The 112,696-nt window shown below is 71.0% G+C and carries 104 protein-coding genes, 2 pseudogenes and 1 riboswitch (1 of these 107 cut by a window edge); of the genes and pseudogenes, 48 read left to right on the top strand and 58 right to left on the bottom strand.

From position 1 onward, the window contains the following. The 6 genes from EHO50_RS39425 to EHO50_RS39400 form a co-directional block, all read right to left on the bottom strand. A protein-coding gene (locus EHO50_RS39425; RefSeq protein WP_128436659.1) for a peptidoglycan D,D-transpeptidase FtsI family protein crosses the window boundary here: on the bottom strand, window positions 1-1,238 show its 5' portion. 205 nt of this gene lie to the left of the window's left edge; only the first 1,238 of its 1,443 coding nucleotides appear in the window; its start codon is at window positions 1,236-1,238; the stop codon falls past the left edge of the window. Between the two features lie 55 nt (window positions 1,239-1,293). Beyond that, window positions 1,294-1,956, bottom strand: coding sequence for a response regulator transcription factor (locus EHO50_RS39420; protein ID WP_128436658.1), 663 nt, complete (start codon window positions 1,954-1,956; stop codon window positions 1,294-1,296). A 133-nt stretch (window positions 1,957-2,089) separates the two neighbouring features. Further along, window positions 2,090-3,391 carry a sensor histidine kinase gene (locus tag EHO50_RS39415; protein ID WP_128436657.1) on the bottom strand — a complete coding sequence of 434 codons (1,302 nt, stop codon included), beginning with the start codon at window positions 3,389-3,391 and terminating at the stop codon, window positions 2,090-2,092. After that, window positions 3,388-4,386: a hypothetical protein gene (locus EHO50_RS39410; RefSeq protein WP_128436656.1), complete on the bottom strand. Its 999-nt coding sequence runs from the start codon at window positions 4,384-4,386 to the stop codon at window positions 3,388-3,390. The genes EHO50_RS39415 and EHO50_RS39410 overlap by 4 nt, the downstream gene beginning before the upstream one ends. A 92-nt stretch (window positions 4,387-4,478) precedes the next feature. Further along, complete coding sequence (locus EHO50_RS39405; protein ID WP_128436655.1) at window positions 4,479-4,949, bottom strand: GNAT family N-acetyltransferase; 471 nt, start codon at window positions 4,947-4,949, stop codon at window positions 4,479-4,481. Window positions 4,950-4,976: 27 nt separating this feature from the next. Beyond that, on the bottom strand, window positions 4,977-5,750 hold the full coding sequence (locus EHO50_RS39400) for an IclR family transcriptional regulator (RefSeq protein ID WP_004002235.1): 774 nt from the start codon (window positions 5,748-5,750) through the stop codon (window positions 4,977-4,979). Window positions 5,751-5,882: 132 nt separating this feature from the next. On the opposite strand from EHO50_RS39400, the gene EHO50_RS39395 reads away from it, so the two are divergent. Both EHO50_RS39395 and EHO50_RS39390 read left to right on the top strand, forming a co-directional pair. Beyond that, window positions 5,883-7,412, top strand: a complete 1,530-nt coding sequence (locus EHO50_RS39395) for an aldehyde dehydrogenase (NADP(+)) (RefSeq protein ID WP_128436654.1) — start codon at window positions 5,883-5,885, stop codon at window positions 7,410-7,412. Window positions 7,413-7,515: 103 nt separating this feature from the next. Further along, window positions 7,516-8,124, top strand: a complete 609-nt coding sequence (locus tag EHO50_RS39390; RefSeq protein ID WP_128436653.1) for a DUF1349 domain-containing protein — start codon at window positions 7,516-7,518, stop codon at window positions 8,122-8,124. Here EHO50_RS39390 and EHO50_RS39385 read toward each other — a convergent pair. Next, window positions 8,084-9,472 carry an MFS transporter gene (locus EHO50_RS39385; protein ID WP_128436652.1) on the bottom strand — a complete coding sequence of 463 codons (1,389 nt, stop codon included), beginning with the start codon at window positions 9,470-9,472 and terminating at the stop codon, window positions 8,084-8,086. The two genes, EHO50_RS39390 and EHO50_RS39385, sit on opposite strands and share 41 nt — an antisense overlap. Window positions 9,473-9,543: 71 nt before the next feature. Here EHO50_RS39385 and EHO50_RS39380 point away from each other — a divergent pair, with 71 nt between their 5' ends. The 6 genes and pseudogenes from EHO50_RS39380 to EHO50_RS39355 all read left to right on the top strand — a co-directional run bounded on the left by EHO50_RS39380 (window position 9,544) and on the right by EHO50_RS39355 (window position 14,671). Further along, on the top strand, window positions 9,544-10,539 hold the full coding sequence (locus EHO50_RS39380) for a GlxA family transcriptional regulator (RefSeq protein WP_246101817.1): 996 nt from the start codon (window positions 9,544-9,546) through the stop codon (window positions 10,537-10,539). After that, on the top strand, window positions 10,536-11,039 hold the full coding sequence (locus tag EHO50_RS39375; protein WP_181449781.1) for a GNAT family N-acetyltransferase: 504 nt from the start codon (window positions 10,536-10,538) through the stop codon (window positions 11,037-11,039). Before EHO50_RS39380 ends, EHO50_RS39375 begins: the two co-directional genes overlap by 4 nt. Before the next feature lie 73 nt (window positions 11,040-11,112). Continuing rightward, a complete protein-coding gene (locus EHO50_RS39370; RefSeq protein WP_128436650.1) occupies window positions 11,113-11,829 on the top strand; it encodes a DsbA family oxidoreductase in 717 nt (238 codons plus the stop codon). A 107-nt stretch (window positions 11,830-11,936) separates the two neighbouring features. Beyond that, a complete protein-coding gene (locus tag EHO50_RS39365) occupies window positions 11,937-12,989 on the top strand; it encodes an aminotransferase class V-fold PLP-dependent enzyme (protein ID WP_128436649.1) in 1,053 nt (350 codons plus the stop codon). A gap of 463 nt (window positions 12,990-13,452) precedes the next feature. Then, window positions 13,453-13,617, top strand: a pseudogene (locus EHO50_RS39360) (RNA polymerase sigma factor); the annotation flags it as partial. A gap of 52 nt (window positions 13,618-13,669) precedes the next feature. After that, window positions 13,670-14,671 carry a maleylpyruvate isomerase family mycothiol-dependent enzyme gene (locus tag EHO50_RS39355; RefSeq protein ID WP_128436648.1) on the top strand — a complete coding sequence of 334 codons (1,002 nt, stop codon included), beginning with the start codon at window positions 13,670-13,672 and terminating at the stop codon, window positions 14,669-14,671. A 21-nt stretch (window positions 14,672-14,692) separates the two neighbouring features. On the opposite strand, the gene thpD is transcribed toward EHO50_RS39355, so the two are convergent. The 6 genes from thpD to EHO50_RS39325 form a co-directional block, all read right to left on the bottom strand. Next, on the bottom strand, window positions 14,693-15,595 hold the full coding sequence (thpD, locus tag EHO50_RS39350; protein WP_128436647.1) for an ectoine hydroxylase: 903 nt from the start codon (window positions 15,593-15,595) through the stop codon (window positions 14,693-14,695). Window positions 15,596-15,602: 7 nt separating this feature from the next. Beyond that, window positions 15,603-16,007, bottom strand: coding sequence for an ectoine synthase (locus EHO50_RS39345; RefSeq protein WP_128436646.1), 405 nt, complete (start codon window positions 16,005-16,007; stop codon window positions 15,603-15,605). Between the two features lie 28 nt (window positions 16,008-16,035). Next, window positions 16,036-17,307, bottom strand: coding sequence for a diaminobutyrate--2-oxoglutarate transaminase (gene ectB / locus EHO50_RS39340; RefSeq protein WP_128436645.1), 1,272 nt, complete (start codon window positions 17,305-17,307; stop codon window positions 16,036-16,038). A gap of 55 nt (window positions 17,308-17,362) precedes the next feature. Beyond that, window positions 17,363-17,869: a diaminobutyrate acetyltransferase gene (gene ectA / locus EHO50_RS39335; RefSeq protein WP_128436644.1), complete on the bottom strand. Its 507-nt coding sequence runs from the start codon at window positions 17,867-17,869 to the stop codon at window positions 17,363-17,365. Window positions 17,870-18,175: 306 nt separating this feature from the next. After that, a complete protein-coding gene (locus EHO50_RS39330) occupies window positions 18,176-18,709 on the bottom strand; it encodes a DinB family protein (protein WP_128436643.1) in 534 nt (177 codons plus the stop codon). Between the two features lie 307 nt (window positions 18,710-19,016). Continuing rightward, window positions 19,017-20,117, bottom strand: coding sequence for a pyridoxal-phosphate-dependent aminotransferase family protein (locus tag EHO50_RS39325; protein WP_128436642.1), 1,101 nt, complete (start codon window positions 20,115-20,117; stop codon window positions 19,017-19,019). A gap of 257 nt (window positions 20,118-20,374) precedes the next feature. On the opposite strand from EHO50_RS39325, the gene EHO50_RS39320 reads away from it, so the two are divergent. The 5 genes from EHO50_RS39320 to EHO50_RS39300 all read left to right on the top strand — a co-directional run bounded on the left by EHO50_RS39320 (window position 20,375) and on the right by EHO50_RS39300 (window position 25,140). After that, window positions 20,375-21,226, top strand: a complete 852-nt coding sequence (locus EHO50_RS39320) for a transporter substrate-binding domain-containing protein (protein ID WP_128436641.1) — start codon at window positions 20,375-20,377, stop codon at window positions 21,224-21,226. 4 nt (window positions 21,227-21,230) lie between these two features. After that, window positions 21,231-22,082, top strand: a complete 852-nt coding sequence (locus EHO50_RS39315; RefSeq protein WP_128436640.1) for an amino acid ABC transporter permease — start codon at window positions 21,231-21,233, stop codon at window positions 22,080-22,082. Beyond that, complete coding sequence (locus tag EHO50_RS39310; protein ID WP_128436639.1) at window positions 22,079-22,888, top strand: amino acid ABC transporter ATP-binding protein; 810 nt, start codon at window positions 22,079-22,081, stop codon at window positions 22,886-22,888. Before EHO50_RS39315 ends, EHO50_RS39310 begins: the two co-directional genes overlap by 4 nt. Before the next feature lie 35 nt (window positions 22,889-22,923). Next, the gene (locus EHO50_RS39305; protein ID WP_128436638.1) at window positions 22,924-24,018 is read left to right on the top strand and encodes an amidohydrolase family protein; all 1,095 of its coding nucleotides are present in this window, start codon (window positions 22,924-22,926) and stop codon (window positions 24,016-24,018) included. Between the two features lie 189 nt (window positions 24,019-24,207). Then, window positions 24,208-25,140, top strand: coding sequence for an SCO1860 family LAETG-anchored protein (locus EHO50_RS39300; protein ID WP_128436637.1), 933 nt, complete (start codon window positions 24,208-24,210; stop codon window positions 25,138-25,140). 173 nt (window positions 25,141-25,313) lie between these two features. On the opposite strand, the gene cobC is transcribed toward EHO50_RS39300, so the two are convergent. Genes cobC through EHO50_RS39235 form a run of 13 tightly spaced genes read right to left on the bottom strand, consistent with a single transcriptional unit; the run spans window position 25,314 to window position 42,805 of the window. After that, window positions 25,314-26,390, bottom strand: a complete 1,077-nt coding sequence (gene cobC, locus EHO50_RS39295) for an Rv2231c family histidinol phosphate aminotransferase CobC (protein WP_128436636.1) — start codon at window positions 26,388-26,390, stop codon at window positions 25,314-25,316. Then, entirely contained in the window at window positions 26,380-27,324 is a 945-nt protein-coding gene (locus EHO50_RS39290; protein WP_128436635.1) for a sirohydrochlorin chelatase, read from the bottom strand. The genes cobC and EHO50_RS39290 overlap by 11 nt, the downstream gene beginning before the upstream one ends. Continuing rightward, window positions 27,321-27,959: a precorrin-8X methylmutase gene (locus tag EHO50_RS39285; protein ID WP_128436703.1), complete on the bottom strand. Its 639-nt coding sequence runs from the start codon at window positions 27,957-27,959 to the stop codon at window positions 27,321-27,323. The genes EHO50_RS39290 and EHO50_RS39285 overlap by 4 nt, the downstream gene beginning before the upstream one ends. Window positions 27,960-27,991: 32 nt before the next feature. Further along, window positions 27,992-29,740 carry a precorrin-3B C(17)-methyltransferase gene (gene cobJ, locus EHO50_RS39280; RefSeq protein ID WP_128436634.1) on the bottom strand — a complete coding sequence of 583 codons (1,749 nt, stop codon included), beginning with the start codon at window positions 29,738-29,740 and terminating at the stop codon, window positions 27,992-27,994. Continuing rightward, window positions 29,737-30,969 (bottom strand): precorrin-6y C5,15-methyltransferase (decarboxylating) subunit CbiE, encoded by a 1,233-nt coding sequence (gene cbiE / locus EHO50_RS39275; RefSeq protein ID WP_128436633.1) that lies wholly within the window; start codon window positions 30,967-30,969, stop codon window positions 29,737-29,739. The genes cobJ and cbiE overlap by 4 nt, the downstream gene beginning before the upstream one ends. Further along, entirely contained in the window at window positions 30,966-31,784 is an 819-nt protein-coding gene (gene cobM / locus EHO50_RS39270; protein ID WP_128436632.1) for a precorrin-4 C(11)-methyltransferase, read from the bottom strand. Before cobM ends, cbiE begins: the two co-directional genes overlap by 4 nt. 59 nt (window positions 31,785-31,843) lie before the next feature. Further along, window positions 31,844-32,596 carry a precorrin-2 C(20)-methyltransferase gene (cobI, locus tag EHO50_RS39265; RefSeq protein ID WP_181449780.1) on the bottom strand — a complete coding sequence of 251 codons (753 nt, stop codon included), beginning with the start codon at window positions 32,594-32,596 and terminating at the stop codon, window positions 31,844-31,846. After that, complete coding sequence (locus EHO50_RS39260; protein ID WP_128436630.1) at window positions 32,593-34,089, bottom strand: cobyrinic acid a,c-diamide synthase CobB; 1,497 nt, start codon at window positions 34,087-34,089, stop codon at window positions 32,593-32,595. Before EHO50_RS39260 ends, cobI begins: the two co-directional genes overlap by 4 nt. Continuing rightward, window positions 34,086-34,685, bottom strand: a complete 600-nt coding sequence (cobO, locus tag EHO50_RS39255) for a cob(I)yrinic acid a,c-diamide adenosyltransferase (RefSeq protein ID WP_128436629.1) — start codon at window positions 34,683-34,685, stop codon at window positions 34,086-34,088. The genes EHO50_RS39260 and cobO overlap by 4 nt, the downstream gene beginning before the upstream one ends. Further along, window positions 34,685-36,679: a putative cobaltochelatase gene (locus tag EHO50_RS39250; RefSeq protein WP_128436628.1), complete on the bottom strand. Its 1,995-nt coding sequence runs from the start codon at window positions 36,677-36,679 to the stop codon at window positions 34,685-34,687. The genes cobO and EHO50_RS39250 overlap by 1 nt, the downstream gene beginning before the upstream one ends. Beyond that, window positions 36,676-40,332 carry a cobaltochelatase subunit CobN gene (gene cobN, locus EHO50_RS39245; RefSeq protein ID WP_128436627.1) on the bottom strand — a complete coding sequence of 1,219 codons (3,657 nt, stop codon included), beginning with the start codon at window positions 40,330-40,332 and terminating at the stop codon, window positions 36,676-36,678. Before cobN ends, EHO50_RS39250 begins: the two co-directional genes overlap by 4 nt. After that, window positions 40,329-41,864, bottom strand: coding sequence for a cobyric acid synthase (locus EHO50_RS39240; protein WP_128436626.1), 1,536 nt, complete (start codon window positions 41,862-41,864; stop codon window positions 40,329-40,331). Before EHO50_RS39240 ends, cobN begins: the two co-directional genes overlap by 4 nt. Beyond that, entirely contained in the window at window positions 41,861-42,805 is a 945-nt protein-coding gene (locus EHO50_RS39235; protein WP_128436625.1) for a cobalamin biosynthesis protein, read from the bottom strand. Before EHO50_RS39235 ends, EHO50_RS39240 begins: the two co-directional genes overlap by 4 nt. Window positions 42,806-42,907: 102 nt before the next feature. Then, window positions 42,908-43,047: riboswitch (cobalamin riboswitch) on the bottom strand. A 211-nt stretch (window positions 43,048-43,258) separates the two neighbouring features. On the opposite strand from EHO50_RS39235, the gene EHO50_RS39230 reads away from it, so the two are divergent. Then, entirely contained in the window at window positions 43,259-47,683 is a 4,425-nt protein-coding gene (locus EHO50_RS39230; protein WP_128436624.1) for a serine protease, read from the top strand. 85 nt (window positions 47,684-47,768) lie between these two features. On the opposite strand, the gene EHO50_RS39225 is transcribed toward EHO50_RS39230, so the two are convergent. The 3 genes from EHO50_RS39225 to EHO50_RS39215 form a co-directional block, all read right to left on the bottom strand. Continuing rightward, window positions 47,769-47,990, bottom strand: a complete 222-nt coding sequence (locus EHO50_RS39225; protein ID WP_062142391.1) for a hypothetical protein — start codon at window positions 47,988-47,990, stop codon at window positions 47,769-47,771. Window positions 47,991-48,033: 43 nt separating this feature from the next. After that, the gene (locus EHO50_RS39220) at window positions 48,034-49,269 is read right to left on the bottom strand and encodes an inorganic phosphate transporter (protein ID WP_128436623.1); all 1,236 of its coding nucleotides are present in this window, start codon (window positions 49,267-49,269) and stop codon (window positions 48,034-48,036) included. Window positions 49,270-49,445: 176 nt separating this feature from the next. Next, entirely contained in the window at window positions 49,446-50,195 is a 750-nt protein-coding gene (locus tag EHO50_RS39215) for a lysozyme (RefSeq protein ID WP_128436622.1), read from the bottom strand. 207 nt (window positions 50,196-50,402) lie between these two features. On the opposite strand from EHO50_RS39215, the gene EHO50_RS39210 reads away from it, so the two are divergent. The 3 genes from EHO50_RS39210 (at window position 50,403) to EHO50_RS39200 (ending at window position 54,101) form a co-directional block, all read left to right on the top strand. After that, on the top strand, window positions 50,403-51,152 hold the full coding sequence (locus EHO50_RS39210; protein ID WP_128436621.1) for a class II aldolase/adducin family protein: 750 nt from the start codon (window positions 50,403-50,405) through the stop codon (window positions 51,150-51,152). Between the two features lie 113 nt (window positions 51,153-51,265). Then, window positions 51,266-52,393 (top strand): alpha/beta hydrolase, encoded by a 1,128-nt coding sequence (locus tag EHO50_RS39205; RefSeq protein WP_128436620.1) that lies wholly within the window; start codon window positions 51,266-51,268, stop codon window positions 52,391-52,393. A 301-nt stretch (window positions 52,394-52,694) separates the two neighbouring features. Further along, window positions 52,695-54,101, top strand: a complete 1,407-nt coding sequence (locus EHO50_RS39200; RefSeq protein WP_164905076.1) for a hypothetical protein — start codon at window positions 52,695-52,697, stop codon at window positions 54,099-54,101. A 13-nt stretch (window positions 54,102-54,114) separates the two neighbouring features. Here EHO50_RS39200 and EHO50_RS39195 read toward each other — a convergent pair whose 3' ends face one another. Then, window positions 54,115-54,528 carry a VOC family protein gene (locus tag EHO50_RS39195; RefSeq protein ID WP_128436619.1) on the bottom strand — a complete coding sequence of 138 codons (414 nt, stop codon included), beginning with the start codon at window positions 54,526-54,528 and terminating at the stop codon, window positions 54,115-54,117. 395 nt (window positions 54,529-54,923) lie between these two features. Here EHO50_RS39195 and EHO50_RS39190 point away from each other — a divergent pair, with 395 nt between their 5' ends. The 4 genes from EHO50_RS39190 to EHO50_RS39175 all read left to right on the top strand — a co-directional run bounded on the left by EHO50_RS39190 (window position 54,924) and on the right by EHO50_RS39175 (window position 59,078). Next, the gene (locus EHO50_RS39190) at window positions 54,924-55,898 is read left to right on the top strand and encodes a hypothetical protein (RefSeq protein ID WP_181449779.1); all 975 of its coding nucleotides are present in this window, start codon (window positions 54,924-54,926) and stop codon (window positions 55,896-55,898) included. Window positions 55,899-55,990: 92 nt separating this feature from the next. Beyond that, window positions 55,991-57,589, top strand: coding sequence for an ABC-F family ATP-binding cassette domain-containing protein (locus EHO50_RS39185; protein WP_128436618.1), 1,599 nt, complete (start codon window positions 55,991-55,993; stop codon window positions 57,587-57,589). A gap of 335 nt (window positions 57,590-57,924) precedes the next feature. Then, window positions 57,925-58,143, top strand: a complete 219-nt coding sequence (locus EHO50_RS39180) for a helix-turn-helix domain-containing protein (protein ID WP_019758351.1) — start codon at window positions 57,925-57,927, stop codon at window positions 58,141-58,143. A 131-nt stretch (window positions 58,144-58,274) separates the two neighbouring features. Next, window positions 58,275-59,078 (top strand): enoyl-CoA hydratase/isomerase family protein, encoded by an 804-nt coding sequence (locus EHO50_RS39175; protein WP_128436617.1) that lies wholly within the window; start codon window positions 58,275-58,277, stop codon window positions 59,076-59,078. Window positions 59,079-59,090: 12 nt separating this feature from the next. Here EHO50_RS39175 and EHO50_RS39170 read toward each other — a convergent pair whose 3' ends face one another. Next, window positions 59,091-59,828: a nucleopolyhedrovirus P10 family protein gene (locus EHO50_RS39170; RefSeq protein WP_128436616.1), complete on the bottom strand. Its 738-nt coding sequence runs from the start codon at window positions 59,826-59,828 to the stop codon at window positions 59,091-59,093. Between the two features lie 87 nt (window positions 59,829-59,915). Between EHO50_RS39170 and EHO50_RS39165 the strand changes: the two genes are divergently transcribed. The 5 genes from EHO50_RS39165 to amaP are packed head-to-tail and all read left to right on the top strand — an operon-like array spanning window position 59,916 to window position 62,277. Then, on the top strand, window positions 59,916-60,392 hold the full coding sequence (locus EHO50_RS39165) for an Asp23/Gls24 family envelope stress response protein (protein WP_128436615.1): 477 nt from the start codon (window positions 59,916-59,918) through the stop codon (window positions 60,390-60,392). A gap of 58 nt (window positions 60,393-60,450) precedes the next feature. Further along, the gene (locus EHO50_RS39160) at window positions 60,451-60,636 is read left to right on the top strand and encodes a hypothetical protein (protein ID WP_128436614.1); all 186 of its coding nucleotides are present in this window, start codon (window positions 60,451-60,453) and stop codon (window positions 60,634-60,636) included. Then, window positions 60,633-61,016 (top strand): Asp23/Gls24 family envelope stress response protein, encoded by a 384-nt coding sequence (locus EHO50_RS39155; protein ID WP_128436613.1) that lies wholly within the window; start codon window positions 60,633-60,635, stop codon window positions 61,014-61,016. Before EHO50_RS39160 ends, EHO50_RS39155 begins: the two co-directional genes overlap by 4 nt. Beyond that, a complete protein-coding gene (locus EHO50_RS39150) occupies window positions 61,013-61,693 on the top strand; it encodes a DUF6286 domain-containing protein (protein WP_128436612.1) in 681 nt (226 codons plus the stop codon). The genes EHO50_RS39155 and EHO50_RS39150 overlap by 4 nt, the downstream gene beginning before the upstream one ends. Then, the gene (amaP, locus tag EHO50_RS39145) at window positions 61,690-62,277 is read left to right on the top strand and encodes an alkaline shock response membrane anchor protein AmaP (RefSeq protein ID WP_128436611.1); all 588 of its coding nucleotides are present in this window, start codon (window positions 61,690-61,692) and stop codon (window positions 62,275-62,277) included. Before EHO50_RS39150 ends, amaP begins: the two co-directional genes overlap by 4 nt. A gap of 26 nt (window positions 62,278-62,303) precedes the next feature. Here amaP and EHO50_RS39140 read toward each other — a convergent pair whose 3' ends face one another. From EHO50_RS39140 to EHO50_RS39120, 5 genes are read right to left on the bottom strand one after another with little or no spacing between them, the layout of a single operon-like run. After that, the gene (locus EHO50_RS39140) at window positions 62,304-63,059 is read right to left on the bottom strand and encodes an SDR family oxidoreductase (RefSeq protein ID WP_128436610.1); all 756 of its coding nucleotides are present in this window, start codon (window positions 63,057-63,059) and stop codon (window positions 62,304-62,306) included. 5 nt (window positions 63,060-63,064) lie between these two features. Beyond that, window positions 63,065-64,852, bottom strand: coding sequence for a glycoside hydrolase family 15 protein (locus EHO50_RS39135; RefSeq protein ID WP_128436609.1), 1,788 nt, complete (start codon window positions 64,850-64,852; stop codon window positions 63,065-63,067). A gap of 34 nt (window positions 64,853-64,886) precedes the next feature. Then, window positions 64,887-65,252 (bottom strand): hypothetical protein, encoded by a 366-nt coding sequence (locus EHO50_RS39130; RefSeq protein ID WP_246101816.1) that lies wholly within the window; start codon window positions 65,250-65,252, stop codon window positions 64,887-64,889. After that, window positions 65,249-65,821: a sigma-70 family RNA polymerase sigma factor gene (locus tag EHO50_RS39125; RefSeq protein WP_425472357.1), complete on the bottom strand. Its 573-nt coding sequence runs from the start codon at window positions 65,819-65,821 to the stop codon at window positions 65,249-65,251. The genes EHO50_RS39130 and EHO50_RS39125 overlap by 4 nt, the downstream gene beginning before the upstream one ends. Beyond that, window positions 65,818-67,356 carry a sodium:solute symporter family protein gene (locus EHO50_RS39120; protein ID WP_128436608.1) on the bottom strand — a complete coding sequence of 513 codons (1,539 nt, stop codon included), beginning with the start codon at window positions 67,354-67,356 and terminating at the stop codon, window positions 65,818-65,820. Before EHO50_RS39120 ends, EHO50_RS39125 begins: the two co-directional genes overlap by 4 nt. A 230-nt stretch (window positions 67,357-67,586) precedes the next feature. Between EHO50_RS39120 and EHO50_RS39115 the strand changes: the two genes are divergently transcribed. After that, a complete protein-coding gene (locus tag EHO50_RS39115) occupies window positions 67,587-69,740 on the top strand; it encodes a carbon starvation CstA family protein (RefSeq protein WP_128436607.1) in 2,154 nt (717 codons plus the stop codon). 237 nt (window positions 69,741-69,977) lie between these two features. Here the strand turns inward: EHO50_RS39115 and EHO50_RS39110 are convergent, their stop codons facing one another. From EHO50_RS39110 to EHO50_RS39100, 3 genes are all read right to left on the bottom strand, one after another. After that, window positions 69,978-70,766 (bottom strand): SURF1 family cytochrome oxidase biogenesis protein, encoded by a 789-nt coding sequence (locus tag EHO50_RS39110; protein ID WP_128436606.1) that lies wholly within the window; start codon window positions 70,764-70,766, stop codon window positions 69,978-69,980. An 83-nt stretch (window positions 70,767-70,849) separates the two neighbouring features. After that, the gene (locus EHO50_RS39105) at window positions 70,850-71,083 is read right to left on the bottom strand and encodes a hypothetical protein (protein WP_128436605.1); all 234 of its coding nucleotides are present in this window, start codon (window positions 71,081-71,083) and stop codon (window positions 70,850-70,852) included. A gap of 79 nt (window positions 71,084-71,162) precedes the next feature. Then, window positions 71,163-72,173, bottom strand: coding sequence for a DEDDh family exonuclease (locus EHO50_RS39100; RefSeq protein ID WP_128436604.1), 1,011 nt, complete (start codon window positions 72,171-72,173; stop codon window positions 71,163-71,165). Window positions 72,174-72,391: 218 nt separating this feature from the next. Between EHO50_RS39100 and EHO50_RS39095 the strand changes: the two genes are divergently transcribed. Together EHO50_RS39095 and EHO50_RS39090 are read left to right on the top strand one after the other, a co-directional pair. Beyond that, window positions 72,392-73,102 carry a VIT1/CCC1 transporter family protein gene (locus tag EHO50_RS39095; RefSeq protein ID WP_128436603.1) on the top strand — a complete coding sequence of 237 codons (711 nt, stop codon included), beginning with the start codon at window positions 72,392-72,394 and terminating at the stop codon, window positions 73,100-73,102. Window positions 73,103-73,223: 121 nt separating this feature from the next. Then, on the top strand, window positions 73,224-74,267 hold the full coding sequence (locus tag EHO50_RS39090) for a zinc-dependent alcohol dehydrogenase family protein (protein WP_128436602.1): 1,044 nt from the start codon (window positions 73,224-73,226) through the stop codon (window positions 74,265-74,267). A gap of 34 nt (window positions 74,268-74,301) precedes the next feature. Here EHO50_RS39090 and EHO50_RS39085 read toward each other — a convergent pair whose 3' ends face one another. From EHO50_RS39085 to EHO50_RS39075, 3 genes are all read right to left on the bottom strand, one after another. Next, complete coding sequence (locus EHO50_RS39085) at window positions 74,302-75,309, bottom strand: CopD family protein (protein ID WP_164905075.1); 1,008 nt, start codon at window positions 75,307-75,309, stop codon at window positions 74,302-74,304. Window positions 75,310-75,409: 100 nt separating this feature from the next. After that, window positions 75,410-76,786, bottom strand: a complete 1,377-nt coding sequence (locus tag EHO50_RS39080) for a CoA transferase (protein ID WP_128436600.1) — start codon at window positions 76,784-76,786, stop codon at window positions 75,410-75,412. A 92-nt stretch (window positions 76,787-76,878) separates the two neighbouring features. Continuing rightward, complete coding sequence (locus EHO50_RS39075) at window positions 76,879-78,408, bottom strand: S8 family peptidase (RefSeq protein WP_128436599.1); 1,530 nt, start codon at window positions 78,406-78,408, stop codon at window positions 76,879-76,881. A gap of 389 nt (window positions 78,409-78,797) precedes the next feature. On the opposite strand from EHO50_RS39075, the gene EHO50_RS39070 reads away from it, so the two are divergent. The 3 genes from EHO50_RS39070 (at window position 78,798) to moaA (ending at window position 81,918) form a co-directional block, all read left to right on the top strand. After that, window positions 78,798-79,154, top strand: a complete 357-nt coding sequence (locus EHO50_RS39070) for a DUF485 domain-containing protein (RefSeq protein WP_128436598.1) — start codon at window positions 78,798-78,800, stop codon at window positions 79,152-79,154. Then, window positions 79,151-80,779 carry a solute symporter family protein gene (locus EHO50_RS39065; RefSeq protein WP_128436597.1) on the top strand — a complete coding sequence of 543 codons (1,629 nt, stop codon included), beginning with the start codon at window positions 79,151-79,153 and terminating at the stop codon, window positions 80,777-80,779. Before EHO50_RS39070 ends, EHO50_RS39065 begins: the two co-directional genes overlap by 4 nt. A 149-nt stretch (window positions 80,780-80,928) precedes the next feature. Further along, complete coding sequence (gene moaA, locus EHO50_RS39060; RefSeq protein ID WP_128436596.1) at window positions 80,929-81,918, top strand: GTP 3',8-cyclase MoaA; 990 nt, start codon at window positions 80,929-80,931, stop codon at window positions 81,916-81,918. A 308-nt stretch (window positions 81,919-82,226) separates the two neighbouring features. Here the strand turns inward: moaA and EHO50_RS39050 are convergent, their stop codons facing one another. Next, the gene (locus EHO50_RS39050) at window positions 82,227-82,442 is read right to left on the bottom strand and encodes a hypothetical protein (RefSeq protein WP_128436595.1); all 216 of its coding nucleotides are present in this window, start codon (window positions 82,440-82,442) and stop codon (window positions 82,227-82,229) included. A 214-nt stretch (window positions 82,443-82,656) separates the two neighbouring features. Beyond that, window positions 82,657-83,055: a DUF3099 domain-containing protein gene (locus EHO50_RS39045; RefSeq protein ID WP_128436594.1), complete on the bottom strand. Its 399-nt coding sequence runs from the start codon at window positions 83,053-83,055 to the stop codon at window positions 82,657-82,659. Between the two features lie 245 nt (window positions 83,056-83,300). Here EHO50_RS39045 and EHO50_RS39040 point away from each other — a divergent pair, with 245 nt between their 5' ends. Beyond that, window positions 83,301-83,579: a GlsB/YeaQ/YmgE family stress response membrane protein gene (locus EHO50_RS39040; RefSeq protein WP_128436593.1), complete on the top strand. Its 279-nt coding sequence runs from the start codon at window positions 83,301-83,303 to the stop codon at window positions 83,577-83,579. Window positions 83,580-83,700: 121 nt separating this feature from the next. Here EHO50_RS39040 and tyrS read toward each other — a convergent pair whose 3' ends face one another. The 3 genes from tyrS to EHO50_RS39025 are packed head-to-tail and all read right to left on the bottom strand — an operon-like array spanning window position 83,701 to window position 87,949. Next, window positions 83,701-84,969: a tyrosine--tRNA ligase gene (gene tyrS / locus EHO50_RS39035; protein ID WP_128436592.1), complete on the bottom strand. Its 1,269-nt coding sequence runs from the start codon at window positions 84,967-84,969 to the stop codon at window positions 83,701-83,703. 56 nt (window positions 84,970-85,025) lie between these two features. Then, on the bottom strand, window positions 85,026-86,429 hold the full coding sequence (locus tag EHO50_RS39030; protein ID WP_128436591.1) for a metallopeptidase TldD-related protein: 1,404 nt from the start codon (window positions 86,427-86,429) through the stop codon (window positions 85,026-85,028). Further along, window positions 86,426-87,949: a TldD/PmbA family protein gene (locus EHO50_RS39025; RefSeq protein ID WP_128436590.1), complete on the bottom strand. Its 1,524-nt coding sequence runs from the start codon at window positions 87,947-87,949 to the stop codon at window positions 86,426-86,428. Before EHO50_RS39025 ends, EHO50_RS39030 begins: the two co-directional genes overlap by 4 nt. 240 nt (window positions 87,950-88,189) lie before the next feature. On the opposite strand from EHO50_RS39025, the gene fabG reads away from it, so the two are divergent. The 3 genes from fabG to EHO50_RS39010 all read left to right on the top strand — a co-directional run bounded on the left by fabG (window position 88,190) and on the right by EHO50_RS39010 (window position 90,198). Beyond that, entirely contained in the window at window positions 88,190-88,894 is a 705-nt protein-coding gene (fabG, locus tag EHO50_RS39020) for a 3-oxoacyl-[acyl-carrier-protein] reductase (RefSeq protein ID WP_062700269.1), read from the top strand. Between the two features lie 5 nt (window positions 88,895-88,899). Beyond that, window positions 88,900-89,676 carry an enoyl-ACP reductase FabI gene (fabI, locus tag EHO50_RS39015; RefSeq protein ID WP_128436589.1) on the top strand — a complete coding sequence of 259 codons (777 nt, stop codon included), beginning with the start codon at window positions 88,900-88,902 and terminating at the stop codon, window positions 89,674-89,676. Between the two features lie 171 nt (window positions 89,677-89,847). Then, complete coding sequence (locus tag EHO50_RS39010; RefSeq protein ID WP_128436588.1) at window positions 89,848-90,198, top strand: hypothetical protein; 351 nt, start codon at window positions 89,848-89,850, stop codon at window positions 90,196-90,198. Here EHO50_RS39010 and EHO50_RS39005 read toward each other — a convergent pair. Further along, window positions 90,176-90,868, bottom strand: a complete 693-nt coding sequence (locus tag EHO50_RS39005; protein ID WP_128436587.1) for a FadR/GntR family transcriptional regulator — start codon at window positions 90,866-90,868, stop codon at window positions 90,176-90,178. The two genes, EHO50_RS39010 and EHO50_RS39005, sit on opposite strands and share 23 nt — an antisense overlap. A 70-nt stretch (window positions 90,869-90,938) precedes the next feature. Here EHO50_RS39005 and EHO50_RS39000 point away from each other — a divergent pair, with 70 nt between their 5' ends. The 4 genes from EHO50_RS39000 (at window position 90,939) to EHO50_RS38985 (ending at window position 93,413) form a co-directional block, all read left to right on the top strand. Next, the gene (locus EHO50_RS39000) at window positions 90,939-92,261 is read left to right on the top strand and encodes a CynX/NimT family MFS transporter (RefSeq protein WP_128436586.1); all 1,323 of its coding nucleotides are present in this window, start codon (window positions 90,939-90,941) and stop codon (window positions 92,259-92,261) included. Between the two features lie 77 nt (window positions 92,262-92,338). Then, window positions 92,339-92,455 (top strand): SGM_5486 family transporter-associated protein, encoded by a 117-nt coding sequence (locus EHO50_RS45720; protein ID WP_128436585.1) that lies wholly within the window; start codon window positions 92,339-92,341, stop codon window positions 92,453-92,455. Window positions 92,456-92,622: 167 nt separating this feature from the next. Beyond that, complete coding sequence (locus tag EHO50_RS38990) at window positions 92,623-92,829, top strand: hypothetical protein (RefSeq protein WP_128436584.1); 207 nt, start codon at window positions 92,623-92,625, stop codon at window positions 92,827-92,829. A 65-nt stretch (window positions 92,830-92,894) separates the two neighbouring features. After that, entirely contained in the window at window positions 92,895-93,413 is a 519-nt protein-coding gene (locus tag EHO50_RS38985) for a SixA phosphatase family protein (protein ID WP_128436583.1), read from the top strand. A gap of 75 nt (window positions 93,414-93,488) precedes the next feature. Here the strand turns inward: EHO50_RS38985 and serB are convergent, their stop codons facing one another. Together serB and EHO50_RS38975 are read right to left on the bottom strand one after the other, a co-directional pair. Further along, on the bottom strand, window positions 93,489-94,697 hold the full coding sequence (gene serB / locus EHO50_RS38980) for a phosphoserine phosphatase SerB (RefSeq protein ID WP_128436582.1): 1,209 nt from the start codon (window positions 94,695-94,697) through the stop codon (window positions 93,489-93,491). A gap of 328 nt (window positions 94,698-95,025) precedes the next feature. Beyond that, a complete protein-coding gene (locus EHO50_RS38975) occupies window positions 95,026-97,110 on the bottom strand; it encodes a streptophobe family protein (RefSeq protein WP_128436581.1) in 2,085 nt (694 codons plus the stop codon). Between the two features lie 241 nt (window positions 97,111-97,351). On the opposite strand from EHO50_RS38975, the gene EHO50_RS38970 reads away from it, so the two are divergent. Beyond that, window positions 97,352-99,895, top strand: a complete 2,544-nt coding sequence (locus EHO50_RS38970) for an ABC transporter ATP-binding protein/permease (RefSeq protein ID WP_128436580.1) — start codon at window positions 97,352-97,354, stop codon at window positions 99,893-99,895. 104 nt (window positions 99,896-99,999) lie between these two features. Here the strand turns inward: EHO50_RS38970 and EHO50_RS38965 are convergent, their stop codons facing one another. From EHO50_RS38965 to EHO50_RS38950, 4 genes and pseudogenes are all read right to left on the bottom strand, one after another. After that, window positions 100,000-100,779: a transglycosylase SLT domain-containing protein gene (locus tag EHO50_RS38965; protein ID WP_128436579.1), complete on the bottom strand. Its 780-nt coding sequence runs from the start codon at window positions 100,777-100,779 to the stop codon at window positions 100,000-100,002. Window positions 100,780-101,078: 299 nt separating this feature from the next. Beyond that, complete coding sequence (locus tag EHO50_RS38960) at window positions 101,079-102,113, bottom strand: S-adenosylmethionine:tRNA ribosyltransferase-isomerase (RefSeq protein WP_425472360.1); 1,035 nt, start codon at window positions 102,111-102,113, stop codon at window positions 101,079-101,081. Window positions 102,114-102,269: 156 nt separating this feature from the next. Beyond that, window positions 102,270-102,704: pseudogene (locus EHO50_RS44600) on the bottom strand (S-adenosylmethionine:tRNA ribosyltransferase-isomerase); the annotation flags it as partial. After that, the gene (locus EHO50_RS38950) at window positions 102,701-103,399 is read right to left on the bottom strand and encodes an SDR family NAD(P)-dependent oxidoreductase (protein ID WP_128436578.1); all 699 of its coding nucleotides are present in this window, start codon (window positions 103,397-103,399) and stop codon (window positions 102,701-102,703) included. The pseudogene EHO50_RS44600 and the gene EHO50_RS38950, both read right to left, overlap by 4 nt. 241 nt (window positions 103,400-103,640) lie before the next feature. On the opposite strand from EHO50_RS38950, the gene EHO50_RS38945 reads away from it, so the two are divergent. The 3 genes from EHO50_RS38945 to EHO50_RS38935 all read left to right on the top strand — a co-directional run bounded on the left by EHO50_RS38945 (window position 103,641) and on the right by EHO50_RS38935 (window position 105,834). Then, complete coding sequence (locus EHO50_RS38945) at window positions 103,641-104,786, top strand: GAF domain-containing sensor histidine kinase (protein ID WP_128436577.1); 1,146 nt, start codon at window positions 103,641-103,643, stop codon at window positions 104,784-104,786. After that, window positions 104,779-105,420, top strand: a complete 642-nt coding sequence (locus tag EHO50_RS38940) for a response regulator (RefSeq protein ID WP_125528125.1) — start codon at window positions 104,779-104,781, stop codon at window positions 105,418-105,420. The genes EHO50_RS38945 and EHO50_RS38940 overlap by 8 nt, the downstream gene beginning before the upstream one ends. A 168-nt stretch (window positions 105,421-105,588) precedes the next feature. Then, window positions 105,589-105,834 (top strand): chaplin, encoded by a 246-nt coding sequence (locus EHO50_RS38935; protein ID WP_128436576.1) that lies wholly within the window; start codon window positions 105,589-105,591, stop codon window positions 105,832-105,834. 151 nt (window positions 105,835-105,985) lie between these two features. Here EHO50_RS38935 and EHO50_RS38930 read toward each other — a convergent pair whose 3' ends face one another. Next, a complete protein-coding gene (locus EHO50_RS38930; RefSeq protein WP_128436575.1) occupies window positions 105,986-106,774 on the bottom strand; it encodes a hypothetical protein in 789 nt (262 codons plus the stop codon). Window positions 106,775-106,920: 146 nt separating this feature from the next. Between EHO50_RS38930 and EHO50_RS38925 the strand changes: the two genes are divergently transcribed. The 3 genes from EHO50_RS38925 (at window position 106,921) to EHO50_RS38915 (ending at window position 109,331) form a co-directional block, all read left to right on the top strand. Further along, on the top strand, window positions 106,921-107,718 hold the full coding sequence (locus EHO50_RS38925) for an ABC transporter ATP-binding protein (protein WP_128436574.1): 798 nt from the start codon (window positions 106,921-106,923) through the stop codon (window positions 107,716-107,718). Between the two features lie 94 nt (window positions 107,719-107,812). After that, window positions 107,813-108,244, top strand: coding sequence for an NfeD family protein (locus tag EHO50_RS38920; RefSeq protein WP_181449778.1), 432 nt, complete (start codon window positions 107,813-107,815; stop codon window positions 108,242-108,244). A 133-nt stretch (window positions 108,245-108,377) separates the two neighbouring features. Next, window positions 108,378-109,331: an SPFH domain-containing protein gene (locus EHO50_RS38915; RefSeq protein ID WP_128436573.1), complete on the top strand. Its 954-nt coding sequence runs from the start codon at window positions 108,378-108,380 to the stop codon at window positions 109,329-109,331. A gap of 164 nt (window positions 109,332-109,495) precedes the next feature. On the opposite strand, the gene EHO50_RS38910 is transcribed toward EHO50_RS38915, so the two are convergent. The 3 genes from EHO50_RS38910 to EHO50_RS38900 all read right to left on the bottom strand — a co-directional run bounded on the left by EHO50_RS38910 (window position 109,496) and on the right by EHO50_RS38900 (window position 111,530). After that, the gene (locus EHO50_RS38910) at window positions 109,496-110,002 is read right to left on the bottom strand and encodes an HNH endonuclease (RefSeq protein WP_128436572.1); all 507 of its coding nucleotides are present in this window, start codon (window positions 110,000-110,002) and stop codon (window positions 109,496-109,498) included. Window positions 110,003-110,164: 162 nt separating this feature from the next. Beyond that, window positions 110,165-110,704: a YbhB/YbcL family Raf kinase inhibitor-like protein gene (locus EHO50_RS38905; protein WP_128436571.1), complete on the bottom strand. Its 540-nt coding sequence runs from the start codon at window positions 110,702-110,704 to the stop codon at window positions 110,165-110,167. 43 nt (window positions 110,705-110,747) lie between these two features. Next, the gene (locus tag EHO50_RS38900) at window positions 110,748-111,530 is read right to left on the bottom strand and encodes a sporulation protein (RefSeq protein ID WP_128436570.1); all 783 of its coding nucleotides are present in this window, start codon (window positions 111,528-111,530) and stop codon (window positions 110,748-110,750) included. A 140-nt stretch (window positions 111,531-111,670) separates the two neighbouring features. On the opposite strand from EHO50_RS38900, the gene EHO50_RS38895 reads away from it, so the two are divergent. Continuing rightward, window positions 111,671-112,321, top strand: a complete 651-nt coding sequence (locus EHO50_RS38895) for a DNA-3-methyladenine glycosylase (RefSeq protein ID WP_128436569.1) — start codon at window positions 111,671-111,673, stop codon at window positions 112,319-112,321. Window positions 112,322-112,696: the final 375 nt, after the last annotated feature.

Raw genomic sequence — 112,696 nt, 5'->3', positions numbered from 1 at the left:
ACCGTCGCGCCCGAGATCTGCGCGTTGGTGCCCGTGCCCTTCTCGACGACCGTCTGCATCGCCGACTGGAGCTGCTCGGCGGTGTCGGAGCTGACGATCTCCTTGGTGTCCGCGCTGTCGTTGTAGTTCTCCAGCACGTCGCCGCCGCCGTCGGTGATCTGGGACACCATATGGGGCGAGACCAGCTTGCCGCCGTTGGCTATGGCGGCCGACACCATGGCCATCTGCAGCGGGGTCGCGGTGACGTCGAACTGGCCGATGCCGGACAGGGCGGTCTGCGCCTCGTCCATGTCGGAGGGGTACACGCTGGTGTACGCCCGCACCGGCACGTCCTGCTTCTCGTCGTTGAAGCCGAACTTCTCGGCCATCGACCTGACCTTGTCCTGGCCCAGGTCGACGGCCATCTTCCCGAAGACGTTGTTGCAGGAGTACTGCAGCGCGACCCGGATCGAGGCGTTCTCGCAGGGGGCGGAGAGGTTCTCGTTCGTCAGCTTGTCGCTCGACTGCGGCAGCGGGTACGGGTCCGGGCTGTTCGTCTTGTCGTCCACCGACGAGTACAGCCCGTCCTCCAGCGCGGCCGCCGCCACGACCAGCTTGAACGTCGAACCCGGTGGCAGCGGCTGGCGCAGCGCGCGGTTCGTCATCGGCTTGTCGGAGTCCTTGGTCAGCTGCTCCCAGACTTCCTTGTCGCCGGTGGTGATGCGCGACGGGTCGTACGAGGGGGTGGAGACCGTCGCGAGGATCTTCCCCGTGGTGGGGTCGATCGCGACCGCGCCGCCCTTGTTGTCGCCGAGCGCGTCGTACGCCGCCTTCTGCACATCCGGGTCGATCGTCGTGATCACATTGCCCGGATCAGCCCGCTTGTCGGTGATCGTGTCCATCACGCTCTTCAGCCGGGTGTCGCTGCCGTCGAGCAGGTCCTGGTAGACGCCCTCCAGCTGGGTGGCTCCGTACGCCTGCGAGCTGTAGCCGGTCACGGCCGAGTACAGCGCGCCGTCGGTGTACGTCCGCTTGTACGCGAGGTCACCGCTCTTCGTGCGCGCCGAGCCGGTGATGGCTTCGCCGCCCACGACGATGTTGCCGAGCGGCTCGCTGTACAGCGCGATCGTGTTCCGCCGGTTGTTCTTGTCGTCCGCGAGCGCCTGGCCTTCGTAGAACTGCACCCAGGTCGCCCTGACCAGCAGAGCGAACACCAGCAGCAGCGCGAAGACGGACGCCCGCCTGATCGTCTTGTTCATCCCACCCGAGAGGACGATCAGGATGGGGCGGAACGTTCCCTTCCGCCCTGTTTTCTCATCGAGCGTTCATGAAGCCCGCCTCGTAGGCGGCGATCACGGCCTGCGTGCGGTCGCGGGTCCCGGTCTTCGCCAGGACCGCCGCCACATGCGACTTCACGGTGGCCGCACCGACCTCCATGCGCCGCGCGATCTCCGCGTTGGTCAGGCCCTGTGCCATCAGCCGCAGCACCTCGCTCTCGCGGCCCGTGAGCTTCGCCACCCACGGCGGCGGGGCGGGGTACGCGCGCGCGTGCTCGGCCGCGAGGCTGCGTACGGCCGACGGGAACAGCAGGGTGTCGGTGCGCGAGACCAGTCGTACGGCCTGGACCAGCGCGTCGGCCTCCGCCCGCTTCAGCAGGAACCCGGCGGCTCCGGCACGCAGGGCGTCGTACACATAGGAGTCGTTCTCGAACGTGGTGACGACGACGATGCGGGGCGCCTCGTCCAGCGTGGCCAGGATCTGCTCGGTCGCCCGGATGCCGTCGATCTCCGGCATACGGACGTCCATGAGGACCACGTCGGGCCGCCGCTCCCGCACGACGGACACCGCCTCGGCCCCGGTCGCCGCCTCACCGACCACCTCCAGGTCCGGCTCGGCGGAGAGGATGGCGCGCAGGGCGGTGCGGACCATGCGCTCGTCGTCGGCGAGGACGATGCGGATCGCTGCGCGGGGCGTCATGCGTGTTCCCTCAGGGTCGGCGGGCGTGTCATGCGGATCGTCTCGGGGTCGGTGGTCGCCGGTGTTGTGCGAGCCGTCGCGGGTGCGGGGGCGGGGTCCCATGGGCGGTGTCTCCCGGTCGGCGGCCGTGATGTCATGCCGGGCCCTTCATCGGCAGCCGCACGCGCAGGCGCCAGATGCCCGCCACCGCGCCGGTCTTTACCGGCACCGCCCCTGCCGCCCCTGCTTCCGCCGTCCCTGCCTCCATGGTTCCGCCCAGCAGTCGTGCCCGGTCGGCTATGCCGCGCAGGCCGTGGCCGCCGCCGGGCCGGCACCCGGGGGCGCAGGCGATGGGATTCTCGACGGTGATCTCCAGGTGCCCGTCGGCCACTTCGATCCGCAGCCGCACGGTCACCTGGTCACCGGCGTGCTTGAGGGCGTTGCTCAGCCCCTCCTGGACGATGCGGTAGGCCTCGCGGGACAGGACGGGCGGCAGGGCCTCGGGGTCGGCGCAGAGCGTGGCGCTCACCCGCAGCCCGCCCGCGCGGGTGCGGCGCAGCAGGCCGCCGAGGTCGGCGGCGAGGGTGGGCGCCGGGGCCGTACCGGGAGTGTCGCCGTCCCTCAACACGCCGAGGACGGTGTCGAGTTCACCGACCGTGCGCCGGGTCGTGTCCTCGATCGCGGCGAGGGCCTCGCGGACGAACTCCGGGTCGGTGTCGAGGAGCCGGCGGGCCGCGCTCGCCTGGAGGGTGACGGCGCTGAGGGCGTGGCCCACGGAGTCGTGCAGCTCGCGCGCGAGCCGGTTGCGCACGGCGAGGTCCGCGGCGCGTGCCTCGGCCGCCGCGAGCCGGTCCTCGGGCGTGGGTCCGAGCAGCGCGGGCGCCCAGCGGGCGAGGAGCGTCCCGGAGACGGCCGCGCAGCAGGCGAGCGCGAGCATGGTTGCCATGCCCGCGACCGGCGCGAGCGCCAACACCCAGGGCTGGTCGAGGGCTTCGGGCAACTCGACGGCCTCGGCACCGCCCAGCCAGACGATCAGCGGCAGTGCGGTGAGGAAGCCGGCGAACGGCGGCACCGCCAGCGACATCCCCGAGATGATCCCGCCGAACCCGAGATGCAGCGTGAACCACGCCGCCGCACGCCCCTTCGCGGCCCGCGTCCGGGCGGGACGGTGGGCCAGCAGACCCGCCTCGACACCGCACAGCGACCGCACGGCACCCGCCTCCAGGGGCCGGATCAGCGGGAACAGGACGGCCGTGAGGGCGGCGAGGGGCAAGCCGACGGCGAAGGAGAGCAGTTGCAGGGGCAGGTCGTTGAAGACGTACCTGGAGTCGGTGGCGGGGCCGACGACGAGCTGGCCGACGAAGACGTACGGCATGGCGAGCGCGCCGCCGAGGATCAGATGGATCCAGCGCCGGCGCGCCCGCCGCCCGAACAGGAACCGGGTGAACTGGCTCACGCCGTACGACGTTTCCGGCTCGCGGAGCGCTCCGCGAGGAAGTGGACGCCGAGGCAGGCGACGAGTATGCCGACGATCATCTCGCCAGCGTAGGCGAGGTTCATCAGCGCTGTCGGACGGTCGGCGATGTCGGTGAGAGGGGCCAGCGACAACCAGCCCGCCCAGCAGACCAGGGCGGCGGAACCGACCCAGACGAGGGCGAGCGGCACCTTGACGGACAGGGCTCGGCCGCGCCGGAAAGCGAGGAGGAAACCGCCGGTGACGGCCATGGCGAGGAAGACGGCGTACAGGACCTCCATGACGTAGAAGTCACTGGTCCGGTCGGCGATGCGGGTCCCGCCCAGTCCGGCGGTGCTGCCGCACGCCCACAGGACGTGGGCGGTCAGGGGCAGCAGGGCGAGTACGGCGGCCGCGACGGCGACCGCCCGCTGGGCCGCTCCGATGACACCCAGGGGGAGTTCCCAGACCCGCCCTTGCCACAGGTGGCCCCAGCGGTCCCGGGCGTAGAGCACGAACAGCGCGCCGAGGGTGAGTCCCTGCACGATGAACCCGGTGTAGACGACCCCGAAGACCCAGGTGTCGAGGAACGGCTTCCCGTCGCCGTCCGTGCTGTCCACCGTTCCGCCGAGCGCGCTGACGAGGAGCTGGATCGGGAACCCGGCCATGAGCGGCGTGAGCAGCCCGGTGGCCACCCAGGCGGGGAGGGCCAGCAGCCAGGCGGGCACGCGCAGCCCCCACGGCCGGGTCAGCACCAGCGCGAGCACGATCACGGCCGCGTCCATGAGGACGGTGATGCTGTTGGCGACGGCGATACTCGCCCGGTGCTCCAGCAGCGGGCTGCCGTCCGGGATCCCGATGTGACTGCCGGCGAGCCAGGCCACCTTGAGGGCGAGATACGGCCCGCAGGAGACGATGGCGACGGCGCGCAGGAGCCGACGGGACCGGCCGAGACCCATGGCGGGCTTCACCGGAGCAGGAGCGAGTGTCTGCGTCATGCGTCCACGCTCCCGTGCGCCGGGTGCCGGGCACCTCCTGCGCGCCGACGATCCGTCTCCGCCGGACGGGGGAGGGGCCCTCACTCCTCAGGTCACCCCTCCAGATGCAGCACGAACTCGTCGATCTCCTCGCCCCGCGCGTTCGCGAACCCCCTCGCCCGCGCGGTCACCCGGAACCCGCACTTGTGCAACACCCGCAGCGAGCCCTCGTTGTCCGCCGCCGCCCGGGCGTACAGCGGGCGTTCGGGGACCTCGGTGAGCAGCCCGCGCAGCGCGGCCGTGGCGATGCCCCGTCCCCAGTACGCCCGGTCCACCCAGTACGTCACCTCGCGTTCGCCCGGCTCCCCGTACACCGCCGTGCTGCCCACCACGTCACCGTCGGCCAGGATCGTGCGCAGGACGTCGCCCGAGGACCGGATCCGTTTCCAGTGCGCGTCGAAGGCGTCCCGGTCGGCCGGGTCCTTGGGGGTGAAGGCCGCCATGTGCAGGGCCTCCGGGTCGTTCAACTGCCGGTAGAAGACCGGCAAGTCACTGTCGTGCACCTCGCGGAGTTCCACATCCATGGAGTCAGAGCCTACGAACCCATGGTGTCAGAGCCTACGAGTGGCCAGGGTCAGTCTGTCCCGCGCGTCGAACAGTGCGTCCTTCACCATCTGCTCGTGCGCGGGCGTCAGCCGGGCCACCGGCACCGAGCAGCTGATCGCGTCGCGGGCCGGGGTGCGATACGGGATCGCCACCCCGAAGCAGCGCAGACCGAGGGTGTTCTCCTCGCGGTCCACGGCGAAGCCCTGCTCGCGGACCTGGTGGAGCTCCTCGATGAGCTTCTCGCGGTCGGTGATGGTGTTCTCGGTCAGCGCGGGGAGCGTCTCCGGGAGCATCTTGCGGACCTGCTCGTCCGTGTAGGTGCTCAGCAGCGCCTTGCCGAGGGACGTGGAGTGGGCCGGGAGCCGGCGTCCGACCCGGGTGAAGGGGCGCAGATAGTGCTGGGACTGGCGGGTGGCCAGGTAGACGACGTTCGTGCCGTCCAGACGGGCCAGGTGGATCGTCTCGGTCGTGTCGTCCGACAGGCGGTCCAGCGTCGGACGGGCCGCCGCCACGACCTCGTCGCCGTCGATGTAGGAGGTGCCGACCAGCAGTGCCCGTACGCCGATGCCGTACCGCGTGCCCGTCGCGTCCGTCTCCACCCAGCCCAGCTCGACGAGCGTGCGCAGCAACATGTAGAGGCTGGACTTGGGGTATCCGACGGCCTCCTGGACCGACGCGAGGGAGTGCATGCCGGGGCGTCCGGCGAAGTATTCGAGCAGTTCAACCGTCCGTACAGCGGACTTGACCTGCGCCCCGCCGCCCGTCTCGCCAGCCGACATCGCCCTTGACCCCTTCGTTCGACGGGAAATAGTCTCCACAGCATATTCATCATCAGAGACAGCGTTCAGTATATCGAACGACCCTGGTGGATGACCCCGTACTGCGGCAATACATGTGTGGAGGGACCCGCGGTGGCAGCAGCACCAGTCTGGAGTGTCGACCCCCGAACCGGGAAGCAGCGTGAACAGGTTGCGGTGGAGGCCACAGCCCAGGAGGTGGACACCGCCGTCCGCGCCGCGCACGACGTGCGCGGCGCCCTCGCCGACCGCACGGTCCGCGCGGCCTTCCTGCGCACCGCCGCCGACCGGCTCCAGGCGGCCAAGGACCAGCTCGTCGAGGCCGCCGACGCCGAGACCGCGCTCGGCCCCGTCCGCCTCACCGGCGAACTCGCCCGCACCTGCTACCAGCTGCGGGCCTTCGCCGACATCGTCGACGAGGGCGCCTTCCTCGACGTCGTCATCAACCACCCCGACGACACCGCGACCCCGCCGATCCCGGACCTGCGCCGCTACAAGGTGCCCCTCGGCGTCGTCGCCGTCTACTCGGCCTCGAACTTCCCCTTCGCCTTCTCCGTCGCCGGCGGCGACACCGCGAGCGCGCTGGGCGCGGGCTGCCCGGTCGTCGTCAAGGCCCACCCCGACCACCCGGCGCTGTCCGAGCTGGTCGCGGCCGTCCTGCGGCGGGCCGCCGCCGAGCACGGCATCCCCGAGGGTGTCATCGGCCTCGTGCACGGCTTCGAGGCGGGCATCGAGCTGATCAAGCACCCGCTGGTCACCGCGGCCGGCTTCACCGGTTCGATCCGGGGTGGCCGCGCCCTCTTCGACGCGGCGGCCGCGCGGCCGGTGCCGATCCCCTTCCACGGCGAGCTGGGCTCGCTGAACCCCGTCGTGATCACCGAGGCCGCGGCCGCCGAGCGCGCGGAGGCCATCGGAACGGGGCTCGCGGGCTCGATGACGCTGGGCGTCGGGCAGTTCTGTGTGAAGCCGGGCCTTGTGCTGGTGCCGTCCGGCGCCGCGGGCGACGGCCTGGTCAAGTCGCTCACGGACGCCGTCAGCGACACCGACGCCGGTGTCCTGCTCGACCACCGCATGCGGGACAACTTCATCGCCGGGGTTGCCGAGCGTGCGGAGCTCGCGGACGTGGAGTCGCCGGTGACGCCGGGTGCGGGTGGTGAGCACACGGTCAGTGCGGGCTTCCTGACGGTCGCGGCCGAGAAGCTGACCAGCGAGGGGGCGTACGACCTGCTCCTGGAGGAGTGCTTCGGCCCGGTGACGGTGGTGGCCCGCTACGACGACGACGCGCAGGCGCAGGCCGTGCTGTCCCGTCTGCCGGGCAACCTCACGGCAACGGTTCATCTGTCGGCCGAGGAGGCGGCGGGTGAGGGCCGGGGCGCGGAGATCCTCGCGGAGCTGACGCCGCTGGCCGGGCGTGTGCTGGTGAACGGGTGGCCGACGGGTGTCGCCGTCGCGGCGGCCCAGCACCACGGCGGTCCGTACCCGGCTACGACCTCGACGTCCACGTCGGTGGGCGGTACGGCCATCGAGCGGTGGATGCGGCCGGTCGCGTATCAGGGTGCCCCTGAGGCGCTGCTGCCCAAGGAGCTCCGCGACGACAATCCGCTGGGACTGCCTCGCAGGTTCAACGGGCGTTTGGAGCGATAGCGCCGTAGGGGTGCGGGGAGTCTTCGGGCTGCGGGTTCGTCGTGGCTTGTCGCGCAGTTCCCCGCGCCCCTGGTTGGCACACTGCACCTGAGACACTGAGGCGATGGACGTGGAACTTCCCGAACTGCCTTTCCCGCTCCGTACCTATGGACCCGACGGTCACTGGGCCTACGAGGACGGCATGCTCTCCGGGTGGGCCGGGCCCCGGCAGGACCGGTTCGTGCCGCCCACCGGGGAGGCGCTGGACCCCGCCTCCGACGCGCCGCGGCTTCTGGGTGCGCCCGAGGGTGACTTCCAGCTGATCGCCCGCGTCACCGTCGGGTTCGCCGCCGCCTTCGATGCCGGGGTGCTCTACGTCCATGTCGGGGAGCGGGCCTGGGCCAAGCTGTGTCTGGAGTACTCCCCGGACGTGCCCACCGTGTGCACGGTGGTCACTCGGGGGCACTCCGACGACGCCAACTCCTTCACCGTGGAGGGGAGTTCGGTCTGGCTGCGGGTGAGCCGGACCGAGCGGGCCTTCGCCTTCCACGCCTCCCGGGACGGCGAGCGCTGGACCTTCGTCCGGCTCTTCACGCTGGGGGACGAGAAGGAGACGGACGCCGCCCTGGTCGGCTTCATGACGCAGTCGCCGATGGGGGAGGGGTGTGTCGTGACGTACGACCACCTCGAGTTCAGGCCGAACTGGCCGAAGGACCTGCGAGACGGAAGCTGAGCAGGCCCGTCACCGCCAGCAGGGCCGCGCTGATCACCAGGCTCAGCCGCATCCCCGCCACGAAGCCGTCGGAGATCAACGCCCCGAACGCGGCGATGCCCAGCGCCCCGGCCATCTGCCGCGCCGAGTTGAGGACGCCGGCCGCCAGACCCGCCCGTTCGGCGGGCACGGCGTCCAGCATCGCCGCGGTCAGCGGCGGCACCGTCAGCGCGCAGCCCAACGCCATGGGGACGAGGAGCAGGGCCACCAGGACGGGAGACGTCCTGGAGTCGACGTACAGGATCAAGAGCAGTCCTACGACGGCCAGGCCCTGCCCGACCACCATGGGCAACCGGGCGCCGTAGCGGCCCGCGAGCTTGCCCGCCGCCACGTTCGTCACCGCGATCAGGCCCGTCATCGGCAGGAACATCAGCCCGGCCTGCAGCGCGGAACGGCCCTGCACCTGCTGGAAGAAGAGCGAGAAGACGAACACCAGGCTGTAGAAGGCCACGCTGACCGCCGCTCCCGCGGCGACCGTCACCGCCACGGTCCGGTTGCGGAAGAGGGCGAGGGGGACGACCGGGTGCGGCTGCCGTGCCTCGATCCTGAGGAACGCGACCGCGGCCACGACGGCCACCGCCAGCGCCGCCCACCCCGCCGTCCCGCCCTCGATCACCGCGAACGTCAGCGCCGTCAGAGCCACCACCGCCGTCACCTGACCGGGCAGGTCCAGCGGTGCCGGGCGGCGCTCCGAGCGCGGGGCGCGGATCAGCAGCGCGAGGATCAGCGCCCCGACGGGGAGGTTGACGAAGAAGATCCCGCGCCAGTCCCAGGCCGTCGTCAGCATGCCGCCCGCCACCGGACCCAGCGCCACCGCCACCGAACCGCCCGCCGCCCACGCGGCCACCGCCCGGGCCCGCCGCGCCGGATCGGCGTACGCCTGCCGCACCAGCGCCAGCGAGGCCGGCAGCACCACGGCCGCCGCGACGCCCTGCACCACCCGCGCGCCGATCAGGGCGGGCAGGTTCGGCGCCAGGCCGCATGCCGCCGAGGCGAGCGTGAAGACGGTGGTGCCGAGCGCGAACGCCCGGCTCGCCCCCACCCGGTCCGAGAAGGCCCCGGTGGACAGCATCAGCGCGGCGAAGGCCAGGGTGTAGGCGTCGACGACCCACTGCAGGCCGGACATCCCGCCACCGAGGGATGAACCGATCGCGGGCAGGGCCACGTTCACGATGGACGCGTCGAGGCAGACCAGCGCGAAGCCGAGGAGGCCGGCGGTGAGGGTCAGCGCGGAGGAGAAGCTCTTGGGCCCCGACTCGCCCTTCGTGGAGGCGAGTTCGTCGACCTTGCGGGTCTGGTTCGTTGACATGCCCTCCATGCTGCGGATCCGCGCCGCCGTACAGTAGTGGCCGGAATGCCATGCACCCGGAGGTTCTGGCCATGCCCACGCCGTTCGCACCGCACCGGATCGCCGTCGTCGCGCCCTCGCCGGTCTCGATGTTCAACCTCGCCATCCCGGAGATGCTGTTCGGCAAGGTCGAGGTGGCGGGGTGGCCGGGTTACGAGGTGGTCATCTGTGCCGCCGATCCCGGACCCGTGCCCACCACCGGCGGCCTCGACCTGTATGTGCGGCACGGACTCGACGCCGTACGGGAGGCGGACACCGTGCTCGTCGCCGGGACCGGGGAGCCCTTCGAGCCGGAGCCGCGGATCGTCACCGCCGTCCGCGAGGCGGCCGCCGACGGCAGGCGGATCGCGTCCCTGTGCACCGGCGCCTTCCAACTCGCCGAGGCGGGCCTGCTGCACGGGCGCCGCGCCACGACGTACTGGGCGCACGCCGAGGAACTGCGCCGCCGGTACCCGCACGTCGACCTGCGCGGCGATGTGCTGTACGTCCAGGACGGACCGTACGTGACCTCCTCCGGCTACGCCGCCGGCATCGACCTGTGTCTGCACATCATCCGTACCGACTACGGCGCCGCCGTCGCCAACGAGGTCGCCCGGCTGGCGCTCGTCGCCCCCGTACGGCCCGGCGGCCAGACCCAGTTCACCCAGACCCCGCTGCCGCCCGAGCGCGGCACGGCCTGCGCCGACACCCGCGGCTGGGCCATGCGCAACCTCGACAAGCCGCTCACCCTCACCGACCTGGCCCGCCACGCCGGCGTCAGCGTCCGCACCCTCACCCGCCGCTTCCACGCCGAGAGCGGGGTGAGCCCGCTGCAGTGGCTGCTCCACCAGCGCATCGAGCGCGCCAAGGAACTGCTGGAGACCACCGCCCTGCCGATGGACCAGGTGGCCCACGCCTGCGGCCTGGGCACCGCCGACTCACTGCGGGGGCATCTGGTCCGCCGTACGGGGCTGACCCCGAGCGCCTACCGGGCGCAGTTCAGCCGGCTCGGAACCGGGGCGTCCGAGGCCACGTCCTCCGTTGCATGATCGGTGACCGAGTGACCGCGACCCAGGTGATCCGTACCGTCCTGTCCGCCGAGACGGAGCTGGTCGCCGCCCTGCACGCGCGCGCCCGCGCGACGTACTACCCGGACGGGATCCCGGACGACGGCACCGACTGGTCCGCCGCCTGGCGCACCGCCATCGAGCGGCCCGACGGGCATGTGCTGTGCGTCGTCGAGCAGAGCCGGATCGTCGGTCTCGCCTCCTTCCGCACCCCGGAGGACACCCCTGCCGACACGGTCAAGCTGTTCCAGTTCCACGTCGACCCCGACTGGTGGGGTCGTGGCGTCGGTACCGCCCTGCATGCCGCCTGTGTGGAGCAGTGGCGGGCGGACGGGAAGCGCACGGCCGTGCTCGACGTGCATGTGGACAACCGGCGTGCGCAGATCTTCTACGCCGGCCGGGGCTGGCGTCCGGACCCGCAGAACCCGCCCGCCGACGGGGACCACCACCTGAACCTGTGCTTCACCGTGCCCAGGGAATGAACCCCGCTGATTGAACGTTCACGCACTAACCGGAGGAGTCCCCGTACCCGTACGACTGGAGAGAGCCACACACATGCGCGTCGAGATCTGGAGCGACATCGCCTGCCCCTGGTGCTACGTGGGCAAGGCCCGCTTCGAGAAGGCGCTCGAGGCCTTCCCGCACCGCGACCAGGTCGAGGTGGTGCACCGCTCGTTCGAGCTGGACCCCGGGCGCGCCAAGGGCGACATCCAGCCCGTGATCACCATGCTCACCAGGAAGTACGGCATGAGCGCGGCCCAGGCCCAGGCCGGCGAGGAGAACCTCGGCGCGCAGGCCGCCGCGGAGGGACTCGACTACCGCACCGAAGGCCGCGACCACGGCAACACCTTCGACATGCACCGCCTCCTGCACCTCGCCAAGGAGCACGGCAGGCAGGACGAGCTGATCCAGATCCTCTACCGGGCGAACTTCGCCGAGGAGCGGTCCGTCTTCTCCGAGGGCGACGAGCGGCTCGTGGAGCTGGCCGTCGCGGCCGGACTCGACGCCGACGACGTGCGCAAGGTCCTCGCCGACCCGGACGCCTACGCCGACGACGTGCGCGCCGACGAGCGCGAGGCCGCCCAGCTCGGCGCCACGGGCGTGCCGTTCTTCGTCCTCGACCGCAAGTTCGGCGTCTCCGGCGCCCAGCCCGCCGAGGTCTTCCAGCAGGCGCTGACGCAGGCGTGGGGCGAGCGGTCGCCGCTCACGCTGATCGAGCAGGGCGACGCGGACGCGTGCGGTCCGGATGGCTGCGCGGTGCCGCAGCACTGAGCTGCTGAGCGAACCCGCAGGTCGGGGCCGATCTATAAGCGTTCCTTAGCGAAACCACGTAAAGATTCGCAATGGACCGATAGGTGTTCAGGGCCCACAGTGGAGCCATGGAGACCTTCGAGAGCCTGGTCCGCGCCGAGTTCGCACCGAAGAACGTCTATCTCAACACCGCGAGCAGCGCCCTGCTGCCGGCCCGCACCGTCACCGCCCTGCACCGGGCCGTGCGGATGCGGGCCGAGGGCACGCCGCTCGGCCCTCTGTACGAGGACGTGGAGGTCGTGCGCGCCTCCTTCGCCCGGCTGGCCGGCGTCCCGGTCGAGCGGGTCGCGACCGGGGCCTCGGTCGCCGAGTACGGCGGGCTGATCGCGGCCTCGCTCCCCGCAGGTGCCGAAGTCCTCACCGCGGAGGCCGACTTCGCCTCCCTCGTGAACCCCTTCCACATGCGCGGCGACCTCAAGGTGCGCGCCGTCCCGTTGGACCGCCTCGCCGAGTCCGTCCGCCCGGACACCGCACTCGTCGCGGTCAGCGCCGCGCAGTCCGCCGACGGCCGGATCGCCGACCTGCCCGCCGTGCGCGCGGCGGCACTGGCGCAGGGGGCGCGCACCTACGTCGACGCCTCCCAGTCGGCCGGATGGCTGCCGCTGGAGGCCGGCGCGTACGATTTCGTCGCCGCCGTCGGCTTCAAGTGGCTCCTGGGCCCGCACGGCGTCGCGTTCTGCGTCGTCCCGGAGGACTTCGGCGGGCTGACGCCGCTGCTCGCCGGGTGGGTCGCCGGAGAGGCCCCCTGGGACAGCTGCTACGGCCCCGTCGAGGACCTCGCCCACTCCGCTCGGCGCTTCGACATCAGCCCCAGCCTCTTCACCTACGCCGGGCTGCGCACGTCCCTGGAGCTGATCGAGGAACTCGGCGTGTCCGCCATCCAGGCCCATGACCTCGACCTCGCCGACCGCTTCCGCGCGGGCCTTGCGACCCTCGGCCACGAACCGGTGCCCTCGCCCGGCTCGGCGATCGTCTCCGTGCCCGGACTCGGCCACCGCCAGCCCGAGCTGAGCGCGGCCGGAATCGAGGTCGCCAACCGCGCGGGCAACCTGCGCGCGGCCTTCCACCTCTACAACACCCCCGCGGATGTCGACCGGTTGCTGGACGTCCTCTCGGCCTGAACCTGCGGTGACTTACCACGATCGTGTGATCGTCGGCTCGTGGGCTTGCGCTGTGCTGAGAGGGCCGAGGTAGTGTCGTCGCGCAATCTGGGACGCCGGGTGTGGCGTCAGCGTGCGGGGCCCCTGCTCCACCAGCGAGATGGTTCAGGGCCTCCCCGTCGCCTCTGGCCGCACCCACATGGCCAGATCGTGAGGGACTCCGCCCGCCCGGCTCGGACCACGGACGTGATCCGTGTCGCCGCCCGGGATGTGAAAGCGGATGACCAGTGCGCCCAAGACCGTTCGGGGCGTGCGGCTGATCGGAGCTTTCCCGGTCGGTTCCCAGGAACGGTGGTGGTGCCGGTGGAGCAGACCGGCAGCGGGGCCGTTCGCCCCATGGCAATCGCCCACCGATCGGCGGGCGCGCGGCAGGCCGGTGTTGTGGGGCGCTACAAGGGGCACCCGCAACCCGGCCACCGCCGAGGTCGTCGTCCACCTCGCCTACGTCGCGGGCCGCACCTACCGGCAGGCCGCCGTGGAGCTGGGGATACCCGAGGGCACGGCCAAGACCCGGCTGCGCACCGCCCTGCGTACCTTGGCGGAGACTTTGGCCGACCCACCGGACCCGGCGCTCGAAAGAGGCGCATGATGGCGAGAGGGGTACGAACCGGGGACAGGCACGGGCAGGAGGTGGGCGCGCGGTGACCGACGATCACGAGGCGGTACGGGAGCTGCTTGCCGCCTGGGCCTTCGGCGCCCTCGACCCGGCCGACGAGAAGACGGTCCCGCCGCACCTGGCCGAGTGCGAGAGCTGCGCGGCGGAGGCGGAACTGCTGCGGGAGACGGTACGACTGCTGGAGGGGCCGCCGCGGAACGCTCCCGCGGCGCCGGACGAGGTCTTGTTGTCCCTCGCCCTGCGCGCCCGCTCCGCCGCCCCGCGCGTCGCCGAGCACGTCGCTCCCTACTCCGCCGCGGTCGCCGGCCTGAAGGCACTGCTCCCCGAGCTGGAAGGCCACTGGACCACGCCGGTCGTGCACGACTGGGACGTGCACGCCACCGTCGCCCACCTCCTCGCCGCCGACGAGCACCTGGCCTCCCTGCTCGGCGTCGGCGCCCGGGTGCCGCCCTCGCGGATCGCGCAGGGCACCCGCTGGGAGGACGCCTGGAACCGCCGTACCGCCGATGTCATCGCGCACGAGCACGGCCGTACGCCCGAGGAGACCGTGGCCGACTGGTCCGCGCAGGCGGCCGAGCTGCTCGGCACGCCGGAGGCCCGCGATGCCCAACTGGCCGCCCGGGCCGTGACGTTGATGGGGCTGCGGCTGCCCGTCGCCGACCACTTCCTGGTGCGCGGCTTCGAGACGTGGATCCACACCGACGACATCGGCCGCGCACTCGGCATCGCCGTCCCGCCCCCGCCCCAGGAGCACCTTCACCAGCTGATCCGCCTCGCCGTACGCGTCCTCGGCCTGGCTCTGGGAACCACCGCGCCCCCGGTGCTCTTCTCGGTCACCGGGGGCGAGGAGTGGGTGCTGGGGTCGGCGGACGAGCCCGTGCGGGCCGAACTCGCCGTCGATCCGGTCGACTTCTGCCTGCTGGTCGGCGGACGATACGCCCCGGAGGCGGTGCCGAGGGGTGCCACGGGCGACGCGGCCGCCGTACGGAACGTACTGGAGACGGCCGCGTCGCTGGCGTGGCTGTGAGGATCACTTCACGTGTGAGCGTCACTTCACGGGGGTGAAGTCCCTCGCGCCGATGAACTCCGGCCGCCGTATCGGAGCCGCGAAGGGCTCGACGGCCGCGTTCTCCACGCTGTTGAACACGATGAACACGTTGCTGCGCGGGAACGGCGTGATGTTGTCGCCGGAGCCGTGCATGCAGTTGCAGTCGAACCAGGTAGCCGAACCGGCCTTGCCCGTGAAGAGCTTGATGCCGTACTCGGAGGCCATCTTGGTCAGCGCCTCGTCGGACGGCGTGCCCGCGTCCTGCATCTGCAGGGACTTTTTGTAGTTGTCCTTCGGCGTGGCACCCGCACAGCCCAGGAACGTGCGGTGCGAGCCCGGCATGATCATGAGCCCGCCGTTGGTGTCGTAGTTCTCGGTCAGCGCGATCGAGACGGACACCGTACGCATGTTGGGCAGGCCGTCCTCGGCGTGCCAGGTCTCGAAGTCGGAGTGCCAGTAGAAGCCACTGGCCCCGAAGCCCGGCTTGACGTTGATCCGCGACTGGTGGACGTACACGTCCGAGCCGAGGATCTGCCGGGCCCGGCCGACGACCCGCTCGTCGCGCACCAGAGAGGCGAACACCTCACTGATCTTGTGCACTTCGAAGACGGACCGGATCTCCTTGGACTTCGGCTCGATGATCGAGCGCTCGTCCGCACGGATCGCCGGGTCGGTGACCAGCCGCTCCAACTCCTGTGCGTAGACCGCGACCTCGTCCTCGGTGATGAGCTGGTCGATGGCGAGGAAGCCGTCGCGCTCGAAGGACTGCAGGTCGGTCGTCGCGATCGGGCCGGGCGTGTCGGGGGAGCCCCAGACGACGGGGTCCTGGCGCGGCGTCGACACCTCGGTGGCGGCGCGGCTGGGGTAGAGATCGGTGACGTTTGCGGTCATGGCGGTGGTCATGGGTTTCTCACACCTCCTCGGGCTCGGTGAGCAGCGGGTACACGCCGTTCTCGTCGTGGTCCTCCCGGCCGGTCACGGGCGGGTTGAAGACGCAGAGGCAGCGGAAGTCCTCCTTGATCCGCAGCGTGTGCCTCTCGTGCCCGTCCAGGAGGTACATGGTCCCGGGCGTGATGGTGTGCGTCCGCCCGGTCTCGTGGTCGGTCAGCTCGGCCTCGCCCTCGACGCAGACGACGGCCTCGATGTGGTTCGCGTACCACATCGACGTCTCCGTACCCGCGTACAGGATCGTCTCGTGCAGGGAGAAGCCGACCTTCTCCTTGGCGAGGACGATGCGCTTGCTCTCCCAGGTGCCGGACGCCGATTTCACATGGCGGTCGGTTCCTTCGATGTCCTTGAACGAACGGACGATCACGGTGCTGCGATGCCTCCTAGGTGGTGTTTCAGATGGTTTCCCGCACGGAGCGGGCGAGGACGCTGAGCCCCTCGTCCAGCTCCTCCGGGGTGATCGTGAGCGCCGGAAGCAGCTTCACGACCTCGCTCTCGGGGCCCGACGTCTCGATGAGCAGCCCGAGTTCGAAGGCTCGGTGCGCGACCCGTCCGGCGCGCTCCTTGTCGTGGAACTCCAGGCCCCACACGAGCCCGCGCCCGCGGTACTCCTTCACATCGGCGAGGTTCTCCTCGGTGATGGAGATGAGCGCCTGCTCGATCTGCTCCCCGCGCTTACGGGTCTGCTTCTCCATCGCGGACCCGTCCGCCCAGTACGTCTCCAGGGCGGCCGTGGCCGTGACGAAGGCGGGGTTGTTGCCGCGGAAGGTGCCGTTGTGCTCGCCCGGCTCCCAGATGTCCAGCTCGGGCTTGAACAGGCACAGGGACATGGGCAGTCCGTAGCCGCTGATGGACTTGGACACGGTGACGATGTCGGGCGTGATCCCGGCCTCCTCGAACGAGAAGAAGGCCCCGGTCCGCCCGCACCCCATCTGGATGTCGTCGACGATGAGCAGCATGTCCTGCCGCTCGCACAGCTCGGCGAGCGCCCGCAGCCACTCCTTGCGGGCGACGTTGATGCCGCCCTCGCCCTGCACGGTCTCCACGATCACGGCGGCGGGCTTGTTGAGCCCGGACCCCTGGTCCTCGAGCAGGCGCTCGAACCAGAGGAAGTCCTCGACCGTGCCGTCGAAGTAGTTGTCGAACGGCATCGGCGTGCCGTGCACGAGCGGGATCCCGGCGCCGGCCCGCTTGAAGGCGTTGCCGGTGACGGCGAGCGACCCCAGGGACATCCCGTGGAAGGCATTGGTGAAGGACACGATGGCCTCGCGCCCCTTCACCTTCCGAGCCAGCTTCAGCGCCGACTCGACGGCGTTCGTACCCGTGGGCCCCGGGAACATGACCTTGTACGGCAGGTCACGCGGCCGCAGCACGATGTTCTGGAAGGACTCCAGGAAGGCGCGCTTGGCGCTGGTGGACATGTCGAGCCCGTGCGTGACACCGTCCCGCTCCAGGTAGTCGATCAACGCCCGTTTCAGGACGGGGTTGTTGTGCCCGTAGTTCAGGGAGCCGGCCCCGGCGAAGAAGTCCAGATACTCGTGGCCGTCCTCGTCGTACATGCGGCTGCCGCGCGCGCGGTCGAAGACGGTGGGCCAGCCGCGGCAGTAGCTGCGTACCTCGGACTCCAGGGTCTCGAAGACGCTGAGGTCGGGCTGGGTGATGGTCACGACGAATCGCTCCTCGTTTGCGTGGGGGGAGTGCGTGCTGGTCGTCAGCTGGTCGTCAGGGGGAGAGGGGACCGATGCGGTAGAGGACTTCGGGGTCGTGCGGCCCGTCGGGGAACAGGCCGGCATCGAACAGCACCTCGCGCTCCAGGGCGGCACCGTGCCGCTCCGCGAAGGCGCCGAACAGCCGCTCGGAGGCGGTGTTGCCCGGGGTGATGGTGGTCTCGACGCTCGTGACGCCGTACTCGCGACCGGCTCGCGCGACGAGCCCGTCGAGCAGCGCGGCGGCGATCCCGCGTCCGCGGTGCGTGTCGTCCACGGCCACCTGCCAGACGAGCAGGGTCTGCGGACGATCCGGCCGTACGTACCCGGTGACGAAGCCGACCGGCTCCCCGCGCTCGTCGCGGGCGACGGCCGAGGTGTCGGCGAAGTCGCGGCACCACAGCAGATAGCTGTACGACGAGTTGAGGTCGAGGGCCTTGGAGTCCCGGGCAATCCGCCACAGCGCGGCCCCGTCGGCCACCGCCGGACGGTCGATTTGCAGGTCTGCTTGTGCGGCAGTCATGCGAATTGAATTTACCGAGGGAAATTCGAAATTGCATGGCCGGGAGGGGTTACGTGTGAGGTCCGGGTGTGTTATCACGCGGGCGTGAGGTGTGGCGCGGATCAGGGGTGGATCGCACCGCTCTGTCCGGTTAATACCGCACAAAAGGGGCGCGATGTGGAACGCGTCACAGCCATGTAACTCCCACGAGATCTGCCCGAATTCCTCCAGTTGGTGTTCGCGGAATCTTTGCGTTTAGGTCCGGCGAAAGCGGGCAGAAGAGAATGGGAAGCTGCCCTGGAAAGGAATTCGAGAATTACACCGAATTCAGGCTCCGGTAACTCCGTCGATGCGCTCCCGCAGAATGTCGGCGTGGCCGTTGTGCCGTGCGTACTCCTCGATCATGTGAATGAGCACCCACCGCAGACTGACCTCGACCCCGGCCATCGGCCCGTCCCCGATCCGCCCCACACTCTCCAGCGCCCGCCCGGCACACACCTCCCGCCCCCGCGCGATCTCCCGCCGCCACACCGCGAGCGCCTCCCCGATCCCACGCCCGGCATCGAGGGCGTACCCGCTCTCGTTCCCCTCCCCGTACACCGGCGGCACGTCGAGCCCACCCACCACCCGCTGGAACCAGTTCCGCTCACACTCCGCGAGGTGCTGCACCAGCCCGAGCAACGTCAACTCCGACGACTCGACCGAGGCAAGCCGCAGCTGCACGTCGTCCAGCCCCGAGCACTTGAGCTCCAGGGTGGCGCGATGGAAGGCGAGCCAGCTTTCGAGCATGGGGAGCTCGTCGCCGGTCAGGAGGGGGAGGGGGCGGCCGTCGGGGAGGAGTTCCGGGGTGTTGGTGGTCATGCCGGGAGCGTGGCACGGCGGACGGACCGGCGGTACGGCTTTCAGCGCGGGGCGAATCTCGGGGGTGCGGCCTCACTGCGGCGGCGGTCACTTCCCGGCGCCGGCCGGCATCATCCAGCCCGTCCGGCGGTCACTTCCCAGCGCCGGTCCAAGCATTTCAGCCCGTCCGGCGTTTGAGGACGAGGCCGTTCAGGCCGACGGGGGTCCAGGGGGCAAAGCCCCCTGGCGGGGTCGAAGGGGCGGAGCCCCTTCAAGGACGGGACGGGTAGGGGCGGCGGGGGCGAAGGAGCCAGGCCCCAGCCCCCGACTACCGCCAGGCTTCCTCCACCACCCGCAACGCCCCCTCCACATCCACACCCAGCCCCTTCTCCGCCAGCGCAGCCCCCAACGCCGCCACACACCCCCGCACCGCACCCGACGCCGCATCCACCCCGTAGTGATTGACCCGAATCATCTCCTTGGCCAACGCCCCACCCCCCGCGGCCAGCGGCAACGCAGGGTCGCCCGCCAGCGCCCGAGCCACCACCTCCGACGCCACCACCCCCGCCGGCGCCCGAAGCGTCGTAGCGACAGGAGCGGCCTCCCCGGCGTCGTACACATACGGCTCCAAGCCCCCACCCAGCGCAACCGCCCCGGCCCGAGTCGACAGCGCGGCGGCCCGGTGCCGGGCCATCACCGCATCCAGCCCGTCCCCCTCGATCCGCTCCACACAAGCCTCGAGCGCCAGCATCTCCAGCTGCGCAGGCGCATGCAGCAGCGCCTTCCGCCCACCGTCGATCCACCGCTCCTTCCAGTCGAGCAGCGACAGATACGACCGCCGCGGCGCCCTGGGGTTCGCCGCCATCCGCACCCACGCCCGCTCGCTCACCGACACCGCCGAAACCCCGGCCGGCCCGCCCATCGCCTTCTGCGCCCCGATGACGCACAGGTCCACGCCCCATGCGTCCGGCAGCACCGGCTCGGCCCCGATCGACGCCACGGCGTCCAGGTAGAACAGCGCCCCGTGCGCCCGCACGACCTCACCGATCTCCGCGACGGGGTTGGTGTTGCCGGTCGCCGCCTCCGCATGCACCAGGGACACGAAGTCGATCTCCGGGTGCTCGGCGAAGGCCTCCCGGACCTGGTCCGCCGTGACGGCCGTATGGAAGGGCACCGCCAGATCGATCACGGTCGCACCGCAGTCACGCAGCCAGTCCCCGAAGGTCTGCCCGTACGGACCGGTGATCACGTTCAGCGCGACCGTGCCGGGCCCGGCCGTCCCCCGGATCGCCCCTTCCAGCGGCAGCAGCGCCTCGCCCTGCATGATCACGACGTCCTGCTCGGTCCCGAGCAGCCGCGCCACCCGGTCCTCGATGGCGGCGAATCGGCCGGCGCTCAGCGGGGTCAGGTCCAGGAAGGGATGGGTCACGGCGGGCTCTCTTCGCTCTCTTCGCTCCGGATCGACGAGGACGAGCGTAAACCGGGCGGTGACTGGGCAGTGACCGGGCGCCCCACACCCCTTCTCGCCCCCCTTCCCGCCCACTTCCGTCCCTCCCCATCCCCTCCCAACCGCCTCCCCGCACCCGACTTCTTAGGTCGAACGGCCCCTTAACCATCGGTTTGGTTTGAGGAACTCAAACCTCTCCTTATAATCGGAACCCACAGTTCCCTGACAGGAGGCTCCCCGTGAAGACGACCCTCGGGCGCCGGACCCGCATTCTGGCCGCCACCACCGCGACGGCCGGGCTGGTGCTCGTGGCCGGCTGCTCCTCCGACGACAACGGCGGCAGCGGTACGAAGACGGCGGCCGGCGGTGTCGAAGTCGTCAAGGCGGGCCGGCTCACCACCTGCACCCACCTGCCGTATCCGCCGTTCCAGTCGGAGATCGACGGCAAGGTGCAGGGCTTCGACGTCTCCCTCATCGACCTGGTCGCGGACGACCTGGGCGTGAAGCAGACGATCGTCGACCAGCCCTTCGAGAACTTCAAGACCGGCGGCTCCCTCAACGCCGGGCAGTGCGACCTCGCCGCCGCCGGCATGACCATCACCGAGGAGCGCAAGAAGAACGTCGACTTCTCGGACCCGTACTTCGAGGCCACCCAGGCCGTCCTCGTCGACAAGAAGAGCGGCATCTCCTCCTTCGCGGACCTCAAGGGCAAGAAGGTCGGCGCCCAGGCACAGACGACCGGCGAGGACTACGCCAAGAGCAAGGGCCTGGACCCCGTCTCCTTCGAGTCCTCCGACGCCGTCATCAACGGCCTGCGCACCGGCCAGGTGCAGGCGGTCGTCATCGACTACCCGGTCGTCCAGGGCTGGCTGAAGGACAAGGCCAACGCGGCCGCCTTCGAGGTCGCCGAGCAGATCAACACCGGTGAGCAGTACGGTTTCACGGTGAAGAAGGGCAACACCAAGCTCCGCGAGGCCATCAACAAGGCGATCAAGGACGCGAAGGCCGACGGCACGTACAAGAAGCTGTACGAGCAGTGGATCGGCCCGTACGACGAGTCCGCCGCCTCCGCCTCGCCCGCCGCGTCCTGACCCCATGACCGACACCACCGGCAACGACGTACGTCTCCAGCCGAAGCAGCCCAAGAAAAAGGGCCTGACCCGGCGTCAGAAGCGCAGTCTGTCGCGCGGCATCCAGTACGTCGTCTTCGTCGCGGCCGTGATCGCCTTCGCGGTCGCGGCCGACTGGGACCGACTGGCGAACCAGTTCGCGCAGGAGGACATCGCGGAGCAGATGTTCCCCGAGGTCATCACGCTCGCGCTGAAGAACACCGTGCTGTACACGGTGTCCGGCTTCGCCGTCGGGCTGGTCCTCGGCATGGTGATCGCGCTGATGCGGCTGTCGTCCGTGGGGCCGTACCGCTGGCTCGCCGGCGTCTACATCGAGATCTTCCGCGGTCTGCCCGCCCTGCTGATCTTCATCTTCATCGGGGTCGCCGTGCCGCTGGCCTTCCCGGGCACGGAGATCCCGGGCGGTACGTACGGCAAGGTCGCCCTCGCGCTCGGCCTGGTGGCCGCCGCGTACATGGCGGAGACGATCCGTGCGGGCATCCAGGCCGTGCCCAAGGGACAGATGGAGGCGGCGCGTTCGCTCGGCTTCTCGCCCGCCCGCGCCATGATCTCGATCATCATCCCGCAGGCGTTCCGGATCATCCTCCCGCCGCTGACCAACGAACTCGTCCTGCTCTTCAAGGACTCCTCGCTGGTGCTGTTCCTCGGTGTGACGCTGGAGGAGCGCGAGCTGTCCAAGTTCGGCCGTGACCTCGCCAGCCAGACCGCCAACTCCACGCCGATCCTGGTCGCGGGCCTGTGCTATCTGCTGGTCACGATCCCGCTCGGCTTCGTCGTACGCCGCATGGAGGCGAAGGCCCAGGAGGCCGTGAAGTGACAGAGAAGACCCTTGGCTCCCGACCGGAGATCGAAGTCCGCGGCCTGTACAAGTCCTTCGGCGACAACGAGGTGCTGCGCGGCATCGACCTGGAGATCAACCAGGGCGAGGTCGTGTGCGTGATCGGCCCGTCCGGCTCGGGCAAGTCGACCCTGCTGCGCTGCGTGAACCTGCTCGAAGAGCCCACCAAGGGCCAGGTCTTCGTCGGCGGCACCGAGCTCACCGACCCGGACGTCGACATCGACGCCGTACGCCGCCGTATCGGCATGGTCTTCCAGCAGTTCAACCTGTTCCCGCACCTCACGGTGACCGAGAACCTCAGCCTGCCGCAGCGCCGGGTCCTCAGGCGCGACAAGGCGACGGCCGCGAAGGTCGCCGCCGAGAACCTGGAGCGGGTCGGCCTGTCCGAGAAGGCCTCGGCATACCCGGCCTCCCTCTCCGGCGGCCAGCAGCAGCGTGTCGCCATCGCCCGCGCCCTCGCCATGGGCCCCGAGGTGATGCTCTTCGACGAGCCGACCTCCGCGCTGGACCCCGAGCTGGTGGGGGACGTACTGGCCGTCATGCGCATGCTCGCGAACGAGGGCATGACCATGATGGTCGTCACCCACGAGATGACCTTCGCGCGCGAGGTCGCCGACCGCGTCGTCTTCATGGACGGCGGAGTGATCGTCGAGGACGGCACCCCGGACCAGGTCATCGGCAGCCCGCAGCACGAACGCACCCGCCACTTCCTCTCCCGCCTCCTCGACCCGGCGATGGCCGAGGTGGAGGAGGAGACCTCGGACCAGGTGGGCAAGGGCGACTAGCCGGTCACCAGGGTCCGGTCATTAAGGTGCAGTACATGAGCGATCGCGCGGGTGCGCTGCACGTGAAGGGCCGGGTCCTGGTCGGGCCCGAAGACGTCCGGGACGAACTGTGGGTCGTCGACGGCCGGATCTCGTACGACCGTCCCGTCGGCGCCCGCGACATCCCTACCGTCGAGGGCTGGGCCCTGCCCGGCCTCGTCGACGCCCACTGCCATGTGGGCCTCGGCCCGCACGGCCCGGTCGACGACGACATCGCGGAGAAGCAGGCGCTGACCGACCGCGAGGCGGGCACCCTGCTGATCCGCGACGCCGGCTCGCCCTCCGACACCCGCTGGGTCGACGACCGCGAGGACCTGCCGAAGATCATCAGGGCTGGCCGGCACATCGCCCGCACCCGCCGCTACATCCGCGGCTACGCCCATGAGATCGAACCGGAGGACCTGGTCGCCTACGTCGCCCAGGAGGCCCGGCGCGGCGACGGCTGGGTCAAGCTGGTCGGCGACTGGATCGACCGCGACCTCGGGGACCTCGCGCCGACCTGGCCGCGGGAGGCGGTGGAGGCGGCCATCGCCGAGGCCCACCGCCTGGACGCCCGGGTGACCGCGCACTGCTTCTCGGAGGATTCGCTGCAGGACCTCGTCGAGTCGGGCATCGACTGCATCGAACACGCCACCGGCCTGACGGAGGACCTGATCCCCCTCTTCGCCGCGCGCGGCGTGGCGATCGTGCCGACCCTGGTCAACATCGCGACCTTCCCGAAGCTGGCCGACGGCGGCGAGTCGAGGTTCCCCCGCTGGTCGGCCCATATGCGCCGACTCCACGAACGCCGCTACGACACGGTCCGCTCCGCCTACGACGCCGGCATCCCCGTCTTCGTGGGCACGGACGCGGGCGGCACCCTGCCCCACGGTCTGGTGGCCGCCGAGGTGGCGGAACTGGTCACCGCAGGCATCCCCGCGGTCGAAGCCCTCGCGGCGACGACCTGGGCTGCCAGGGCGTGGCTCGGCCGTCCCGGCCTGGAGGAGGGGGCGGCGGCGGACCTGGTCGTGTACGAGTCCGACCCGCGGGCCGACGTACGGGTGTTGGCGGCGCCTCGACGGATCGTCCTGAACGGGAAGATCGTGGGCTGAGCTTCGGTTGTTGCGCGTTGCGCTTTGCGCGTTGCGCCTGTGACTGTGGAGAACGTGCGTGCCCTGAGGTTCGAAAACCTGCACGGGAAACACACGTAGGGGTGAACTCCCGGCAGGATGCTGACCGGGCCTTCCGCATGCGCGATTCTTGGCAGGTCCCGAGCAAGTCTCCTCCGAGGGGTCCCCACCTTGAACGGCAAGAACTTCCGCATGCCCGCACGCCGTCTCGCCACCGTCGCGACGGCCACCGCCCTGGCCGCCGGGCCCGCGGTCCTGGCCGGCGCGGGGCCCGCGTACGCGACCGGTGACGAGGGTCGCGCGAGCGCCGTCGTGCTGCGCACCGGGCTCGACGTCTCCCTGCTCAACAAGACCGTGAACGTCCCGCTCGCGGTCTCCCTGAACGAGGTGCAGGCCCCGCAGAGCGCCGAAAAGTCCACGCTGACGGCCCAGTTGAACGGCGTGGACGGCGGAAAGCCGTTCAGCGTGCTGAGTGCGCAGGTCGCCTCGTCGAAGGCGACGGTCGCGGGCGGCAAGGCCGAGGGGTACACCAACCTCGCCCACGCCAAGGTCCACGTCCCCGGCCTGCCGCTGCTCTCCCTCATCGAGGTCGGCCAGGTCACCTCCAAGGCGACCTGCGAGGCCGGTAAGACGCCGACCGCCTCGTCCAACCTGCTGGGCGACGTCACCGTGCTGGGCAAGAAGGTCACGCTGACCGCGGGCGGGACCACGAAGGTCGAGGTGCCGGGCGTGGGCGACGTGCGCCTGGACTACTCCAAGACGGAGACCGCGTCGCGTACGGCCGCCGCCACCGCCCTCGAACTCAAGGTCTCCGTCAACCCGTTGAAGCTGAACGTGGCCGACGTCCAGGGCAACCTGACCCTGGCCGAGGCGACCTGCGAAACGCCGGACGCGCCCGCGCAGGCAGCCGACCCGAGCACCGAGCCGAGCGCCACCCCCGGCACCGGTTCGGCCGGCGACGTGAAGCCCCAGGGTGAGGCCGCCGACGACGGCCTCGCGGAGACCGGCGGCAACTCCATGACGCCGTACATCGCGGGCGGCGCGGTCGCTCTGCTCCTCGCGGGTGGGGGAGCGGTGGCGCTGGCTCGGCGCGGCAGGAGCTGACACCGGAGGATCCGCACCCAGTCAACAGCCCTTCTTGTCAGGGCTGTTGACTGGCGTCTGAAAACGTTTTAGCTTCCCCTCACTCCGACTCCGAGAGATGAGGGGATCAGTGGAGCGTAAACGCTTACAGTCCCGCGCCCTCCTCCTGCTCATGCTCCCCGGCCTCGCCTGGCTCAGCGACGCGACAGAGCCATCGCCTGGTCAAGCGCCCGCAGGAACCGGTTGATCGTCCCCCGGTCCCGCACCGCCAGCCGCAGCCACTCCTCGCCCAGCCCGGGGAAGGTGTCCCCGCGCCGCACCGCGAACCCGAGCTCGCGCAGGTGCTCCCGTACCGTGGCCGCCCTCGGCAGTCGTACGAGGACGAAGGGGCCCTCGGCGGGCCCGACCACCCGGAGTCCGGCCGACGCGAACTCGCCGAGTCCCGCAACGAGATGGGCCCGGTCGGCGGCGATGCGGTGGGCCGCGTGGGCGGCCTCCGCCAGTGCCTGCGACGACACACAGGCCTCGGCGGCGGCCAGCGCGGGCGTGGAGACCGGCCACAGGGGCTGGGCGCGCTCCAGGTCGGCGATGGTGTCCGGGGCGGCCAGGACGTAGCCGATGCGCAGGCCGGCCAGGCCCCAGGTCTTGGTCAGGCTGCGCAGCACCACCAGACCCGGCACGTCCGTCCGCCCCGCCAGCGCCTCCCGCTCACCCGGCACCGCGTCCATGAACGCCTCGTCCACCACCAACGTCCGCCCGGGGCGGGCGAGTTCGGCGATGGATGCGGCCGGGTGGAGCACCGAGGTCGGATTCGTCGGGTTGCCGATCACCACCAGGTCGGCGTCCTCGGGGACGGCCGCAGGATCGAGCCGGAAGCCGTCCTCCTCCCGCAGCAGCACCCGGTCGACCGTGTGCCCCGCGTCCCGCAGCGCCGCCTCCGGCTCCGTGAACTGCGGGTGCACGACGACCGGTTGACGCACCTTCAGGGCGCGGGCGAGCAGGACGAACGCCTCCGCCGCCCCGGCCGTCAGCAGCACCCGCTCCACCGGCAGCCCGTGCCGCGCCGCCACCGCCGCCCGCGCGGCCCGCCCGTCCGGGTAGGCCGCGAGCGAACCCAGCGATCCGGCGATCCGCTCGCGCAGCCACGCGGGCGGCGTGTCCGCGCGGACGTTCACGGCGAGGTCGACGAGCGCCGAGCCGTCGTCACGGACCTCGGCGTCGCCGTGGTGGCGGAGGTCGTGCGCCTCGGTCGGCGTGTGATCAGTGGGCATGTGAGTGGGCGCCATGGTGGTGGCCGTGGTCGTGATGACCGTGTCCGTGGTGGTGGCCGTCGTCGTCGGGGTGGAAGTGCGGCTGCTGGGGCAGCCCGACCTTGTCCTCGAAGCCGGGCAGCGCGATGCGGTACACGCACGAGTCGCAGTTCATGCGCAGGTCGCCCTTGAGGGCCTCCTCGTACCGCTCCATCACCAGGTCGAGCAGCTCCGGCTCCGGGCCGATGACGTCGGCCGAGTGCACCTCGACCTCCGGGTGCGCGGCCGCCCAGCCCTCCGTCTGCTGGCGCACACGGTCCGGCAGGATGCCGGTGAAGAGGAAGTAGGGGAGGACGACTATCTTCCGCGCCCCCAGCTTCACGCAGCGGTCCAGGCCGCTCGGCACGTCCGGCGCCGCGAGCGACACGAACGCCGTCTCCACACCCGCGTATCCACGCCCCTCCCACAGCAGCCGTGCCGCCTTGTGGACCTCGGCGTTGGCGTCCGGGTCGGTCGACCCGCGCCCGACCAGCAGGACGGTGACGTCGGCACGGTCGCCGGGCGTGCGCCCCTCGGCGGCGCCGAGCGCCTCGTCGAGCCGCCGCTCGAGCACGGACAGCAGCGACGGGTGCGGGCCCAGCGGGCGGCCGTAGGTGTACGAGATCCCGGGGTGCCGCTCCTTCTCGCGGGCCAGCGCCGCCGGGATGTCACCCTTGGCGTGCCCGGCGGACACCAGCATCAGCGGCACCGCGGCGAAACGCCGTACGCCCCGCTCGACCAGCTCGGTCACGGCCTCGCCCAGTGGCGGCGGGGACAGCTCGATGAAGCCGCCCGCGACGGGCAGTTCGGGGTGGCGGGCCCCCAGCTCCCGGACGAAGTCGCGGAACGCCTCGGCTCCGGCCTCGTCCCGGGTGCCATGACCGGCGATGAGCAGGGCGGGCGGCGGGGTGGTCACGATTTCTCCTCGGAGTGCGAATCGGCGTGGGGGACGGGGTGGGGAACGGGTTCGGAACCGGGTTCGGAAACGGGGTGGTACAGCAGGGCGTTCAGCGCGGCGGAGGCGACCGCCGAACCGCCCTTCTCGGACACGTTGCTCACGGCGGGCAGCCCGCTCTCGCGCAACGCGGCCTTGGACTCGACCGCGCCGACGAAGCCGACGGGCAGGCCGATGACGAGCGCCGGGGCGGCGTCCAGGGTCAGCAGCTCCTCCAGCGCGGTCGGCGCGTTGCCGATCACCCAGAGGGCACCCGGGCCGACCTGCTCGTAGGCGAGCCGGATGGCATGCGCCGAACGCGTCAGCCCGGTACCTGCCACGGCGTCCCGGAGCCGGCAGACCGTCTCCCGCCGGGTGATGCCGGCGGCGACCATCTCGACGTCCACGACGACCGGTGCCCCGGCGTGCAGCGCGGCGTGCGCCTTCGCCAACTCGCCCTCGTCCATGACCAGGTCGGTCGCGTAGTCGAGGTCGGCGGCGGAGTGGATGACCCGCTCGACGACCGCACGGGTCAGCGGCGGGAAGTGCGAGGTGTCCAGGCGGGCGCGCAGCCGCCGGTAGGACTCCACCTCGATCGGATGGACGACGCGGTCCACACGGTCCACATGGTCTGCACGGGCCACTTGGTTCACTGGGCGCCCTCCTGCTGCTGTGCGCTCTCCTGCCAGCGGTAGCCGCGCGGCGTCACCATGCGCCCCGCGATGTCCCGGGTCGCCGTGTTGCCCACCGTCACGACCGTCATCATGTCGACCGTCGCCGGGTCGAGTGCGCCCAGTGTCGTGAGCCGACTGGACTCGTCCGGCCGCGACGCGTTCCGTACGACACCGACCGGCGTCGTCGGCTTCCGGTGCTCGGCGAGGATCGCCAGGGCCTTGGGCAGCTGCCAGTCCCGGCCCCGGGAGCGGGGGTTGTAGAAGGTGACCACGATGTCCGCCTCGGCCGCCGCCCGCACCCGCCGCTCGATGACCTCCCACGGAGTGTGCAGGTCGGACAGGCTGATCGACACGTGGTCGTGCCCGAGCGGCGCACCGAGGATCGCGGCGGCCGCGAGGGCGGCGGTGACGCCCGGGACCCCGATCACGTCGATGTCGTCGGAGGCCTCGGCGAGCGCGGGGGAGGCCATGGCGTACACGCCCGCGTCCCCGCTGCCGATCAGCGCGACGGCCTGCCCCTTGCGGGCCTCCTCGACCGCCGTCCGGGCCCGCTCCTCCTCGGCGCCGAGCCCCGACTCCAGGACCCGCGTGCCGGGCCGCAGCAGATCGCGGATCTGGTCGACGTACTGGTCGAGCCCGACGAGCACGGAGGCGCGCCGCAGCTCCGCCTTCGCGCGCGGCGTCAGCAGGTCCCGGGCGCCCGGCCCGAGCCCGACGACCGCGAGCCGCCCGCGCCCCGGCCGCCGTACGACGGCACAGGTCGCCATCGCCGGCTGCCCGTCGGCGCGTTCCGACTTGCGCTTGGGTACGAGGAGTTCGCCACCGCGCACGAGGGCGGCGGCCTCGGCGACGGAGGGGGTGCCGACGGCGGCGAGGGGCGCGTCGGAGGGGTTGGGGACCTCGACGCCCGCGAGCTGCTCGGCGGAGTGGGTCACCACCGGCACACCGAGCCGCTCGGCGGCCTCGACGATGCCGGGTTCGTCGGCCTTGGCGTCGACGGTGGCGAGTTCGGCGACGGACTTGAGAGAGAGGCCGGCCGCGCCGAGCGTGCTCTCGATCAGCCCGAGCACCTCGTCGACCGGGGCGCCCTTGGAGGCGCCGACGCCGACGACGAGGGACGGCGGGCGCAGGACGACCTCGCGCTCCGCGACGCGCTCGACGAGCCGGTCCGTCAGACGGATGGTGTAGGAACCCTCGCCACTCTCGGAACCCTCGGCACCCCCGGCACCCTCGGCGGCGACCGGGAGCGGGGGCAGCGGCCAGGCCAACTCGGCCTTCAGAGCCACCGGCTCACCGTCGAGCAGGGCCCGCGAGACCGCGGCGACATCGCCCTCGACCGGAAACCCGAGCGTGTCCAGACCGGGCACCCCCACGGCATCGGTCGCCGTCGTCACCACGGGCTCGGCGCCCAGCAACTCCCCGACCTCCCGGGCGAGTTCATTGGCCCCGCCGCCATGCCCGCCGACCAGCGACACGGCGAACCGCCCGCTCTCGTCGACGCACACCACGCCCGGGTCGGTCGCCTTGTCACCCAGCAGCGGGGCGATCAGCCGTACGACCGCCCCCGTCGCGAGAAGGCACACGAGCTGCTCGCACTCCGCGAACGCCCGCCGTACGGCGTCCCCGACGGGCCCGTCGTACACGCGCGCGCGGTCCGGCCATGCCGCGGCCAGCCGGTCCCGCGCCGCCGCCCCCGCCGCGGTGGCGGAAATGAGGCCGATCACTGGGCAACTCCTTCGATACGGCCGTCGGGCCTGACACCCCACAGCAGAAAAACGGGATTGGTCGCCGCCAGCCGGGTCACGTCCCCCGGCAGCGGCGCGAGCCGCGACGACTGCAACTGCACCCCGTCGCAGTCGAACCCGGCACCCTTCAGCGCCTCGCGGACGGCCGGCACCCGGTCCAGCGCCGCCATGGCGACCACGACCGCCCGGCGCGCCCGCCGCGCGCACGCGGTGACGATGGCGGGCAGCTCACGTCCCCCGCCCCCGATGAACACGGCGTCCGGATCGTCGAGGTCGGACAGCACGGTGGGCGCCGCCCCGTGCACGACATGGACGTCGACGCCGTGCGCGGCGGCGTTGGCGCGGATCCGCTCGACGCCGTCCGGGGTCTTCTCGACCGCGGTGACGGCGGCACCGAGCCGCGCGCACTCGACGGCCACCGACCCGGAGCCCGCGCCGACGTCCCAGACCAGGTCACCCAGCCGGGGCCCTAGCCGGGCCAGCGCGAGCGCCCGTACCTCGAACTTGGTGATCATGGAGTCGCGGTGGGCGAACTCGTCCTCGTCCAGGGCCCATTGAGCAGGGCCGGTCCCAGGGCCGGCGAGCGTCCGCACGGCGCCGAGCGCCCGCGTCCGGTCCAGGCACAGGACGACGCTCACCGCCGTACCCCAGTCCCGCGCGGCGGCCTCGGCAGCGGTGACCCGCTCGACGCGCTCGTCGGCGGAGCCGAGCGCCGAAGCCACGACGAGGACCCTGCGGTCGGCCCTGAGCGCCGCCCCGAGTTCCGCCGGCCCGGCCCCCGGCCCGGTCAGCACGGCGACCTTGGGCCGCGCCCGGCACACATTCACGGCCGTCCGCAGATCCCGCCCGTGCGCGCTGACGACCACCGCGTCGTCCCACGGCAGCCCGACCCGTGCGAAGGCGGCGGCGACGGAGGACACACCGGCCCGCACATCGAGCCGCTCCGCACCGAACCGCTCGGCCAGCGCCCGCACGATCCCGAAGAACCCCGGATCACCGGAGGCGAGCACCACGACCCGGCTCTGCTTGTCCAGGTGTCGTTCGACGACGTCCAGCGCGGGCGCCAGCGGACCGAGCACGACCTGCTCGGCATCCTCCGGCACCGGCGCGGACGCCAGATGACGCCGGCCGCCCACGACCAGCCGGGCCCCGGCCAGCACATCGGCGGGAACCGGCGCCCCCGTCCCCGTACCGAAGACCGTGATCATGTACTCGCACCCCGCTGACGCAACGCCCTGCGGGCCTCCGGGTCGGCCTTGCGGTACCCGTGGAAGTGACCGGGGTGGTAGAGGTGCGAGCGGGTGCCCTCGGCGTCGAGCGCCGGGCCCACCAGGAAGAGAGTGTGCTTCCAGAGCTTGTGCTCCTTGACGGTCTCCTCCAGCGTCGCGATCGTGCACCGCACGATCAGCTCCTCCGGCCAGGTGGCCTGGTAGGCGACGACGACCGGCGTGGACGTCGGATACCCGCCCTCCAACAGCTCCCGCACGAGCTGCCCGCTGCGAGCCGCCGACAGGAAGATCGCCATGGTGGTCCCGTGCTTGGCGAACTCCCGCACCTCCTCGCCGGGCGGCATCGGCGTCTTGCCGCCACCGAGCCGGGTGAGCACGACGGACTGCGCGACCTCCGGGATGGTCAGCTCGCGCTGCGCGAGTGCGGCGACGGCGGAGAAGGCGGAGACACCGGGAACGACCTCGGTGGCGATACCGATGCGGGCACACCGGTCGAGCTGCTCCTGGGTGCCGCCCCACAGGGCGGGGTCACCGGAGTGAATACGGGCGACGCGCAGGCCCTCTGCTCGGGCCCGCTCGTAGACGGCGACGACGTCCTCCAGGGACATGGTCGCCGAGTCGAGGATCTCCGCGTCCTCGCGCGCGTGCTCGAGGACCTCCGCCTGCACCAGGCTGGCCGCCCAGATCACGATGTCGGCCTCGGCGATGGCGCGCGCGCCACGGAACGTCAGCAGATCGGCGGCGCCGGGGCCGGCACCGACGAAGGTCACCTTGCCGGTGGGGGCATCGGCCATGGGAACGGTCCTTTTCTACGGGGATCAGCGGGGGTGGGTGTCAGGGCGTCGTACGGACGTCAGAGCTTGCCGCCCCGCCCGCCGTCGCGCCGGGCGGGTGCGATGAGGGTGGAGAGGTAGGGGAGGGGCGCGTCACCAAGGCCGGCGGCCGACTGGATGGACTCCTCCGCCAGCCCCAGCGCCGACCCCCACACGGCATCCTCGATCCGCCCGGTCTCCCGCAGCGCCTCGGCGACCTCCCGCGCCTGCCGCCCGAACTTGTAGGCGACGACGGTCCCGGGCCCGCTGAGGGCTTCCTTGAGCACCGTCGCCCCCGCCGTGACGGGCACGAGCGTGAGCGGCTCGGTCCCCTCGGTGAGCACGGCTCCCGAACGGGCGGCGAGGTCCTGCATGGCGGTGATGCCGGGGACGGTCTCGACGACGGTGCCGGGCAGCGACTCGCCGATGGTCTGGGCGAGATAGGTGAAGGTGGAATAGACGTTGGGGTCACCGATGGTGGCGAAGGCGACGGTGGAATGGCCGCGCAGCAACTCGGCCACCCGCTCGCCCGCCGCATCCCAGGCGGCCTCGCGCCGAGCCCGGTCGGTGCGCTCGTTGAGCGCGAACACGACCCGCACGACCTTCTCCTCGGGCACGTAATGCAGAACGGTCGCCTCGGCCCGCCCCGGCTCCCCGCCATCGTTTCCATCAGACCCGGCCATCACGGGTACGACGACGACATCGGCGGCGCGCAGAGCATTGACGCCCTTCACGGTCACCAGCTCCGGGTCGCCGGGACCGACCCCGACTCCGATCAACCTGCTGCTGCTCATGACGTCCGGCACCTCTCCACGAACCGACGGGCGACACCGGGCTGCGAGGCCCAGTGCGTGTGCAGATAACTCGCGTGCACGCCCTGCTGTACGAAACCTTCGACCCGCGGTCGAGGGGCGCGCACCCCCCAGGCGGGCGCCGTCCCCGAGCCGGGCTCGACGACGGTCCGATGAAACTCGTGCCCCCGCATCCGCGTCCCCGCGCCGGCGAGCACACTGTCGCTCACGGCGACGGCGTCCCGATACCCGAGCGTGAGCCGCTCGCTCATGCGCGCGGTGGCATCCAGCACCCCGCACATCGGCTGCCCATCGAGCTCCCGACAGAGATAGAGCAGCCCCGCACACTCGGCGGCGACGGGAGCCCCGGTCGACGCGAAGTCTCCGATGGCCTTGCGGAGGGGTTCGTTGGCGGTCAGCTCAGCGGCGTACACCTCGGGAAACCCACCCCCGACGACCAGGCCACGGGTACCTTCGGGGAGCTGCTCGTCACGCAGGGGATCGAAGGCGACGACGTCGGCACCGGCGGCGGCGAGCAGCTCGACGTGCTCGGCGTAGGAGAACGTGAACGCCGATCCACCGGCAATGGCGACGACAGGCTTGTCCGCAGCTCCGAAGGCGGCCGCACTTCTGGACGCCGGCCCGTGCCTTTCAGCCGGTCCGGCGCTTGAGGACGAGGCCCCTTCAGGGCCGAAGCGGGGGTCTGGGGGCGCAGCCCCCAGGGACGGGACGGGAAGGGGCGGCGGGGGCGAAGAATCCAAGACCCCAGCCGCATCCCAAGCCGCACCCGACAACGCACCCGCACTCCGCGCCAGCCCAGCGAGGGCCTCCAGATCGCACCCCGCAGAAACCTGCGCAGCCATCGCCGCCACCGCATCCAAGGCGGCAGCCCGCCGCTCCGCAACCGGAACCAACCCCAGATGCCGAGACGGCGTATCCACCTGAGCCACCCGCCGCAGCACCCCCAACACAGGCACCCCGGCCGACTCCAACGCCTCCCGCAACAACTCCTCATGCCGATCGGACGCGACCTTGTTCAGGATCACGCCCCCGACCCGCACCTGCGGATCCCACGAGGCGAACCCGTGCACCAGCGCCGCAACGGACCGCGACTGCGACGACGCGTCGACGACCAGCACGACAGGCGCCCGCAGAAGCTTGGCGACATGGGCGGTGGACGCCAGTTCACCCTCCCCCGCGGCCCCGTCGTACATCCCCATCACACCCTCGACGACGGCGATGTCGCACCCACGCGCCCCATGCGCGAACAGCGGCCCGATCAGCTCCGGCCCGCACAGGTACGCGTCGAGGTTCCGCCCCACCCGCCCGGTGGCGAGCGCGTGATACCCGGGATCGATGTAGTCCGGCCCCACCTTGTGCGGGGACACGGCAAGCCCCCGCGCGGCGAACGCGGCCATCAACCCCGTGGCAACGGTGGTCTTGCCGCTGCCCGAGGAGGGCGCGGCAATGACCAGCCGTGGGACGGACGCACTCACCACTCGATGCCCCTCTGGCCCTTCTGGCCCACGTCCATCGGGTGCTTGACCTTCGACATGTCGGTCACGAGGTCGGCGAACTCGACGAGCTTGTCGGGCGCGTTGCGCCCGGTGATGACCACATGCTGGTTCCCGGGCCGATTGCGCAGCACATCGACGACCTCATCGGTGTCCACCCACCCCCAGTGCATCGGGTAAGCGAACTCGTCGAGCACATACAGCTTGTACGTCTCGGCGGCCAGGTCCCGCTTGACCTGCTCCCAGCCCTCCCGGGCCTTCTCCTCGTTGTCCATCTGATCGTCACGCTGCACCCACGACCAGCCCTCACCCATCTTGTGCCAGTCGACGGTCCCGCCCTCACCGCTGGCGCCCAGCACCCGCAGCGCGTTCTCCTCGCCGACCTTCCACTTGGCCGACTTGACGAACTGGAACACCCCGATGGGCCACCCCTGATTCCAGGCGCGCAGCGCGAGCCCGAAGGCGGCGGTGGACTTGCCCTTCCCGATCCCGGTGTGCACGACGACGAGCGGCCGATTACGACGCTGACGGGTCGTCAGACCATCGTCCGGCACCACACTCGGCTGTCCCTGCGGCATTACGCGGCCCTCCTCTGTACGTCCTTCACCAGCCCGGCGATCGAGTCCGCCCGCAGCTCGTCCAATGTCACGGCAGTACCGCCGAGCTCACCCGCGAGCTGTCCGGCGAGCCCCAGCCGCACCGGCCCCGACTCGCAGTCCACGACCACGGAGGCGACCCCTTCGGCCGCGAACAGCCGAGCCGCGCGCCCCGCGAGCGCGACCGGCTCCGGCCCACCCGTGGCCCGCCCGTCCGTCACGACGACAAGCAGCGCCCGCCGCGCCGGATCCCGCAGCCGCTCCACTCGCAGCACGTCATGAGCCTTCAGCAGCCCGGCGGCCAACGGCGTCCGCCCACCCGTCGGCAGCGACTCCAGCCGGGCAGCAGCCGCATCCACCGACGAGGTCGGCGGCAGCGCGACATCCGCGGCCGACCCCCGAAACGTCACGAGCCCGACCTTGTCCCGCCGCTGGTACGCATCGAGCAGCAGCGACAGCACGGCCCCCTTCACCGCACTCATCCGCTGCCGCGCCGCCATCGACCCGGAGGCGTCCACGACGAACAGCACGAGGTTCCCCTCGCGCCCTTCCCGCGTCGCCTGCCGCAGATCGTCCCGGCGCAGTACCAGCCCGGGGCCGGACCGCCCGCGCGCACGCTGATGCGGCGCTGCCGCCTGCACGGTGGCCGCCAGGTGCAGCTTGGTCAGGGCCCCTCGGGGACGCCGAGCCCCCGTCGTCCGCCCATGCTCCGTGCGCGCCCGCGAACGCCGCCCGGCGGCACCGTCCCCGAGCCCCGGGACGCTCAGCACCTTGGTACGGAACGGCTCGGCGGCCCGAACGGCGGACTGCTCGCCCGAACCGGCCCCGGAAGCCTGCGGCTCCCCGCCCTCACCGGCCTCGGGCTGGGCGCCGGACCCACCGTCACTCTGCGGCCCCTCGGACGGCGGCTGCCCGCCACCTCCACCGGGCCCGTCCGGGTCGGGGTCCTCGTCGCCCTCACTCTCACCGGAGAACTCCTCCAGCGTCTGGTCGAGCTTGTCCTCGTCGAGCCCAGGCGCGTCGAAGGGGTTGCGCCGTCGCCGATGCGGCAGCGCGAGCAGCGCCGCCTGTCGCACGTCCTCCGCCAGCACATCCGTGCGCCCGGCCCACGCGGCCAGCGCGGTGGCCGTACGGGCCATCACGATGTCGGCCCGCATCCCGTCCACCTCGAAGGCGGCACAGGTCGCCGCGATCTGCCGCAGCGCCCCGTCGCCCAGCCGCACCGACGGCAGCAGCTCCCGCGCCGCCACGATCCGTGCCCGTACGGCGGCCTCCTCGTCCGCCCACCGCGCGGCGAAGGCGGCCGGATCGTCGTCGTACGCGAGCCGCCGCCGTACGACCTCCACCCGCTGGTCGGGCTCACGTGAGGCCGCGACCTCGACGGTCAGCCCGAACCGGTCGAGCAGCTGCGGCCGCAGCTCGCCCTCCTCGGGGTTCATGGTGCCGACGAGCAGGAAGCGGGCGGCGTGCCGGACGGAGACGCCCTCGCGTTCGACGTACGACGCGCCCATCGCCGCCGCGTCCAGCAGCAGGTCGACCAGGTGGTCGTGGAGGAGGTTGACCTCGTCGACGTACAGGATTCCGCGGTGGGCGTCGGCGAGCAGGCCGGGCTCGAAGGCCTTCACGCCCTCGGCCAGGGCCCGCTCGATGTCCAGCGCGCCCACCAGCCGGTCCTCGGAGGCGCCGACGGGGAGTTCGACCATGCGGGCGGGGCGCTCGCCGCCTGCCCCCGCTTCGTGCGGTCCGTCCGGGCAGGCGGGGTCGGGAGCGGTCGGGTCGCACGAGAAACGGCACCCGGCGACCACCGGCACCTCGGGCATGAGCGCCGAAAGCGCCCGTACGGCCGTCGACTTGGCCGTGCCCTTCTCGCCGCGCACCAGCACACCGCCGACCGCCGGCGACACGGCGTTCAGCAGCAGCGCGAGCCGCAGATCGTCCTGGCCGACAACGGCCGTAAAGGGGAAGGGAGTTGTCACTTCTCGTCGCCCTCCAAGTCGCCTTCCAGCTCCAGGTACGTGGCGCGCAGCCGCTCCAGCGTGTCGGCGTCCGGCTCGGCCCACAGCCCGCGGTCGGCGGCCTCCAGCAGTCGCTCGGTGATGCCGCGCAGCGCCCAGGGGTTGGACTTCTTCATGAAGTCCCGGTTCTCCGGGTCGAAGACGTACTCGGCGCTCAGCTTCTCGTACATCCAGTCGTCGACGACCCCAGCCGTGGCGTCGTACCCGAAGAGGTAGTCCACGGTCGCCGCCATCTCGAAGGCGCCCTTGTAGCCGTGCCGGCGCATGGCCGCCATCCAGCGGGGGTTGACCACGCGGGCGCGGAAGACGCGGTGGGTCTCCTCGCCGAGGGTGCGGGTCTTCACCTGGTCGGGGGTGGCCGAATCGCCCACGTACGCCTCGGGGTTGGCGCCCGTCAGGTGGCGCACCATGGCGACCATGCCGCCGTGGTACTGGAAGTAGTCGTCGGCGTCGACGAGGTCGTGCTCGCGCGTGTCGACGTTCTTGGCGGCGACGTTGATCCGCTTGAACGCGGTCTCCATGTCCCCGCGCGCCGCCTGCCCGTCGAGCCCGCGCCCGTAGGCGTAGCCGCCCCAGACGGCGTACACCTCGGCCAGGTCGGCGTCCGAGCGCCAGTTGCGGGCGTCGATCAGCGGCAGCAGGCCGGCGCCGTACGCCCCCGGCTTGGAGCCGAAGATGCGGGCCGTCGCGCGCCGCCGGTCGCCGTGCTCGGCGGTGTCCTCGTCGGCGTGGGCGCGCACGAAGTTCCGGTCGGCCGGCTCGTCCAGCTCGGCCACCTTGCGGACGGCGTCGTCGATCAGCGCGACGACGTGCGGGAAGGCGTCCCGGAAGAAGCCGGAGATGCGCACCGTGACGTCGATGCGCGGGCGGCCGAGCTCCTCCAGGCCGATGACCTCGAAGCCGGTCACCCGGCGCGAGGCGTCGTCCCACACCGGACGGCAGCCGAGCAGTGCGAGGATCTCGGCGATGTCGTCGCCCTGGGTGCGCATCGCGGACGTGCCCCAGACCGTCAGGCCGACGGACTTCGGGTACTCGCCGGTGTCCTGGAGGTAGCGGGCGACCAGCGAGTCGGCGAGCGACTGGCCGACCTCCCAACTCAGCCTGGACGGGATGGCCTTGGGGTCGACGGAGTAGAAGTTGCGGCCGGTCGGCAGCACGTTCACGAGCCCGCGCGTCGGAGAACCGGACGGACCGGCCGGCACGTAGCCGCCGTCGAGCGCCTTGAGGATGTGCCCGATCTCGTCGGTGGTCTTCGCCAGCCGAGGCACGACCTCGTTGCAGGCGAACTCCAACACGGCGACGGCGTCGGGGAGTTCGTTGCCGACAACGGCGCGCACCAGAGGACGGCTCTCCGCGACCGCCCAGCCGCGCTCCTCCATCCCCTCCGCGATCCGCCGGCACAGCTGCTCCAGCAGATCGATCGCGTCGGCGGCCGTACGCGACGGACCCTCGACGAGGTCGGACAGCTCCACCGGCACCTTCACCGGAGCCCCCGGCTCGCCCAGCAACTCCTTCTCGTCGAGCCCGAAATGAGCGGCCAGCGAAGCCCGCAGCCCCGGCAGGGCATTGGCCTGCCCGCCCCACACCTGCGAGGCGCGCAGCACGGCCAGCACGAGGTTGACGCGCGGTTCACCGACCGGCCCGCCACCCAGAATGTGCAGCCCGTCGCGGATCTGTACGTCCTTGATCTCGCAAAGATAGCCGTCGATGTGCATGACGAACTCGTCGAACGAGTCGTCGTCCGGCTGCTCGTCGACATGCAGGTCGTGGTGCAGCTCGGCCGCCTTCACCAGCGTCCAGATCTGCGCACGGACCGCCGGCGCCTTCGTCGGGTCCAGGTCGGAGACGAGCGCGTACTCGTCGAGGAGCTGCTCCAGTTTGGCCAGGTCGCCGTAGGTGTCGGCGCGAGCCATCGGCGGCACGAGGTGGTCGACGACGGTGGCGTGCCCGCGGCGCTTGGCCTGGGTGCCCTCGCCGGGGTCGTTGACGATGAAGGGGTAGATCAGCGGGAGGTTCCCGAGCACGGCGTCCGGCGCGCAACCGCCGCTGAGCCCGAGTCCCTTGCCCGGCAGCCACTCCATCGTGCCGTGCTTGCCCATGTGCACGATGGCGTCGGCGCCGAACGAGTTTTCCAGCCACCGGTAGGCGGCCATGTAGTGGTGCGACGGCGGCATGTCCGGGTCGTGGTAGATCGCGATCGGGTTCTCGCCGAAGCCGCGCGGCGGCTGGATCATCACGACGACGTTCCCGAACTGCAGCGACGCGAGGACGATGTCGTCCCCGTCGACGTAAAGCGACCCCGGCGGCTCACCCCACGCCTCCAACATGGCATCGCGCAGCTCGGGATCGAGCTTGTCGAACCAGGCCCGGTAGTCGGCCAGCGGTACGCGAGCGGGCGCGGAGGCCAACTGGTCCTCGGTGAGCCACTCGACGTCGTGCCCGCCCGCCTCGATGAGCCGGTGGATCAACTCGTCGCCGCCCGCGGGGTACTCGGTGAGGCCGTACCCGGCATCCTTGAGGGCGTCCAGCACCCGCACGGCCGAGGCGGGCGTGTCGAGGCCGACCGCGTTGCCGACGCGCGAGTGCTTGGTCGGGTAGGCGGTGAACACGAGCGCGAGCTTCTTCTCGGCGTTCGGCTTGTGCTTCAACTGCGCATGCCGTACGGCGATCCCGGCGACGCGCGCGGCCCGCTCCGGATCGGCGACGTACACGGGTACGTCGTCGGGGCCCTGCTCCTTGAAGGAGAAGGGGACGGTGATGAGGCGGCCGTCGAACTCGGGGATCGCGACCTGCATCGCCGCGTCCATGGGGGAGAGGGCGGCGTCGGACTCGTCCCAGGCGGCCCGGGACGAGGTGAGGCAGAGACCCTGCAGCACGGGCACGTCGAGCTCGGCCAGCCTGCCGATGTCCCACGCCTCCTCGTCGCCGCCCGCCGACGCCTGCGAGGCGTGCGTGCCGCCCGCCGCGAGGACGGTGGCGACCAGAGTGTCGGCCTTGCCGAGGATCTCGTACAGTTCCGGGTCCGCACCGCGCAGCGAACCGCAGTACACGGGGAGGGCGTTGGCGCCGCGTGCCTCGATGGCGTCGCACAGGGTGTCCACGAAGGCGGTGTTGCCGCTCAGCTCATGGGCCCGGTAGAAGAGCACACCGACGGTCGGACGCCCGTCGGTGAAGGGACGCTCGCCGTGGACGCCGTACTCCGGCATCTTCTGCGGCTCGACGAACCCCTCGCCCGTGAGCAGCACGGTGTCGGAGAGGAACCGGGCGAGCTCGGTGAGGTTGGCGGGCCCGCCCTCCACGAGGTACTTCAGCGCCTCGGCCACGACACCGGCGGGGACGGACGACTCGGCCATGAGCTCCGCGTCCGGGACGGCCTCGCCGCCCAGCAGCACGGTCGGGACCCCGGACGCCTTCAGCTTGGCGAGCCCGTCCTCCCAGGCCCGCTTGCCGCCCAGCAGCCGTACGACGGCGATGTCCGCGCCGTCGAGCAGCGCGGGCAACTCGCTCTCGACGTCCACGCGGGTCGGGTTGCCGATCCGGTAGTCGGCACCGGAGGCGGCGCGGGCCGCCAGCAGATCCGTGTCGGCGGTCGACAACAACAACACAGTGCTCATGCGGGCGCTCCCGGTGGAATGAAAGGCAGTCCTTGCGGCGCGCCCGACTCGATGAGCCGCCAGAGCGCGTCCGTGTCCGCGTGCTGTTCGATCAGGTCGCCGAGCCGGTCGAGCTGCTCCTCGCGCAGCGCGGCGAACGAAGTGTCGGCGGCCGGCACGAAGCGACGGCCCGCGGCGGCCGCCACCTCACGCAGAAAGGCCCGCCGGAAACCGTCCGACTCCAGCGAGCCGTGCCAGTGCGTGCCCCAGGTCTGCCCGACCCGGCAGCCGTCCAAGCTGTGTCCTTTGTCATCAGAGATGAACGCTTCACCTGCGCTGACGGAGGCGACCCCGTGATGGATCTCGTACCCCTCGACCTGCTCGCCGAGGGCTTCCCCGGTCGGCCGGGTGAGGGTCTTCTCGCGGGCGAACCGCACCCGTACGGGCAGGATCCCGAGCCCGTCGACGTGGCCCCTGCGGCTCTCGACCTCGTCCTCGATGTGCTCGCCGAGCACCTGGAAGCCGCCGCAGATGCCGAGGAGGGGCTTTTGTTCGGCGGCCCTGCGCTGCAGGGCTTGGGCCAGCCCCCGCTCCCGGAGCCACTCAAGGGCCTTGACCGTTCCCCTCGTACCCGGAACGACGACGAGATCGGCGTCCGCGAGCTCCTCGGGCCGGTCCACGAACCGCACGACCACACCGGGTTCGGCGGCGAGGGCGTCCACGTCCGTGAAGTTGGACATCAGGGGGATGGCGCAGACCGCGACGCGCAGGACGTCCTCGCCGACGGGCGAGGAGACCTGGGATTCCCGCACCGCCCCGCGCAGCGACACCCGCAGCCCGTCCTCCTCGTCGATGCCCAGGCCGTGCTGGAAGGGCAGGACGCCGTAGGTGTGGCGCCCGGTGAGCCCGTGCAGCATGTCGAGCCCGGGCTCCAGGAGGCTGACGTCCCCCCGGAACTTGTTGACGAGGAATCCCGCGACGAGAGCCTGATCCTCGGGCGACAGCAGGGCGAGGGTCCCGAAGAAGGAGGCGAAGACGCCACCACGGTCGATGTCCCCGACCACGACCACAGGAAGCCCGGCATTCCGGGCGATCCCCATGTTCACGATGTCGGTCCGCCTGAGATTGATCTCAGCCGGGCTCCCGGCCCCCTCACAGATCACCGCGTCATACGTGCCCCGCAACTCGGCGAGACAGTCGAGCACGGTCCCGAGGAGTTGCTGCTGCCGCCCGCCGTGATACCCACGGGCACTCATCTCCCCGACCGGCTTCCCCATGAGCACGACCTGGCTGCTCTGCTCGCCACCGGGCTTGAGCAGCACCGGATTCATGAGCGCGGTCGGCTCGACCCGACAGGCCTGCGCCTGCATGGCCTGCGCCCGCCCGATCTCGGCCCCTTCCCGCGTCACGAACGAATTGAGGGACATGTTCTGCGCCTTGAACGGCGCGACCTTGACCCCCTGCCGCACCAGCCACCGGCAGATCCCGGCGGTGACGACGCTCTTGCCGGCGTCCGAGGTGGTACCGGCGACGAGAAGCCCACCGCCCGTCATGACGTACGCCCCTTCACGATGCGGCGCACGGCGACACTGACGCCGAGCGCGAGCCAACTGACGCGCTGCGAGAGCCGTACGGCACGCTCGATGTCGCTGACTCGAACGGCGCGTCCGGCGTCCCCGTTGAGAACGGGCCGGTGCTCGACCCGCCCGCCGTACGACAAGGTCCCGCCGAGCCGCACCCTCAGCGCCCCCGCGAACGAGGCCTCGACGGGTCCGGCGTTGGGGCTGGGATGCTTGGCGGCATCGGCCCGCCAGGCCTGGACAGCCCCCCGCGGATCGCCCCCCGCGAGGGTGGCCAGCACGGCGGTGAGCCGCGCCCCCGGCCACCCGGCCACATCGTCGAGCCGAGCCGAAGCCCACCCGTACCGGCGGTACTTGGCCGACTTGTGCCCGACCATGGCGTCAAGGGTGTTCACGGCCCGAAACCCGACCAGCCCCGGCACGCCACCGACGGCCCCCCACACCAGCGCCCCCACCACCGCGTCGGAGGTGTTCTCGGCAACGGACTCGACCACGGCCCGCGCGATCCCGTCCGCGTCCAGCGCCTGCGGATCCCGCCCGCACAGATGCGGCAGCCGCTCCCGGGCCCCTTCCACGTCCCCCGCCTCCAGGGCCCGCCCGATGCTCCGGGCCTCCCGCGCCAGCGAAGTCCCCCCGACAACAGCCCAGGTGGCGGCGGCGGTCAGCGTGACGGAGGCGGCAGGGGAGGTACGGACGGCACGGGCGGCGACGGCGCCGAGCGCCACCGCGCCGCCGGCGCACACTGCGGTGTGCAGCGCACCCCACGCGCGGTGGTCGCGCCACAAAAACCGTTCCACGGAGGTGGCCGCCCGCCCGAACGCGGCGACCGGATGCCCCCGGCGCGGGTCGCCGAGCAGCAGATCACCGAGAAGTCCGGCGGCGGCGCCGTACGCGAAGACGCGATCGGCACGCATCGGGGTCAGCCGACCGTCGGTTCAGACGAGGGTCCGACACTGCATCTCGATCGGCAGGCGAGCATCGCGTTATGTCCTCACTCAGGGTGTCCACGCCCTGGTTCGACGAGACCGGCGGCGAGAGTTCCTGGCTCCCGGGGCTATCTACCCCGGTGACAGTGGCGGGACCGCGCCGGATTCACACCGGCTTCCTCTCCTGCCGCCGTATATGGCTCCGGCAGTCCACCACGGGGTTGGAAGGGGCGTCAACTTGCCGTTGACCTGCGCGGGGAGAGTGTGCAGAACCCCACACGAGTGACACCGGCTAGCACGCCGCCAGGGCCCAGATGACCGACTCGGAGCCAATTCCCCGTGGCGGGTGGCGTTCCGTGAAGCCGGTTGCGGCGGGGGGCCGCGGCACCTCCAATACGTCGTACGAAGCACTACGAGCCGGGGGGAACTCCACCAAACCGTATGACTATTGATGACACCGGTGTACCGGGAGAATCCGCTCGATTCCTGGAAGAGTTCGGCGCGACGGTGGTACGGGTGTGCGGCGGCGACGGGCGGCCCGTCGGGACCGGGTTCCTGCTGGCACCGGGCACGGTGGCCACCTGCGCCCATGTCGTCGCCGACGCGCTGGGCACCGACGCGGGGTCGTCGACGCCGCCCGCGGCGCCGGTGACCGTGGAGTTCCCGCTGCGGCCGGGCGCGGTGAGGTACGAGGCGTCGGTGTCGGCCTGGCGGCCGGTGGCGGGGGACGGCACCGGGGACATCGCACTGCTGAGGCTGCCGGAAGGGGCGCCCGCCGGTGCGGTCCCTCTCGCGGACGCCGCCGACGTCTGGCACCACCGTTTCCGCGTTCTCGGCTTCCCCGCCAGCGCCGAGCACGGCGCCTGGATCGGCGGCCGGCTGCTCGGCGCGGTCAGCCAGGGCTGGATCTCGATGGAGACGGACAGCACGGCCCACCGCATCGCCCCCGGATGCAGCGGAGCACCGGTCTGGGACGAGGACATCGGCGCGGTCATCGGCATGACGGTCGCGACCGACCGCGGTGCCGCCGCCGTGACGTCGTATCTGATCCCGGCCGCCGCCCTCCTGGACCTCCAGCCGGGCCTGCGCCGCTGCCCCTACCAAGGGCTCGACGCCTTCCGTGAGGAGGACGCCGAGTACTTCTTCGGCCGTGAGGAGGAGACCCGTCGGCTCCTCGACGCGGTCGAACGGCACTTGGTGGTGCCGGTCGTCGGCCCGTCCGGCAGCGGGAAGACCTCCCTGGTACGGGCGGGAGTCCTGCCCCGTCTGAGGGCTGAGGGGTTCACCGTCTCCGAGCTCCGCCCCCTGCCGGGTACCCGGGCGTCGGTGACGGTGGCCCGGGCGGTGGTGGGGTTGCTGGAGGCGGGGGCATCCACATCCACATCCACATCCGCATCCGCAGATGCAGGGCTGGGCGGCGACGCTTCTGCTGCGGCTGGCTCCGCTTCCGGACCCTGGGGAGTGCCGGGCCCTCGTCCAGAGCCGGGCTCGACGTCTGCGTCCGGTTCTGGCACGGTCCCGGCGCACCCTGCGCCCGCCGCGCCCGGCCCCGCCCTGGCCGTCGTCGAGCACGAGCGCGCCGCACTCGTCCTGGCCGATCTGCTGGACTCCGCCGACGGCACGACCCCCGCCGAACTCGGACGACGTCTGCTCGACCACTGCGGCCCTCGCGGCCACGTCTTCTTCCTCAACCAACTGGAGGAGACCGTCGCCGCCGAACCGGCCACCGCCCGCGCCCTGCTTGCCCTGATGGTCGGTATGGTCTCGGTCCCGGCCGAAGGGCGGCGGCTGCGCGTGGTGGCCACCCTGCGCTCGTCCTGCCTGGACGAACTCGCCGACCCCGGCACCGCCCGCTTCCTCAGCGACTGTGCCCAAGTGGTCGCGCCACTCGGCCGATCGGGCCTGCTGCGTGCCGTCGAGGGGCCTGCCGCCCGGGTCCCCGGCCTCACCCTCGACACCGGCCTGGCCCAACGCATCGTCGACGACGCCGAGGACGAGCCGGGCCATCTGCCTCTGGTGGAGTTCGCCCTCACGGAACTCTGGGCGCACGAGAAGGGCATCCGCCTCACCCACTCCGGCTACGAGGCCCTGGGCGGTGTCGCCGGCGCCCTGTCCGCCCACGCCGAGCAGCGGGTCGGCGAGGTCATCGTCGCGCACGGCGAGGCCCCGGTCCGCCGCCTGTTCACCCAACTCGCCCGCCCCGACGACGCGGGCGGCTTCACCCGCAAGCCGGTACGCCTCGCGCCCCTGCCGCCCGAACTCCGGTCCGCCGCCGAGGCCCTGGCAACCCGAACCCGCTTCATCCGCATCACCCACGGCCCCGACGACGACCCCATCGTCGACCTCGCCCACGAGGAACTGGTCCGCGCCTGGGGCCCCCTGAAAAAGTGGCTGGACGATTCCCGCAACTTCCGGGCCTGGCAGGAACGGCTGCTGCAGGCACTCGCCCACTGGAAGGAGACGGGGGAGGAACCGGGCGCGCTGCTGCGGGGGACGATGCTGGCCACGTCGCTGGAGTGGCTGGGGGATCCGGATCACCGCGAGGACATCACACCGGCGGAGCGTGACTATGTGCAGCTCAGCCGCAGGCATCAGCAACGGGGCCTGCGGCGGTGGCGGCTGGCGACAGCGGTGATGGTGGTGCTGGCGCTGGTGGCGGGCTGTCTGGCGGTCGAGACATGGCGCGGGGGACTGGCCCTGGAGGAACGTGTGCGGACCATGGCGTCCCGGCGGCTGACGGAGGAGGCCGCCCGGCTGGCGACGACCGATCCGGGCATGGCCGCGCGGCTGTCCGTGGCCGCGTGGCACAACGCACCCGCCAAGGAGGCTCGGCAGGCGCTGCTTGAGGCCTACCTCGGCGGCATGTCGGTGATCTCCGGGCATGCGGGGCAAGGATCCGAGCCCATCCGGAGCATCGACGTCACCCCGGACGGCTCCACGGTCGTGACCACGTCCGTCAGCCGGGACGGCGTCGCGCACGCCCGGGTGTGGACGGGGCTCGCCGACGGGCGGGCGAGCTGGTGGCAGGTGCCGGGTCTGACCGGTGGAGGAGCTCCCGAACGCGCCGAGCTCAGCGATGACGGCGGGTTGCTGGCCATCGTGTCCGCCGACGGGTCGGTCCACTGTTACGACGTACGCGCCCACAAGCACCTGTGGACCGGACAGCAGCCGACGCTGGGGACCGGGCGTGTGCCCGAGACCATGGCGCTCGACTTCTCGGACAGCGGCCGGCTGCTGCTCCGCCTCGTCGCCGACCGTTACGCCGACAAGGGGAGGGCGCACAGCTCTCGGACCCAGGTCTGGCAGAGCCGGACGGGCAAGGTGGAGCAGGCGTCGCGGAAGGGGGTACCGAGTGGGCCGGTGGCAGCCGATGCCGCGCTGGTCGGGGAGGGCCGGGACGTCGTCTACCTCAGCCGGTACGACAGCCGGAGCGAAGCACGGGTGCAGAATCTGGTGACCGGCGGGGACCCGCGTACCGTCGCGGACGCCGAGTGGATCTCCCACCGGGGCGCGGGGGTCGTCGTGGACCGCGGCCATGGCCGGCACGCGCTGATCCGGTTGGCGGGCTCTCATGGCGCCGAGGGAAGGCCGTTTCTGGCGATTGATCCGGGTGGTCCGGATCTCACCGGACGCTATGCGGTGGAGAGTGGCACCACACAGGTGACCCAGTACGAGGTGATCGACACGGGCACCGGCAAGCGGTACCGCGCACCGGGCGTCTCCTCGTCCGAAGAGGACGAGGAGCAGCTCGTCGGTGTCCTTCCGGGCGAGGGGGAGGGGGCGGCCCCGCGCATTCTGCTGGCGTCGGCGTCGGATCTGCTGGTCCTGCGGACGGAGGAGCAGTCCAGCATGCCGCTACCCGACCCCGCGCCCGGCGTCGGTTCGAATGAAGCCACATACATGAGAAGCCCGGACGGCGCGTACCGCGCTCAGACCGCGAGTTCCGACGCCAGGTTCGCGGAGGCTCCGGAGAGACTGGTCGTGGCGCGGCCGGGCGTGGAGAACCAGGCGCAACCGGTGGTGGTGGAGGAGTTCAAAGACGGCTCGGCGGGCGGGTTCTTCACCACGAACGGCAGGCATCTGGTCCTGTGGGGCGAGGACAAGATCTCCTTCCGCGACCCGGACAGCCCGAGGGAGGCGCGGGTGCGGCCGTACCCGGGCCTTTCCGACGCTGCTCCCCTCCAGGGCGGGGCAGTGGTGCTCCTGACATCCCGGCAACTGATCCGGTACGACTTCGCATCGGACAAGCCCAGGGTCCTGGGCGTGGATCCCTGTGGCGCTCCGGGCCTGCTGTGCCGTGGGTTCGCCGTCCGTCCCGGACGCCGTGACGAAGTGGCAGTCGGCCACAGCAGCGGCGAGCTGGTCATCTGGAACACGAAGACCGGCCGGGCGCGCAGGGACACCGGCATCATGGTGACGGAGCCGGACGGGACCTACGTGAAGCTGGCCTTCGACCCGCGGGGCCGGACGGTCGCCACCTCGATGGACGCCAGGACGATCCAGCGATGGGACGTGGAAACCGGCAAACGGGTCGGGCTGGCCATCGAGGCGGACGAAGAGACGTCAGTGAGGCAACTGGCCGACGACGGAACCCTGCTCAGCGATGAAGGGAGCGTAAGCCTGGCTTTGTGGCGGCCCGAGGATCGGGACGAGCCCTATGTCACGTTCCCGTTCACCGCCCACCCGGAGGATCTGCACCTGACGGCCGACCGTCTCACCTTCCGCCAGGGCAACTCCGAGCTGACCATCCCCCTGGACCCCGAGGCCTGGCACAAGGCCCTGTGCCGTCACTGGACCTCGTACACCCCGGAGGAGCGGCTCATCCTCGACCGCGCCGGATCGGTGACGGACTCGCCGTGCCCGTAGCGGCCCAGAAAAGCCGACCGGGCGGGCGCGAGGACCGTCGTCCCCGCACCCGCCCGGTGCGTGCCGTATGTCAGACCACGCCGGCTCAGGCCACGATCAGATAGATCCCGTACCCCACAGCCGCCGCACACGCCGCGAAGCACGCGTACGCACCGGTGACCGCCAGGGCGGCCGAGCCGCCCTGGGCCGAGGCCTTCTCCTGGCGGGACAGGCCCGCGATGCCGAGGGTGAACAGGCCCACCAGGGCCACCGTGACCACGAGGCTGACGCCGAAGACGGAGCCGAGGGCCGCCCAGTCGATCTTCATGATTCTTCTTCCTGGGTAACTGGGGTGAGTAACCGGGCGGGGGTCAGACGGCGGCCTGCGAGGGCGCCGACTCGGAGGACGGAGCCGGGATCGTGGCCGCCAGCTCCTCGGTCGCCGCGCTGCCCGTGGGCGGCGGGGTCACGGCGGCGATCGCCGTGGTGACGACGCCGGCCGGCTCGTCGGTCTCGTTGACGTTCGTGTGGTCGACGACCTCGCGGCGCGAGAGCTTCCAGATGGCGGCGCTGGAGCCGACCAGGAAGATCGCGACGAGGGCCGTGCCCCAGGCGCCGAAGCCCGTCACGTACTCCGCGAGCGCGCCGACCAGGGCGGCCGCCGGGAGCGTGAGGCCCCAGGCGACGAACATCCGGGTGGCCGTCGACCAGCGCACCACGCCGCCCTTGCGGCCGAGGCCCGCGCCCATCACCGCGCCGGAGACGGAGTGCGTGGTGGAGAGGGAGAAGCCGAGGTGGGAGGAGGCCAGGATGACCGTCGCGGCGCTCGTCTGGGCGGCGAAGCCCTGCTGCGGCTGGAGGTCGGTCAGGCCCTTGCCCATGGTGCGGATGATGCGCCAGCCGCCGAGGTAGGTGCCGAGCGCGATGGCCAGACCCGCGGAGAGGATGACCCACATGGGCGGGTCGGAGTCGGGGGCGAGGGTGCCGCCGGCGACCAGGGCGAGGGTGATGATGCCCATCGTCTTCTGGGCGTCGTTGGTGCCGTGGGCGAGGGAGACCAGGCCGGCGGAGGCGATCTGGCCGGCGCGGTAGCCCTTCTTGGCGGCGTTGCCGTCGGCCTTCTTGCCGAGGGAGTACGACAGCCGCGTGGCCAGCAGCGCGGCGATGCCCGCGACCAGCGGGGCGGCGATCGCCGGGATCAGCACCTTGGTGACGAGCACGTCCCCGTGGACCGCGCCGATGCCGGCCGAGGCGACGGTGGCGCCGATCAGTCCGCCCATGAGGGCGTGCGAGGAGCTGGAGGGCAGGCCTACCAGCCAGGTCAGCAGGTTCCAGAGGATCGCGCCGACCAACGCGGCGAATATGACCTCGGGGCGGATGCCGGTCTCGTCGACGAGACCTTTGGAGATCGTGTTGGCGACCTCCACGGAGAGGAAGGCGCCGACAAGGTTCAGCACGGCGGACATGGCCACCGCGACCTTGGGCTTGAGTGCACCGGTCGAGATGGTCGTGGCCATCGCGTTGGCGGTGTCGTGGAAACCGTTCGTGAAATCGAACGCAAGTGCGGTTACTACCACAATCGCGAGGATCAGCGAGAAGTTTTCCATTTACCCAGGCAATCGTTCGAGGTCATCGGTCGGTTGACCGTAGGAAACCTGAGTGAACGGAAGGTGAACTGGGGCAGGCCGCACGGTGTCTGGAGGAGGTGGTTGTTCTGTCGAAAGCGGAGGCTCCCGCTCCAACGGCCTCCATCGGTCACCGAGCGGCCCAGGCGCCGCAAGGGTCAGTAGCCCCGGGCAAACTTCCTCAGCTGGGTCATGGACCCGTTGAAGAGATTCTGGTCACCCGGCAGGCTGCCGCTGCCGTTGTCGTACTGCCAGATGGTCCAGTACTGCCATCCGGCCGGCAGTGCCCCCGCCGTCGCGGAGTCGTAGCGGGCTATCCACAGCGCGTGATTCGAGGCGAAGGCGCGGCTGGCACCGGTGCATGTGTTCCACCAGTGCGTGGTGGTGTAGATCACCGGACGGCGGCCGGTCAGCCGCTTCACCTCATTGCTGAAGGACTGGATCCAGCTGACCATCTTCGCCTTGCTCAGCCCGTAGCACTTGTGCTTGCTGTACGGGTTGTATTCGATGTCCAGCGCTGGCGGCAGGGTCCAGCCGTCCGACTTCCAGCCGCCGCCGTTGCGCACGAAGTGCGCCGCCTGCGCCTGGCCCGACGACTTGTTCGGCAGCGCGAAGTGGTACGCGCCGCGTACCAGGCCCACGTTGCGGGAGCCGTTGTACTGCTGGTTGAAGTATGGGTTGCGGTAGGTGTGGGACTCCGTCGCCTTGACGTAGACGAACCTGGCGCCCTTCGCCTTCGAGCTCTGCCAGTTGACGTTCTTCTGGTGGGACGAGACGTCATGTCCCTTGGGCTTGCCGGCCGCCGCGGCCGGAATCTCGGCGAGCGCGGTCCCCCCAAGGGTGAGCGCCGCCACGGATATCGCTATGAGGCGGGAGCGGTGACGGGACGGTTTGCGATCACGGGCCATATTTCCCCCCGGAATGGCGACGTGCACAACAAATCTCCCAGAGATTACTGGAAGGTCATTGAATGCCGATCGATCTCCGGCCAAGCATGGGAAGAGGGTGATGTATCCGTATATGCACCCTTCCGGACGTCGGTCTTCCGCCCTAGAGTGCCCCGGCTCGGTTGCGACTTGAGGCCGCGTCGCGGTCCCGGCTGGCAGGATCGCCGTATGGCTGAGGAGCGGCGGGACCAGCGGGATCAGCGGGGCGCGCGCGATGCGCGGGATGCGCGGGAAGGCGTACAGGAAGTGGGGGAGCCGTGGGGCAGGCGTGTGCGCCCCGAGGAGGCGGATGCCTGGGAGTCCCTCGTGGCGACGGCCCGCCGGACCGTGTCCGAGGGGCTGGTCGTCGGCACGTCCGGCAATGTCTCGGTGCGCGTCGGTGACACGGTGCTGGTCACGCCGTCGGGAGTGCCGTACGACCGCCTGACGCCCCAGGACGTGACGGGGGTCGACCTGGACGGCAGGCAGGTGCTGGGCGCGCTGGTACCGACGAGCGAGCTGCCCATGCACCTCGCCGTCTATCGCGCCACGGACGCCGGCGCCGTCGTGCACACCCACGCGGTCCACGCGACGGCCGTCTCGACCCTGGTGCCGGAGCTCCCCCTGATCCACTACATGGCGGGCGCCCTCGGAGGCCCCGTCCGGGTTGCCCCCTATGCGACATACGGCACCCGGGAGTTGGCCGAGAACATGCTCCAGGCCCTCACCGACCGCACCGCCTGCCTCCTCCAGAACCACGGCACGATCACCTACGGCACGACCCTGGACCAGGCCTACGACCGCACGGCCCAACTCGAGTGGATGTCCCGCCTGTGGCTCACGGCGACCTCGGTACCCGGCCTGTCCCCGACGCTGCTGTCGGAGGGACAGGTGGCGGAGGCGGGGGAGCGGCTGCGGGGGTACGGGCAGCGGGGGTAGGCGGTGCGGGTGCGCGCTAGCGCGCCCTGCAAGTCGCTGTGCCCGGTGACTCGGTTCAGCCGACGGAGTCACTCCCACTGGCCGGTCCCCCTCTCCACCCGGACACTGGATCCGTGCGCACTGTCAAAACGACGGCCGCTGCCGTCACCGTGGCTCTCGCCGCCGGCGTTGCGAGCGTCGCCGCCGGGCGGTTCGCCAGTGGCGCCGCGCTGAAGGCGCCCCCTGGCAGGCCCCTGCCCACCGAACCCAGGCTCACCGTGCACGCCACGGCGGCCGGCCAGATCGCGCTCACCCGCGACCTGGCCTCCCTGCGCCCCGGCACCTACGGCCTCTCCGGCGACGGCTCGCACGCGGTCGTCGGCCCCGTCCTCGCCGCGGCGAACCACTCCGCCGACACCGTCGTACGCCGCCTGGTACGCGTCACACACGGCACCTTCCGGCCCGGCGACAGCGTCTGGCTCACCCCGAACGTCCACGTCGGCAACCCGAGCGCCGCCCTCGGCCTCGACCACGCCGACGTCGACATCCCGGGCGAACTCGGCGCCCTGCCCGCATGGTTCGTCCCTGGCGCCCGCGACACCTGGGTCATCGCGGTGCACGGCCTCGGCACCACCCGCGAACACGCCATGAACGTCATGGAGTTCCTCAACGGCCGCCACTTCCCGGTCCTCGCCCTCGCCTACCGCGGCGACCTCGGCGCACCCCGCCCGCCGGACGGCCTGAACCACTTCGGCGAGACCGAGTGGCGCGACCTGGACGCGGCCATGCGCTACGCCGTGCGGTACGGCGCCAAGCAGCTCGTCCTGCTCGGCTGGTCCACCGGCGCGACGATGGCGCTGCGCGCCGCCGCGCACTCGGGGCTGCGTGACCATGTCTCGGGCCTGGTCCTGGACTCCCCGGTGCTCAGCTGGGAAGCCACGCTGCGCGCCCTGGCCACGGCCCGCCACACGCCGAGCGCGCTGCTGCCGCTCGCCGTCCGCGCGGCACAGGGCCGCACCGGCCTGAACATCGACCGCGTCACCGACACCGGCGCCCCCGGCCGCCTCACGGTGCCGACCCTGATCTTCCACGGCCCCGACGACAGGGTGGCCCCCTGGACCCTCTCCCGCCGCCTGGCCGAGGCCCACCCCAACCTGGTGGCCATCAACACCGTCAAGAACGCTCCCCACGCCGCCATGTGGAACGCCGACCCCGAGTCCTACGAAGAGTCCCTGCGCCGCTTCATCACGCCGCTCATGTGACGCTCCTGTGCCCCATCGGCGTGCGGCCCCCGCCCGGGGGGCGCCCGGTTCCCGTCCGGCCCTCTCTTCCACGGCCGCCCCCGGTCCGCCGCTCCCAGCCTTGCTCCCACCCTCGGCCGGCTACCTTCACCCCGCCCCACCCCACCCCTCCCGCACCGGTCGCGCAGATTCCGTTTAACCCCGTACCACTGGCCTGTTATCGGTCCCCCGCCGCTCGCAGGACCCCGTGCGTTGGCCATCCCCGTCGCCCCTCGTGACATTCCGTTTGGGTTTTCGGACCGTCAACCGGAAGACTGCACCCGTGACGTCCCGTATCCCGCGCGACTCCAGGCTTCGACTCGTCCGCCCGCGACCCCTGGCCGCCGCCCCCTCAGCTGTGAACCAGCGGCGCCCACGCCGCCCCGCGCCCCGCCCTCCGGAGGGCACACCGGCCCGGGCCGAGCTGGCCAGAATGGCTCGCTCCTGCCTGGCCACCGCGGCCCGCGTCGCCCACTGGGCCGACGCCGCGCTGCGCCCCGGCCGCGACGGTGCGAACCCCGACGGCAAGGGCACCCTCTCCGACGAGACCGCCGAACGCGCGGCCCAGGACCTCGGCCTGACCGTCGCTCAGGTCCGCGCCGACTGGGACACCGCCCGCCTCGCCGGCCTCGTCGAGGTGCACGGCGACAGCGCCCGCCCCGGCTGGCGGCTGCGCGCCTGGGACCGCGACGACAGCGCCGTACTGCGCGGCTGGGTCGCCCTCTTCGACGCCTGGTCGCTCGCCCACCCGGAACCCGACCAGCTCGCGCACGGCGCCGTGGCCGACGTCGTCTCGGCCATGCCCCAGTTGCTCTCCTTCCTGCAGTTGTCCGCCGGGCCGGTCCCGGTGGAGCAGCTCCTGGACCTGCTGGAACAGCGGGTCACCGAACTGCGCACCGAGCGCTGCGAGATCCCTTACGGCCCGCAGCCCGAGCCGGTCGCCGACCCGGCCACGCCCGCCGAGGACACGCCCCTCGCCCCCCTCCTCGACTGGGCCCTGCACGCCCTCGCCTCCGTCGGCGCTCTCACCTACGGCGACGGCCAGGCCACGCTCACCCCGCTCGGCAACTGGGCGGTCTGGGTCAAGCTGGAGCAGATCTGCGTCGCCGCCCAGAGCCCCGCCGGGAACATCGAGCAGGCGGCCGAGGACATGCTCCGCGGCTGCGCCCAGCTCCGCCCGAACGCCGCCCGCGACGAATACCGCGCCTGGCTCGCCGCCCGCCCCGTCGGCAGCGCCGTCACCGAACTCCTCGACGCCGCCCGGGGCGAGGACGCCCTGCTGCGCGGCCTCGCCTTCGAGGCCCTGCGCGTCGTCGGCGCCCCCGCCGAGCCCGACGTACGCGCCGTCCACGACGAGCCGACCCTGCGGCCGTACGCCCTGCTGTGGCTCGCCGAGCACGACGGCGTCGACCCCGAGGACGCCCACGAGGTGCTCACCCGGGAAGAGGCCACCTGGCTGTGGGTCGACACCGCCGCCGCCGTCGCCGACCACGGCGAGGCCCCGATGCTCGTACGGCACCTGGAGTCCGCGGTGCAGCCGACCGTCCCCGCGCTCCTCGCCGAGGTCCGTGCCGTCGGTCACCCGCGCACCGTGCAGGTCCTGGTCGCGCTCGCCGCCGCGCACCCCGACCCCGCGCTCGCGAAGGCCGTACGCCGCGCAGCCTTCCAGGTGCACACCGGGGGGAGCTGAGCCGGGCCGGCGCTCAGCCCTTTATCTCCGGGGCGTAGGTGCCGAAGCTCCACACATTGCCCTCGACGTCCCGGGCCATGTAGTCCCGCGAGCCGTAGTCCTGGTCCGTCGGGGGCATCAGGATCTCCGCGCCGTGCTCCACGGCCCGTCGGTGGTGTGCGTCGACGTCGTCCACGACGACGTACACCCCGGTCGTGCCCGCGTCCTTCATCACCTTGTCGAAGGCGCTGCCGGTGCCCTTCGAGCCGAGCATCACCGCGCCGTTGCCCTGCACCAGCTCGGCGTGTGCCACCGAGCCGTCCTCGCCCTCGTAGACCGCCGACTCCGTGAATCCGAAGGCTTCCGTGAGCTGTTTGATCGCCTCCTTCGCGTCCGCGTACAGCAGCGTCGGGTAGATGCTCGGACGCCCACCGCTCGTGCCCGCCATGCCGATCACCCCTTCGTGATCAATCGCAGTGATCCTTGCTGTCGACTGCCGGAATTCCAATCCGCAGCCAGTCTTGCAGCGACCACTGACAACGGCCCGTGAGCCGAGGCACCGAGCCCGTCCGCAGGGCCGAACGGGGGAGCGACCCCGCCAACTCGCCGTGTCCCGACGGCATGCGCTCACCACCCGCCTCGGACATGACTACGCTCTGCGCCTGATCCGCCGGAAGCGGACGTCGGGACGGGCCGAGAAGGCCCCGGGACGGGTTCCAAGGGGGCGTTGGTGGTCCTTCTACCGACCGAGGCGACAAAGCCGAACCGCGCCCTCCCGGAGGCCGCGAGGGACTCGCAGAGCTGCTCCCCAACCGCCCCCGCCCAGAGCCCCCGCCGAGCCCGATGACCCTCGACTCCGCCGGCCTCCCGAGCATCGCCGACCCTGCCGCATCCGAGCTCCCCGCATCCGAGCTCCCCGCCTCCGGGCTCCCCACGTCCGGGCTCCCCGCATCCGAGGACCTCCCCGACCCGCCCCCGCCCGCAACCCCACCGCCCACCCCGCGCCGCCCCCTCCACATCCCCCGCCCACTCCGCGCAGCCGCCCTGCTCCTTCTCGTTCTCCTCGCACCCCCGCTCCTCATCGCCGCCCACCTCGCCCGCCCCACCCCCTACGGCGACCACCTCACCGGTCACGCGACCGTCCACGCGCGCGTGCGCCAAGCCACCACCCCACAGCCGCCGACGCCGTGGCCCACGCACTTCCGCACGCGCGAAGCGGCCATCGAGGCCTACGACCCCCGCACCGGCGCGACCCACTGGCGCTACACCCGTGAAGGCCGGCGTCCGCTCAGCTCAGTCAGCTCAGTCCGCTCAGACCGCGCACGCATGTCGCTTCACGCGCGCGTGGAGGCGATCACGCTCTGGGACGACGGCATGGTCACCGACACCGACGGCCGTTCCGTGCGCTGGCACCGAGCCCTGCCCGCGGCGGGTGACTGGCTGCCGGGACAGGGCGGCACCGGCGTCCTGCGCCCCCTCGGACGCGGCATCCTCGCCGTCGTGACGCCGCACCGCGTCTCCGCGTACCGCATCACCGATGGCGATCTGCGCTGGGTGCTGCCCGCGCGTGAGGGCTGCGCGTTCGAGCCCGCACGTGCCGAACATCACGGTGCGGCGCTTCTCATCGCCCAGCCCTGCCCCCACGCGGCCTGGACCGCCCAGCTCGTCGCCGTGGACGACCTGGGACGGATCGCCCCGCACCGCCGACCGCTCGGTAACGAAGTCGGCAACCGCATCGGCAACGAAGTGGTCCAAGAAGGCGGCAGGCCCCGGTCCGAACACCTGGACCCAGAAAAAGTGGTTGCACGGCCCCGTTAGACTGGCCCCCATGGCCATTCTCCTCGCGCATTAGACGGCGGGAACGTCCTCAGCCGCCCATCCCGCCACCCACCCCGCCCTGGAGTCTGTCCGTGATCTCCGCCTCCGGTATCGAGCTGCGCGCCGGTGCGCGCGTCCTCATCGAGTCCGCGACCTTCCGCGTAGCCAAGGGCGACCGCATCGGCCTCGTCGGCCGCAACGGCGCCGGCAAGACCACCCTCACCAAGTGCCTCGCCGGCGAAGGCCTCCCCGCCGGCGGCAACATCACCCGTTCCGGCGAGGTCGGCTACCTCCCGCAGGACCCCCGCACCGGCGACCTGGACGTCCTCGCCCGCGACCGTATCCTCTCCGCGCGCGGCCTGGACGTACTGATCCGCAAGATGCGCGACAACGAACAGCGCATCGCCAACGGCCAGGGCGCCACCCGTGAGAAGGCGCTCAAGCAGTACGAGCGCCAGGAGACTGAGTTCCTCACCAAGGGCGGGTACGCCGCCGAGGCCGAGGCCGCCACCATCGCCGCCGCGCTCAACCTGCCCGACCGGGTGCTCGGCCAGCCCCTGCACACGCTCTCCGGCGGTCAGCGCCGCCGTATCGAGCTCGCTCGCATCCTGTTCTCGGACGCCGACACACTGCTGCTCGACGAGCCGACCAACCACCTCGACGCGGACTCGATCGTCTGGCTGCGCGACTACCTGAAGACCTACCGCGGCGGCTTCATCGTCATCTCCCACGACGTCGACCTGGTCGAGACGGTCGTCAACAAGGTGTTCTACCTGGACGCCAACCGCGCCCAGATCGACATCTACAACATGGGCTGGAAGCTCTACCAGCAGCAGCGCGAGGCCGACGAGAAGCGCCGCAAGCGCGAGCGGCAGAACGCCGAGAAGAAGGCCGCCGCGCTGCACTCGCAGGCGGACAAGATGCGGGCGAAGGCCACCAAGACCGTCGCCGCGCAGAACATGGCGAAGCGGGCCGACCGGCTGCTCGCCGGCCTCGACGCGGTCCGCGTCTCCGACAAGGTCGCCAAGCTCCGCTTCCCGGAGCCCGCGCCCTGCGGCAAGACCCCGCTGACCGCCGAGGGCCTGTCGAAGTCGTACGGCTCGCTGGAGATCTTCACCGACGTCGACCTGGCCATCGACAAGGGCTCCAGGGTCGTCATCCTCGGCCTCAACGGCGCCGGCAAGACCACCCTGCTGCGCCTGCTGGCGGGCGCCGAGCAGCCCGACACGGGCGCCGTCATCCCGGGCCACGGCCTCAAGATCGGCTACTACGCCCAGGAGCACGAGACCCTCGACCCGGAGCGCTCGGTCCTGGAGAACATGCGCTCGTCCGCCCCCGACCTGGACCTCGTCGAGGTCCGCAAGGTGCTCGGCTCGTTCCTGTTCTCCGGCGACGACGTCGACAAGCCGGCCGGGGTCCTCTCCGGCGGCGAGAAGACCCGCCTCGCCCTCGCGACCCTGGTCGTCTCCTCGGCGAACGTCCTGCTCCTCGACGAGCCCACCAACAACCTCGACCCGGCCAGCCGCGAGGAGATCCTCGGCGCGCTGCGCACCTACAAGGGAGCGGTCGTGCTCGTCACCCACGACGAGGGCGCCGTCGAGGCGCTCCAGCCGGAGCGGATCATTCTGCTGCCGGACGGTGTCGAGGACCTCTGGGGCGCCGACTACGCGGATCTCGTCGCCCTGGCTTGATCGAATGCGTGATCAACAGGCTATGGATCATTCGGCCTATCGGTGATCCATCATCTGTGTGAGATCTCCTCGTACCGAGGTGTGTACTACATCGATTTCACGGCCGAGTCCTTTATCGACAAGGGCTCGGCCGTCCCGCGTCTCTGACCTGGTACTTCGCGAAAGAACCCGTTCGGCCGTACGGACAACTCGCGGCGGAATTGCAGATTCCGCATGTGGGGATGTGCTCCTGTCGTCAAAACCATGTCTCACGGACCTTGCCGAATGGGTGGCCATGAAGCCCCGGAGGGGTGATCATGAGGAGACCAGAGCGCACTTCCCATGAGGAGGCACGGGTGGCCGAGACTCTGAAGAAGGGCAGCCGGGTAACCGGCGCCGCGCGCGACAAGCTCGCGGCAGACCTGAAGAAGAAGTACGACTCCGGTGCGAGCATTCGGGCACTGGCCGAGGAAACCGGCCGCTCGTATGGCTTCGTGCACCGGATGCTCAGCGAGTCGGGCGTCACGCTTCGTGGGCGTGGCGGTGCGACACGAGGCAAGAAGGCCGCCGGCTGAGACCGGGCGGCCCATCGGCTTCGATGGTGGCCACCCGGTCGGTCGGTTGATCGGCCGGGTGGTTACTGTGCAGTCACTTAGGGGGTGCCCTCCGGGCATCCCGTGATGACCGCACTCATCGGAGGCACCCCATGGCTTCGTCCGACCAGGAACTCGCTCCCCTGCTCGACAAGAACGGCGTACGGCTCACCGTCGACGGCGCGATCGCCACGGTGACGCTGAACAACCCGGTCAAGCGCAATGCGCAGAGCCCCGCCATGTGGCGGACGCTCGGCGAGGCCGGGCAGTTGCTGCCGGGCAGCGTGCGTGTCGTCGTGCTGCGTGGTGAGGGCAAGTCCTTCTCCGCAGGGCTCGACCGGCAGATGTTCACGCCTGAGGGGATCGAGGGCGAGCCCTCGTTCATCGAACTCGCGCGCAGCAGCGACGGCGAACTCGACGCTGCCATCGCCGAGTTCCAGGAGGGCTTCACCTGGTGGCGGCGTAACGACATCGTGTCCATCGCCGCCGTACAGGGCCATGCCATCGGGGCGGGCTTCCAGCTCGCGCTCGCCTGTGACGTGCGCGTCGTCGCCGACGACGTGCAGTTCGCCATGCGTGAGACCAGCCTCGGGCTGGTGCCGGACCTGACGGGTACGCATCCGCTGGTCGGGCTGGTCGGATACGGCCGTGCGCTGGAGATCTGCGTGACGGGCCGGTTCGTGCTGGCCGAGGAGGCCGTGAGCAGTGGGCTGGCCAACCTCGCGGTGCCCGCCGAACAGCTCGACGACGCCGTACGGGATCTGGCGGGTGCCATCGTAGCCGCGCCGCGGGATGCCGTGATCGAGACCAAGGCGCTGCTTCGTGGTGCCGTGGACCGTACGTACGACGAGCAGCGTGGCGCCGAGCGGGCTGCGCAGGCGCGGCGGCTGCGGGACCTGGCCGGCCTCGGCGAATGAGCCATGCGCTGATCAGCCGACGGCCGTGATCAGTACCGCGACCGTCGGGCGATCGGCCAGCGCCTCTCCTACCCACTCGCGGACCTCCCGGGCCACCTCCACGGACCGGCGGTCCGCGCTCACCGCGATCTCCACGCGCACGTGACGGCGCGGCAGGGCGGCCTCGTCCTGCCGTTCCTCGTCCTGCCGTTCCTCGATGTGCACGGCACGGCCCAACCCGCCCAGAGCGCCCGTCAGCCCGGTCACGCCCGGTACCGCCAGGGCCGCGGCTGCGACGCGCTCCTCGTCGGGGCTCCCGGGCTCGGCGGCCCGCGTCGGCTCGGGCTGCCGTACGGGAGCGGGTTGCGCGTCCTCGTCGAGCAGGGCCGTGACCCGCAGGTCCACCTCGGTCACTGTCAGGCCAAGGCCTTCCGTGGCCGCGGTGGCCAGCAGGCCACGCAACCGATCCGCCGTCGTGGGCAGCGCCTCGGCCGCCGTCGCCGCGAAGTCCGCCGTCACCCGTAGAGGCCCCGGCGGCAAGGCGCTCGGCGGCGGCGGTACGGCCGCCTCGTCGGCGTCGTCCGGGTCGACGAGCGCGATCCGGAGCGCGTCCAGCCGTACCCCGCGCATGTCCTCCGCCGCGCGCCGCAGCACCGCCTCGGCCGCCCCCTCGGCGATCCACGCGCCGTCGTGCGGGCCGCCCAGGGGCAGGAGCCTGCCGAGGCCGAGCTGTCGTTTCACTGCCTGCGTCCACCGGTCCGCCGTCGTCATTCCTCCAGCCTGCCGTATCCCTGGCGCGCGATCGCGTAACCATGACTAACGTGGTCAAGGGAGGACAACCGAAAAGGACATACGGCCATGACTGAGACGACGGAGCAGAGCCGGGGGACGGAGGGCGAGGCCCTCAGCACACGCAAGACGCAGGCGCCCAGGCGCGGCGGCGGAGACCCCGGCACCCGGGGCCGGACGACCATCGCGGACGGCGTCGTGGAGAAGATCGCCGGGATGGCCGCACGCGATGTGGACGGCGTGCACGCCATGGGCAGCGGGCTGTCACGGACCATCGGGGCCGTGCGCGACCGGGTGCCGGGCGGGACGAAGTCGGTGACGCGGGGGGTGAAGGCCGAGGTCGGCGAGGTGCAGGCCGCGCTCGACCTGGAGATCGTCGTCGAGTACGGCGTCTCGATCTCCGACGTCGCCCGGGACGTGCGCGAGAACGTGATCAACGCCGTGGAGCGGATGACCGGCCTCGAAGTCGTCGAGGTCAACATCGCGGTGAGTGATGTGAAGCTTCCGGAGGAAGAGGAAGAGGAACCGGAGCGCCGGATCCAGTGAGGCGTCGGCGACCGACAACTCAGCGGCCGGGCGCTGCTGAGGAGCTGAGGAGCGCACCATGAGCATGGCCGTGGTCGGCATGATCGCCGGCATGGCACTGGGCTTCGCCGGGTATTTCGGTGGATTCGGCGCCTTCCTGCTGGTGGCGGCCCTTGGCGCCGTCGGCTTCGTCGTCGGGCAGTTCGTGGAGGGGCAGTACGAGCTCGGTGACTTCTTCCGGCGCCGCGACGAACGGCGGCGGTGAGGCCGGTGAGCGCGGGGGCCGGTGAGCTCGGCGGACCCCGTCCCGTTGTCCCGCCCGGTGAGCGCGGGGCGACCCGGATCACCGACCGGGTCGTCGCGAAGGTCGCCTCGCAGGCCGCACGCGAGGCGGTGGGGACGCCGGCCAAGGACGCCGCCCGCCCGTACGCCGACGTCGTCGTCGCCCACGACACCGCCCGCGTCCGCGTCCACCTCGAACTCGACTACCCCACCGACATCGGCGCCCGATGCGCGGCCGTGCGTCGGCATGTCGTGGAGCGGGTAGGCGCGTTGGTGGGCATGGAGGTGCCGGAGGTCGCCGTGCATGTGGAGCGGCTGCACCCGGCGCCCGGGCAGGGCGCGGCACGCGGGAGGACGCGATGAGCGAGTCCCAAGGTTCCGAAGGCACCACACAACGACTGCCGGTCATCGAGAAGGAGACCGGACCCGACCCCCTCGACCAGTCGGCGTCGGCGGCCGCCTACGAGCCGCCGCCCCCGGTCGACGGCGAGGGCGGCGGCGAGGGCCGCTTCTGGTCGGCACGCCGGATCCCGGCCGCGATCACGGCGCTCCTGCTCTTCCTCGCCGCCGGATTCTTCCTGTACGACATCGCCGCCGTGCGCGCCGACCGGCCCGCCATGCGCTGGCGCCGGGAATTCGCCCACCAGCTCGCCGAACGCCCCCTCGACGACATCTGGGTGCTGGTCGGCGCGGGCGTCGCCGCGGTCCTCGGGCTGTGGCTGCTGGTCCTGGCCGTCACGCCCGGCCTGCGCTCGGTCCTGCCGATGCGGCGCACCCACCCCGACGTCCGCGCCGGGCTCCACCGCGACCTGGCCGCCCTCGTCCTGCGCGACCGGGCCATGGAGGTCTCCGGGGTCCAGTCGGTACGGGTACGGGCGAGGCGGTCCCGGGCCGATGTCCGCGCCGTGTCGCACTTCCGCGACCTGGACGACGTACGCGCCGACCTGGACAGCACGCTCGCCGACGCGATCAGGGGCCTGGGGCTGGCCCGGCCGCCCTCGCTGTCGGTGCATGTACGGCGGCTCGGACGGAAGGGGTGAGGGCCGTGCTCAGGGTGGTCAACCGGGTGCTGATCGGGCTTGTCGGGCTGGTGCTGCTCGTGATCGGCGGCTCCGTACTGGCCGTGGGACTGGGGCTGGAGCCCCCGTCCTGGTGGATCCACGACAGCAAGCACGACGTACTGCTCAGCGACGCCGAGCGGACGCGCTGGCGGGACGACGGCTGGTGGTGGCCGACCGTCATCGCCGTGCTGGCCGTCCTGGTCCTGCTCGCCCTGTGGTGGCTGACCTCGGTCCTGCGCCGACACCGCCTCGCCGAGGTCCTGGTCGACACCGGCGACGGCGAGGGCGCCCTGCTTCGGGGCCGGGCCCTGGAGGGCGTACTGGCAGGTGAGGCAGGGGGGTTGGAGGGCGTCCAGCGCGCCCGGGTCCACCTGACGGGCAGGCGCAGCACCCCCGAGACCCGGGTGCGCCTCCTGCTGGAACCACATGTGGACCCGGGCACCGCGTTGAACGACCTCTCCGCACAGGCCCTCACCCACGCCCGCAATTCAGCGGGCCTCGCGGCCTTGCCTACAGAGGTACGCCTGAAGGGCGCCAAACACCGTGCGGAGAGGGTCAGTTAGAACCTGGGCTGCCGGAACCCGGGCTGCTAGAACCCGTGCCGCATCCCGCCGTCCACCGGCAGCATGATCCCCGTCAGATATGACGCGGCCGGAGACAACAAGAACGCCGCCGCACGCCCGAACTCCTCCGGCGCCCCATACCGCCGCAACGGAATCCGCGCCTCGTTGGCAGCCCGAGTGGCCTCCGGATCCGCCGACAGGCCGTCCAGCTCGCGCACGCGATCCGTGTCGATCCGGGACGGCAGCAACCCCACGACCCGAATTCCCCGCGGCCCCAATTCGTCCGCAAGGGACTTGGCGAACCCGGCCAGTCCGGGGCGCAGCCCATTCGAAATGGTCAGCCCCGGAATCGGCTCATGCACCGAGCCCGACAGCACGAACCCGATGACCCCGCCGGCGTCCAGTTCCGCCGCTGCCGCCCGCGCCAGCCGAACCGCCCCCAGAAACACCGACTCGAACGCGGCCTGCCACTGCTCGTCCGTGTTGTCGGCGACGAACCCGGCCGGCGGCCCGCCGACGCTCACGAGGATGCCGTCGAAGCCCCCGAACGCATCCCGCGCGGCAGCGATCAACCGTGCTGCCGCGTCCGGCTCGGCGTTGTCGACGGCCAGCCCGAGGGCGTTCGGCCCCAGTTCGGCCGCAGCGGCGTCGACTCGCTCCTTGTCCCTGCCCGTCAGGACGACCTTCGCCCCGTCGGCCACGAGCTCACGCGCCGCCGCGTTGCCCAGTCCACGGGTGGCCCCCGTGACGACGTACACCCGGTCCTTCAGTCCAAGATCCATGGCCCCTATCCTGCCCCGTCGCCCCCGAACAGGGCGAGGGCGGTGTTCACCAGGCCGATGTGACTGAAGGCCTGCGGGAAGTTGCCGAGCTGGCGGTCGGTCACCGGGTCGTACTCCTCGGACAGCAGGCCCACGTCGTTGGCGAGCCCCGCCAACCGGTCGAACAGCTCGCGTGCCTCGCCCGTCCGACCCGTCATGTGCAGCGCCTCCGCGAGCCAGAACGAGCACGCCAGGAACGTGCCCTCGCCGCCCGGCAGCCCGTCTACGGCCGTCCCGTCGGTGCTGTAGCGGCGCAGGAACCCGTCATGGCTGAGCTCGGCGCGGATCGCGTCGATGGTGCCGGTGACGCGCGGGTCGTCCGGCGGCAGGAAGCCGACGCGCGGGATGAGCAGCAGGGCGGCATCGAGTTCGCGGGAGCCGTAGGACTGGGTGAAGGTGTTCCGCTCGGCGTCGTAGCCCTTGTCGCACACCTCGCGGTGCACCTCGTCGCGCAGCTCGCGCCAGCCGTCGAGGTCGCCCTTCAGCTTCGGGTTCTTCTCCAGGGTGCGCACGGCGCGGTCCGCGGCCACCCACACCATCACCTTCGAGTGCACGAAGTGGCGGCGGCCGCCGCGCACCTCCCACAGACCCTCGTCCGGCTGCCGCCACTCCGTGCGCAGCCACTCCATGAGGGAGGACTGGATCGCCCACATGTGCGGCTTGATGGGCAGACCCGCTTCCCGGGCCAGTGCCAGGGTGTCCATGACCTCGCCGTACACGTCCAACTGCAGCTGTTTCACGGCCTCGTTGCCGATGCGTACGGGAACGGAGCCGGCGAAGCCGGACAGCCACGGCACCTCGAACTCGGGCAGCCGCCGCTCGCCCGCCAGCCCGTACATGATCTGCAGGTCGGCAGGGTCACCCGCGACCGCGCGCACCAGCCAGTTGCGCCATGCCTCGGCCTCCTCCCGATAGCCCGCTGACAGCCCCACGTTCAGCAGGAGGGTGGAGTCGCGCAGCCAGCAGTAGCGGTAGTCCCAGTTGCGGACACCGCCCAGTTCCTCGGGGAGCGAGGTGGTGGCGGCGGCGACGATACCGCCGGTCGGCCGGTAGGTGAGGGCCTTGAGGGTGATCAGGGAGCGGACGACGGCGTCCCGGTACGGGCCGTCGTAGTGGCAGCGCCCCACCCACTTGCGCCAGTCCCGGACGCTGACGTGCAACGCCTTGTACGGGTCTACGAGCGGCGGGCGCCGCTCGTGCGAGGGGTGCCAGGTGAGGACGAACGCGACCTTCTCGCCCTTCTCGACCGTGAACTCCGAGTGCGTACCGAAGTCCTTGCCCCAGGTGTGCACATGGGGTTCGCTGCGCAGCCAGACCGAGTCGGGGCCGGCGACGGCCACCCGGTGCCCGTCGGACTTGCGCACCCAGGGGACGATCGAGCCGTAGTCGAAGCGGATCCGCAGAATGCTGCGCACGGTGACGCGGCCGCTGAGGCCTTCCACGATGCGCACGAGGTCGGGGGCGCGGTCGCGTTGGGGCATCAGGTCGGTGACGCGGATCGCGCCCTCATCGGTCTCCCACTCGGTGTCGAGCACCAGGGTGTCGCGGCGGTAGGCGCGGCGGGTGCAGGGGCCTTTCGCGTGTTTGGGGGCGATGCGCCAGTGGCCGTTGTCGCTGTCGCCGAGGAGCTTGGCGAAGCAGGCTCCCGAGTCGAAGCGGGGCAGACACAGCCAGTCGACGGAGCCGTCCCTGCCGATCAGAGCGGCCGTCTGCTCGTCGCCGATGAGGGCGTAGTCCTCGATGCGCGGGTGCACGCAAATGCGGGTTCCCCCAGGGGCGGTGGGCCAATCAGGGGTGAGGCCGGGGGAGTGACCCGCCCGTCGGGGATCCGGTGAGTGATACGTCCGCCGGGGATCCGGTGATTGACACGGCCGCCGGGGACCCCGTGCCGGAGAAGATCACGCCGGGATCCGCGGGGGCCTGGTTGAGGACCCACAGCCCGATCAGCGTGGCCAGGGCGAAGACGACCGCGACGAGGACGGCGAGGACGAGCCGGCGTCGGCGTTCCCGGCGCAGCCACTCGCCGCGCGCCGTGCGATAGGCGTCGGGCGCCGCCTGCACCCCGTCGGCGAGCGCGGAGAGAGCCTCGCGCAGCTCCCGCTCGGTGCGGTCCGCACCGGTGCCACGCGGCGGAGTCGCATCTCGATACGTCATCGCCGGGCCTCCATCGCCTGGGTCAGGGCGGCGAGGCCGCGTGCCGTATGGGTCTTGACGGAGCCGCAGGAGATCCCCATCGCCGCGGCGATCTCACCCTCCTTCAGTCCGAGCCAGTGCCGCAGCACCAGCGCCTCGCGCTGCCGGGCCGGCAGCTGCTGCAGCGCGTCGATCAGCACACGCTGGTCGTCGCGCAGGAGCGCGGTGCTCTCGGCGGAGGCGACGAGTTCGTCGGCCGGCTTCTCGACATGCTTGCGGGCCACTTGGAGGTGCCGTATCCGCATCCGCGTCAGATTGCACACCGTGGAGCGCAGATACGCCTCCGCCGCCTCGGTGTCCCGCAGGCGCCGCCACTTCCGGTAGATCTGGTAGTAGGCCTCCGCCACCACGTTCTCCGGATCGTCGGCCCCGAGCAGGACGGCGAGGCGCAGCATCGAGGAGTAGTGCAGCTCGAACAGGCGGGCAAGGCCGGCCTCGCGCTCCAGGTCGGCCGGGTCGCTCGCCGCGGGAGCGAGGGGCACGGCCGGGAGGGCGGCAGCGCCGGTCTCGCGTCTCAGGTGCTGTCTCACGGGTTGTTCGCTCCCGTCTCGGGGCGCCGCCTGACGCTCAGGCGCGACGGCAGATCGGTGACGTCGGCGCCGCGCGGGACGCCGAAGCGTTCGAGCACCGCGGTCCCGGCCACGGCGACGGTCAGGTTGAGGAACAGGGCGGCGAGCCCGGCGTAGATCTCCGGCCCGGAGCCGAGGGGCACGATCGAGGAGAACCCCTCCCGTACGACCATGTAGGTCCCCGCCACCATGCCCACGCCCCACCCGGCGAGCAGCGCCCGCGGATGCAGCCGCCCGGTGAACAGCCCGATCGCGACGGCCGGGAAGATCTGCAGGATCCAGACCCCGCCGAGGAGTTGGAGGTTGATGGCGTCCTGGTCGCGCAGCCCGAACACGAACGCCACCGCGCCCACCTTGGCGGTCAGCGACACCGCCTTGGCGATGCGCACCTGCCGCTTGGGCGTGGCCGTCGGATGGACGTACTCGACGTACACATTGCGTACGAAGCTCGTGGCGGCCGCGATCGACATCACCGCCGCGGGGACCAGCGCCCCCACGGTGATCGCCCCGAACACCAGCCCGGCCAGCGGCGCCGGCATCAGCCGGTCGACCAGCATCGGTACGGCGGCCTCGGCGCCGCCCGCCGGGGCGCGGACGCCGGTCGCGAGGGCCGCGATGCCCAGGAAGCCGAAGAGGGCGAGCAGGCCGGTCCAGGCGGGCAGCGCCACGGACACCTTGCGCAGCGTCCGCGGGCCGTCGGCGGCGAAGCCGGCGGTGAGTACGTGCGGGTACATCAGCAGGGCGAGCGCGGAGCCGAGGGCGAGGGTGGCGTAGGCGGGCTGCTGCTCGGGGGTCAGGAGCAGCGCCGGGCCGCCGATGCGTTCGGCCGCACCGTCGAAGACGGCCCCCGGGCCGCTCAGCCGGTCGAGGACCAGCCAGGTCACCGCGGTCAGCGAGACGAAGACGGCCACGGCCTTGAGCGCGGAGATGACGGTGGGGGCGCGCAGCCCGTGCCGGTAGGTGGCGACGGCCAGCCCCGCGAACAGGCCCACCATCACCAGATCACCGGCCGCACCCCGCGGATACACGCCCCCGGCCGTCAGCACCGCCCGTATGCCGAGCAGTTGCAGCGCGAGATACGGCATGGTCGCGAGGATCCCGGTCAGCGCGACCACCAGGGCCAGCGGGGCCGAGCCGTACCGGCCGCGCACGAAGTCGGCCGCGGTGACGTAGCCGTGCCGGCGGGCCACGGTCCACAGGCGGCTCAGCAGCACGAAGGCGATCGGGCAGATGATCACCGTGTACGGCACCGCGAAGAAGGCGGGGGCGCCGTTGCCGTACGCCAGGCCCGGTATGGCGGCGAAGGTGTACGCGGTGAAGATCGTGCCGCCGAGCAGCAGCCAGGTCCACACCGGGCCGAGGCTGCGGTCGGCCAGTGCCCAGCCCTCCAGGGAGGGCAGCCGGTCGCTGGGGTGCAGGCGCCGCGCGGTCACGGCGAGCAGCGACGCCCCGCCGATCACGGCGAGGAACGTCGCGGTCATGGCGCCATCGGCCATGGGTCACCGTCCTTGGTGTGCCTGTGCCCTTGGGACCTACGCGTAAGTTGCGCGAGCGGCCGATACGGAGGACAGAAAACCGGCGGGAAATTTCCTTGAAATTCGCTGTCAACCGGTCCGAGGGGGTGGGCAACTCTTGCACAGACCGACAGCGAGCGGGAGGGAGCTCCTGTCCCAGCCGCCTGTCGATCTGCCGAGTCACCTCTGACTCGCCCTTTCAAGGAGCCGCCATGCCCACATCAGCCCTGCCCGAAAACGGCCGTCGAGTGCCCGAAAAGCGCGCAATGTCCCCTCGGTCGATCCTCCTCTGGACCACCGTCTCCCTCCTCGGCGCCGTCGCCTGGGGTGTCCTCGCGTTGGCCCGAGGCGAGGAGATCTCCGCGGTCTGGCTGGTGGTCGCCGCGCTCGGCTCGTACGCCATCGCCTACCGCTTCTACTCCCGCTTCGTCGCCCGCCGCGTACTGAAGCCGGACGACCGCCGGGCCACCCCTGCCGAGCGACTGGAGGACGGCGTCGACTTCCAGCCCACCGACCGCCGGGTGCTCCTCGGCCACCACTTCGCCGCCATCGCGGGCGCAGGGCCGCTGGTCGGTCCCGTGCTCGCGGCCCAGATGGGCTATCTGCCCGGCACGCTCTGGATCGTCGCCGGGGTCATCTTCGCCGGGGCGGTGCAGGACATGGTCGTGCTGTTCCTGTCCATGCGGCGGGACGGCAAGTCGCTGGGGCAGATGGCCCGCGAGGAGATCGGCCGGGTGGGCGGCGCGGCCGCGCTGGTCGCCGTATTCGCGATCATGATCATCCTGCTGGGTGTGCTGGCCCTGGTCGTGGTCAACGCCCTCGCCCACTCGCCGTGGGGCACCTTCTCCGTGGCCATGACCATCCCCATCGCCCTGTTCATGGGCTTCTGGCTGCACCGCATCCGCCCGGGCCGGGTCGTCGAGACCAGCCTCATCGGCGTGGCGCTGCTGCTGCTCGCGATCGTCGGCGGCAGCTGGATCCAGGAGTCCTCGCTGGCCGGCGCCTTCACCCTCAGCCCGACCACCCTCGTCCTGTGCCTCGTCGGCTACGGCTTCGTCGCCTCCGTACTCCCGGTGTGGATGCTGCTCGCCCCGCGCGACTACCTCTCCACGTTCATGAAGATCGGCACGATCGCCCTGCTCGCTGTGGGTGTCGTGGTCGCCGCCCCCGTGCTGCGCGCGGACGCGGTGAGCGACTTCGCCTCGACCGGCGCGGGTCCGGTCTTCGCCGGCTCCCTCTTCCCCTTCCTGTTCATCACCATCGCGTGCGGCGCACTGTCCGGCTTCCACGCGCTGGTCGCGTCCGGTACGACTCCGAAGCTGATCCAGAAGGAGTCCCAGGTCCGGCTGATCGGATACGGCGCGATGCTGATGGAGTCATTCGTCGCGATCATGGCGCTGATCGCGGCGGCGACCCTGGAGCCGGGCCTGTACTACGCCATGAACGCCCCCGCCGGCCTCCTCGGTACGACGGCCGAGTCGGCGTCCCAGGCCGTGGCGGGCCTCGGCTTCACGATCACCCCCGACCAGCTGACCCAGGCGGCCAAGGCCGTCGAGGAGCAGACGCTGATCGCCCGTTCCGGCGGCGCCCCGACCCTCGCCGTCGGCATGTCGGAGATCTTCTCCGGCGTCTTCGGCGGCACCGCGATGAAGGCCTTCTGGTACCACTTCGCGATCATGTTCGAGGCGCTGTTCATCCTGACCACGGTCGACGCGGGCACCCGCGTCGGGCGCTTCATGCTCCAGGACATGCTCGGCAATGTGTGGAAGCCGATCGGCCGGGTCAACTGGAAGCCGGGCATCTGGCTGTGCAGCGGCCTCGTCGTGGCGGCCTGGGGCTACTTCCTCTACACCGGCGCCACCGACCCGCTGGGCGGAATCAACCAGCTCTTCCCGCTCTTCGGCATCGCCAACCAGCTCCTGGCAGCCGTGGCGCTGACCGTCTGCACCACGGTCCTGATCAAGTCCGGCCGGCTGCGCTGGGCCTGGGTCACCGGCGTCCCGCTCGCCTGGGTCGTCGCGATCACCTTCACCGCGGGTTGGCAGAAGATCTTCTCCGACGACCCCAAGATCGGCTTCTTCGCCCAGCGCGCCAAGTACGCCGACGGCATCGACAACGGCCAGGTCCTGCCGCCCGCCAAGACCCTCGACGACATGCACACCGTGGTCACCAACTCCACCGTCGACGGCGTACTGATCGCGCTGTTCCTGCTGCTGGTCGCAGTCGTGATCGTCAACGCGGCGGTGGTGTGCGTCCGGTCGATACGCCGTCCCGGCTCACTGCCGACCACCGAGGCACCGTACGTCGAGTCCCGCATCGACGTGCCCGAGCAGGCGGGTGAGCCGCTGGTGGGGGCGCGGTCGTGAGGGCGGTGCGCTGGGTGCGGGCGGTGCGGTGGTACGTACGGGAACTGATGCAGGTGCTGAGCCTGCTGCACCGGGAGGAGCACCGGCAGGGGCGTTGCTGCTGAGTGCCGGCTCAGTGGACCCACCCAAGGGGCGCGGGGCTGTGCCCAATATGCGGCTCCGCCGCGTGGGCGCGACCAGCCCCCAACAACCCGCAGTCGCCGGACGTACTAGCCACACATGGCGAGTGGGCGGACCCTACACACCCACCGGCTCCGCCTCCACCGCCTTCTCCTGGTTCGCCGCCCGGTCACGAGCCTCCCGGCGAGCCAGGATCACCCACCCGATGGGAACGCCCGCTGCGAACAGCCACCACTGAAGGGCGTACGCATAGTTCAGCGGGGCGTTCTCCTCGCCCGGCTTCCCGATCAGCTCCGGCGTGTCACCCTTCGGCTCGGGCGCCGTCTGCACCAGGTACCCGCCGAGCACCCGCGCATCGAGGCGCCCCGCCTCCTGCTCGCTGCTGATCAGCATGACCTGCCGGTCGGGAAGCCCCTTGAGGTTCTTGATGCCGCTGGCCTCGGTCGTCTCGTCGGGCATCAGTCGCCCGGTGACGGTGACACGCCCGCTCGGCGGCGCCGGGATCTTGGGGAAGGCCGTCTGGCTGGGACCGTCGGCGGGGATCCAGCCGCGGTTGACCAGCACCACCTTGCCGTCCGTCAGGACGAAGGGGGTGAGCACATGGAAGCCGACCTCTTCGTCGGCGTTGACGCGCCGCCTGACGACGACCTCCCGGTCGGCGTCGAAGTGGCCCACGGCCGTCACGCTGCGGTACCGCTCCTTGGTGGTGACCGTGTGCCCCGGGGAGGTCAGCTTCTCCACGGGTACCGGCTTCGCGCCCAGCGCGTCGGCGACCAGCTGGTTCCGGGCGGAGCGCTCCTCGTAGCGGTGCATCTGCCAGATGCCCAGCCTGATCATCGTGGGGATGAGGACGAGGGCGACCAGCGTGAGGATCACCCACTGCCGGGACAACAGGAAGCGGTACACCCCACGACCGTACAACTCGGTCGTGGGGTGCGTTCAGGCGGGTACGGGTCCGGGTGCGGGGCCTGGTACGGGTCCGGGCCGCGTCACACTTTGTCGACGATCCCCACCTTTCCCTCCTCGCGGGCGCAGTGGGCACCGCAGTACCACTGGCCCTCGACCTCGACGCCCTGCCCGATGATCTGGACGCGGCAGTGCTCGCAGACGGGTGCCATGCGGTGGATCGCACAGGAGAAGCAGTCGAAGACGTGCACCGCGCCCTGCGCGTGCACCTCGAAGGTCATGCCGTAGTCGTTTCCGCATACTTCACATGTCGCCATGCGCCACAGGGTGAGCCGTCATCGCGGCCCGGGCGAGACGGCTCCGGGCGAGTCGCGCGGCAATCACCCGTCCGTACGGTCACGGCTCCGACGCCGGTTCCACGTCCCGCAGGAGTTGCCCGAAGGCCGCCTCGTCGATCACCGGCGTCCCGTACTGGCGGGCCTTGACCACCTTCGACGTGCCCGCGTCCGGGTCGTTGGTGACGAGCAGGCTGGTCAGCCGGGACAGGCTCGTCGACACATGCAGCCCGGCCTCGATCGCGCGGTCCTCCAGCAGGTCGCGCTCGATCGACGTGTCGCCGGAGAAGGCGACCCGCATGCCTTGTTTGAGCCGTTTGCCCTCTTCGTAGCGCCCCGGGTTGGGGTAGGGGCAGGCGGGCCTCTTGCGGGACGGACGCCAACTGGTCGGCCGGTAGCCACTGGAGCCGTCGTAGCCGCTGTAGCCGCCCGCCTGCTGTCCGATCCGGGGCGTGGCGGTGTCCCGCCACTCGGTCAGTGGCCGGCACTCCTGCAGCGGCAGCCGCACGCTGCCCGCCGCCGCGGCCCGCAGACTCGGCCGGAACGCCTCCGCCAGCACGCGCGCGTCGTCCAGCGCGTGGTGCGCGCGCTGCTGTACGACGCCGAAGTGCGCGGCGAGCGACTCCAGCTTGTGGTTGGGCAGCGGCAGGTCCAGCTCCTTGGACAGCGCGATGGTGCACAGCCGCTGCCGTACCGGGGCCTCGCGCTCCGCGCGCGCGTACTCCCGCGCGATCATCTGCCAGTCGAAGACGGCGTTGTGCGCGACGAGCACCCGGCCGTCGAGCCGGGCCGAGAACTCCTCGGCGATGTCCGGGAAAAGGGGTGCCGCTTCGAGCATCTCGCTCGTCAGACCGTGGATCCAGACCGGGCCCGGGTCCCGCTCCGGGTTGACCAGCGTGTACCAGTGGTCCTCGACCTCGCCGCGCGCGTCCAGCCGGTAGACGGCCGCGGAGATTATCCGGTCGTCCCGGGCCAGGCCCGTGGTCTCCACGTCAACGACCGCGTATCCCTGGGGATACGCGGCCGGCCAAGCTGTGGCGGAGGGCGCTGCGGTCGTACGGTCTTCGAGCATGGTCACTGAGGATACGGGCCGGGACTGACACTGCCGGCCGTCAGGTGCCTTGCTCCGCCCGCCCGTTCGAGGGCTGCGAACGTCAGCGCGCCAACCGGTCGGCGCGCGCACGGTGTTGCCGCGGTGTGCTGCCGTGTCCCGATGAACCTGATGAGCCCGATGCCTGCCCGGGAGCGTCGGTACATCCCTGATGTCCCCCTCGGTGCAATCCTCCGCATGTGACCGAACCAACGCATGACGAGGCCCACGGCGGCGCGCTGGGTGAGCGGCTGAACTGGCTGCGGGCGGCCGTTCTCGGGGCGAACGACGGCATCGTGTCGACCGCCGGACTCGTCGTCGGTGTGGCCGGCGCGACGGACGACCGCTCCGCCCTGCTCACGGCCGGGCTGGCCGGGCTGCTCGCCGGGTCGATGTCGATGGCGGCGGGGGAGTACGTCTCGGTGTCCACCCAGCGCGACTCGGAGAAGGCCGCGTTGGCCCTGGAGAAGCGGGAGTTGCGGGAGCGGCCGGAGGCGGAGCTGGAGGAGCTGGCAGGGCTGCTCGAGCGACGGGGGTTGTCCCGGGAGGTGGCCTCGGAGGCGGCGGTCCAGCTGACGGAAAGGGACGCGCTACGGGCACACGCGCGCGTGGAGCTCGGTATCGACCCGGACCGGCTGACCAACCCGTGGCACGCGGCGTGGGCGAGCTTCCTGGCGTTCACGGCCGGGGCGCTGCTGCCGCTGCTGGCCATGGTGCTGCCGCCGGCGCACTGGCGGCTGGCGGTCACCGTCGCCTCCGTACTGGCCGCCCTCGCGCTGACCGGCTGGAGCAGCGCCCGCCTGGGCGCCGCCGCCCCGCCCCGCGCGGTGCTGCGCAATGTGGCGGGCGGCGCGCTGGCCATGGGGGTCACCTACGCGGCCGGGACGCTGCTGGGGGCGGCGGGGGTGTAGCGCCCACGGCTCCGGACGGCGGGCGCTCGGAGCGCGCCGGGCGCCGACGGCGACGTACGGTGAGGTGAGCTCGAACACCCCCCGAGCGCAGGTACCACCGGACACGAGAAGGACCCGCGCCATGCGTGCCACCACCATCCACGCCCCCTTCGACATGCGCGTGGAGGACGTGCCCGATCCCGTGGTGCAGCAGCCCACCGACGCCGTGGTCCGGGTGCTGCGCGCCTGCATCTGCGGCAGCGACCTGTGGGCGTACCGGGGCGAGTCGGCGCGGCAGCCGGGCCAGCGGATCGGCCACGAGTTCCTCGGCGTCGTCGAGGAGACCGGTTCCGAGGTGACCGGCGTCGAGCGGGGCGACCTCGTCGTCGCGCCCTTCATGTGGTCCGACGGCGTCTGCGACTACTGCCGCGAGGGCCTCACCACCTCCTGCGAGCACGGCGGCTTCTGGGGCACCGTCGGCTCCGACGGCGGCCAGGGCGAGGCCGTGCGCGTCCCCTACGCCGACGGCACCCTCGTCCAGCTCCCCAAGGACGCCGCCTCCGACGACCACCTGCTCTCCGCCCTGCTGACCCTCTCCGACGTCATGGGCACCGGCCACCACGCCGCCCTCGGCGCCGGAGCCCGCCCGGGTGCCACGGTCGCCGTCGTGGGTGACGGCGCCGTAGGACTGTGCGCGGTGCTCGCGGCCAAGCGGCTCGGTGCCGAGCGGATCATCGCGCTGGGCCGCCACCGGGTCCGCACGGACATCGCGCGCCGCTTCGGCGCCACCGAGGTCGTCGCCGAGCGCGGCGACGCGGCCGTGGAGGCGGTACGCGAACTCACCCGCGGCCAGGGCGCGCACGCCGTCGTCGAGGCCGTCGGTACCGAACAGTCCATGCGTACGGCGGTCGACATCACCCGCGACGGCGGCGCCATCGGCTTCGTCGGTGTGCCGCACGGCAGCGGCACGGGTCTCGACCTCGGCGTCATGTTCGACCGCAACATCGCGCTGCGTGGAGGCGTCGCGCCGGTCCGCGCCTACATCCCCCACCTGCTGCCCGACGTCCTGGACGGCACGATCGACCCGTCGCCCGTCTTCGACCTGACGATCGGGCTGGAGGACGTCCCCGCCGGCTACAAGGCGATGGACGAGCGCACGGCGCTCAAGGTGATGGTCACCGACTGAGGCCGTGAGCAAGCCTGCTGAGGACCTGATGGGCTCACCAGCGGATCGGCACCGGCAGCGCCGTCAGCAGGCCCGACAGGGCGACCACCACACCCAGAGCCACGACCTCCGCCCGCGCCGGAGAGCAGGCCGTCAACGGGTCGGCCGCCCGGCGCAGCCTGATCCGTGCCCACAGGGCGAGCGCGGCCACGGCCGCCACCAGGATCACCTTGGCCAGCAGGGCACGCCCGTACGCCGTCTCGGTCAGCTGCTCCAGGATCGTGTCCGACGGCATCCGGCGCAGCGAGCTCCACACTCCCGTCGCCGTGATGGCGGCGAGCAGTACGGCCGCCACGCGCGCGTAGAGCCCCAGCAGGGCCCCGCCCGTCTCCGTGCCGCCCCATCCGCGCAGGGTCCGCAGCGCGTGCAGCAGCCCGCCGGCCCAGAGCGACGCGCAGGCCAAGTGCACCAGCGTCAGCCCGGAGCCGAGCAGCGGGCCGTGCTCGGTGGTGGGGTGGGCACGCAGCGCCTCGGCGACCACGACCGCGGCCAGCGGCCAGACCTGGGTGGCGGGCCGGCGTGAGAGGGCGCACAGCCCGGTCACGGCGAAGGCGTTGACCTGCAGCAGCGCGAGCTTGCCGTCGCGTGACGCGTACAGGCCGCCGACGTCGAGGTCGGAGGGGCTGTGCGGCACGAGGTTGCCGGTGGACACCACCGAGGCCAGGCCCAGGGCGGCGACGAAACCGGCGCCGGCCGCGTACGGCGCCCAACTGCGGGGCATGGCCGGGGGAGCGCCGGGCACGTGTCGGGCCAGCCGGTTCACGAACAGCTCGCCCAGCGGGACGCACAGCGCCGCGAACAGCACCGTACGCAGCAGCCCGATCCCGGCGGTGCCGGGCGCGGCGGCCTCCCCGGTACCGCGCAGCGCGGCCGACGGCCCGAGCAGCGGGATCAACGCCGCCAGCGCCACCAGGACGAGCACGGCGACGGCCCGGCCTACGCCGGGGCGAGGTCTGGGCGCGCTCCCGTCGGACACGCCAAGGGAGGGTCTCGTCAACGTCACCTCGTGATCTTCACAAAGCATCACAGAGTCGGGCAAGTGCCGGAAAACAAGTGAGGGAACGGCATTCCGTCCATGGGTACGTTTCCGACAACCCCGGCGCTCAGACCCACCGCGCCGGATCCGTGCCCCACACCCCCGGTGGCCGGGCCCAGTCGACCGGACCGCCCTCGAACGACACCGGCGACAGGGCGTACCGCAGCCGCCCGAGGGCACTGTCCCTCTCGGCGAGCCAGGCATCGGGCCCGTCGTACGGCATGTTCCCCGCGTTCCCCGCAGGGCCCGGCTGGATCTGGTTCGTCAGCCAGGCCGCCGTGCGCGCCAGTGACAGCCGTACGCACCGGCCGTACCCCTGCTCCGCCCGCTCGGTCAACGCCCGCAGCACGGCCGCCGCCAGCAGATACCCCGTCCCGTGGTCGAGGGCCTGCGCGGGCAGCGCGCCGGGCCGCTCGGCCGACCCCTCGATCGCGGCGATTCCGGTGGCGGCCTGCACGAGGCTGTCGAAGCCGCGCCGGCCGGCCCACGGCCCGTACGACCCCCATGCCGACAGCTGCGCCACGACCAGCCCGGGCCGCCGCTCGGCCAGTTCCCGGGCCGACAGCCCGAACCGGTCCAGGGCGCCGGGCCGGTACCCGGTGACGACGACGTCCGCGGCCGCCAGGAGTTCCTCGAAGGCGCGCCGGTCCGCCACCAGGTCCAGCGTCGCCGAGCGCTTCCCGAAGCCCGTGTCGGCGTGCTGGTCCGCCAGTTCGGGCAGCTGGGGCGCGTCCACGCGCAGAACGTCCGCGCCGAGCAGCGCGAGCGTGCGCGTGGCGACCGGTCCCGCGATGACCCGCGTCAGATCCAGTACGCGCACTCCGGCGGCGGGCAGCAGGGGCGCACCGTCGAGCGGCGGGAGGGCACGCGCGCGTGCCGTGTTCAGCCGTTCGCGCTCGACGAGCGGCCGTCGGGCCACCGCGGCCGCCTGCTCGTGCGCCGCCCACTCCTCGGGCGTACGCAGCGCCACGGCCAGCCCGCCGGCCGCGTACACGGACTCCTCCACCTCATGCGAGGTCCGCTCGGCGAGCGTCGCCCCGACGGCGTCCGGATCCTCCTCCGTCATCCCCAGTGCGGCCAGCAGCCGGGCCCGGTGATGCGGATAGTTGGCATGCGTGCGCACCCAGCCGTCCGCCGTTCGCCAGAACCGCGACAACGGAGCGAAGGTGACCGGCGCGCGCCCGTCGACCAGCAGATGCCGTTCACTCACGAAAGCCGTGGCGATCGCCCCGTCGTCCAGCCGCACCCCGGGCACCTCGGCGAGCCCGGCCCGCCGTGCGCCCAGCTCGGCCGCGGCCAACGCGCACGCACCCACACAGGCGCGCGCCAACTCCCGTACGGGGAGGCGCGCATGGAGCGTGCCTCCCCGCAGCACGGTGGACACCCGCGGGAGAAGGGCGGGGTCGCCTCCCACCGCGGACCAGGCGGACTCGATTCCAGTCATGACTGCACTATGCAGTGTTGATTCGATTTCCAGTATCGATTCGATCAACATGTCGACCGGGAGTGCCGCCGCAGTACATCAGACCTGCCCGATCAATCAACCGCGTCCAGTGCGTTGACGATGCCGACCCCGTAGAACCCGTTGAACCGCTTGCCGCCCTCGCACACCGCGTCCTGCTTGCCGTCGCCGTTCTGGTCGTAGGACTCCGGGCAGCCCGGGTTGTCCGCCTGGGCCTTGAGCAGCGCCTTCAGCTGGGCCGGAGTCGCGTACGGGTACCGGGACTTCAGCAGCGCTGCGACGCCCGCGGCGTGCGGGGCGGCCATCGACGTGCCCTGCAGGAAGCCGTACTTGCCGTCCGGGACGGTGGACAGGATGCGGCCGTTCTTCGACGGGGTGTCCGGGATCTGGTAGAGCCGGTCGCCGCCCGGCGCCGCGATGTCGATGACGCCGTAACCGTAGGAGGAGTAGTACGACTTGAGGTTCTGTACGCCCGTGGCGCTGACCGTGACGACACCCGGCAGCTGCGTCGGTACGTCGAAGCATTCGTGCGGGTCGACGGTGCGCTTGACCGCGGTCGAGTCGTCGGGGCTGCTCTCGTCGACGATCGCGTCGGAGTCCAGGTCGTGGTTGGAGTTGCCGGCCGACGCGAAGTTGAGGGTGCCCTTGTTCTGGGCGTACAGCTGGGCCCTGTTGACCGCATCGACGATGGCCCGCTGGTCCGGATCGTCCATGCAGTTGTACAGCCATGGATCGACGTAGTAGCTGTTGTTCGTGATCTCGACGCCGTGGTCGGCGGCGAACACGAAGGCGCACACGACGCTCTCGGGGTAGTAGAGACCGTTGACCGGATCGCTCACCTTGATCCCGGAGACCTTGACGCCGGGGGCGACGCCGGCGACACCGATGCCGTTGCGGGGCGCGGCTATCTCCCCCGCCACATGCGTGCCGTGGGCGTCGGCGCTCGTGTAGGGCCGCCAGGCGCCCTCACTGGTGTCCGCCTTGCCGCCGGCGCAGTTCGCCGACTGGGCGGCGGAGAAGTTCGGTGCGAGGTCGGGGTGGGTGTCGTCGACGCCGTTGTCGATCACGGCGACGGTCACCCTGTCGCTGCCCGGGTTGATCTTCGCCGCCCGGTCGGCGCCGATGGCGCGCAGGTCCCACTGGTCGGCTTCGAGTGGCTCGCTGTCGGCCGCCGCGCCGGTCGCGCTCGTCGTCTTCGCGGCCTGCTTCTTGGTCATGGGCTGGACGGGGCCCTCGTCCGTCGCCCCGGCGGCGGTCAGGGGCGCCGTACGTGTCGCACCCGCCGACTGGACCCCGCGCACCGCGCGTATCGCCTGGGCGAAGCCGGGGTTCGCGGAGTGGACGACGATCACGCCTATCCGTGCGTACGTGATCACCACCGTCCCGTCGGCCGCGGTGATCGCCTTCTTCACCGACTCGATCGTGCGGCGGTCCGGGCTGGTATTGACGACGTACGCCAGCGAGGGCGCGTCCGTGGCCCGCACTGTCGGCTCCGCGAGTGATGCCGCTGAGGCCCCCGTCGGCAGGAAGCCGAGCGAGGCGGTCAGCGAAAGAACGAGGGGTACGGCGAGGCCGAGACGGCGTCTGGACCGCAGATGAGCCATGGGATCTCCACATCATCCGGAACGAGACCGCCCGAGACGCAGGTGGGCGCTCGGGCAGGTACATGACGAGTGGTGCAGAGGTGAAGCTATCCCCGAACTTACTGGCCAGCAATCTGACCCGGGGCGACTTCGGAAAGAAGGCCGGGGAGTTGAACCGGTCCTCGCGTGGCGCCGTGACGTTGAACAGGAGGCGCGAGCACGAGCGAGCCCCCTGTCGGATCACGCGCCGGAGCCCTAACATCGCCACCCGGCTCAAGTGATCCATATCACTGCGAGGAACAGAGCCGTCCATGTCCGTACCCGATCCGTCCCCGACTTCCGATCCGCCGCCCACCCCCGATCCGTCCCCGTCCACCGTCGCAACAGCGCCCGCAACGCGAGGAGACTCCGTGGCCACCGACGCACCGCCCCCCTCGAAAGAGACACACAAACTCCCCTCCACCGAGGAGTTCACCGAGGTGCAGGAGAGCGCGGAGTTCGGTGAACTGCGCCGCTCCTACCGCTCCTTCGCCTTTCCGCTGACCGTCGCCTTCATCGCCTGGTACCTGCTGTACGTCCTGCTCTCCAACTACGCGGGCGACTTCATGGGCACCAAGCTGTTCGGCAACATCAACGTCGCGTTCGTCTTCGGTATCGCCCAGTTCCTCACCACGTTCCTCATTGCCTGGTGGTACTCGCGCCACGCCGGCGCCAAGCTCGACCCCAAGGCTGAGGCCATCAAGACCCGTATGGAGGGCGGCGCATGAGCCCCGCGATGACCCATGTGCAGCTCGCCGCCAACGAGGCCAGCGAGCACCGGCCGCTGATCATCACCCTGTTCGCGTGCTTCGTGGTCGCGACCCTGTTCATCACCGTCTGGGCGGGCCGCCAGACCAAGGACGCCGCCGACTTCTACGCGGGCGGCCGGTCGTTCAGCGCCTTCCAGAACGGCCTCGCCGTCTCCGGCGACTACATGTCCGCCGCGTCCTTCCTCGGCATCGCGGGCGCCATCGCCCTCTTCGGATACGACGGCTTCCTCTACTCCATCGGATTCCTGGTCGCCTGGCTGGTCGCCCTGCTCCTGGTGGCCGAGCCGCTCAGGAACTCCGGCCGCTACACGATGGGTGACGTCCTCGCGTACCGCATGCGCCAGCGCCCGGTGCGTACGGCGGCCGGCACCTCCACCATCGTCGTGTCGATCTTCTACCTGCTCGCCCAGATGGCCGGCGCGGGCGTCCTGGTCTCGCTGCTGCTCGGCATCACCACCGACGCGGGCAAGATCCTGATCGTCGCCCTCGTCGGCGTCCTGATGATCGTGTACGTCTCCATCGGCGGCATGAAGGGCACCACCTGGGTCCAGATGGTCAAGGCCGTGCTGCTCATCGGCGGCACCATCCTGATCACCTTCCTGGTGCTGCTGAAGTTCAACTTCAACATCTCCGACCTGCTCGGCAAGGCCGCCGAGAACAGCGGCAAGGGCGCCGCCTTCCTGGAGCCCGGCCTCCAGTACGGCGCCACCGGCACCTCCAAGCTGGACTTCATCTCCCTCGGCATCGCCCTGGTCCTCGGCACCGCCGGTCTGCCGCACATCCTGATCCGCTTCTACACGGTGCCCAACGCCAAGGCCGCCCGTAAGTCCGTGAACTGGGCCATCGGCATCATCGGCGGCTTCTACCTGATGACCATCGCCCTCGGCTTCGGCGCCGCCGCGCTCATCTCGCAGGACGAGATCATCGCCTCCAACCCGTCCGGCAATACGGCGGCACCACTGCTCGCCCTGCACCTCGGCGGCGTCGACTCGGCCTGGGGCGCGATCCTGCTCGCCACCATCTCGGCGGTGGCCTTCGCGACGATCCTCGCGGTGGTCGCCGGCCTGACCCTGGCCTCGTCCTCGTCGTTCGCCCACGACATCTACGCGAACGTGATCAAGAAGGGCCAGGCCACCGAGAAGGAGGAGATCCGGGCCGCCCGCCTCGCCACCATCGGCATCGGCGCCGTCTCCATCCTCCTCGGCGCCCTCGCCCGCGACCTGAACGTCGCCGGCCTGGTCGCCCTGGCCTTCGCGGTCGCCGCCTCCGCCAACCTGCCGACGATCCTCTACAGCCTGTTCTGGAAGCGGTTCACCACCCAGGGCGCGCTGTGGTCGATCTACGGCGGTCTGATCGTCGCCGTCGGCCTGGTGCTGTTCTCGCCCGTCGTCTCCGGCGACCCCAAGGCGATGTTCCCCGACGTCGACTTCGCCTGGTTCCCGCTGAAGAACCCGGGCATCATCTCCATCCCGTTCGGCTTCTTCATGGGCTGGCTCGGCACGGTCCTGTCCAAGGAAGAGCCCGACGCCGGCAAGTACGCGGAGCTGGAGGTCCGGTCCCTCACCGGCACCGGCGCCCACTGAGCCCGACCCCTGAAGCGGCCGCGTCGTAGATCCCTACGACGCGGCCGCGTCGTACGTCGTGGGATCGGGCCGGTGTCGCTGTCAGTGCGGTCACGTAGGCTCGCAGGTGACAGAAGTTGAATCTGGTCGTGACGAGGGAGGGGGCCCACGTGCTCATCGACACCTACGGCCGAGTGGCCACCGACCTGAGGGTCTCGCTGACGGACCGCTGCAACCTGCGCTGTACGTACTGCATGCCCGAGGAGGGCCTGCAGTGGCTCGCCAAGCCCGACCTGCTCACGGACGACGAGATCGTCCGCCTGATCGAGATCGCGGTCACCTCCCTCGGTATCGAGGAGGTCCGCTTCACCGGCGGTGAGCCCCTGCTGCGCCCCGGCCTGGTCGGCATAGTCGAGCGGGTCGCGGCCCTGGAGCCCCGCCCCCAGATGTCCCTGACGACGAACGGCATCGGCCTCAAGCGCACCGCGGCCGCCCTGAAGGCGGCGGGCCTGGACCGGGTCAACGTCTCCCTGGACACCCTGCGCCCGGACGTCTTCAAGACGCTCACCCGCCGTGACCGCCACAAGGACGTCATCGAGGGCCTGTACGCCGCCCGCGACGCCGGCCTGACCCCGGTCAAGGTCAACTCGGTCCTGATGCCGGGCCTGAACGACGACGAGGCCCCGGACCTGCTGGCCTGGGCGGTGGAGCACGACTACGAACTGCGCTTCATCGAGCAGATGCCGCTGGACGCCCAGCACGGCTGGAAGCGCGACGGCATGATCACGGCAGGAGACATCCTGACCTCCCTGCGGACCCGCTTCGAGCTGACCGAGGAGGGCGCGGAGAAGCGCGGCTCGGCCCCGGCGGAGCGCTGGCTGGTCGACGGCGGCCCGCACGTGGTCGGCGTGATCGCCTCCGTCACCCGCCCGTTCTGCTCGGCCTGCGACCGCACCCGCCTGACGGCCGACGGCCAGGTCCGCACCTGCCTGTTCGCCCAGGAGGAGACGGACCTGCGCGCGGCCCTGCGCTCCGGCGCCCCGGACGAGGAGATCGCCCGGATCTGGCGGCTGGCGATGTGGGGCAAGAAGGCGGGCGCGGGCCTGGACGACCCGTCCTTCGTGCAGCCGGATCGCCCGATGTCTGCCATCGGCGGCTAGGCCCTGTCGTTTGGATCAGGCCGGCTGTGAGGTGCAGTGCCTTCAGCCGGCCCGAGCGGGGTCTGGTGCGTGCAGCTGCAAGGCGGAGGAGGGAGTCGACGCGGAGCGTCGGCGAGTGACGACAACGCGGCAGATGCGCGTGCCAGGGCCCGCGACGCCGGGATGATCCAAACGACAGGGCCTAGGGGCAACGCCCCTTCAGGGGCGCGGGGCTGTATCGATATGCGGCTCCGCCGCGGGGCGCGACCAGCCACGATGGCGCCGCACACGCCCCACGACCCACGCCACCCCGAACCGATGGCGTGCCCTCAAGCCCCCCGCGCTTCCCACTCCTCGAGCAGGACCACGTCCTTCAAAAACCCCCGCACCCCGAGGAACTGCGACAAATGCTCGCGATGCTCCTCGCAAGCGAGCCACGTCTTGCGCCGCTCCGGCGTATGAATCTTCGGGTTGTTCCACGCCAACACCCACACGGCGTCGGCACGGCACCCCTTGGCAGAACAGATCGGCGTCTCGTCACTCACAGATTCGTCTCACAAGTTCGCGCACAAAAAGGCGACGCCGAGCAGCCACGGGGGGAGCTGCCCGGCGTCGGTCCGTCGCTCCGACGGGGGATGCGGAGCGCCTACGAAGTATGTCACGGGTAACCCGTCGCCCGGCACCGGAACAACACTATTGATCTGAGCTTTTCCTGAGCTTGGCGCGGACTCGACTTCCGGAGGGAAGCGGTCCGCAGGATCACGCCTCGTCGTGCGGTTTCCTTTGTTCGCCCGGCACGGAGTCGCCCGCGACATCTTCCGGGACCGATTCCGCGAAACCGTCATTCGTCCGCGGCGGCGTGATCATCGGCCGCATCGGAGCGGTCACGAACGTCGACGGCAAGGACGGCGCATTCTCCCGCCCCGCGTTGGCGATCACCACCGCGATGTACGGCAGGATCGCCCCGAGCACCAACGCCACGATCGCGACGTGCCGTTCGACGTTCCACAGCGTGGCCGCGAGGATCACCGACACCGTACGGACCGACATCGAGATGATGTACCGGCGCTGGCGTGCACGCACATCGTCATGGAGGCCCGCCCGGGCCCCGGTGATCCGGAACACTTCGGTGTTGCCGCCCGCGTGCAGCTTCCGCATCACATTCCACCATCCGCCCGCATCGGACTCTCCCCCTGCCCGGACCCGCCCGCCCCCCGGTCGGGGACCCGGGCCAGGACACGTCCCACGTTACGCCCCGGCTCCGCCGCCTACGAGACCGGGGCCCCTGTCACCTGGGGGAACGCCCTCAGCCGTAACGCGTACGGCCGCACCCGGCATGCGACGTACCGCGCCCGGACCAACACTGGGCGTAATGCTCACCCGAGCCGTACGAGGAGGCAGCCATGGGCTGGTTGTGGGCGATCATCGTGGGATTCGTGCTCGGCCTGATCGCGAAGTTGCTCATCCCGGGCAAGCAGCACAGCCCTCTCTGGCTGACCACCATCTTCGGCATCCTCGGCGCCATCGTCGGCAACTCCATCGCCCGCGCGTTCGGCGTCGACTCGACCCGCGGCATCGACTGGAGCCGTCACGTCTTCCAGATCGTCGCCGCGGTGATCATCGTGTATGTGGGCGACATGCTGTACATGGCGACGCTGGGCAAGCGTAAGGAGCGGGCGTGATCCAAACGCCCCAAGGGGTGCGGGGCTGTATCGATATGCGGCTCCGCCGCGGGGTGCGGCCAGCCACGACGAAGCCGCAGCCCGCAGATCACCGCACCCCTGTGGCGCAACCCGCGGGGCGCTACGCTCCGGTGACCTCGACCGCCGCCAGGTTCTTCTTCCCTCGCCGCAGCACCAGCCACCGCCCGTGCAGCAGGTCCTCCTTCGCGGGCACCGCGTCCTCGCCGGCGACCTTGACGTTGTTCACGTAGGCCCCGCCCTCCTTCACGGTGCGGCGCGCGGCGGACTTGCTGGCGACCAGGCCGACCTCGGCGAAGAGGTCGACGACCTGGCCGAGCTGCTCGACCTGGATGTGCGGCACCTCGGAGAGGGCCGCGGCAAGCGTCCTGTCGTCCAGCTCCGTCAGCTCGCCCTGGCCGAAGAGGGCCTTCGACGCGGCGATCACGGCGGCCGTCTGGTCGGCGCCGTGCACCAGCGTCGTCAGCTCCTCGGCCAGCGCGCGCTGCGCGGCACGGGCCTGCGGACGCTCCTCGGTCTGCTTCTCCAGCTCCTCCAGCTCCGCACGGGACTTGAAGGACAGGATGCGCATGTACGTCGAGATGTCCCGGTCGTCCGCGTTCAGCCAGAACTGGTAGAACGCGTACGGCGTCGTCATCTCCGGGTCGAGCCAGATGGCGCCGCCCTCGGTCTTGCCGAACTTGGTGCCGTCCGCCTTGGTCATCAGCGGCGTCGCCAGAGCGTGCACGCCTGCGTGCGGCTCCAGCTTGTGGATCAGGTCAAGACCCGCGGTGAGGTTGCCCCACTGGTCGCTGCCGCCCTGCTGGAGCGTGCAACCGTACCGCCGGTACAGCTCCAGGAAGTCCATGCCCTGCAGCAGCTGGTAGCTGAACTCCGTGTAGCTGATGCCCTCTTCGGACTGCAGACGGCGGGCGACCGAGTCCTTGGTCAGCATCTTGTTGACGCGGAAGTGCTTGCCGATGTCCCGCAGGAACTCGATGGCCGACATGCCGGCCGTCCAGTCCAGGTTGTTCACCATCACGGCGGCGTTCTCGCCCTCGAAGGACAGGAACGGCTCGATCTGCCCGCGCAGGCGGTTCACCCAGTTCGCGACCGTCTCCGGGTCGTTCAGCGTGCGCTCGGCCGTCGGGCGGGGGTCGCCGATCTGGCCCGTGGCACCGCCGACCAGCGCCAGCGGGCGCAGGCCCGCCTGCTGGAGGCGGCGCATGGTGAGGACCTGGACCAGGTGGCCGACGTGCAGGCTGGCCGCGGTCGGGTCGAAACCGCAATAGAACGTGACGGGACCGTCCGCGAGCGCCTTGCGCAATGCGTCCTCGTCAGTGGACAGGGCGATCACGCCACGCCACTTCAGCTCGTCGACGATGTCCGTCACGGTTCTCGTGTCTCCTTGAAGATCTTCGGGCAGTCGGGTGACAGCCGACTACGAGGTTATACGCCCTGACTGACAGAGCTCATGTTGAAATCGGGGACGCGCAGCGCCGGCATCGCCGCCCTGGTGAACCAGTCGCTCCACTCCCGGGGCAATGTCTTCTCCGTACGCCCCGCCTCCGTGGCCCGCCCCAGCAGGCCCACCGGCGATTCGTTGAACCGGAAGTTGTTGACCTCGCCGGTCACCTCACCGTTCTCGACGAGGTACACCCCGTCTCGGGTCAGGCCGGTGAGCAGCAGCGTCGCCGGGTCGACCTCGCGGATGTACCACAGGCAGGTCAGCAGCAGTCCGCGCTCGGTGTTCGCGACCATCTCCTCGAGCGAGCGGTCCTCGCCGCCGTCCAGGATCAGGTTGTCGGCGCCCGGCGCGACCGGCAGACCGGTCAGCCCGGCACTGTGGCGGGTGGTCGTGAGGTGCTTGAGCTCGCCCTCGCGCATCCACTCGGTGGCGGCGATCGGCAGCCCGTTGTCGAACACCGACTGGTCCCCGCCGGAGGAGTGCGCGATCACGAAGGGCGCGGACTCCAGACCCGGCTCGTTCGGGTCGCTGCGCAGGGTCAGCGGCAGCTCGCTCAGCCTCTCGCCGACGCGTGTCTTGCCGCCCGGCTTGGAGAACACCGTCCGGCCCTCGACCGCGTCCCGCCCCGACGCCGACCACATCTGGTAGATCAGCAGGTCGGCCACGGCGGTCGGCGGCAGCAGCGTCTCGTACCGGCCCGCCGGCAGCTCCAGGCGCCGCTCGGCCCAGCCGAGGCGTACGGCAAGCTCGGCGTCCAGCGCCGTCGGGTCCACGTCCTTGAAGTCCCGCGTGGAGCGCCCCGCCCACGCCGAGCGGGTACGGTCCGGGGACTTGGCGTTCAGCTCCAGCGTCCCGTTGGGCTGGTCGTGCCGCAGCCGTAGCCCCGTGGACGTGCCCACGTACGTCGACACCAGCTCATGGTTGGCGAAGCCGTACAGCTCCCGCCCACCCGCACGCGCGCGTGCGAACGCCTCACCGAGCGCCGGGGCGAAGTCCGCGAAGACGGTGGACGACGTCTCGGCCGGCGCGTCCGTGAAGTCCGGCGACGCCGGTACGTCCGTCACCAGCGGCTGCGCGTCCTCGGCGGGCCCGGCACCGCGCGCGGCGGCCTCGGCGGCCCGCACCAGCGGCTCCAGCTCCTGCGCGGTCACGGCCGACCGGGACACGACCCCGGATGCCGTGCCCTCCTTGCCGTCCACGGTCGCGACGACGGTGAGCGTCCGCCCGCGCGTGACGCCGTTCGTGGTGAGCGCGTTGCCCGCCCAGCGCAGATTGGCGGTCGACTGCTCGTCGGCGATGACGACACACCCGTCGGCCCGGGAAAGCTCCAGGGCACGCTCGACGATCTCGTGCGGCTTGTGCGCCTTGTTGGAGTGAGCGCTCATCGACCGGCCTCCTGCGTGGTGTTCAGAATGTTGACTCCCTTGAAGAGGGCCGACGGGCAGCCGTGCGAGACCGCCGCGACCTGCCCCGGCTGGGCCTTGCCGCAGTTGAACGCGCCGCCGAGCACATAGGTCTGCGGACCACCGACGGCCGCCATCGAGCCCCAGAAGTCCGTGGTCGTCGCCTGATAGGCCACGTCCCGCAGCTGGCCGGTGATCCGACCGTTCTCGATCTTGAAGAAGCGCTGCCCGGTGAACTGGAAGTTGTAGCGCTGCATGTCGATCGACCAGGACCGGTCGCCGACGACGTAGATCCCGCGGTCGACGCTCCCGATCAGATCCTCGGTCGACATCCCGGCCGGATCCGGCTGCAGCGACACATTGGCCATGCGCTGCACCGGCACATGCCCGGGGGAGTCGGCGAACGCGCACCCGTTGGACCGCTCGAACCCGGTCAGCTTCGCGATCCGCCGGTCCAGCTGGTAGCCGACGAGGGTGCCGTCCTTGACCAGGTCCCAGGACTGGCCCTCGACGCCCTCGTCGTCGTACCCGATGGTCGCGAGGCCGTGCTCGGCGGTGCGGTCACCGGTGACGTTCATCAGGTCGGAGCCGTACCTGAGCTTGCCGAGCTGGTCGAAGGTGGCGAAGGAGGTGCCGGCGTAGGCGGCCTCGTAGCCGAGGGCGCGGTCCAGTTCGGTGGCGTGGCCGATGGACTCGTGGATGGTCAGCCACAGGTTGGAGGGGTCGACGACGAGGTCGTACGGCCCCGCCTCCACGCTCGGCGCCCGCATCTTCTCGGCGAGCAGCTCCGGGATCCGCTCCAGCTCGCCCTCCCAGTCCCAGCCGGTGCCCGTCAGGTACTCCCAGCCGCGCCCCACGGGCGGCGCGATGGTGCGCATGGAGTCGAACTCGCCGCTCGACTCGTCCACCGACACGGCGGTCAGCTGCGGGTGCAGCCGGACACGCTGCTGGGTGGTCACGGTCCCGGCGGTGTCGGCGTAGAACTTGTTCTCGTGGACGGTGAGCAGCGAGGCGTCGACGTGGTTGACCCCGTCCGCCGCCAGCAGCCGCGCGCTCCAGTCCGCCAGCAGCGCCGACTTCTCCTCGTCGGGCACCGTGAACGGATCGATCTCGTACGACGAGATCCACGTCTTCTCGGCATGCACGGGCTCGTCGGCGAGCTCCACCCGCTCGTCCGACCCGGCGGCCTTGATCACCTGGGCGGACAGCTTCGCCATCGCCACCGCCTGCGAGGCGACCTTGGCGGCGGCGTCCAGCGTCAGATCCACCCCGGAGGCGAACCCCCAGGTCCCGCCGTGCACGACCCGCACCGCGTACCCGAGGTCGGTGGTGTCCGACGACCCGGCGAGCCTGGCGTCCCTCAGGCGCCAGGACGCGCTGCGCACCCGCTCGAACCGGAAGTCCGCGTGCTCGGCCCCCAGCGCACGCGCGCGTGCCAGCGCGGCGTCGGCCAGGGCGCGTAGCGGAAGCGCCGTAAAGGCTTCGTCGATCGTATGAGGCACGGAGGTCTCCCTGCTGTCGTGGCCTGTCGGCACCGATCATGTCGCGCGAGCGGGGCGTCGGACCACACGTTTCCGGCTGGAGTGCGCATCATTCTGTAGGGACCCGACAGTGACACCCGTACGCCACTGTCGGTGCCCGAATGTCCCCAGGCGGGACCGGCCCGATAGGTTTTCGGGGAAGCCGCCTGCCATCCACGTGTTCGGGCGGGTGTGTCAGACCTCTATCGAAAGGGTGATCCGTTGAGCCGCTCGGTTCTCGTCACCGGAGGCAACCGGGGCATCGGCCTCGCCATCGCCCGCGCTTTCGCCGACGCCGGCGACAAGGTCGCGATCACGTACCGCTCGGGTGAGCCGCCGGCCGGCTTCCTGGCCGTCAAGTGCGACATCACCGACACCGAGCAGGTGGAGCAGGCCTACAAGGAGATCGAGGCCGAGCACGGCCCGGTCGAGGTTCTGATCGCCAACGCCGGCATCACCAAGGACCAGCTCCTGATGCGCATGTCCGAGGAGGACTTCACCTCGGTCATCGACACCAACCTCACCGGCACCTTCCGCGTGGTCAAGCGCGCCAACCGCGGCATGCTGCGCGCAAAGAAGGGCCGCGTGGTGCTCATTTCGTCGGTCGTCGGCCTCTACGGCGGCCCCGGCCAGGCCAACTACGCCGCCTCCAAGGCCGCCCTGGTCGGCTTCGCGCGCTCTCTCGCCCGTGAGCTGGGTTCGCGCAACATCACCTTCAACGTCGTCGCGCCCGGCTTCGTCGACACCGACATGACCAAGGTGCTCACCGACGAGCAGCGCGAGGGCATCGTGAAGCAGGTGCCCCTCGGTCGTTACGCGCAGCCGGAGGAGATCGCCGCGACGGTGCGGTTCCTCGCCTCGGACGACGCTTCGTACATCACTGGAGCCGTCATCCCCGTTGACGGCGGACTGGGAATGGGTCACTGATCACCATGGCTGGAATCCTCGAGGGCAAGAAGATCCTCATCACCGGTGTGCTGATGGAGTCCTCCATCGCCTTCCACGCCGCCAAGCTGGCCCAGGAGCAGGGCGCGGAGATCATCCTGACCGCCTGGCCGCGTCCGACGCTGACCGAGCGCATCGCCAAGAAGCTCCCCCAGCCGGAGAAGGTCAAGGTCCTGGAGCTCGACGTCTCCAACGACGAGCACCTCGCCCGCCTGGAGAGCCAGGTGCGTGAGCACCTGGGCGACAAGCTCGACGGCATCGTGCACTCCATCGGCTTCGCGCCGCAGGACGCGCTCGGCGGCAACTTCCTCAACACGCCCTTCGAGTCCGTGGCCACCGCCATGCACGTCTCCGCCTTCTCCCTGAAGTCGCTGACGATGGCGCTGCTCCCGCTGATGACCGAGGGCGGCTCCGTCGTCGGCCTCACCTTCGACGCGCAGTTCGCCTGGCCGCAGTACGACTGGATGGGCCCGACCAAGGCCGCTCTGGAGGCCACGAACCGCTACATGGCGCGTGACCTGGGCAAGCACGACATCCGCTGCAACCTGGTTTCGGCGGGCCCGCTCGGCTCCATGGCCGCGAAGTCCATCCCCGGCTTCGCCGAGCTGGCGTCCGTGTGGGACAGCCGCTCCCCGCTGGAGTGGAAGCTGGAGGACCCGGAGCCGGCCGGCCGCGGCATCGTCGCCCTGCTGAGCGACTGGTTCCCGAAGACCACCGGCGAGATCATCCACGTGGACGGCGGCCTGCACGCCATCGGAGCCTGACCCCCCGTACATCGACCACGTCGCCGACGCCCCGTTTCTCCCGCAGCGCGGGGGAGCGGGGCGTCACCCGTTCGGCCTATCCGGCCGGGCGGGCCAGACCCACAACTGCGCACCCTGGAGTACGCGTTCATCACGCGAGCCCCTCTCCCGTACGGCCGAGGAGGTCCCGTTGTGCGCTTGTCCCGCCGCCTGGCCTCGACGACCGTCGCCGTCGCCCTCGTACTGCCCCTGTCGTACGAGGCGCTGGCCCACGCACGCGTGCCCGCCGTTCAGGCGGAGCCCCGGGAGCCGTTCGGCGCCGCGTGCCGCATACGCGTCAGCGGCTCCCAGGTGACCGTCTACTGCCACAACCCCTATCCGGACACGGACCGGGTGAGTCTGCACGTGGAGTGCGCCCGCTGGTGGGACATCGACAGTGACGGCTCCCCGGTGGCGGCCGGGCCGGCGCAGACCGTGCGGCTGACCGGGCGCTGCTGGAAAGAGGTCGGCTCGGTGTGGATCAGTCACGGGCGGGAGAGCTGAAGCGCCCCGGACGGCACAGGAACGGATAGCTCGCCGCCTCCGTCGCGGCCGCCGCCGCGTCTCCCGCGCGGATCGCATCGACCAGCCGGGCATGGTCCATGTGCGTCTCCGGCGTCAGCTCCTCGCCGACGTCCTCGCGCAGCCAGTCCCGCAGTACCTCGCCCAGGTCCGCGTACATCGCCGTCATCACGTCGTTGTGGGAGGCCGCCACCACCGCCAGATGGAAGGTCGCGTCGGCCGCCACGAACGCCTCCGCGTCACCCGACTCCCAGGCCTCCTCCCGCCGCACCAGCAGGGCGTCCAGCTGCTTGAGGTCCTTCTCCGTACGCCGCTCGGCGGCCAGCTTCGCGGCGGCGGACTCCAGGGTGGAGCGCAGCTCGGCGATGTGCCGGGGGTCGGCGTCGGCGAAGCGGCGGTGCATGACACCGGCCAGCTCGCTGGTCGCCACCACGTAGGTGCCGGAGCCCTGGCGGATGTCCAGCAGGCCGTTGTGCGCGAGCGCGCGGACCGCCTCACGGACCGTGTTGCGGGCCACGCCGAGCTGCTCGACCAGCTCGGGCTCCGTCGGGATACGGGAGCCGACCGGCCATTCGCCCGAGGTGATCTGGTTCCGCAACGCCGCGATGACCTGCTCGGACAGTGCCGAGCGGCGGGGGTGGCTCAGGGGCATGGCACACCTTCGCACGTCAGGACCGGGACCGGGCGGGCCGGGGGTGGACAACCAATCATCCCATGATTCTATGATGGGCGACATGGCTAGCGAGGAGACCCGGACTACGACGTCCACGCGGATACGCACCCATGGGGAGCGCACCCATGAGGCGCGTACCCCTGAGCCACGCACCCCCACAGGGCCGACCACGCGCGCGTGGACGATCCGGCTGCTCGTGCTCGGCATCGTGCTGACCGCGCTGAACCTCCGCCCCGCCATCACCAGCCTCGGCGCCCTCCTCGAAGAGGTTCGCGACGGGCTCGGCATGAGCGGCAGCGTGGCCGGACTGCTCACCTCCGTGCCCCCGCTCTGCTTCGCCGTCTTCGGCGTCATGGCCCCGCGCCTGGCCCGCCGCTTCGGCCCGGGCGCGGTGGTGTGCGCGGGCATGGCCGCCATCACCGCGGGCCTTCTCATACGGCCGTACACGGGCAGCACGGCCGGTTTCCTGGCCGCCAGCGCACTCGCCCTCATGGGCATCGCGGTCAGCAACGTCCTGATGCCGGTCATCGTCAAGCGCTGGTTCCCGGACCGGGTCGGCTCCATGACCGGCCTGTACTCGATGGCCCTCGCGCTCGGCACCGCGTCCGCGGCGGCGGTGACGGTGCCCATGACCGAGGTGCTGGGCGGGAGTTGGCAGACCGGGCTCGCGGTGTGGGCGGCGCTCGCGGCGACGGCCGTACTGCCGTGGATCCCGTTCGTACGGGACCGGGGGGCGGGGCCCGCCGCGTCCGCGCAGGAGGCCCCCGCGCGCGTGGACGCGCCCCCGCTGCGGATCACCCGGAGCCGCACCTCCTGGGCCCTCGCCGTCTACTTCGGGCTTCAGGCCACCGGCGCCTACATCACGATGGGCTGGATGGCGCAGATCTTCCGGGACGCGGGAGTGCACGCCGGCACGGCGGGGCTGCTGCTCGCCGTCACGATGGTGATGGGCGTGCCGCTGGCCTTCGTCATCCCGCGCCTCGCCACCAGGCTGCCCCACCAGGGGCCGATCGTGCTCGCGCTGGGCGCCTGCGGCCTCGCCGGATACGCCGGTCTGTACCTCGCACCGGCCGCCGGTTCCTGGGCCTGGGCCCTGCTGCTGGGCGTCTCCAACTGCTCGTTCCCGTTGGCCCTCACGATGGTCGGCATGCGGGCCAGGACCAGCGCGGGCGTGGCCCAGCTGTCGGGCTTCGCGCAGAGCACCGGCTATCTGATCTCGATCCCCGGCCCGCTCCTGGTGGGCGTGCTCTACCAGCACAGCGGCGGCTGGGGGCTGCCGATCGCGCTCATGGCGGGCCTGATGATCCCGCAGATGGCGGTAGGTGTCCTGGCGGGACGCGACCGCACGGTGGAGGACGAGGCGGCTCGCTGACCCCGGCCCGCTGACCCCGGCCCGCTGAGCCTCACCCCGGCCGACCCGCCCCGGACGGCGGGTGCGAGACTTGCCGTATGCCAGTGCTCGACCCGAACCCCCAGAACGGCCAGAAGAAGATGCTGCTCGTCTTCGGCGCGTTCCTCGCCATCTTCGTGGTCATCGCCATCGTCGCGACGATCGCCTCCCCCTGACACACGTCGTCCTGCCGATGGTGGGGCTAGCACCACCATCCCCTAGGGGGCGAGTGTCAGGGTCAACTGGGTGGATCACCGGATGGGTTGAGGGTCGAGGAGTCCGTAACTTCGAAGTGTGACCGCGAGAGGCGGACACGGACCACTCGAAGACCCACGGAGGCGTCATGTCGGCCCGCACGCACACCCCGCCCCACCCGGCGTCCACGGGCCGTGCCGACATCCGGCTGCCCTGGTGGGCCCTCGCCCTGCCGACGCTCGCCTTCGTCACGCTGTTGATGCTGATCATCAACCCGTCCGACGCGCAGGCGGCGACCGCCGAGCCCGCGATCACCCAGCTCTTCGAGCGCATACAGCAGTTGATCACGCGCTGAGCACTACAGAAGCCGCCCGTCAACTACCTGCGCCCCATGGCCTGTTTCATGCGAAGCTGGATCTCATGAGCGTCGCAGAACCCCGCAGGATTGTCCTCTTCCGGCATGCGAAAGCCGACTGGCCACAGGTCACCGACCACGAGCGGCCGCTCGCTGATCGGGGCCGAATGGACGCGGCAGAGGCCGGCCGCAGGCTGGCCGACACCGACATCCCCTTCGATCTGGCCCTGTGCTCCACCGCGACCCGGACTCGGGAGACCTGGAAGCTCGCCGTCCACGAGTTCCCGCACCGGCCGAAAACCATCTACGAAGAGCGGGTCTACGAGGCCTCACCCGGCGAGCTGATCGCCGTGCTCAACGAAACACCCGACGACGTCCAGAGCGTCCTGCTGATCGGCCACAACCCGGGCGTGCAGGGACTCGCCGAGATCCTGTCCGGCTCGGCCGAGGACGAGGCGCGCGAGCGGATGAGCCGCCGCGGCTTCCCGGCCGCCGCCTTCGCCGTCCTCTCCTTCAGCGGCCCCTGGAAGACGCTGGAGCCCGGCGTGGGCACCCTGCTGGACTACTGGGCACCGTCCGAGTGACAGACCCACGCGTAGGGGCCCGGCGCCGTCCCGGTGCCGGGCCCCTACGCACCCAGGGCTTCATTGCGCGGGTCGTCAGCCCTCGTCGTGCATGTCCGCCGCCTCGACCTCTTCACGGGTGACGCCCAGCAGATACAGGACCGTGTCCAGGAACGGCACGTTCACCGCCGTGTGCGCCGCCTCCCGCACCACCGGCTTGGCGTTGAAGGCGACGCCCAGACCGGCCGCGTTCAGCATGTCCAGGTCGTTGGCGCCGTCGCCGATCGCCACCGTCTGCGACAGCGGCACCCCCGCCTCCGCGGCGAACCGGCGCAGCAGCCGCGCCTTGCCCGCCCGGTCCACGATCTCGCCGGTGACCCTGCCCGTCAGCTTGCCGTCGACGATCTCCAGCGTGTTCGCCTGGGCGAAGTCGAGCCCGAGCCGCTCCTTCAGATCATCGGTGACCTGGGTGAACCCACCCGAGACGACCCCGACTTGATAGCCGAGCCGCTTCAGCGTACGGATCAGCGTGCGCGCACCCGGCGTCAGCCGCACCTCGCTGCGCACCTTCTCCACCACCGACGCGTCCAGCCCCTCCAGCAGCGCCACGCGCGCGTGCAGCGACTGCTCGAAGTCCAGCTCCCCGCGCATCGCGGCCGCCGTCACCTCGGCCACCTTGTCCTCGCAGCCGGCGTGCGCGGCGAAGAGCTCGATCACCTCGTCCTGGATGAGGGTCGAGTCCACGTCCATGACGACCAGGCGCTGCGCCCGCCGGTGCAGACCGGCCGCGACGACGGCGATGTCGACACCCAGTGCCGCCGCGTCGGTCACCAGGGCGGTGCGCAGCGGCTCGGTCTCCACGCCGGAGACCGCGAACTCCACTGCCGTCACGGGGTACTTGGCGAGCCGGAAGATACGGTCGATGTTGCCGCCGGACTTGGTGATCCGGCCGGCGATCGCGGCCGTCGCCTCCGCGGTGAGCGGGTGCCCGAGCACCGTCACCAGGGAGCGTCCGAGGCCGCGCGGACGGTTGTCGCCCAGGCCGGAGATGATCTCCGCCTGCATCTTCATCGACTCGGCCCAGCTGTGTACCGTCGCCCGGAGGTCCCCCTCCAACCCGGCAGGAGGCTGCGTCACGAGCGCGCACAGCGTGATCCGGCCACGGGTGAGGACCTGCTCGATGTCGACCACGTCGACGGAGTAGGCGGCCAGCGTGTCGAAGAGGCCGGCCGTGATTCCCGGCCTGTCCTTCCCGAAGATCTTGACGAGAAGTGTGGGGATGTCGGAGGTCTGCGAAGCGCTCATGGTGCTTCCACCGTATCCGGCACCCAGTGCCTGCCGCCCCTGAGGTCCGTCTAGCGGACACGGAACACTGGGTGTCTGTCGGGTGGCGTGAGTCTTACGTTCGGGTCACGGCTGCACCAGTAGCTATGAGCCGACGCAGGAGTACCTGTGAGTCATCGAGGTCACCCACTCGTGCCGGACGCGACTGCGGACGTACCGCGGCCGTGCCCGAGAGGCGTACTGCGGTGGCCTCGCCCGGGCGGATCACCGCGGCCCGGACGCATCACCGCGAGGCGTGCCGACCCGCTGCCGCCTCGGGGATGGCCCCGCAGCCCGACCCCGCGCGGGATCAGGGGTGCCCCTTCGGCTTCCCCGGCGGCGGGGGAGGGGGTGGCGGAGGCGGAGGCGGTGGACCGTCGTCCCCTCCGGACCGCGACCGATTCCCACGCCGACGAGGGGGGCGAGGCGACCTCGGGGGTGGTGTGAACGGCCGGGCGACCGTGGGCGCGCCGTACATGTCGTCGCCACCGGGGCGCGGCGGCTCACCGTACTGAGGGGCGCGGGGCTGCGGGGCGCCCCCCGGAGGCGGAGCTGCGTCCGGCGGCCGCGCGTCCTCCGGCTCGCGCAGGTGGTCCGGCTTGCGCAGATACGGGTTCGTCGCCGGGTTCGGTGGCCGGTACGGCGTGCCGGGCGTGTACGGCCCGGACCGGCTCACATACGACGAAGCCCCGGCACCCTCGGCCGCCGATCCCGTCCATCCCACCGAGCCCGGCGTACCTGCAGATCCCGGAGTCCCCGCACCCGCCCCCACCTCACCCCGAGCCAGCGGCGCCGCCCGCTGCCCCGCAGCCCCCGTCGCCCGGGCCAGCAGTGCCCCCACGGCACCCGCCCCCGCGCCCCAAGCCGCCCCCAGGAGCAGCGCCATACCGAGGTTGCCCCGCAGCTCCACTCCGGCGCCGAACGCGTCGAAGCCCAGTACCGACAGCGAGGCATCCACGGACAGCTGCGTCAGCCACGCGAGCAACGGCAGCGTCAACGCCGTGGCGATCCCCAGCCGCAGCGCACACCGCCCGGCGAAACCGAGGGGCCCTGGATCCCGTACGCCCCGGGAAGCTGGACCTCCTGCCGCGGCGGCTCCCGATGGCCGTACGGCACCCGGATCCGGCCCCCCGACCGCACCGCCCCCCGATCCCCGTACGCCCCAGGAACCACCCGAGCCACCCACCGACCTTCCACCCGAAGCCACCCCGCCGTGAGCCCCCGGAGCCTCGCCGGGCCCGTCGCCACCGCCCCGTCCCCCGCCCTCGACGCCACCCCGCGCCCCCACCGGCGTCCGCGCCGCTGTCAGCACGCCTGCGAGCAGCATCATCAGTGCGGCCGCGACCCCCAGCAGCCACACCCGTCCGTCCAGGTCCGCCAGCCTGCTCAGCGTCACGGACTGGTCGGCGCCGCCGTTCAGCAGGTCGTCCAGGGGATCCGGGAGCAGGCCGACCAGCGCCCCCGTGGCCCGGCCGTCGAACGGTACGAGCAGGCCGATCGGGATGCCGAGCCAGACGCCGTTCGGGGCGCCGAGCAGGGCGGCGCCCGCGATCCGCTTGGGGTGGTCGTCGCCGATCGCCGCGTACGCCGCCGCCGCGAGCCCTGCCGCGACCGCCACCAGCAGCACCGTGACGAGGGCGGACGCGGCGGGTCGAACGACGCGGTGCACGGCCTCCCAGCCGCGCGGCAGCGGGGTGCGGCGCGAGGCCAGCAGGGCGATCAGCAGGATGCCGGCGGACCAGGCCATGCCGCCGAGCAGCGTCGGCGCCGTATCCACCGTGAAGCCCACCGCCGCCTTCGCGTCGATGAGGTCGCCGATCTGGTCGGGCAGCAGGCCGCCGATGTCCCCGATGTCACCCACCCCGGGGATCTCGATTCCGCCGCCGCCCCCGCCACCCCCGGGCAGGTCGTCGAGCCCCAGCGAACTCCCGTCGATCGTGATGACGTCGTGTCCCGCCCAGGCGAGTCCGCTCAGCATCGCCACGAACAGCGCGACCACTGCGCCCACGCGCGCGAGGAGTTCGGCAGGCGCGATCACAACTCCCGCGCCCCGCAAGGACCGTAAGAAGAACCACGACAGCAGCACCGCGCCGACCAGGCTCACGCCCAGTGGCGTGATCTCGATGGCGGTCGCCGCCTCCGCGCCCGTCAGCCCGAAAGCAGACACATCACCGGACGGTGTGACAGAACCACCCGCCCCAAGGGCCACCACCGCCGCGGTCATCGGACCCAACGAACCCGCCGTGTCCGCCTCCAGCAGATGCAGACCGAGTGCCGCCGTACCCGCCATCCCGATCAACGCCCAGCTCACGCAGGCGATCGCGGACAGCAGGATGTCTCCCCACGGCAGCCGTGTGCCGTGCCTCGCGGTCTCGACGTTCGTGGACGCGGTCATGGCAGACCCCCCGATCCGCGGCGCGGCGACTGTTCGCCGCGCATGTCCCCCTCGCGTGGATTACCACTCTCCGGGCTGATTTCAACCCCGTCAACGGAACCAGTCGAAGCGCGTATGCGTGCTCCTCACAAGGCCCGACTTTCGGTCAGGGGGCGGAGCCTGAAATAGTTCCCGACGATGTTCGACATCCCTAGACTCCCTGTGTTGGGGGTAACTCGGGGGACTACTCAGTGGGGCTGGAGTGCCGGAACTCGTACTGGAATTGAACGGACGGACCTGGACGCTCGATCCGTCCAGGTCCTACAACCTCGGACGCGATCCGCAGGGCGACATCGTGTTCGACGACGCCAGAGTGTCCTGGCGGCACGCCACGATCAGCTGGAGCGGCCGTAGTTGGGTCATCGAGGACAACGGCAGTACCAACGGCACCTTCGTGCAGGGCCAGCGGATACACCAGCTGGAGATCGGCCCCGGCTCGGCCGTGCACCTGGGCAACGCGACGGACGGACCGTGCCTGAACCTCTCCGGCACCGCGGCATCCGTCGCCTCTCCGCAGGCCCAGCCGCAGCAGCAGCCGTACGCCGCGCAGGGGGCGCAGGCGGGCTGGGCCCAGCAGGCACCGGCTCCTCAGCAGGCCCCGGCCCAGCAGGTTCCGCAGCAGCAGGCCCCGCAGGCCGGCTGGCAGCAGCCGCAGCAGGCCGCCGCGCACATCCCGCACCAGCAGGGCCCCGGTGGTGGTGCGGGGGCGCCGCCGGTCTACGGCGACCGCAGCCCCACCACCTTCCACCAGTTCGCCATCGGCCGTGTCATGCGCATCGGCCGTGCTCTGGAGAACGAGCTGGTCGTCTCCGACCTGCAGGTCTCCCGCCACCACGCCGAGTTCCACTCGATGCCCGACGGCCGCATGGAGATCCGCGACCTCGGCTCCCACAACGGCACGTACGTCAACGGCCAGCCGATTGCCAAGGGCGGCTCGCAGCTGCTGGGCCCGGCGGACATCGTGGGTGTCGGTCACTCCACGTTCCGGATCGTCGGTGACCGCCTCGAGGAGTTCGTCGACACCGGTGAGGTCTCCTTCTCGGCACGTCACCTGACCGTCACGGTCGACGGCGGCAAGCAGATCCTCAAGGACGTCTCCTTCGGCGTCCCCGAGAAGTCGCTCATCGCGGTCATCGGACCGTCCGGTTCCGGCAAGTCGACCCTGCTCAAGGCGCTCACCGGCTACCGGCCCGCGAACCAGGGCGACGTCCTCTACGACAACCGGAACCTCTACAAGCAGTTCGCCGAGCTGCGCCAGCGCATCGGTCTGGTCCCGCAGGACGACATCCTGCACAAGGAGCTGACCGTCAAGAAGGCCCTCAAGTACGCGGCCAAGCTCCGCTTCCCCGCCGACACCACGGGCAAGGAGCGCGAGGCCCGTATCGACGAGGTGCTGCGCGAGCTGAAGCTGGACATCCACAAGGAGAAGAAGGTCACCTCCCTCTCCGGCGGCCAGCGCAAGCGCGTCTCGGTGGCCCTGGAGCTCCTCACCAAGCCGTCGCTGATCTTCCTCGACGAGCCCACCTCCGGCCTCGACCCGGGCATGGACCGCGATGTCATGCAGCTGCTGCGCGGCCTCGCCGACGACGGCCGTACGGTCCTCGTCGTCACCCACTCCGTGGCCGAGCTGGCGCTGTGCGACAAGCTCCTGGTGATGGCGCCGGGCGGTGCGGTCGCCTACTTCGGCCCGCCCGAGGAGGCGCTGAACTTCTTCGGCTACGACACCTGGGCCGACGTCTTCTCCGCCTTCGAGAACTACCGCGACTACGACTGGGCGGGACGCTGGAAGGGCTCGCAGCACTACCAGATGTACGCCGCGGACATCGACGCCGTTGCGCCGCAGTCCGTACAGATGCCTCCGATGCAGGCGATGAAGCCGCCGAAGCCGCAGGGCTGGATGTCCCAGTTCGTCACGCTGGTGCGCCGCTATGTGTCGGTGATCGCCTCCGACAAGGGCTTCCTCGCCCTGATGGTGATCCTGCCGGGCGTCCTCGGCGCGGTGAGCCTGCTGATCGACGCGGGCAAGGACCTGCTGCCCAACCCGGCCAATCCGCAGACCGGCCGGATCATCCCGAACGGCACGGCCACCACCGTCCTGCTGATCCTCGCGGTCGGCGCCTGCTTCGCGGGCGCCGCGAACTCCGTGCGTGAGCTGATCAAGGAACGGGTCATCTACGAGCGCGAGCGGGCGACCGGCCTGTCCCGCTCGGCGTACCTGATGTCCAAGGTGTTCGTGCTCGGCCTGATCACCGTGCTGCAGGGCCTGATGGTCGGCGTGATCGGCTTCGCCAGCCGGGAGATCCCGGAGGAGGGCCTGGTCCTCGGCAACCTGACGCTCCTGGAGCTCTCCCTGCCGATCATGGCGCTGGGCTTCACCTCGATGATGTTCGGCCTGATCATCTCGGCGCTGGTGAAGACGGCCGAGAAGACGATGCCGCTGCTGGTCATGTTCGCGATCATCCAGGTCGTGTTCACGGGTTGCCTGTTCGCCCTGAACGGCTCGATCGGCGTCAATCAGTTCTCGTACCTGATGCCGTCGCGCTGGGCCGTGGGCGCCGCGGGTGCCACGCTCGACTTCAACAAGATCAGCCCGCCCGACAAGGGCGAGAGCAACGACCCGCTCTGGGAGCACACCGTCGGCGCCTGGACCATGGACATGCTCGCCCTGATCGTCCTCGGTGTGATCTGCGGCATCTTCGTGGCCCGCTTCCTGCGCCGGCACGAGCCCGAGGTCATGCGCAAGTAGTCGCTGTCGCGAGCAACCGCAGTCGTACGACGTCCGAAGGGCGGCACCCCGTCAGGAGGGTGCCGCCCTTCGGCGTACGCGATTGAGGCCCGCGCCTACCTCACTCAGTACGCGCTGTTGACGTTGTCGATCGAGCCGTACCGGTCGGCCGCGTAGTTGGCGGCGGCGGTGAGGTTGGCGACCGGGTCGTACTGGCTCCAGGCAGTGCCCGGGACGTGGTACGCGTCGAAGGTCGGCTTGATGACCTGGAGCAGACCGATCGACGGAACACCGTTCTGGGCGTTGATGTCCCAGTTGTTGATCGCGTTCGGGTTGCCCGAGGACTCCCGCATGGTGTTGCGGTAGAGACCGTTGTAGGTGCCCGGGATGTCGTGCTTCTTCATGATGTCCAGGGCCTCACGGATCCAGCCGTCGAGGTTGTTGGCGTAGGTCTTGGCGGCGACCGGCTTGACCTGGGCGCGCTCGGTGGACCGGCTCGCGGCCTCGTTCGCCTTGCGCGCGGCCTCGGCCTTCTTCTTGGCGGCAGCCTCGGCGGCCCTCTTCTTGGCGGCTGCTTCGGCGGCCTCGTGCTTGTCGTGGGCCACCGCGGCCCTGTGCTTGGCGGCAGCCACGGCAGCCTTGTGCTTGGCCGACATCTCCTCGGCCTTCACGCTCTCGGAGGCGAGCCGGTCGGTGACGCTGGCCTTGACGTCCTTGATCTGCTCACTGCTGTACGCCACCTGGCCCGTGGGGGCCTCGGCCGTGGTCGTCCGTGCGTTGCCGGGGACGGCGGTGAAGGCGAGGGCGGCGGCACCGAGGGTGGCGACACCGGCGACCGCGATCTTGTTCCGCTTGGTCAGGGCACGGGCACGACTGAGAGCACGGTTGTTGGTGTTCTTGAGCATGGCAGATGGACCTCTTCGAATAGCGCGGAGGTCGCTCGCTGTCCGGCGGGGGACACGGGTGCTTCCGGCACAAACGCCGCGGGCGGAACCCGCGGCGCTGAGCGACGAGAGCAATTCTTAGCGGCCGCAAAATTGCGTGGCAAAGGTGTGACGTACGATCCCCGATAGTGGACCCGTGAAGGGCAAATCGGGACAGACAGGACTGTCTGTCCCGCTCAAAAGGGACGTCGTCACCTACTACGGACTTTCGTACGTGACGTGGGCCCTATGTGCGGGCTCACATCGGGCCCGTAACAGTCTCACCGGCAGTTGCTGGCGCAATGCTCTGAGTGAGGGCTCTCCGTCGGGAGGATGAGATGCACGTCGCCGAACTCGTGCCACAGGTACAGCCCGCGCAGCGCCTCGTCATAGCTGCGGTCGATCGCGGCTCGTCCGGCGACCGCCTCCAGCATCAGAAGATGCGAGGCCTCCGGCTCGTGCAGCCCGGTCAGCAGCCCGTCCACCACCCGCACCCCGCGCTCCGGGGTGACCACGAGATCCGTCCACCCTTCACGCGCGCGTACGACGCCGTCGGCGCCCGCCGCCGACTCCACGGCCCGCACGGCCGTCGTCCCGACGGCGACGATCCGCCCGTCTGTCGCCTTCGCCGCGTTGATCAGCCGGGCCGACGCCTCGGGCACCGCGAACCGCTCCGGATACGGCGGCTCGTGCGCCTCCGCCGAGGCCACCCCGGTGTGCAACATGATCGGCGCGAACTGCACACCCCGGCTCACCAGCTCCGTCACCATCCGCACCGTGAAGGGCCGCGCCGCGCTCGGCATCTCCGCACTACCTGCCCCGTCGGCCGACGGCAGCGCGAACACCGTCTGATACACGGACAACGGCTGGTCCCGCTCCGTATAGGAGTAACGAATAGGCCGCCCGTACTCCCGCATCAGCCTGAGGACTACTGAGCCTTGGGGGCCGGCGCTTTCTGTGTCTTGGGGGCCAGTGCCGCCGGCTGGCTGTGGGCCGGTGCTGCCTGCTAGCTGGGGGGCCGTGCCCATTGCCCCCTGTGGACGGGTGCCGCCTGTGCCGCGTGGGCCGGGGCTCCCTGTGTCCTGTGGGCGGGTGCCGCCTGCTCGGTCGGGGTCCGTGCCCATTGCCCCCGCTGGGGCGGCGCTCCCTGTGTCGTGGAGGCCCGTGCCCCCTGTGTCGTGGGGGCCTGCGCCCCCGGCTCCCTGTGCGCCCGTGCCCATCGCCCCCTGCGGACCGGCGCCCCTCGCCCCCCGTGGGCCGGGGCTCCCTGTGTCCTGTGGGCCCGTGCCGCCTGCTCCCTGTGGGCCCGTGCCCATCGCCCCCTGCGGACCGGCGCCCCTCGCCCCGCGTGGGCCGGGGCTCCCTGTGTCCCGTGGGCCCGTGCCGCCTGCTCCCCGGGGGTGGTCCATGTCCCCTTCACCCTGAGGGCCGGCGCCCCCTGCCCCCTGCGGGTCGGTACGCCCCGCGCCCTGGGGCCCGGCGACCCGCGCCCACCACAGCCGCTCGCTCCCCGCGCTCAGCGGCTCCTCAAGGACGAGCCGAACACCCCCCGGGAACCGCACCTCAGTCCCCGCGGGCCCGCCCGCACGCGCGCGCGTGGTGCCCCGCTCGTCGGGATCCCGCAGCTCGACCGCCCACCGCCCGTCGTCCCCGCGCGTGGAGAAGTGCACCACCACGCGCGCGTGCCCGATCCGCCCGTCCACCGCGGCGGCCAGCGTCTCCGACGTGTTGACGACCAGGAGATCCCCCGCCCGCAGCAGCCGCGGCAGCTCGCCGAACGCGTGGTGCGACACCTCGGTCCCCCGCGACACCAGCAGCCGTACGGCATCCCGGTCCAGCCCCGGCCCGCGCTGCTCGGCGGGAATCCGCGCCGACAGCTCCTCCGGCACCCGCACTGTCAGGGTCATCGCCCTCCCTCCAGCAAGGAGGGCGCCCCGTAGCGCCCACTCGCCGGACGCTCGTCCAGCAGCCGCAGGAAGGCCGGCACCACACTGGCCGGCGTCGGCCGCGGATCGTCGTCGTCCGGTACGGCCGCCGCATACAGGTCCGTGGCCATGTCCCCGGGGTCGACCGCCCAGACCCGCAGCCCTGGCTCCTCCTCGCCGAGCACCGCCGCGAGATGGTCCAGGGCGGCCTTCGACGCCCCGTACCCGCCCCACGTCTCGTACGCCTCGGCGGCCGCGTCCGAGCTGACGGTGATCACCGCGCCCGTCCCGGACGCCCGCAGCAGAGGCAGCGCCTCCTGAACAAGGGCCAGCGCGGCGATCACGTTCACCTCCAGCGCCCGCCGCAGCCCCTCCAGGGGCAGCGCGTCCAGCCGTACCAGCGGCTCGGCGCCCAGCGCGCTGGCGTTGCTCACCAGCAGATCGACGCCGCCCAGCTTCCAGGCGGCCGCCACCAGCTCGGACCGGTGCCGGGCGTCCGTGACGTCCCCAGGCACCGCCGTCACGCGCGTGCCGTACGCCAGGAGCCCGGCCGCCGTCTCCTGGAGGACCTCGGGGGTCCTGGCGTCGAGCACCAGATCCCAGCCGTGCGCGGCCAGCCCCTCGGCGAGCGCACGCCCCAGCCCCTTCGAGGCCCCCGTGATGATCGCTACCGGCATGACAACCGTCCCCTCGTCCCAGGCCGCCTCCGTCGGCGGTGTCCTCAACGTAGGAACCGGGACACCCGCCCCGCCTCGGACGCGGGCCGCAAAGCCGCGGGGCCCTTCGTCCTACGCCGCGCACCCCGGGCCGTTCGCCCTACGCCGCTGATCCCGGGACCAGGGGACTAGGACCGCCGCCCTAGTAGGCCGCCGTCACAGGTCCGATCCGCCTGTCATACCCCGCCGGTACCGTGAGGGCATGAGTCAAGGCCCCAGGTCCGGCCTCGCCGCGGTGAGCTCCGCGTTGCTGGCCATGAGCAGGCATCTCGAGGTGCGCGACGTCCTCAAGACGATCGTCGCCTCGGCCCGCGAGCTGCTCGACGCGCAGTACGCCGCGCTCGGCGTCCCCGACGACCACGGGGGCTTCGCCCAGTTCGTGGTCGACGGCGTCAGTGACGAGCAGTGGAAGGCCATCGGGCCCCTCCCGCGCCAGCACGGCATCCTCGCCGCGATGCTCCAGGAGGCCGAGGTCGAGCGCCTCGCCGACGTACGCAAGGACCCCCGCTTCGAGGGCTGGCCGACCGCCCACCCCGACATGTCCGACTTCCTCGGCCTGCCCATCCGCGACGGCGATGAGGTCATCGGTGCACTCTTCCTGGCCAACAAGAACTGCCCGAAGCCTGAGGGAAGCTGCGGCTTCACGCAGGAGGACGAGGAACTCCTCGGCATCCTCGCCCAGCATGCCGCGATCGCCCTCACCAACGCCCGCCTCTACGAACGCAGCCGCGAACTGACGATCGCCGAGGAACGCTCACGCCTGGCCCACGAACTGCACGACGCGGTCAGCCAGAAGCTGTTCTCCCTGCGCCTGACGGCCCAGGCTGCCGCAGCCCTGATCGACCGCGACCCGTCCCGCGCCAAGGGTGAGATGCACCAGGTGGCCGCACTCGCCGCCGAGGCCGCCGACGAACTGCGCGCCGCGGTCGTCGAGTTGCGCCCCGCCGCCCTCGACGAGGACGGCCTCGTCGCCACCCTGCGCACCCAGATCCACGTCCTCGACCGCGCCCACACCGCGCGCGTGACCTTCGCCGGCCGCGGCGTGAAGGCCCTGCCCGCCGCCCAGGAAGAGGCCGTACTGCGCGTCGCCCAGGAAGCCCTGCACAACGCCCTGCGGCACTCCGGAGCCGAGCACGTCGACGTGACACTGGACCGGCGCGGCAGCGGGGCAGTCCTGCGGGTCACGGACAACGGCAGCGGCTTCGACCCGAAGGCGATACGCCGAGCCGGACGCCACCTCGGCCTGGTCTCCATGCGGGACCGGACGAACGGGGTGGGCGGCACGCTGACCGTGGAATCGGCGCCCGGCAAGGGCACCACGATCGAGATGGAGGTCCCCGGTGGCTGACGCAATCAAGGTGCTGCTCGTCGACGACCACCAGGTGGTCCGCCGGGGCCTGCGCACCTTCCTCGAAGTGCAGGACGACATCGAGGTCGTGGGCGAGGCCGCCGACGGCGCCGAGGGAGTGGCCCGTGCTGAGGAACTGAAGCCGGACGTCGTCCTGATGGACGTCAAGATGCCGGGCATGGACGGCGTCGACGCCCTGCGCAAGCTCCGCGAACTGGACAACCCCGCGCGCGTGCTGATCGTCACCAGCTTCACCGAACAGCGCACGGTGATCCCGGCCCTGCGCGCGGGCGCCGCCGGGTACGTCTACAAGGACGTCGACCCGGACGCGCTCGCCGGAGCCATCCGCTCGGTCCACGCCGGCCACATCCTGCTCCAACCCGAGGTCGCGGGCGCCCTGTTGTCCCAGGAAGAGGCCAACTCGGGGCAGGGGAGAGGTGGTTCGCTGACCGAGCGGGAGCGCGAGGTCCTCGGCCTGATCGCGGACGGCCGCTCGAACCGCGAGATAGCCAGAGCCCTGGTCCTGTCGGAGAAGACCGTCAAGACACACGTCTCGAACATCCTGATGAAGCTCGACCTGGCGGACCGCACGCAGGCCGCGCTGTGGGCCGTACGCCATGGCGTGACCGGCTGAAACGCTCTCCGCAGGACGTGACGGACGGCAATACGGAGGGTTCCGCTCCGGACTGAGATTCATACCGTCGTGGGAATGTCCCCCAGATGGCGCATCCTCCGTGGATCTCCGCCGTTTTCCAGTGCGTGCTGCGGCGACTGCCGCGGCAATCGCAAGGAGGGCTCAGAAGTGAAGAACCTGAAGAAGGCAGCGGCCGTGACGATGGTGGCGGGCAGCCTGCTGGCCGCCGGTGCGGGCGTGGCCTCCGCCACCAGCGGTGCGCACGCCGACGGCAAGGCCGTGGGCTCCCCGGGCGTCGCCTCGGGCAACCTCGTCCAGGTCCCGGTGGATGTGCCGGTCAACGTCTCCGGCAACACCGTGAACGTCGTCGGCCTGCTGAACCCCGCCTTCGACAACCTGGCCGTCAACCACTGACGTCCGCTGACTTCTGCCGCACAGCGAGCAGTGACCTCCGGCCTCCCGGGTTTCCCGGGAGGCCGGTCAGTTTGTCAGGGCTCTGTTGCTGTGCCGGGCCGCGCGGCCCACCCCGTCCAGCCCCATCGCCGAGAACCAGCACGATCAGCGCTCAGCGAGCCCCCCGCTCCCGCTCCTCCACGTACGCGTTGTACGCGGCAACGAGCGCCCGCCGAGCCACCCGCTCCACCGGCCGCAACGCAGCAGCCCGAGCCCCCATCTCCGAGGCACTCATCGCTCCGCCGTGGCCGTTCTCATACGCCAGCGAAACCAGCAACCCCACCCGCTGCGCAAGCTCCAGCACCCGTACCGCCCGTGGCGGATACCCCGGCGCCAGCACCTCCCGCCCCCGCTCGGCCCGAGCCCGATACGCATCGATCGCCGCCTCGGCCACGGGCCCCGACCCGGCCACGTCCAGCCGCGACAACACCTCCGTCGCATCCCGCAAGGCCTCGGCCAGCTCCCGTTCGGCCTCACCCAGCGACGGCACATCCGCGGGCGGCGCCTCCCGCACCGGCAGCACATGCCAGACGACCTCGACATGTACATCACCGTCGGGCCCGGCCTCGTACACCTCAGGCACCAACCCCAACGCGGCGCCGTGACAGATCACCGCCTCCTCGGCGTCCAGCGCCCGCGCATTGAACTCCGGCGGCCCGCTCAGCCCCAGCGGATGCCCCGGCGCGGGCAGTGCGACCCGCAGCCCGCTCACCCCGAGCGTCCGCAGCCGCCCCAGCGCCAGCGTGAGCCCGACGGGCGCCGACTCACCCGGCAACCCCTCCACCCGGTGCACCGCATCGTCCCCGACGATCTCGAGCACAGCGTCATCCGGCGAGACAAGTCCGGCCAAAAGGGCATTTCCCCAAGCCGCAAGGCGTCCTGAACGTGGTTCCGAGAGCATGCCCCCACCCTAAGGACAGGACCGATGGAATGAAGCGCCCGACCGGTGGCGTAGATTTCCTTGAGGGCTGCGCCCACGGGCGCACGCGACCACCGAGACGCCGAGACGCCGACACCGGTCACACTGCAAGGGGAGACAACGCGCTCATGAGCGATGTTCTGGAGCTTCAGGACGTATCCGTGGTCCGTGAGGGCCGGGCTCTGGTGGACCAGGTCTCCTGGTCGGTCAAGGAAGGCGAGCGCTGGGTCATCCTCGGCCCCAACGGCGCCGGCAAGACCACGCTCCTGAACCTCGCCTCCAGCTACCTCTACCCCAGCCAGGGATCCGTCTCCATCCTCGGCGAGACCCTCGGCAGGCCCGGCACCGACGTCTTCGAGCTGCGCCCGCGCATCGGCATGGCCGGCATCGCCATGACCGAGAAGCTGCCCAAGCGCCAGACCGTCCTGCAGACCGTGCTGACCGCCGCGTACGGCATGACCGCCACCTGGAACGAGGACTACGAGGAGATCGACGAGCAGCGCGCCCGCGCCTTCCTCGACCGCCTCGGCATGAGCGAGTACCTCGACCGGAAGTTCGGCACCCTCTCCGAGGGCGAGCGCAAGCGCACCCTCATCAGCCGCGCCCTGATGGCCGACCCGGAGCTGCTCCTCCTCGACGAGCCCGCCGCCGGCCTCGACCTCGGCGGCCGCGAGGACCTCGTCCGCCGTCTCGGCCGACTCGCCCGCGACCCGATCGCCCCCTCGATGCTCATGGTCACCCACCACGTCGAGGAGATCCCCCCGGGCTTCACCCACGTCCTGATGATCCGCCAGGGCAAGGTCCTCGCCGCCGGCCCGATGGAACTCGAACTCACCTCCCGCAACCTCTCCCTCTGCTTCGGCCTCCCGCTCGTCGTCGAACAGGTTGGCGAGCGCTGGACGGCACAGGGCCTCCCCCTGTCCTGACCCGGCCCTTCACCCCGCGAAACCCCGGTAAGAAGGCTCTTCAAACTGATCGGCGCCCTGTCCGCGACAGGGCCCGCGGTCCTACCATGACCATGTGGAAATCGACGCGTGGGTTTGGTGGTTGATCGGCGCGGCAGCGCTCGGTATCGGTCTCGTGATCACCGCGATGCCCGAACTCGGCATGCTGGCGGTGGGCGCCGTCGCGGCCGCCGTGGTCGCCGGCATCTTCGGCGGTGACGCCGTCGTCCAGGTCGTGTCCTTCGTCATCATCTCGACCGCACTCATCGCCGTCGTACGGCCCATCGCGAACCGACATCGCGCACAGCGGCCCCAACTCGCCACCGGCATCGAGGCGTTGAAGGGCAAGCAGGCCGTCGTACTGGAGCGCGTCGACGCCTCCGGCGGCCGGATCAAGCTCGCCGGAGAGGTCTGGTCGGCCCGCTCCCTCGACACCGACCGCGCCTACGAAGTAGGCCAGGAAGTGGACGTCGTGGACATCGAGGGGGCCACGGCGATCGTCATGTGACCTCGCACGACGTAAGTGGCGCGAACGCGCCACGGGCCACGCGACGGTCTGTCAGACTCGACCAGCAAGATCTTCAACAACCGTAAGATCTGCCGAAGTTGCCGCAGCGGAGAAGGGGTACGGGGAAACGACGATGGAACCGGTCATCATCGTCTTGATCATTCTGGTGGTGTTGGTCTTCATCGCCCTGATCAAGACGATCCAGGTTATTCCACAGGCGAGTGCGGCCATCGTCGAACGCTTCGGCCGATACACGCGGACACTCAACGCGGGCCTCAACATCGTGGTCCCGTTCATCGACACCATCCGCAACCGCATCGACCTGCGCGAACAGGTCGTACCGTTCCCGCCGCAGCCGGTGATCACCCAGGACAACCTGGTCGTGAACATCGACACCGTCATCTACTACCAGGTGACCGACGCCCGCGCCGCCACCTACGAAGTCGCCAGCTACATCCAGGCGATCGAGCAGCTGACGGTCACCACGCTCCGCAACATCATCGGCGGCATGGACCTGGAGCGCACCCTGACCTCCCGCGAGGAGATCAACGCGGCCCTGCGCGGCGTCCTGGACGAGGCGACGGGCAAGTGGGGCATCCGCGTCAACCGAGTCGAGCTCAAGGCGATCGAACCCCCCACCTCCATCCAGGACTCGATGGAGAAGCAGATGCGCGCCGACCGCGACAAGCGCGCCGCGATCCTCACCGCCGAAGGTACGCGCCAGGCAGCCATCCTCACCGCAGAGGGCGAGAAGCAGTCCCAGATCCTCCGCGCAGAGGGCGAGGCCAAGGCGGCGGCCCTGCGAGCCGAGGGCGAGGCCCAGGCAGTCCGCACGGTCTTCGAGGCCATCCACGCCGGCGACCCGGACCAGAAGCTCCTCTCCTACCAGTACCTCCAGATGCTCCCGAAGATCGCCGAAGGCGACGCCAACAAGCTCTGGATCGTCCCCAGCGAAATCGGCGACGCCCTCAAGGGCCTGTCGGGCGCCATGGGCAACTTCGGCGGCATGGGCGGTGGTTCGGGCAACGGATCTTCCGGCAACAGCGGCTCGGGAACGGAACGCCGAGAGAAGCCGTCGATCGACTGAGGCAAGGACGGCCGTACGAAGATGGGGCCCGCCTTCGTGAAGAAGGCGGGCCCTGACGTCCCCAGGGGCGCGGGGCTGTATCGATGTGCGGCTCCGCCGCGTGGGCGCGACAAGCCACAAACAAGCCGCAGCCAACCAACAACCTCAAGCCCTACGGCGATTGCTCACGCAGCGTCCAGTGCCAGCCAATCCGGCAGCGCCGCAAACTCGTCGGCCCCCAGCGCCAGCAACATCGCATCAGCAGGCGTCGGCTCGAACGGCTCCCGAAGCAACGGCATACCCGCCTGCTCAGGCGTCCGGTCAGCCTTCCGATGATTGTCCTCCGCACACGAGGCGACCGTATTCAGCCATGTGTCCTGCCCACCCCGCGACCGAGGAACGACGTGGTCCACGGTCGTAGCCCTACGCCCGCAGTACGCGCACCGGTGCCGGTCCCGCACCAGCACACCCCGCCTCGACCACGGCGCTTGTCTTCGGAACGGCACCCGCACGTACCTGCAGAGCCGAATCACCCGGGGCGCCGGTATGTCCACCGCGGCTCCACGCATCCGCAGTTCGGGGTGGGACTGCTCGACGACGGCCTTGTCCTGAAGCACCAGAACGACGGCTCTGTTCAACGTCACCGTCGACAGCGGCTCGAAGCTCGCGTTCAGTACCAGCGTGTCCCGCATTACAGCCCACCTCCCGTGTGCACCTGCCCACCCCCTGGCGGACTGGGATCAACTCTGGCCGGGCACGCCGAGATGGACAACGAAATAAAAAATGCCCGCCCCTGATCACTTCCAAGACCAGAGGCGGGCAAACGTTCCATGAACGTCAGGCTTCAGCGAACATCAGTCCTCGGCAGGCACCTCGTACTCACCGATCACATGGGCGCGCGCGATCGCGTGGAACCGCAGATTGAAGCCGACGACGGCCGGACTGGCGTCCGAGTCCGGACCGAGCTTCTCCTGGTCCACGGCGTACACCGTGAACACATAGCGGTGCGGCCCGTCCCCGGCGGGCGGCGCGGCCCCGCCGAAGTCCTTCGACCCGTAGTCGTTCCGCGCCTGTACGGCACCCTCAGGCAGCCCCTCGAACTTGCCGCTGCCCGCACCCGCCGGCAGCTCGGTCACCGAGGCCGGGATGTCGAAGACGACCCAGTGCCAGAACCCGCTGCCCGTAGGGGCATCGGGGTCGTAGCAGGTCACGGCGAAGCTCTTGGTCTCGGCCGGGAAGCCCTCCCAGCGCAGCTGCGGCGAGGTGTTGCCGGCCGCGTAGACCTGAGCGTCCTTGAGGGTCCCGCCTTGCTCGACGTCCTCGCTCGTGACCGTGAAGGACGGCACGGGCGGATGGAAGTCGTGGGGCAGCGGCCGCCTCTTGAGCTCGGTCACGTCGATACCTCCTGAGGGAACAGCGGAATCAGTAGCTCCGAGCCTAGGACCAGTTGCGCTTGCTGCCGACCTCGGACAGCCACTGGTTGAGATACGCCGCCCAGTCGGTCCCCTGGAAGTCGTTCAGACCCACCTGGAACGACCGGAAGGTGTCGCTGCCCGAGCTGAACAGCCCCGGCTTCTTGTCCATTTCCAGAACGACGTCCATCGCGTGCTCGTCCGCGACGAAGCTCAACTCGACCTGGTTGATACCGCGGTACTGCTGCGGCGGGAAGAACTCGATCTCCTGGTAGAACGGCAGCTTCTGCCGCGTACCCCGGATGTGGCCGCGCTCCATGTCCGCGTTCTTGAAGCGGAAGCCCAGCTGGATGAAGGCGTCGAGGATCGCCTTCTGCGCGGGCAGCGGGTGCACGTTGATCGGGTCCAGGTCGGTGGAGTCCACGGCCCGGGCGATCGACAGCTCCGTGGTCACACCGATGTTCATGCCACGCAGCGTCTGACCGTCGATCGTCGTGACCGGCGTCTCCCACGGGATCTCCAGCCCGAAGGGCACGGCGTGCACACCCCCGGCCTGCAGCTCGAAGGCACCACCGAGCTGAAGCTTCGTGAACTCGATGTCCTGCTTGTACTCCGAGTCCTGGCCCTCGACCTCGACACGTGCCTGCAGGCCGACAGACAGGCCCTCGATGTCCTGCTTCACGGACCCGCCCTGAATCCGCACCTCACCCTGGACGACACCGCCCGGAACGACGTTGACCTCAGTCAGCACCGTCTCGACCGAAGCCCCACCGGCCCCCAGGCTCGCGAGCAGCTTCTTGAACGCCATGACTCTCCTCTTTTCAGAGTGGATCCTTGATCCCTACAAACGCGATCCGGCCGTGGCCGGTTCCGCGCTCTCACCCTGGCAAGCAGCACGCCCCCTGACCACCCCGCTGCGACCACCCGTCTGCACTACCCTCGGACGGCATGATCGCGACCCCCGACCGTACGCCCCTCCCCAGGAACTTCTTCGACCGGCCCGTCCTGGAGGTCGCCCCCGACCTCCTGGGCCGCCTCCTCGTACGCACCACCCCGGACGGTCCGATCACCCTCCGCCTCACGGAGGTCGAGGCCTACGACGGCCCGAACGACCCCGGCTCACACGCCTACCGCGGGCGCACGCCCCGCAACGACGTGATGTTCGGTCCCCCCGGACACGTCTACGTCTACTTCACCTACGGCATGTGGCACTGCATGAACCTGGTGTGCGGCCCCGACGGCCAGGCGAGCGCGGTCCTGCTGCGCGCCGGCGAGATCGTCGAGGGAGCCGAGCTCGCCCGCAAACGTCGACTCTCGGCCCGCAACGACAAGGAACTGGCCAAAGGCCCAGCCCGCCTGGCCACCGCCCTGGGCGTGGACCGCGCCCTGGACGGCACGGACGCATGCGCCTCCGGCGAGACACCCCTATACGTCCTCGCCGGCACCCCGGTCCCCTCGGACCAGGTACGAAACGGCCCACGCACCGGCGTGGCAGGCGACGGCGGCAACGGAGACGCCCACCCCTGGCGCTACTGGATCGCCAACGACCCCACAGTGAGCCCCTATCGGGCCCATGTCCCGAGGCGCCGCCGAAGTTGACGCACCTAGGCGAGGCGCGTAACGTAGCCCGAGCCGCTGAACCGGGTACTGCGAAGTCAGCAGCCGGAGCGGCTAACCCACTACCTACGAACACCCCTCAGCGGGGTCGAATTCGGCGTGCCCGCATGCCTGAATTCGGATCCGCAGAACCCCGATTATGAATCGGGCGGGGGAATCGGCTAACGTAGTGAATGTCGAAAGGCCGCCGGGCGAAAGCCCAGAGCCCCACGGCAATCCCGCCGACAGGGAATCGGATCGGAAAAGGATCTGATAGAGTCGGAAACGCAAGACCGAAGGGAAGCGCCCGGAGGAAAGCCCGAGAGGGTGAGTACAAAGGAAGCGTCCGTTCCTTGAGAACTCAACAGCGTGCCAAAA

Origin of the sequence: Streptomyces cyaneus (assembly GCF_004028635.1) — a bacterium.
Classification (GTDB): Bacteria; Actinomycetota; Actinomycetes; order Streptomycetales; family Streptomycetaceae; genus Streptomyces; species Streptomyces cyaneus.
Note: the sequence above shows the minus strand (reverse complement) of the source record. Positions and strands in the feature narration are given on the sequence as shown.

Bases quoted from the DNA above. Each gene is read 5' to 3' on its own strand.
- EHO50_RS39420 (WP_128436658.1), bottom strand. From the start codon at position 1,956: ATGACGCCCCGCGCAGCGATCCGCATCGTCCTCGCCGACGACGAGCGC.
- EHO50_RS39410 (WP_128436656.1), bottom strand. From the start codon at position 4,386: ATGACGCAGACACTCGCTCCTGCTCCGGTGAAGCCCGCCATGGGTCTC.
- EHO50_RS39405 (WP_128436655.1), bottom strand. From the start codon at position 4,949: ATGGATGTGGAACTCCGCGAGGTGCACGACAGTGACTTGCCGGTCTTC.
- EHO50_RS39400 (WP_004002235.1), bottom strand. From the start codon at position 5,750: ATGTCGGCTGGCGAGACGGGCGGCGGGGCGCAGGTCAAGTCCGCTGTA.
- EHO50_RS39390 (WP_128436653.1), top strand. From the start codon at position 7,516: ATGGACGTGGAACTTCCCGAACTGCCTTTCCCGCTCCGTACCTATGGA.
- EHO50_RS39385 (WP_128436652.1), bottom strand. From the start codon at position 9,472: ATGTCAACGAACCAGACCCGCAAGGTCGACGAACTCGCCTCCACGAAG.
- EHO50_RS39380 (WP_246101817.1), top strand. From the start codon at position 9,544: ATGCCCACGCCGTTCGCACCGCACCGGATCGCCGTCGTCGCGCCCTCG.
- EHO50_RS39375 (WP_181449781.1), top strand. From the start codon at position 10,536: ATGATCGGTGACCGAGTGACCGCGACCCAGGTGATCCGTACCGTCCTG.
- EHO50_RS39370 (WP_128436650.1), top strand. From the start codon at position 11,113: ATGCGCGTCGAGATCTGGAGCGACATCGCCTGCCCCTGGTGCTACGTG.
- EHO50_RS39365 (WP_128436649.1), top strand. From the start codon at position 11,937: ATGGAGACCTTCGAGAGCCTGGTCCGCGCCGAGTTCGCACCGAAGAAC.
- thpD (WP_128436647.1), bottom strand. From the start codon at position 15,595: ATGACCACCGCCATGACCGCAAACGTCACCGATCTCTACCCCAGCCGC.
- ectA (WP_128436644.1), bottom strand. From the start codon at position 17,869: ATGACTGCCGCACAAGCAGACCTGCAAATCGACCGTCCGGCGGTGGCC.
- EHO50_RS39330 (WP_128436643.1), bottom strand. From the start codon at position 18,709: ATGACCACCAACACCCCGGAACTCCTCCCCGACGGCCGCCCCCTCCCC.
- EHO50_RS39315 (WP_128436640.1), top strand. From the start codon at position 21,231: ATGACCGACACCACCGGCAACGACGTACGTCTCCAGCCGAAGCAGCCC.
- EHO50_RS39305 (WP_128436638.1), top strand. From the start codon at position 22,924: ATGAGCGATCGCGCGGGTGCGCTGCACGTGAAGGGCCGGGTCCTGGTC.
- cobC (WP_128436636.1), bottom strand. From the start codon at position 26,390: ATGCCCACTGATCACACGCCGACCGAGGCGCACGACCTCCGCCACCAC.
- cbiE (WP_128436633.1), bottom strand. From the start codon at position 30,969: ATGATCACGGTCTTCGGTACGGGGACGGGGGCGCCGGTTCCCGCCGAT.
- cobM (WP_128436632.1), bottom strand. From the start codon at position 31,784: ATGGCCGATGCCCCCACCGGCAAGGTGACCTTCGTCGGTGCCGGCCCC.
- cobI (WP_181449780.1), bottom strand. From the start codon at position 32,596: ATGAGCAGCAGCAGGTTGATCGGAGTCGGGGTCGGTCCCGGCGACCCG.
- cobO (WP_128436629.1), bottom strand. From the start codon at position 34,685: ATGCCGCAGGGACAGCCGAGTGTGGTGCCGGACGATGGTCTGACGACC.
- cobN (WP_128436627.1), bottom strand. From the start codon at position 40,332: ATGAGCACTGTGTTGTTGTTGTCGACCGCCGACACGGATCTGCTGGCG.
- EHO50_RS39240 (WP_128436626.1), bottom strand. From the start codon at position 41,864: ATGACGGGCGGTGGGCTTCTCGTCGCCGGTACCACCTCGGACGCCGGC.
- EHO50_RS39235 (WP_128436625.1), bottom strand. From the start codon at position 42,805: ATGCGTGCCGATCGCGTCTTCGCGTACGGCGCCGCCGCCGGACTTCTC.
- EHO50_RS39230 (WP_128436624.1), top strand. From the start codon at position 43,259: ATGACTATTGATGACACCGGTGTACCGGGAGAATCCGCTCGATTCCTG.
- EHO50_RS39225 (WP_062142391.1), bottom strand. From the start codon at position 47,990: ATGAAGATCGACTGGGCGGCCCTCGGCTCCGTCTTCGGCGTCAGCCTC.
- EHO50_RS39220 (WP_128436623.1), bottom strand. From the start codon at position 49,269: ATGGAAAACTTCTCGCTGATCCTCGCGATTGTGGTAGTAACCGCACTT.
- EHO50_RS39215 (WP_128436622.1), bottom strand. From the start codon at position 50,195: ATGGCCCGTGATCGCAAACCGTCCCGTCACCGCTCCCGCCTCATAGCG.
- EHO50_RS39210 (WP_128436621.1), top strand. From the start codon at position 50,403: ATGGCTGAGGAGCGGCGGGACCAGCGGGATCAGCGGGGCGCGCGCGAT.
- EHO50_RS39195 (WP_128436619.1), bottom strand. From the start codon at position 54,528: ATGGCGGGCACGAGCGGTGGGCGTCCGAGCATCTACCCGACGCTGCTG.
- EHO50_RS39190 (WP_181449779.1), top strand. From the start codon at position 54,924: ATGACCCTCGACTCCGCCGGCCTCCCGAGCATCGCCGACCCTGCCGCA.
- EHO50_RS39175 (WP_128436617.1), top strand. From the start codon at position 58,275: ATGGCTTCGTCCGACCAGGAACTCGCTCCCCTGCTCGACAAGAACGGC.
- EHO50_RS39170 (WP_128436616.1), bottom strand. From the start codon at position 59,828: ATGACGACGGCGGACCGGTGGACGCAGGCAGTGAAACGACAGCTCGGC.
- EHO50_RS39165 (WP_128436615.1), top strand. From the start codon at position 59,916: ATGACTGAGACGACGGAGCAGAGCCGGGGGACGGAGGGCGAGGCCCTC.
- EHO50_RS39160 (WP_128436614.1), top strand. From the start codon at position 60,451: ATGAGCATGGCCGTGGTCGGCATGATCGCCGGCATGGCACTGGGCTTC.
- EHO50_RS39150 (WP_128436612.1), top strand. From the start codon at position 61,013: ATGAGCGAGTCCCAAGGTTCCGAAGGCACCACACAACGACTGCCGGTC.
- EHO50_RS39140 (WP_128436610.1), bottom strand. From the start codon at position 63,059: ATGGATCTTGGACTGAAGGACCGGGTGTACGTCGTCACGGGGGCCACC.
- EHO50_RS39130 (WP_246101816.1), bottom strand. From the start codon at position 65,252: ATGACGTATCGAGATGCGACTCCGCCGCGTGGCACCGGTGCGGACCGC.
- EHO50_RS39120 (WP_128436608.1), bottom strand. From the start codon at position 67,356: ATGGCCGATGGCGCCATGACCGCGACGTTCCTCGCCGTGATCGGCGGG.
- EHO50_RS39115 (WP_128436607.1), top strand. From the start codon at position 67,587: ATGCCCACATCAGCCCTGCCCGAAAACGGCCGTCGAGTGCCCGAAAAG.
- EHO50_RS39105 (WP_128436605.1), bottom strand. From the start codon at position 71,083: ATGGCGACATGTGAAGTATGCGGAAACGACTACGGCATGACCTTCGAG.
- EHO50_RS39100 (WP_128436604.1), bottom strand. From the start codon at position 72,173: ATGCTCGAAGACCGTACGACCGCAGCGCCCTCCGCCACAGCTTGGCCG.
- EHO50_RS39090 (WP_128436602.1), top strand. From the start codon at position 73,224: ATGCGTGCCACCACCATCCACGCCCCCTTCGACATGCGCGTGGAGGAC.
- EHO50_RS39080 (WP_128436600.1), bottom strand. From the start codon at position 76,786: ATGACTGGAATCGAGTCCGCCTGGTCCGCGGTGGGAGGCGACCCCGCC.
- EHO50_RS39075 (WP_128436599.1), bottom strand. From the start codon at position 78,408: ATGGCTCATCTGCGGTCCAGACGCCGTCTCGGCCTCGCCGTACCCCTC.
- EHO50_RS39065 (WP_128436597.1), top strand. From the start codon at position 79,151: ATGAGCCCCGCGATGACCCATGTGCAGCTCGCCGCCAACGAGGCCAGC.
- EHO50_RS39045 (WP_128436594.1), bottom strand. From the start codon at position 83,055: ATGCGGAAGCTGCACGCGGGCGGCAACACCGAAGTGTTCCGGATCACC.
- EHO50_RS39040 (WP_128436593.1), top strand. From the start codon at position 83,301: ATGGGCTGGTTGTGGGCGATCATCGTGGGATTCGTGCTCGGCCTGATC.
- EHO50_RS39030 (WP_128436591.1), bottom strand. From the start codon at position 86,429: ATGAGCGCTCACTCCAACAAGGCGCACAAGCCGCACGAGATCGTCGAG.
- fabI (WP_128436589.1), top strand. From the start codon at position 88,900: ATGGCTGGAATCCTCGAGGGCAAGAAGATCCTCATCACCGGTGTGCTG.
- EHO50_RS39005 (WP_128436587.1), bottom strand. From the start codon at position 90,868: ATGCCCCTGAGCCACCCCCGCCGCTCGGCACTGTCCGAGCAGGTCATC.
- EHO50_RS39000 (WP_128436586.1), top strand. From the start codon at position 90,939: ATGATGGGCGACATGGCTAGCGAGGAGACCCGGACTACGACGTCCACG.
- EHO50_RS45720 (WP_128436585.1), top strand. From the start codon at position 92,339: ATGCCAGTGCTCGACCCGAACCCCCAGAACGGCCAGAAGAAGATGCTG.
- EHO50_RS38990 (WP_128436584.1), top strand. From the start codon at position 92,623: ATGTCGGCCCGCACGCACACCCCGCCCCACCCGGCGTCCACGGGCCGT.
- EHO50_RS38985 (WP_128436583.1), top strand. From the start codon at position 92,895: ATGAGCGTCGCAGAACCCCGCAGGATTGTCCTCTTCCGGCATGCGAAA.
- serB (WP_128436582.1), bottom strand. From the start codon at position 94,697: ATGAGCGCTTCGCAGACCTCCGACATCCCCACACTTCTCGTCAAGATC.
- EHO50_RS38975 (WP_128436581.1), bottom strand. From the start codon at position 97,110: ATGACCGCGTCCACGAACGTCGAGACCGCGAGGCACGGCACACGGCTG.
- EHO50_RS38965 (WP_128436579.1), bottom strand. From the start codon at position 100,779: ATGCTCAAGAACACCAACAACCGTGCTCTCAGTCGTGCCCGTGCCCTG.
- EHO50_RS38960 (WP_425472360.1), bottom strand. From the start codon at position 102,113: ATGGGCACGGGCCCACAGGGAGCAGGCGGCACGGGCCCACAGGACACA.
- EHO50_RS38950 (WP_128436578.1), bottom strand. From the start codon at position 103,399: ATGCCGGTAGCGATCATCACGGGGGCCTCGAAGGGGCTGGGGCGTGCG.
- EHO50_RS38945 (WP_128436577.1), top strand. From the start codon at position 103,641: ATGAGTCAAGGCCCCAGGTCCGGCCTCGCCGCGGTGAGCTCCGCGTTG.
- EHO50_RS38930 (WP_128436575.1), bottom strand. From the start codon at position 106,774: ATGCTCTCGGAACCACGTTCAGGACGCCTTGCGGCTTGGGGAAATGCC.
- EHO50_RS38925 (WP_128436574.1), top strand. From the start codon at position 106,921: ATGAGCGATGTTCTGGAGCTTCAGGACGTATCCGTGGTCCGTGAGGGC.
- EHO50_RS38915 (WP_128436573.1), top strand. From the start codon at position 108,378: ATGGAACCGGTCATCATCGTCTTGATCATTCTGGTGGTGTTGGTCTTC.
- EHO50_RS38910 (WP_128436572.1), bottom strand. From the start codon at position 110,002: ATGCGGGACACGCTGGTACTGAACGCGAGCTTCGAGCCGCTGTCGACG.
- EHO50_RS38900 (WP_128436570.1), bottom strand. From the start codon at position 111,530: ATGGCGTTCAAGAAGCTGCTCGCGAGCCTGGGGGCCGGTGGGGCTTCG.
- EHO50_RS38895 (WP_128436569.1), top strand. From the start codon at position 111,671: ATGATCGCGACCCCCGACCGTACGCCCCTCCCCAGGAACTTCTTCGAC.